Here is a 115,343-nt window from a genome sequence, read left to right as displayed (position 1 = left end):
CTCATGCTCCGCGTGGCGCCGGCCTGCCAGGCCATCCGGGTGGGAGGCGCGTTCGACCTCAAGCTGGCGCTGATCATGGCGCTGACCCTGACCGGCATCACGTTCCTATCGTCCGTGATGCTTTATCACTTTGGCCAGGTGGGGGTAATGGTGACCGCCACCCTGAGCGGTTTCGCCGACGCTCACGCCACCACCGCATCGATTGCTGCCTTGGTCACCAGCGGCCAGCTCGCGCTCCACGCTGCACCGATCCCGGTGTTGCTGGCGATCAGTTGCAACTCGCTGAGCAAGTGCGTGGTGGCCTGGGTCAGCGGTGGCCGTCGATTTGCGGCCTATGTGATCGCCGGGCAGGTGTTGCTGACCGCCGCGATGTGGTTGGGCGCACTGGTCAGTTGATCGCCACCCAGGCGGGTCATCCAGGGATTTCCAAGGTCGCCCTCAAGCCGCCGGCCGCCAGGTTTTCCAGGCGCACTTGGCCGCCCAGGCGTTGGGCGATGGTTTGTACGATGGTCAGGCCCAGGCCGGCGCCCTGGGCATTGCCACGGCTGTAGAAACGCTCGAACAGCCGCTCACGCTGGCTCTCGTCGATGCCGGGGCCCTGATCGTCGACGCTCAGGACCAACCCCTTGGCTGTTTTGCACAACCCCACGGTAATCACCCCATGCTCCGGGGAGAAGTTCGCCGCGTTGGTCACCAGGTTGGTCAGGGCGATATTGATTGCACCGGCATCGGTCGTTACGGGGTACTGGGCATCGTCGACATCGAACACCAGTTCGAGACCTTTGCTCAGCAACCAGGGTGTCAGCTGAATCAGCGTTTCACGCACCGTTGTCGCCAGGTCGATGGCCTGTACGGGTGGCAGCCCGGCGCTGGGTTCCAGGCGTGCCATGGTCAACAATTGGTTGACCAGTCGGCTGGTGCGGTCGACACCGGTGATCAGGAAGGCCAGGGACTCGCGCCGTTCGGTTTCAGTGCCGGCTTCCAGCAGGTTTTGCGCGTGCACCCGCAATACCGCCAGTGGCGTGCGCATTTCGTGGGCGGCGTCGGCGATAAAGCGCCGCTCGCGGCCGAGCATGTCCTGGATCTGCGCGAGCATGCGGTTCAACGCCGCCTGCATCGGCTCCAACTCCATGGGCAAGGGCGTCAGTTGCATCGGCTCCAGTGAGCCGGAATGCCGCGCGCGCAAGGTGGCGGCCATATCGGCCAGCGGCTTGAGGCCCCAACCGATGGCCAGCCAGACCATGGCCGCGAGGATCAGGCTGCCCAGCACGTTCGGCCATAACGTATGCCGCACGATGCGCTGCACCAGGTCGGAGCGCACGTCATCCCGCTCGCCGACCCAGATACGCAGGCCGTTGTCCTTGTCCTTGAGCACGAAACCGCGCCATTGGCGGCCATTAAGGTCCTCGATATTGCTGTACCCCGGCTGTGCGGGAGGCGTGGCGAATGAAGGGGCGCTGGCGGTAAACACCAGCAGCTCGCCCTGTGGGTTCCACACCTGGAAGGCGATTTTGCTTTCATAGGGGTGCCCGTCCACCTTGGGCATGGCGTTGCCCAAGGCTTTGTTGAAGGCGCGATACAGGTCGGCCTGGTCCTGGCTGGCCAGCGGCATGCTCATGACGCCCTGCAGCAGGCGGGCGTTCTGCGCCAACTGCGCGTCGTAGACTTCGGCGATTTCGTGATTGCTGTCATGCAGGTTGAGCACGCTGATCACCAGCAGCCCGGTGAGCAGCAGGCCGATAATCAGGCTCAGGGTTCGCCGCCGAATCGAGGTCATTGGCGCTCCTCCACCAGGTAGCCCACGCCGCGCACGGTGCGGATCAGTTCACTGGAGAACTTCTTGCGCAGGTGATGGATATGCACCTCCAGGGTGTTGCTTTCGGCTTCTTCGTTCCAGCCGTAGAGCAACTGCATCAGTTGGTCGCGGGTCATCACGCGGCCCGGCGGCGATAGCAGTTCGTGCAGCAACTGATATTCCTTGGGGGTGAGCAGTACCGGCGCGCCGTGGTAACTGACCTGCTGCGTGCTCGGGTCCAGGCAGATGCCTGCGTGCTCGATCAATACCCGTGCCCGGCCGGCGCTGCGGCGCAGCAGTGCACGCAGGCGTGCCTTGAGTTCGGCCAGGTCGAAGGGCTTGATCAGGTAATCGTCGGCGCCGGCGTCCAGCCCGGCGATGCGGTCTTCGGTGGCATCCCTTGCGGTGAGGATCAGCACCGGCAGGTTTGAGCTGCTGTCACGCAGGCGCCGCAACACCTCCAAACCGTCCATGCGTGGCAGGCCGAGGTCGAGCACCGCCACATCAAAGGTTTCGCTCAGCAGCGCATGCAAGGCACTGCTGCCATCCTGCAGCCAATCGACGGTGTAGCCCTCACGCACCAGCGCCTGGTGAATGCCTTCGCCCAATGCCACGTCATCCTCGATCAGTAAAAGGCGCACGCAGACTCCTTGTCGGTAGAGTGTTGTCAGTTGAGTTTTTTGTTGATGTCGGCCAGCACGCTTTCGATCTCTTTGCGCCGCCCGGTATCGGCGGTTTCCCGGCCCGGCCGAGGTGCGGCCAGCAGGGCTTTTTGCAAGGCATCACGGGCTTCGCCATAGCGTTTTTGCCGGTACAGGTGGTCGCCCCAGAAGTACAGACTATCAATGCCGGTAGGGTTCAGTTGCAAGGCCTGTTTGAGTAACAGTTCAGCCTTATCGGCATCGCCAAAGCCGATTGGCCAGCCGGGCACCCGGTCGTACAGCGCGGCCAGGCTGGTATAGGCCGAGCCTTGCAGGGCCTTGGGGTCGAGGTCGAGGGCTTTTTCCAGGTCGACCTTGGCCGCCTTGACCTTGCTTAACGCGCCGAGCCCGCCCTGGGCGCCGGCCCAACTGCTGGTGACGATGCCTGACCAGATCCACGCCTCGGCGGCTTGGGGACGGTCGTGGGTGAAGGCCGTGGCCTGGGTGGCGAGTCGTTCAAAGGCCTGGGGCCGCTGTTCCTCGGGCAGGTTGTATTGGATGTGCGCCCAGCGCGTCTGGATGTCGTTCAGGCGTTGTTGGTCGACGGCGTCCATCGCCCAAGTGAAGGGGCTCAGGGCGGTGAGCAGCAGCGCGGTAAAGAGTTGTTTCATGGCTTCGGGTCCTTATTCTCAAATGTGTCGCTCAGGCGGCGTACCAGCGGCAGCTGTTTACGCAAACCCCGGTCGACCAGGTTAGGCAGCAGGCTGTTGAGGCGCACAAAGAAACGCTCCGGCCAGCCCAGGTACAGATCGCGACGCTGGTTGGCAATGGCTTGGATCACGGCCGATGCCACGGTATGCGGGTCATCAACGTTGGATTTGAGTGCATCGTTCAAGGCCTGCGCCGCCGGGCTGTTCATCGAGGTACGGGTCGCGCGCGGTGCCACGTACAGCACGCCGACGCGGGTGTCGGCCAGTTCCCGACGCAACGCTTCGGAAAAGCCGCGCAAGGCAAACTTGCTGGCGCAGTAGGTGGCGTAGCCGGGATAGCCGATGGAGCCATAGGTGGAGCCGACATTCACCACCATGGCGCTCGGTGCCTGCTTGAGCAGCGGCAGCAGCAGCTTGGTCAGGCAGATCGGCGCGGTGATGTTCAGCGCCAGCATGCCGTTGATGTCGCTGTCTTCCAGTTGCTCCAGCATGGCGAAGTGATTGATGCCGGCGGCGTTGATCAGCAGGTTGATGCCGCCGATGGCTTCGGCGGCGGCCAGCACCTTACGGCGGTCGGCGAGGAAGGTCAGGTCGGCACCGATCCAGCAGAGTTGCTCCGGGTAGCGCTCAAGCAACCCCTCCAGCGGTGCACGGTGGCGGGCCACGGCCAGCACCCGCGCACCACTGGCGCACAGGGCGGTGGCAATCGCCAGGCCGATGCCGCCGCTGGCGCCGGTCAGCACCACGCGCGTTTCAGACAGGCGCATGGGGCGCCTCCCCGAGACGCGGCAGGCTGCGGAACATATCGGTATAGAGCGCGTACACCACCTTGGAGGCGCGAATCACGGCGGCCTGGTCGTCGGGGTCGTCCAGGCTGTTCATCAAGCGGCGGTAGGTTTCCATGTGGCCGATGTCCAGCGACCCGTGGGAACTCAGGTAGCTGAACGCCGTTGCCGGCAGTTGCAAGCGCTCACGAATGCTGCCGGCCGCGTGGGTGGCCAGGGCGATGCTGGTGCCTTCCAGCACATTGACCATGCCGAACAGGCCGACCGGGTTGTCACGGGCGATCAGGTCGTAGAGGTAACTGACCATCAGCTCGATGGGCAAACCGGGGCGCCCGTCACGTACCGCATCGTCATCACCGCCGCAGGCGGCAATGTCATTGAGCACCCACTGCTCGTGGCCGTATTCATCCTCGATGTACTCGCAGACGGCCTTGCGCAGCCATTCCAGGCGCGAAGGCAGGCGCGCACCGCAGGCCATCATCAACGGCACCGTATGCCGCACGTGGTAGTAGGCCTGGGCCAGGAATGCGCGATAGCTGTCCAGGCTGACCTGGCCCTCCAGGGCGTCGCGGATGATCGGCAGGCTGAACAGCGCCTGGCGTTCCTGTTGAGTGGCTTCTTGCAGCGTGTCGAAAAAATTCACGATGAGGTTTCCTCGTTGAATGTTGGGGCAAATTGGGTTTGATAACGGGCGACGATGGCGTCGCGCCGTGGCCGGCCATTGGCGGTGAGCAAGCCATTGGCGGCGGTGAAGGGTTGCGTCAGGCGCGTCCAGCGATGCACCTGGGCGTAGTCGGGCAGGCCGCTGTTGGCCTCGGCCACGGCGCGGGCCAGCTGCGCGTCGCTGCAGTCGGCGCGATGGGGCCAGAGCAGGGCGTGGTTCTGCGGCAGGGCTTCGCCATACACGAACGCCTGGGCGATGACACCGCCCTGGGTCAGCTCGGCCTCGACCCAATCCGGGTTGACGTTGCGCCCGTAACTGGTGACGAACTGATGTTTTTTGCGGCCCTTGAGGTAGAGAAAACCGTCCTCGTCAAAGGCGCCGAGATCGCCGCTGGGCCACCATTGCTCGGGCTGGTCTGTCTGGCCCAGGTAGCCGAGCAGCGTCGAGCCCTTGATCAGCACTTCATCGTCTTCGGCCAGGCGGATTTCCACGTGGGGCAGTGGCCGGCCGACGCTGCCAGGACGGTGTGCCCCGGGACGATTGAGGCATACCACCGAGGCGCATTCCGACAGCCCGTAACCTTCATACACCGGTACGCCCAGTTGCTGCGCACGCTGCAGCAAGGCCTTGGAGACGCGCGCTCCGCCGACGGCGGCAAAGCGCAGGCCCTGGGGGCTGAAGGCCTTTTGCTCGGCAGCAATCACCAGCATCAACAGCAATTGCGGCACCAGGATCAGACTGTGGGGCTGACGGGTAGCTAGGCAGCCGAGCAATTGTGCGGCGTCCACCGCGCTGGCGCCCTGGATGCCCAGGCTCTTCTGGCTGGGCAAGCTGAGGGTGGCGCCGGCGTAGAGCGCGGCGTAGCAACCGAGGTTTTCCAGCAAAATCGCGATGGGCAACAGCGCCAGGTGATGGCGTGGGTCACTGCTGTGGCTGGCCTGGTACAGCTCGCGGGCCACCCGCAGCAGGCTGTCGGCGCTCAGGCACACGCCCTTGGGCGCGCCGGTGGTGCCGGAGGTGAACGTCACCTTGGCGGTGCCGACGGGTATCGAAGGGCAGCCCTCAAAGGTGCGGCACCAGAATTCGCCGCACGGGTGATAGCCGTTGGCGAGTAATTCAGCCTCCAGATGCGGCTCGGCGATCACCCGTTCGGCGTGGCTTTGCTCCAGGCAATGGGCGCGCTGGGCCGGGCTGAAGAACGGCGGCAAGGTCAGGCAGGTCAGGCCTTCGAACAGCACTGCCAGGTCCCACAGCATGGCCTCGACGCCATTGTCCAGGGCCAGGGCGACCACCTTGACGCCTTCTTCGCGCAGGCGCTCCTGTCGATACGCCACTTCGGCGAACATCTGGGTGTAATCCATTTTCAAGCTGTCGCCCCACAGGGCGATGGCGCCATCGTTGCGTTCGGCATGGCCGCGCAGTACGGCGTGGAAGCGGCGGGTTTCAGGCGACATGGCTGGCGTCCTCGAGGGTGGTTGGCAACCCCAGGCGTGAGAACAGGCCCATGTTGCGCAAATGGATGAACCCGGCGCGGATATTGCCGACATGCACCCACGGTTGGCTTTCGTAGTAACTGCCCCAGTGATGGCGCTCATCGCCGAGGCGCTGCGGGTCGGCCGCGCACAGGGTGACGGGCTTCAAGCCCAGGCGGTGGAAGCTGTTGACCAGGCCGATATTGCCGGTGAACGCCACCCACTCCAGGCCGCCCATGGCCAGCAGCCAAGTAATCGCGATGATGCTCAGGCGCGCACTGCCGGTGTCGCTGGCCGCGAGGTTGCCGACTTCGGCGATGGCGCCGCGCTCCACGGTCTGTTCGGCAGCGGCACTGATCAGCGGGTCGATCGGATGGTCCAGGTAACGCTCCAGGAACAACGGCTCCGCGCTTGCCAGGCGCACCCCGGCGACGGCGCACAGCTCGCCGCTGGCCTGGCTGACGCCAAACAACTGCGGCATGAAGTGCCGAATATCGGCGCCGTGGGCAAGGCGAAAACGTTGTTGGATAAACGCCTCGAAGGCAGGCCGCTGCGGGTCTTGGGGCAGGGCGCGGGACAGGCGCATCGGTGCACTGTCGGCATGGCCGAACAGCAGCGGCAAGGAAATGTTCCAATCGATATCGGGCATTGGCATTACGCCTCCCCAGTGAAGTTGGGAGGAGTATCGGAGGCATTTCTTAACGAAGTCTGAAGGTGGCAAAAGGATATATTTCGCGATCTTCAGACTGCCTTAAGACTTCGCGGGCAGCGTGGCGCGGTCTTTCCACGACCGCTTGCGGCCACCACCTGCACAAGGCTCTTCCCATGACTGAACATCTGGTGACACAGCGCTACACGAAGCTGTCGATGACCCTGCACTGGCTGATGCTGGCGCTGTTTGTCGGCGTGTACGCCTGCATTGAAATCAAAGGTCTGCTGCCTCGCGGCCATGCATTGAAGGGCGTGCTTCTGGGCAGTCACGCGCTGTTCGGCATCGGGATTTTCGTACTGGTCTGGCTGCGCCTGCTGGGACGCCTGGCGCCGCGCCCGGCGATCCTGCCGCGTCCACCGGCCTGGCAGACTGCCGTGGCGCACCTGATGCACCTGGCACTGTATGGCTTGATGATCGTGACGCCGCTGCTGGCCTGGCTGATGCTCAGCGCCGCAGGCAAGCCCGTGCCGTATTTCGAGTTTGCCTTGCCATCGCTGGTGGCAGTGGACCCCGACCAGGCCAAGCAATTCAAGCACTGGCATGAATGGCTGGGCAGCGCCGGCTATTGGTTGATCGGCCTGCATGCTGCCGCCGGGTTGTTCCACCATTACTGGGTGCGCGACAACACCCTGGTGCGCATGCTGCCAAAACGTTAGAAATGCAAAAATCACACTTTATGCGTTTGATGAAACGTTTCTTCTAGCGACAAATGGCTTACGCAAGCGCTTGCGTAAGTAAATGTATCTGATTAGAGTCGGTGGCAATCGGCTCTGATCAAAGAGGGCTGAACGACAAAAATAATAAAACCAGGAGCTCATTGATGAGCCTTGAACCCTTGCTTGAGATGCAGGGCATCAGCAAAACCTTCAACGGTTTGCGCGTGCTCAAGAATGTCGGCCTGAAGGTCTACCCCGGCGAAATCCACGCCTTGATGGGGGAGAACGGCGCCGGCAAATCGACCCTGATGAAAATCCTCTCCGGCGCCTACCAGGCCGATCCCGGCGGCGAAATCCGCATCGACGGTCAAGCCGTCCCCACGTTCAACCCTGCCACCGCCAAAGCCCTCGGCATCGCCGTGATCTACCAGGAACTGAGCCTGTGCCCGAACCTGAGCGTGGCCGAGAACATCTACCTGGGCCGTGAGTTGCGCCGTGGCTGGACCATCGACCGTAAGGGCATGCAGGACGGTTGCGTGGAAGTGCTGCAGCGCCTGGGCGCCGAATTCACCCCGGCAACCAAGGTCAGCAGCCTGTCGATTGCCGAGCGCCAACTGGTGGAAATTGCCCGTGCCTTGCACGCCCACGCCAGGATCCTGGTGATGGACGAACCGACCACGCCGTTATCGTCCCGCGAGACCGACCGCCTGTTTGCGCTGATCAAGCAGCTGCGCAGCCAGGGCCTGGCGATCATCTACATCAGTCATCGCATGGCCGAGATATATGAACTGTCGGACCGTGTCTCGGTGCTGCGCGACGGCCAATACATCGGCGAACTGAGCCGCGACGCGCTGTCGGCCGAAGTCCTCGTGAAGATGATGGTCGGCCGCGACCTGTCCGGTTTCTACAAGAAGGAACATGCCGCCTACGACCCCGGTGCGGTGGTGATGCGCGTGCGTAACATGGCCGATGGCAAGCGCGTGCGTAACTGCAGTTTCGACCTGCATGCCGGTGAAGTGCTGGGGATCGCCGGGCTGGTCGGGGCAGGGCGCACCGAGTTGGCGCGGCTGATCTTCGCCGCCGACCCGCGCACCAGCGGCACCCTGGAAGTGTTGGGCAAGACCGTGACGCAACTGCGCAACCCGGCGGATGCGATTCGTGCCGGCGTGGTGTACCTCACCGAAGACCGCAAGGCCCAGGGCCTGTTCCTGGACATGAGCGTGGCCGACAACATCAACGTCTGCGCCTGTGTGCCGGATGCCCGCGCCGGTGGTGTACTCGACCGTGGCCATGGCTTGAAACGTGCCAATGAAGCCATCAAGTCACTGTCGATTCGCGTAGCGTCGGGCAAGGTCAATGTCGGCGCGTTGTCCGGCGGCAACCAGCAGAAGGTCCTGCTGGCGCGGCTGCTGGAGGTCAAGCCGCACGTGCTGATCCTCGACGAACCCACACGCGGCGTGGACATCGGCTCCAAATCCGAGATCTATCGCATCATCAATCAACTGGCGCAGGCCGGCGTGGGCATCGTGGTGATTTCCAGCGAGCTGCCGGAAATCATCGGCACCTGCGACCGGGTGTTGATCATGCGCGAAGGCCAGTTGGTGGCCGAAGTCGGCGGGGCCTCCGGTCACGCCATCTCCCAGGAACGTATTATTGACCTCGCCACCGGTGGCGATCAGGTGGTTGCCCATGGCTGATTCAATGATTGCTACAACAGGCAAGGCAGAACGTGCCCGCGAACTGATGCGCACGGTCGGTATGTTGCCGGTGCTGATTTTGCTGCTGGTGGGCTTCGCCCTGGCCAGCGAGAACTTCCTGACGATGCAGAACCTGTCGATCATCACCCAACAGGCTTCGGTCAATGTGGTGCTGGCGGCGGGCATGACCTTTGTGATCCTCACGGCGGGTATCGACCTGTCGGTGGGGGCGATCCTGGCGGCGTCGGCCGTGGTGGCGTTGCAGGCGTCAATGTCGCCGCAGTTCGGCATGTTCGGGATTGCGGCCGGTATCGGCTTCGGCCTGTTGCTGGGCCTGGTCAACGGTGGGTTGATTGCGTTCATGCGCCTGCCGCCGTTTATCGTCACCCTTGGCGCACTCACCGCCATGCGTGGCCTGGCGCGCTTGCTGGCCGATGACAAGACCGTGTTCAACCCCGACCTGCCGTTTGCCTTTATCGGCAACGACTCGATCCTCGGCGTGCCCTGGCTGGTGGTGATCGCCGTGGCGGTGGTGGCGCTGTCGTGGTTCATCCTGCGCCGCACGGTGATGGGCGTGCAGATCTATTCGGTGGGCGGCAACCCCGAAGCGGCGCGACTCTCCGGGATCAAGGTGTGGAAGGTGCTGCTGTTCGTCTACGCCATGTCGGGCGCCTTGGCCGGGCTGGGTGCGGTGATGAGCGCCTCGCGCCTGTTCGCCGCCAACGGCCTGCAACTGGGGCAATCCTACGAGCTGGATGCGATTGCCGCGGTGATCCTCGGCGGTACCAGTTTTACCGGTGGCGTCGGCACCATCGGCGGCACGCTGATCGGCGCGCTGATCATCGCGGTGCTCACCAACGGCCTGGTGCTGCTGGGGGTGTCGGACATCTGGCAATACATCATCAAGGGCATCGTGATCATCGGCGCGGTCGCGCTGGATCGCTATCGCCAGTCCGGTGCGCGGACCTGATTTCACTCCCATAACAATCACAAGAGAGACCCGCATGAACCTTAAACGCATCTTTCCCGTCGTCGCCTTGGCTGCCCTGATGTCCCAAGCTGTAGAGGCCCGCGAACTCAAGGCCCTGGGTATCAGCATGGGCTCGCTCGGCAACCCGTATTTCGTGACCCTGGCCGATGGCGCCACGGCCCGGGCCAAGGAGCTGAACCCCAACGTCAAGGTCACCTCGGTGTCGGCCGACTACGACTTGAGCAAGCAGTTCTCGCAGATCGACAACTTTATCTCGTCCAAGGTCGACCTGATCCTGATCAACGCCGTCGACCCTTCGGCCATGGCCTCGGCGATTAAGAAAGCCCGCGATGCCGGCATCGTCGTGGTGGCGGTGGATGTGGACGCCAAGGGCGTGAATGCCACCGTGCAGACCGACAACGTTGAAGCCGGCAAGCTGGCCTGCCAATACCTGGTGGACAAGCTTTCCGGTAAGGGCAACGTGATTATCCAGAACGGCCCGCAAGTCACCGCCGTGACCGACCGCGTCAAAGGCTGTAAAGCCGCATTTGCCGGCGCGCCGGACATCAAGGTGCTGTCCGACGACCAGGACGGCAAAGGCTCCCGCGAAGGCGGTCTGAACGTGATGCAGGGCTATCTCACGCGCTTCCCGAAAATCGACGGCCTGTTTGCGATCAACGACCCGCAAGCCATCGGCAGCGACCTGGCGGCCAAGCAGCTCAAGCGCAGCGGGATCATCATCACCTCGGTGGACGGCGCGCCGGATATCGAGAACGCGCTGAAGACCGACACCCAGATCCAGGCGTCTGCCAGCCAGGACCCGTGGGCCATGGCGCAGACGGCGGTGAATGTCGGCAATGACCTGCTCAACGACAAGGCCCCGGCCGAAGCGGTGACCCTGCTCACGCCAAAACTGATCACCCGCGACAACGTCGGTACGTACAGCGGCTGGTCGAGCAAACATTGATAGCGTGAGAGGAACAGCGTCGTGGTGACCATGGATGACGTGGCAAGCAGGGCGGGGGTGTCGACGTCGACCGTGTCACACGTGTTGAACGGCACCCGCAAAGTCAGCCCGGCCACGGTGCTGGCGGTGCGGCGGGCGATCCAGGAACTGGGGTATATCCCCAACACCCTGGCGCGCTCGCTGGCGCGGTCGAGTACCAACACGATAGGCGTGGCGATCTCGGCGCTGTCCAACCATTACTTCAGCGAGACGGTGCACGCGATTGAAACCGAGTGCGCCAAGCACGGCTACATGATGCTGTTTGTCGACACCCACGACGACCCGGAGCAGGAGCTGCGGGTGGTCACGGCGCTGCATCATCGGCGGGTCGACGGCATTGTGCTGGCGCCGTCGAACGGTTCGATGGCCCTGGAGTATATGCGCGCCAACGAGATTCCGGCGGTGCTGGTGGACCGGATGATGAGCGAGCAGTTTGATCAGGTCGGGGTGGAGAATGCCCAGGCCACCCAGGGCCTGATTGAACACCTGATCGGGCACGGGCACCGTCGCATCGGTTTTATCGCCGGGCGCACGGGGTTCAGTACTACGGATGAGCGGGTAGCGGGTTACCGCGCGGCGTTGCACGCGGCGGGGCTGGCCTTCGATCCGCAGTTGCTGGTTAACGGCGGCTCCAACACCGAGCCTGCGCGCCAGGCCACGGTGCAGTTGCTGGGCCTGGCTTCGCCGCCCACGGCGATCATGGCCGGCAATAACCTGATGACCCTCGGCGCGATGCACGCCTTGCGTGACGCGCAGCTCGACGTGCCGAGACAAATGGCCCTGGTGGGCTTTGATGATTTTGACTGGGCGGATTTTTTCGTGCCGCGCCTGAGCCTGATCGCACAGCCGGTCAAGGCCCTCGGCGCCCGCGCGGTCGACCTGTTGCTGCAACGCATGGCGTCGCCTGACGCAGCGCCCCAGAGCGTGCGCCTCGCGCCGACCCTGCAGTTACGTAACTCCTGTGGCTGTCATTGATTGGAATAACACACGCATGAACAGTCCTGTTTCCCTGGGCATTGACCTGGGCACGTCGGAACTCAAAGCCATCCTGATGGACGCCACGGGCGCGGTGCTGGCCCATGCCGGCGTGCGCTTGAGCGTGTCGCGCCGGCACAGCGGCTGGTCTGAACAGGCACCGGAAGACTGGTGGCAAGCCTGCTTGCAGGCGTTGGCGCAACTGCGCAGACACGAGGCGTTTACCCGCGTGGCCTGTATCGGCCTGTCGGGGCAGATGCACGGCGCGGTGCTGCTGGGCGCGGACAACCGCGTGTTGTACCCGGCGATCCTCTGGGACGACTCTCGTGCGGTGGCCGAAGCCGAACAACTGGGTCCCGGCTTCGCCGACGTCACCGGCAGCCTGCCCATGGCCGGGCTGACCGCGCCGAAACTGCTGTGGTTGCAACAGCATGAACCCGAGGTGTTCCAGGCGATTGATTGCGTGCTGTCGCCCAAGGATTACCTGCGTTTGCGTTTGAGTGGCGAGCGCATCAGCGAGATGTCCGACGCGGCGGGTACGTTGTGGCTGGATGTGGCGCGGCGGGAATGGTTTACCCCGATGGTTCGCGCCACCGGCCTTACACCTGAGCAATTGCCCAGGCTGGTGGAAGGTGGTGTGGCGAGCGCTTTGTTGACGGCCACGGGACTGGGCTTATCAGCTGACGTGGTAATTGCCGGCGGTGGCGGGGACAACCCTGTGGCAGCGGTCGGCATCGGCGCGGTCAACGCCGGTGATGGGTTCATCACCCTGGGGACCAGCGCTGCCATCGTCGCCATCACCGACCATGCGGCGGGTAACCCGGCCAGTGCGGTACACAGCTTCTGCCATGCTCTGCCCAACCGCTGGTACACCATGGGCGCCATGCTCGCCGGCGCCAGTTGTTTGCGCTGGGTCACCCGGCTGACGGGCATGGCGGATGAACAAACGTTGCTGGAGCAGGTGCAGGCGCAATTGCCGATCGAGCAGTGCGTGCCTTCGGGGACGCCGCTGTTTCTGCCATACCTGGCCGGCGAGCGCACACCCCACAACGATCCGTTGCTGCGTGGCGGCTTCATGAACCTGGGCCACGACTGCACACCGGCGATGCTCGGTTACGCGGTGATGGAAGGGGTGGGTTTCGGTTTGCTCGATGCATTGCGCGCGGTGCAATCGACCGGCGCCGACGTTACCGCTTTTGCTCTGGTGGGTGGCGGTGCGCGCAGTGAGTACTGGGCCCAGTTGCTGGCGAATATCCTTCAGCGGGAAATCTTCACCTTGCAGGGCAGTGAATTGAGCGCATGCATTGGCGCGGCGAAGCTGGGGTTTGTGGCGATGGGGCAGGGTGCGCAGTTGCTGGCGGCGGGGATGCCGGTCAAGGCCCGGTACCAGCCTGACCTGACGCAGCAGCCAGTGTTGGAGGCGCGTTATCGCAAGTTTCAAAGTCTGCTGCCTGCCGCAAAGGCCCTTCACGACTAGGCTTCTGTGGCAAGCGGGCCTGTTCTGATGGGCAGGCTCGCCACAACAAGCGCGCTCGTCCCAGGAATCGGTTTGTTACGGTTCAGTCGTTGGTCAACGGCGGCAAACGCCGCTTTACCGGGGTTTTCTTGACGATGGCGGTGTTGGTTTCGGCATAGGCGTTGATCCGATCCAGCAGGCTGTCGAGATGGTCCATGGTGCGCACGTGCAGGCGCGCGATGAAGCAGTCTTCGCCGGTGACCTTGTCGCATTCGGTGAACTCCGGGATCGCCTGGATCTGGCGCTCCACCTCTTGCAATTTGCCCGGCAGGGGGCGGATGCGCACGATGGCTTGCAGCAGGTAGCCGAAGTGCTTGGGGTCGATGTCGACGGTGTAGTGGGTCAGCACGCCGCGTTCTTCCAGGCGGCGCAGGCGTTCGCCGACGCTGGGCGAGGACAGCCCGGTGATGCCCGCCAGGGCCTTGAGGGACAACCGCGAGTCATCCATCAAGGCGGCGATGAGTTGCTGGTCGATGGTGTCGATCATGGTGTTCGCCTAATAAGAAAAGGTGTGTTCGGGGTTTTGCCTTTTTTAGTCGCTGGAGTCGCTCACAAGCAGATTGCCATAATTGAGCCTCACTTGAGGAGCATCAATCATGGATTCATCCATCCGTCGCGGTTCGTGGGAAATGATCGCCGCCATGCTGATCTCGGGCACCATCGGCTGGTTTGTGCTGGTGTCTGGCGTGTCGGTGATCGAAGTGGTGTTCTGGCGCTGCGTAATCGGTGGGCTGACCTTATTGCTGGTGTGCGCGCTGCTGGGTTACCTGCGGCTGGACCTGCTCAGTTGGACCAAGCTCGGCCTGGCGATGCTCAGTGGCGTGGCGATTGTCGGCAATTGGTTGCTGCTGTTCGAATCCTACTCACGTGCATCGATCGCCATCAGCACCGCGGTATACAACGTGCAGCCGTTCATGTTGGTGATGCTCGCGGCGCTGTTCCTCGGGGAAAAGATCACCGTGCAGAAACTGGCGTGGTTGAGCGTGGCGTTCCTGGGAATGCTGGCGATTGTCACCGCCCATGGTAATCAGCCAACCGGCGACGATTACCTGACGGGCATCGCCTTGGCGCTGGGCGCGGCATTGCTGTACGCGATTGCCGCACTGATCATCAAGCGTTTGAAGGACGTACCGCCGCATTTGATGGCGTTGATCCAGGTGACGACGGGCGCACTACTACTGGCGCCGCTGGTGCCTTGGCATAGCTTGCCGGTCACCACCAACGCCTGGGCGGCACTGGCGACGCTCGGCGTGGTACACACCGGTTTGATGTATGTGTTGCTGTATGGCGCGATCCAGAAACTGCCCACCGCCATCACCGGCGCACTGTCGTTTATCTACCCGATTGCGGCGATCTTCGTCGATTGGATTGCCTTCGGGCATCGCCTGGGCTGGCTGCAATGGCTGGGGGTGGCGGCAATTCTGCTGGCAGCGGCGGGGTTACAGCGGGGCTGGTGGTGGCCCCGCTCCCACAGGGTCAGTGCGTGCCCTGATAGATGAGATTTTCCGGGTTGAAATGCTCCACGACACTGCCCGGTTGCGGCAGCCCAAGGATATGCCCCTTGATTTTGCCTACCACATGCATCTCGCAGGGTTTGCAGTCGAACTTCAGAGTCAGCACTTCGTCGCCATGAATCAACTGCATCGGCGCAACCTTGGTTTTCACGCCCGTGACACCTTTGGCCTGTTTAGGGCACAGGTTGAACGAGAAACGCAGGCAGTGCTTGGTGATCATCACCGGCACTTCGCCGGTTTCTTCATGGGCTTCAAAGGCCGCGTCGATCAGCTTCACGCCGTGACGGTGATAGAAGTCGCGGGCTTTCTGGTTGTAGACGTTGGCCAGGAACGACAGGTGCGCTTCCGGGTACACCGGCGGCGGCGTTGTCTCGGCCTTGCGCCCGCCACGTGGGTGTGCGGCAACACGGGCGGCGGTCAACGCTTCGATCACTTCGCGGCGCAAGGCCTTGAGCTGTGAGTTGGGAATGAAGAACGCCTGCGGTGCATCCAGTTCGATACGGGTAGCGTGATACTCGGTGGTACCGAGCTGGCCAAGCAGGTCGCGCAGGGTGTCCAGCGCCTGTTCCGGCTTGTTGGCCACGCCAAACGGGCCGGGCAGGGTAACGCTGGCGTGGATGCCTTCTTCGCTGGTGGCGGTGACTTCCAACTGCTCTTCACGCAAACGTGCGACCCATGACAGGCCGATACGGCGTTCGGCCGAGGTCTTGAGCAACGCCTGCTGCCAGTTGTGGTCGAGGTTGCGGTTCAGCGGGTGGTTGGGGCGCAACTGATGCAGGCCGGCCGGCATCTCATTCGGCTCGACGCGGTAGCGGTAGCGCTTCTCGCCGTCTTCCTCGAACTCGCCCTTGGGCTCGGCGATGTTGGCGCGGAAACCCACCACTTCGCGCTTGACCAGCACATTGAGGCCGTCGCCGTTGGACAGCGGCTCATGGGTGATCACTTGCAGGTCACGCTTACCGGCTTTTTCCACCACACCCACCGGCAGGCCGGTGAAGGTCGGGGTATCGAAGGCGCCGATGTCGATCTTGCGGTCACTGACAAAGTAGTCGGTGCTGCCACGGTGGAAGGTTTTTTCCGGGTCGGGCAGGAAGAAGTGCGCGGTACGGCCGCTGGACGCGCGGGCCAGGTCCGGACGGTCTTCGAGGATCTCGTCAAGACGCTGGCGATAATAGGCCGTGATGTTCTTCACATAGCCCATGTCCTTGTAGCGGCCCTCGATCTTGAACGAACGCACGCCGGCTTCGACCAGGGCGCGCAGGTTGGCGCTCTGGTTGTTGTCTTTCATCGACAGCAGGTGTTTTTCAAAGGCCACGACACGGCCCTGGTCGTCTTTCAAGGTGTAGGGCAGGCGGCAGGCCTGGGAGCAGTCGCCACGGTTGGCGCTGCGGCCATTTTGCGCGTGGGAGATATTGCACTGCCCGGAGAACGCTACGCACAGGGCGCCGTGGATAAAGAACTCGATGGCGGCATCGGTTTCGCCGGCGATGGCGCTGATTTCCTGCAGGTTCAGCTCACGGGCCAGGACCAACTGCGAGAAACCGGCCTGGTCGAGGAACTTGGCGCGGCCCAGGGTACGAATATCGGTCTGGGTACTGGCGTGCAGCTCGATGGGCGGAATATCCAGCTCCATCACGCCCAGGTCCTGCACGATCAGCGCGTCGACACCGGCGTCGTAGAGCTGATGGATCAGCTTGCGTGCGGGTTCCAGCTCATTGTCATGCAGGATGGTGTTGAGGGTCGTGAAGACGCGGGCGTGGTAACGGCGGGCGAATTCCACCAGTTGAGCGATATCGCTCACCTCGTTGCACGCGTTATGGCGCGCGCCGAAGCTCGGGCCGCCAATGTAGATGGCGTCGGCGCCATGCAGGATGGCCTCGCGCGCGATGGCGACATCGCGGGCAGGGCTGAGCAATTCCAGGTGATGCTTGGGCAAGGACATAGTTTTTTTAGTCAGGCTTGTCACGGTTGAGGCGGGCATTGTAGCCGTGAATTGCCTGACCGGCATCAACTCAGGCCTTGGCGGCCATCGCGGTGACTTCCACGCGCATGCCGTCTACCGCCAGTGCTGCCACGCCAACCGCCGCGCGCACGGGCCAGGGCTTGGCGAAGAAGCGTTTGTAGACCTCATTGAAGGCGGCTCGGTCGGCCATATCGGTCAGATAAATGGTCAGGTGCATGACCCGGTCCATGGAGCTGCCGGCTTTTTCCAACGCCACTTTCAGCGCTTGCAGCGTGCATTCGCTTTGCAGGGTGATATCGCCCAGTTCCAGGCTGCCGTCGGCGCGGGTCGGGATCTGGGTGGAGACCAGGATGCCGTTGAAGCCGACGACATCGGAGGAAATCGAGTCTGCATCCGGGTCGGGGGTGTAGGACAGGTCGTGGTTGGTCATCGGTGCGCCTCTTGTCGGCTGGAACAGGAAGGCGCCATGGTCCTTGAAAATAGCAACAGGGGCAAATGAGAGGCCCCCCCGAAACACCGGGAATCCCCATGTTTCGCACAACATCTTGACGTCAAAAAATAAACAACCAAACCACGTAAAGTCCCGTATTCCGCGGCCGATAGCGATGTTAGAGATAGATTTTCCGCACGACTGAGGGCGCGTCATGTTCAATACAACACTCAAAACCGAACTGGCGGCCAGGACGGCCGAAGTCACCGAGTACAAAGGACTGATCAGCGCCCTGGAACGCTCCATGGCCGTGGTCGAATTCGACCTCAACGGCAAGGTACTGCGCGCCAACGACAACTTCCTGAAGACCCTGGGTTATACCCGCGACCAACTGGCGAGCAAATCCCACCGGGACTTTTGCTTGCCGGCGCTGACCAACAGCCCGGCCTACAGCCAGTTCTGGGGTGAGCTTAAGGCCGGTAAGTTTGTGTCGGGCACCTTCAAGCGGGTGGATGCCCACGGCAAGACCATCTGGCTGGAGGCCAGCTACAACCCGGTGCTGGATGAACGTGGCCAAGTGCTGAAAGTCGTCAAGTACGCCCTGGATGTCACCACCAAAGTCGAACAGGAGGCCGCGACCCGCAGCAAACTGGCCGCAGTGGACCGGGCGATGGCAGTGATCGAGTTCGACCTGAACGGTCAGGTACTGGACGCCAACGAAAACTTTCTGCACGTCATGGGTTACACGCTGGCCGAAATCAAAGGCAAGCACCATCGCCTGTTTTGCGAGCCCAGCCTGATCAACAGCAACGAGTACACCGACTTCTGGCGACGCTTGAACAACGGTGAGTTTTTCACCGGGCAATTCAAGCGTCTCGGCAAGCATGGCCGTGTCGCGTGGCTGGAGGCCAGTTATAACCCGGTCTATGACGGCGAGGGCACGCTGATCAAGATCGTCAAGTTTGCCAGTGACATCACTGAACGCGTGGAGAAGTTCGAGGAAGACTCACGCGGTGCCTCCCGGGCCTACCATATTTCCTCCGAGACCGAGCGGTTTGCCGAACATGGCACCCAGGTAATTCATGAAACCGCCGCCGAAATGCGCCGGATCGCCGAGAACATCGGCGCATCGGCGCGTCTGGTCGGGCAATTGGGTGAGCGCTCCGAGCAAATTACCGCGATCGTCAATACCATTCGAGGCATCGCCGACCAGACCAACCTGTTGGCCCTCAACGCGGCCATCGAGGCTGCCCGTGCGGGCGACCAAGGGCGTGGTTTTGCCGTGGTGGCCGATGAGGTCAGGCAGTTGGCGGGACGTACCAGCCGCTCTACCGCGGAAATCGCCGAGATGATTGGCATGATCCTGTCGGAAACCCGCGACGCGGTGGCCAGCATGAGCTCCACCCAGGAGGGCGCGCAACGCGGCGTGAACCTGGCCGACCAGGCGGGTTCGGTGATCCTGCAGATTCGCACCAGCACCAGTGACGCAGTGCAGGCCGTGAGTATGTTTGCGTCGAAACTCGATGAGTCGGATGTCATTCCCAAGACGGCCGTCGGCTGGGTGGGCTGATCGCGTTTTAGGTGCGGAGAGGGAGCAACTCCCTCTCCACACGGCCTCCTTACAGCAAGGTGAACGGGTAGTCGACGATCACCCGCAGCTCATTCAAGTCGCCATCGCGCTGGTCGGCGTTGGACGACACGATGGCATCACGCACGCGCAACGACAGGTTTTTCGCCAAGCCACTCTGGATCACGTACTTGGCCTCCACGTCCGTCTCGTGGTGGGCGCCGTCGGCACCGTAATCGCCGGCATAGGCGCTGTTGACCGGGGTGTGGGTGCCGTTGATGTCCGAACCGTTGATATAACGGCTCATGAAACTCAACCCCGGCACGCCATAGCTGGCCATGTTCAAGTCATAACGAATCCCCCACGACTGCTCGCCCGGGCCGTTGAAGTCGCCCCACTGTACCGAGTTAGCCAGGAACACCGAATCGCCGCCTTCTCCCGCGCCGTTGTTACCGGTGCCGATGTAGTCAAAGGGCGTGTCGCCATGCACCTTCTGGAACGACAGCGTCAGCGTGTGCGCCTGCAGGAACGAATAGGCCGCTGCCACCGAGTAGGTGGTGTTGTTGATCGCGCCGGCCTTGGCGCTGCCGGTGTCGAGGGTGCGGTACAGGTTGCCGTCCAGGGTCAGGGATTGGTCATGGGGCAGGGCGATGACGTCGTTGAGGTTGGTGTAGTACTGGCGCCAGATGTCTTCCAGTTCGCCGGCATACAACGTCGCGCTCAGTGATGGGGTGAAGGTGTATTTGCCGCCGACAAAACTCGCGCTGTTGGCCGCCACGTTGGCGTAGGTGGCGTAGATATCGTGGTCATGGTTGCTGGTCATGCCGCTGTTGGTACTGGTGAAGTGCCCGGCTTCCAGGTCCAGTCCGCTGATTTCGCTGCTGGTGAGATCAAAACCGGTGGCGGTCTGCGGTAGCAGGCGGGTGCCGCCGGTGGCGAAGACCGGCGCGGTAGGCTGCATGTCACCGAACTTCAACTGGGTCTTGGAAATTTTGAGCTTCACCGCGGCACCGACGGAACCGTAGGCGTTCTCGGGATCGCCGTGCCGGTCGGTCGGCAGGTCGCCGGTGCCGGCGTCCGCGTGGGTGGCGTCGAGTTTCAGCGCGCCGTAGGCGTAGGCATCCACGCCAAAGCCGAGGGTGCCCTGGGTGAAGCCCGAGGCGTAGTTGAGCATGGCGCCTTGGGCCCAGTCACGGTTATCCGCCTTGCCGCTCGCACGATCGCGGTCGAAGTAATAGTTGCGCAACAAGCCGGTGACGCTGCTGCCGTCGATAAAACCCTTGGAGTCGGCCTGGTCCGTGACGGACTCGGCAAACGCCACGGGGCTGATACTGGCGCACACCGCCAACGCCAACAGGCGCCACTGTTTAATCATGTTATTAACTTCCCCGGAATAATGAATGCGCACAGAAACGCCGCACTGTTTGGCAGGCGTGCACGCTTGGATGGGCAGAGTTTTAAAGTGAGGCGTTACGGTTTCTTATTGTCTTCGGCGGGTTTGTCGAAGCTGACTCCAGGCAGAGTTTGCGCGGCCTGCAGCCCTGCTGGGGATGAAACTCGATTAATAAAGCTTCACGATTTTTAATCGGGCAGGGGAGTAGCGTGGGGTCTGTCTTAGCCGCTCTGCTTCGACAAAATCCTTTGGTTGCCGCCGCAGATAGTGCGGCGGATTTTTTTCGTGGGCGGTGTTTCAGTCAGCGGCGTAGTTGAACGCTTACAAGGGCGGAGCGAGCGGTGAATCCAGGGGCGGGAGGAGGGATTCACCGCTGATGACGCTACTCTTTTACATCCATGAACTCTTCAGCCCAAGCCACGTAGCTCTCTGGCAGCGTGTAGGTATGGGTCAGTTCGGTAGCGCTGAGGTTCGATGTGCTGTGGGTCAACTGGCGCTGGGCACGCAGGCTGTCGTAGGTGGCCTTGATCGCCGCAAAATATGCGCCATGGCCGGCAACTACCACGCGCACGCCGAGGCTGGCCAGGCGTTGGGCGTCATGGAGCTTGGGGTTGCCGTAGGTCACCAGCATCAGCGGTACCGTGAGGTTTTCGGCGATCTGTTCCAGATGCTCGAAGTCGCTGACGCCGACCATGCAAATCCCATCGGCGCCGGCCTGCTGATAGGCCAGGGTGCGTTCGATAACCGCTTCGGTCGGCAACACACCGGCGTTGGTGCGGGCGATGATCGCCAGTTCCGGATCTACACGGGCCTCCAGGGCGGCGCGGACCTTGCCGATACCTTCCTCGATGGAGATCAGGTCGGTGGATTTACGCCCGAATTGCGCGGGCAGCAGCGTGTCTTCGATGGTGAGCGCGGCGACGCCGGCGCGTTCGAGTTCTTCGACGGTACGCATCACGTTAAGGGCGTTGCCGTAGCCGTGGTCGGCGTCTGCGATGAAAGGCAACTGGGCGACGCGGCCAATCCTTGTTGCCTGTTCGACGAACTCACTCAGCGTGATCAACGCAAAATCGGGCGCAGCCAGAACCTGCAGCGAGGCGACGGAACCGCCCAGGATGCCCACCTCGAAACCCAGGTCAGCGGCGATACGTGCAGACATTGGGTCGAATACGGAGGCGGTTTCAACGCACACAGGCGTTGCAAGCAGTTCACGGAAGTTGCGGCGCAGGGCTGAGTGGGACTTTTTTGGCATGATCTTTCCTGGTTGGGGCCATTGTCGACTGACGATCAATGCCTATTCATAGTCGCAGCAGATTAACACGCCGCAAAAAAGAGGATTATGACGTTTGAGCATGGGGTATGCGTGTAACACATACCCCAGGCCATGGTGCGAGGTGACCCTCGTTCAATCGGCAGGTCGGTTGAGCAAACTGAAACGGCAGGTACCGCCGCCGAGTCGTTTGGCCTGGTACATCGCATTGTCCGCCCGCTCCAGCAGTTGCTCGACGTTCTGACCAACCCCGGGATATAACAGGTGCTGCTCATATTCGATCATGTTCCCTCCGCCGGCGCTGGTGAGGCTGTAAACCTTGATTCAGGCTGGGCGCAAGGCTCCGGTGGGCTGTTGACGAAAATCAACTTTTGTTGGCTCAAGCTGATAAAGATCAACTAGCCGCCGCTGTGCACGGCTCAATCTGGAGGCCCATTCACGGATTGAGATGGCCACGTGCCGAGGTGCCCCATGTTGCAGACTCCGCGTTTACTGTTGATTGCCCCTTCCACCATGACCCGCACGCCGGCGTTTGAGCGTGCCGCTGCGTTGGCACACGCGATGCAACTGCCGCTGCACATCGTCGCGTTTAATTATTTGCAGGCCCTGGCCATCGCCGGCCTGTTCGCGCCGGACCAGATCGATCGCGCGCGGGAAGGGTACCTGGACACCCATCGACACTGGCTCACCGCACAGGCCGACTCGATGAGCAAGCACGGGCTGGCGGTCACCAGCGAGGTAGTGTGGGTACATCACCCCTTTGAGGAAATCCTGCATTTCGTCAACGAGATGTCGCTGGCCCTGATTATCAAGGATGCCGAGGACGTACCGGCGTTGAAACGGGTGTTCTTCACGCCCCTGGACTGGCAGTTGCTGCGCGATTGCCCTGTGCCGGTGCACCTGGTGACCGAGGCACGGCATCCGCTGCCGCGCAAGGTGTTGGCGATCGTCGATGTGTTGCGCAGCGAGGAGCAGGACCTGGTGTTCAATGACCAGATTGTCGAGGCCGCAACCAAGCTGGCCTCCCAGTGCAATGCACAACTGGAACTACTGCATGTGTACGACTGGGCGGCGGTGTATGCCAAAGACATGGGGTATGGCGCTGTACCCCTGGTTTCCGGGCTCTACGAGGCGCTGAACGAAGCGCAGCATGAGGCATTCGCCGGTTTGGCGGAGCGCCAGGGGATTGCCGTCGAACAACGGCATTTTATCGAAGGGGTGCCGCTGTGGAATATCTGCAACTTTGCGCATGACCATCAGATCGACGTCATCGTCATGGGCACCGTGCGGCACGCCGGGTTGAACAAGCTGCTGGGCACCACCGCCGAAAGCCTCTTGCACAATGCGCCCTGCAGTATGTGGGCAATCAAACCCCCGCGTGGTTGAAGCCGGCCGGCAGCCATGAGAGGACCTTGGGCTGCAGGTGGCAGCAACACCGAACGCGCCCTGTATTTGGTTCCTGGCAGCATTTTGGCGATCCGGCAGGCCATTGACCTCGGGATAAGTATTTTCCGACCTGCTGGAGCGTGTCACAACCAGATACGCTTTGGCTGATCGAGATGTTTGGAATACAGGTGGAGCATTTTATGAATACCGATGAAACGCTTAGACAACGGGTGATGGAAGAACTGAATTGGGACCTGGCATTGAAAGCCGACCAGATTCTGGTTCAAGTGTCCGACGGCATCGTGACGCTCTCCGGTAACGTCGCCAGCCATGCCGAGCGTTGGCACGCCGAGCAGGCGGTGGCCCATGTCGCCGGCGTGGTGGACCTGATCAACGAAATCGATGTCTTGCTGCCCTCCAGCCATGTTCGCACCGACAGTGATCTTATGGCGGCTGCGGTGGCGGGATTGCAATCGAACACCTCACTGGCAGACCACCGTGTCAAAGTCAGCGTGAAGGACGGTTGGCTGGAACTCAGTGGCGAAGTTGACTCCGACCATCAGCGCCAGACAGCCGGCTATGCCATGCGGTATTTGCAGGGCATCAAGGGGGTCAGCAACGACATCGTCGTCAAGTCCCATGCCTCTGCACACACCATCAAGACCGACATCGAGTCCGCGTTTCGACGCAAGGCCATCATCGATGCCCATGGTATCGATGTGCGAGTGGAGGGTGGTGACGTCACGTTAAACGGCATTGTCGGGTCGCTGCCTGAACGGGAGATGGCGCGCTTGACGGCCTCCGGCACTGCCGGAGTGCTTAAAGTGATCGATAATCTGGTGGTGGCCCCCGCTAGCCAAACGCGCAGTGATTCGGCCTGACGTCGCCGGCTGCAAGGGCAATGCGCGCGAGCTCTGGAATCGACCTGGCGTGAGTCCTGCTCATGATCGACGCTCTGTGCTTTTCCACCGTTCGCTGGCTGATGCCCAAGTCAACCGCGATATTTTTGCTGGGATGACCGTCCAGGACCATTCCCAGGATCTGGCGCTGGCGCGCTGTCAGGTGATTGATATGGTCGATGGCGGCCCTGCGTAACGCCTTGTCGCCCTTCTTTTGGGTTTGACCGGCCAAGGCGGTTGCCACGCTGGTCATCAGTTGCCGATAAGCAACCGGCTTTTCAATGAAATCGCACACTCCGGCCCTCATCGCTGCAATGACATCGGGCACACGGCTGTTGCCACTGATCATGAGAATCGGCAGATCGTCACCTTGCGCCCGGAGACGGCCAACCAGCTCAATTGCGCTGGTGCCAGGAAGGCAGCTATCAATGATCAGGCAGCCCTGCGGCTCGCCGGTGTAGCTGTCGAGAAACTCTTCAGCACTTGCGTACTGCCGCACCCCATAACCTTCGCAGGCTAATGCAGCGCCCAGGTGGCGGCGCAACACCGCATCCTCGTCCACTACGTGAACGATCGAGTCGCTCATCTGATCAACTCCGTGCAACTGCTCATCGCCATGCGACATGGATTGGTTCACTTGCATGATTCACCCTCCCGACAAGATGTGATTTCCCAGTACCTCCGGCCCCATCCTAGGCCGTTTGCCAGGCGTATTAATTGATCTATGTAAGTATTTTCCGAATTTCAGGGCGCCTTGCGCTGCACGATGAACGCCTGAGGCATGAGTAGATTCCGACGCTGGTCACCTGCCCGAATTAAGCCCAACGTAATCCTGGTTTTGAAGGGGCGCTGCGGCTCAATACTGTCCGTCCGCGTTGAATGACTCACTCTCATTGGAAGGCAACCGTGATGGCTTATACGACGATCAATCCATACAACGGCGAGTTGCTCGCACAATTCGATACCCTGACGGCTGAGCAGCTGGAGCACAAACTGGCCACGGCGGCGCAATGCTACGGAACGTGGAAGACCAAGACGTATGCCGAGCGTGCGACGATCATCGCGAAGGCCGGCGAATTGATGCATCAGCGCTGCGATGCGCTGGCCCGCAAGATCACCCTGGAAATGGGCAAGCGCATTAACGAGGCCAGGGGTGAGGTCAAGTTCAGCGCCGACATCATGGCGTATTACGCTAACAACGCCGAACGCTTCCTGGCCCCGCAGTCCCTTGAGCCGACGCAGGGAGACGCGCACATGGAAAGCAGTCCCATCGGCGTGGTGTTTGGCGTCGAACCGTGGAACTTTCCGTTCTATCAGTTGGCTCGGGTTGCAGGCCCACACTTGATGGCAGGCAACGTGCTGGTGATCAAACATGCCGGTTGTGTGCCTCAATGTGCGATCGCCTTTGAGCAAATCCTGCTCGAAGCCGGTGCGCCCGCCGGGCTTTATACCAACCTGCTGATTTCCCATGATCAATCCAGGCAGGTGGTGGATGACCCGCGTGTGCGCGGGGTGGCCCTGACCGGCAGCGTTGCCGCCGGCCGCAGCCTGGCCGCGTGGGCGGGGCAGAACCTGAAACCTTCCTCGATGGAGCTGGGGGGCAGCGATGCCTTCATCGTGCTGGAAGACGCTGACCTGGACCTGGCGATCAAGTGGGCGATTTGGGGGCGCATGTATAACTGCGGGCAAACATGCTGCGCGGCCAAACGCTTTATCGTTGTCGAGTCATTGGCCGATGCCTTCCTGGACGGATTCAAGGCTGGGCTTGCGGCCTTGAAGCCCGGTGACCCTATGGAGGAAACCACCACCCTGGGCCCGCTGTCCTCGGAGACCGCGTTATTGCAATTACTCGGTCAGGTCCAGACGGCAACGGCTCACGGTGCCCGCGTGGTGCTGGGGGGCGGGCGCATCGATCGCGCCGGTGCGTTCATGACCCCGACCATCCTGACTGATATTGCGCCTGACAACCCGGCTTTCCGCGACGAGTTCTTCGGCCCCGTGGCGCTGTTTTTCCGGGTCAAGGACGAAGAGGCCGCAATCACATTGGCCAACGATTCCGACTTTGGCCTGGGCGGCTCGGTGTTTACCCGCGACGTCGAGCGGGGGCGGCGTGTGGCAAGTCGCATCGAGACCGGCATGATGTTCATCAACAACATCAGTTGGAGCGACGCCGAACTGCCCTTTGGCGGTATCAAGGATTCCGGCTACGGCCGCGAGCTGGGCGACATGGGCATCCAACAGTTCGTCAACAAAAAACTCGTGCGTTACGTGAAGGCTCAGGCTCCGGTCTGACACCTGATCCCGTACACATCCCAAGTGCCCGTGCAGACGCGGGCATCTTCAAAGGAGCGCGCGATGTACGTCAATGTGGCTGTGATGAAGGAAACCCACGCGCACGAGCGGCGAGTGGCGCTGGTGCCGGCCCTGTGTGCGAAGTTGTCTGCCTTGGGCGCAAAACTGCATATGCAAGCGGGGGCGGGCGAGGCCAGTTTTCTGCCTGACGCCGCTTACCCGGATACGGTATTTGTGTCCGGCAACGGACACTGGCTGCACGAGGCCGATGTAGTACTGGCCGTGCAGCCGCCGTCCCTGGAGGTGGTCGGCAAGATGAAACCGGGCTCGGTGCTCATGTGCTTTGTGTATGCACAGAAGAACCCGGCCCTGGTGGAGCGCTTGCTGGAGCGCCACGTCACGTGTTTTGCGATGGAGCGCCTGCCGCGCACCACGCGCGCCCAGTCGATGGATGCGCTCTCCAGTCAATCGGCGCTGTCCGGCTACTACGCCGTGCAACTGGGCTCGGTGCACATGTCTCGCATCCTGCCGAAGGTCACCACCGCCGCAGGCATTGTCGGGCCTGCGCGGGTGTTGGTCATGGGGTTGGGTGTGGCGGGGCTGGAAGCCATCGCGACCGCGCACCGGCTGGGCGCGGTGGTCGAGGGGTACGATGTGCGCCCGGAAACCGCTGAACAGGCCAGGTCCCTGGGCGCGACTTTTGTCGATGTGGGGGTCGATGCGCGCGGCAAAGGCGGGTATGCGCGGGAGTTGAACGACGCAGAGAAAGATCAGGTGGCGAAGGTGCTCACCGAGCACCTTCAACAGGCGGACCTGGTCGTCACTACTGCGGCGGTGCCGGGCCGGCCGTCACCGCGCCTGGTCAGCGCCGCACAGCTTGCGGGGATGAAACCTGGCGCCGTGATTGTCGACCTGGGCGCCGAAGGCGGTGGTAATTGCGAAGGCTGCGTCCCCGGGCAGACGGTCATGATCGGCCAGGTCACGCTGTTGGCGCCGTTGAACCTGCCCTCATTCTTGAGCCAGGACGCCAGCCTGCTGTATGCGAAAAACCAGTTCAACCTGTTGGCGCTGATCTTGAAAAACAACGTCATCAGCATCGATTGGGACGATCAGATCCTCGCACAAACGGCACTCACCCACGCCGGTAAGCTGGTGCCTGCCTTGGAGACGGCTTCATGAACAGCGTCGGTTTGCTCGGACTTTATATCTTCATGCTCGCCGCGTTTGCCGGCTGGGTCATCATCGGCCGGGTTCCGGCGATTCTGCACACACCGTTGATGTCAGGCTCGAATTTCATCCACGGCATTGTGGTGATCGGCGGTCTGATCGGGCTACTCGATGCGGCTACGGTGCCCGAGCAGGTGGCGGGGTTTGTCGCGGTGTTGCTGGGGGCGGGGAATGCGGCGGGCGGGTATGCCGTCACGGGCCGGATGCTCGCGATGTTCCAACCCAGCGCGCCAGAACCCAAACGGCGTAAAGCCCATCACTCCACCACCAGAAAGCCTGAGAAGGCCTGAGGTTCCATCATGCTGATCATGACATCGCAATGGCTGATAGGGCTGGTGTATGTGCTCGCGGCTTTTTTGTTGATCTTTGGGTTGTGGCGGATGTCTTCGCCCGTGACTGCGTCCGGCGGCATTCACGTCGCCGGGTGGGGAATGGGCGCGGCGGTCATCGTGAGCTTTCTGTACATCTTGACTGTGAGTGAGGCGGCAAAACCGCACCTGCCGGTCAACGTCAGCCTGGCGCTGCTGGCCTTGTTGCTGGGCGGTGGTGCCGCTTGGTGGAGCGGGCGTAAAGCGGCCATGACCGCCATGCCGCAGATGGTCGCGTTGTACAACGGCATGGGCGGTGGTGCCGCCGCCGCGATTGCCGCCATGGAGCTGTTCGGCGGACGGGTGGTCGAACTGACGGCACTGGCCGGCACCTTGTTGGGCGCGTTAATCGGCGCGGTGTCGTTATCGGGCTCCTTGATTGCCTGGGCCAAATTGGACGGGCGCCTGAACAAACCCTTGCGCCTGAACGGCCTGCAACTGATCAACGCGTTGCTGATGCTGGTGACCCTCGGTGCCGGAGCCTGGCTAATGATCGCCCTGCATGCGGCAGACGGCGCATCAGGTCAGCTGCTGGGGTTGATCGCGGTGTTTTTCGGCTGTGCGTTGCTGTTCGGCGTGTTGATGACGTTGCCCATCGGCGGTGCCGACATGCCCGTGGTGATCTCCATCTATAACGCCTTCACCGGCCTGGCCGTCGGCCTTGAGGGTTTTGTGTTGCAGGTTCCGGCCATGATGATTGCCGGCATGCTGGTGGGGGCCGCAGGGGTGCTGCTGACCCTGCTGATGGCCAAAGCCATGAATCGCTCGGTGGCCCATGTGCTGTTCGCGCGTTTCGGCGACCAGCCCACACGCAAAGGGGCTGCGATCATCGGTGAACTCAAGCCGAGCGCCGCGAGTGATGCGGGCGTGGCCATGCGTTATGCCAATACCGTCATCATCGTGCCGGGTTATGGCCTGGCCGTCGCACAGGGCCAGCAAAAGCTCTATGAATTCGTCAAGTTGTTGCAGGCGCACGGCGTGCTGGTGCGCTTCGCGGTGCATCCGGTGGCGGGGCGTATGCCGGGGCAGATGGACGTGTTACTGGCAGAGGCGGGAGTGCCCTACGACCTGATTTTCCAGTTGGACGACATCAACACCGACTTCCCCAGCACGGATATGGTGCTGGTGATCGGTGCCAACGATGTGGTGAACCCGGCCGCGCGCACGGACAAAGCGTCACCGATCTATGGCATGCCGATCCTGGATGTCGATAAGGCGCATCATGTGTATGTGGTCAAGCGCGGGGAGGGCAAGGGTTATGCCGGTATCCAGAACCAACTGTTCTACGCTGAGAACTGCAACATGGTGTACGGCGATGCGCAGGCTGTCCTGGTCAAAATGATCGAGGCCGTCAGGGGATTGGGTTAATGGATTTTCCAGATTGGCCAGGCATCCGCCCGGCCAGCGAACACCATCTGCAAGAGGGACGCGTGATGAACAACAAAATGTTGGCCGCCGTGGTCGAGGCGTTTGGACAACCCTTGGTGATGCGTCACCTGGACATCCCGGTACCGGGGCCAGGGATGATCCTGATTAAAGTGGAAGCCTGCGGGGTGTGCCACACCGACCTGCATGCGGCGAAGGGCGATTGGCCGCTCAAGCCCACGCTGCCGTTTACCCCTGGGCACGAAGGAATCGGCATCGTCGTGGCATTGGGCGAGGGCGTCACTGCCGTACAGAAGGGCGAACGCGTCGGCGTGCCGTGGCTTTACTCGGCCTGCGGTCATTGCGAATACTGCCTGCAAGCCTGGGAGACCGTTTGCGCCAAGGCGGAGTTTGGTGGCTACACACGCAACGGCGGCTTTGCCGAGTACATCCTGGCCGACCCTGAATATGTCGCACACATCCCCGCCGGCCTGGCGCCGTGCGAGGCGGCACCGATCATTTGCGCGGGGGTGACGACCTACAAAGGCATCAAGGAAGCGGATGTGCGGCCCGGCCAGTGGATCGTCATTTCCGGAATTGGCGGTTTGGGCCATCTGGCGGTGCAGTATGCCAAGGCCATGGGGCTGCGGGTGTGTGCCGTGGACATCGACGAGCGAAAGCTGGCCCATGCGACTCAGCTGGGTGCAGACGCCGTTGTGAACGCCAAAGGCGCAGACCCGGTGGCCGCTGTGATAGCCGCGACCCAGGGTGGCGGCCATGGCGTGCTGATTACCGCGCCGTCGCTCGGCGCGTTCAAGCAGGGGGTTGCGATGACCCGCAAACTGGGCACCTGCGTACTGGTGGGCCTGCCGCCTGGCGAATTCCCCATGGCGTTGTTCGAGGTGGTGGCCAACTGCATTACCGTGCGAGGCTCGTTTGTGGGCAATCGTCAGGACATGGCCGAGGCCCTGGCATTTGCCGCTGAGGGCAAGGTCAAGGCCGATATTGAGTTGCAACCCTTGTCGGCCATTAACCAAGTGTTCGAGCGCCTTGAACATGGTGATGTACCTTCTCGGGTAGTGATTGATTTCAGTGCCGATTGAGACGTGGATACCCATGAGTACGGTTGGCAATCCCGCCGCGCTTAAAGGCAAAGCGAGGCAACTGCCTGCCGTGCTCCATCGACGCTACGACTGATTTGAGCGCCGGATCGGGCGGGCTTGATTTTATCAAGTGCCGTCTGCCGCTTGTCTGTAGAGATAGTTTTCAAGCAGGGTGACAACCTCAGTAATAAAGCGCTGATCCCCCAGTAATTGTGGCCGATCAGCCGTCACGGTATGGATGATCGCATGCGCAGCGATGCCCATCAGATAGATCGAAAGATCCGGATCGGGAACATTCTTCATGAAAGGTCTCAGGACGTCTGAAAACTGTCGCTGCATATGATCTTTTTCATGTTCTTCCTGGCGAACGGTGCGGGGCAGCTCTTCATGAATCGCCTTATGAAGCGCAGGCGCGATGCGATGCTCCGCGACGATCATTTCCACGATCATTGTGAGCGCCTCTCGAAGAGACGGTTGTCCTGGCAAAACTTCCAACGCATTAAGCAAATCGGTTCGCGTTGCAGCGGCATGACGTCGCTGTAACTCTGCGATAACCGCCTCTTTGTTCGGAAAAAACTGATAGAGCGAACCAATATTGACGCCCGCGCGCTCTGCAATTGCATTGGTCGTCAGGCCTTCCCAGCCGACCTTGGTCAAAATGTAAGTCGCCGCTTGGATAATCGCTTCGACAGTTGCGCGGGAGCGTGCCTGGGCCGGGATTTTACGGGGGGTTACGGTCGTTCGGCTTTTGCTCATGGGAAGCTCCAGAACGCGAGTTTTTAAAATATAAGCTTTAACTTACGATTTGAGTTGAGGAAACACAACGTTCTTAACCCACCGAGAGCAACTCAATCATGAATACACATCACCCGGTACTTCCTTGGGACGGCTTTCAAGCAGCGAACCGTTTCCGCAGGGCCATTCGTAAATTCAACTCGACGACGATTCCCGAAGGTGACGTGTATGCATTGCTTGCTGAAGCTGCTTTTGCACCTTCCAGCGGGAACATGCAGCCGTACGAGCTGCATTGGATTCGAGAGCCGGCCTTGAAAGCTAAGGTCGCTGCGGCCTGCAATGGGCAGAAAGCGGCGGCGACAGCGGCAGACTTTGTTGTCGTAGTGGCCAGCCCCGCGATGGGCCTGCGAACCGCCAAAGCACAACTCGCTCATGTAGAAAGCTCGGCGACACTGGGCCCCGACTCGAAGGCTTACTATCGCAAGCAAGTAGGCATGTTCCAGAAAATCCTGGGCATCGGATCTTCGGCATTCTGGTCACCGCTGGTGTCTCTTGCCGCACTTATCCGCCCCACCTTATCGCTGATCCCTATTGGGCACACCGGCGGTCGTCAATGGGCAGCACGCAATGCGATCTTCGCTGCTCAAACAATCATGCTTGGCGCGGCGGCCAAAGGCATCGACTCCTGCCCGATGGAAGGGTTTTCCGCGTCGCAGGTCGCCAAACTTCTCGATCTCCCACGGGGGGCGGTGATTCCTCTCGTGATCGCCCTTGGGTATCGCGCGGATGATGCACGGATCGAAGAGAGGTGGCGCTACCCGATCTCCGACATTGTGGTTTCGCACTAGGGCTTATTGGGAGGCTGGCGAAGCTTTTCACTGTCGCAGTGAGGCACACCAAAAACGCCGGGGCTGCTTTGACGGTAAAGAATAAGTTGCTGCCGCGCACGATGAATCGACTTGATTCTCGACGCGCCAGCTTAAGGCTTTGCGTCTGCCGTTAAGGTCTTAACGTGCTTTATTTTCGGTTATCTGAGATGACTTCAAAAATCAAACGTGACGCCAGTCGTGCCAAGCGTAACGGGTACGCGTGGGTGTGCTGCAGGCGGCTGGCGATGTATGCATTCGCTGCATCGCTGTTGGCATCTGGTGGTTGTTCGTTGCAACCGGCCTATACCAAGCCGACCCAGGCCACGCCCTCCGGTTGGTCTGGGGCGTCGGCGCCCGAGGACAATCAGCCTTCACTGGCGGCAAAGCCCTGGTGGCGGAAGCTCGGTGATGATGCTGTCGACGAGTTGATCGATAAGGCGCTCGCTGATAACCCAACGTTGCTTCAAGCGCTTATGCGTATCGACGAAGCCCGTGGGACGCTGGGAGTGACTACCGCAGATACGCTGCCCACCATTGGTGCGAGTGCGAGCTTGACGCGGGAGCAAAGCCAGAACACATCTCCTTTTTCTTCCAGCACGACTGTACTTAGCACCTCGGCTTCGGTTGGGCCGAGCTTCAGTTGGGAGATTGATCTTTTCGGGCGGGTTCGGGAGTCGGTTGAAGCTTCTCAGAACCGCCTTGATGCTCGCACGGCTGATGCCGCATCAACGCGACTGACCCTGGTAGCCGATATCGCGAACGATGTGCTGACTCTGCGTGCCTGCGAAAACAGTCGGCGTGTGCTGGTCGAGGACATCGTTTCACGGGAAAGAACCCTCGCCCTGACTCGACGACGCCTGCAAAGCGGCTTTGCCGCTGCGGTTGACGAAGCTCGCATACTCACGGGCCTTGCGACGTCCCGCACCAATCTGGCGACTCAGCAAGAACAGTGCGCTCGCCAGGTGAACGCTTTGGTGGCCCTCAGCGGCCAGAGTTCTAGCAGGGTTAAGACATTGGTAGGTGTTGCTCCGTCAACGCCTGATGCGGCGCCCGTGTTCATGCCACGAGCGCCGGCGGCGGTACCTGCAATGCCTGCAACGGTGTTGGTGCAACACCCGGATGTTATCTCGGCTGAGCGTGAAGTCGCCGCTGCCTGGGCAGATATCGCTGTTGCTCGCGCAAACCGCCTGCCGCGTATCGATCTGACGGCAGCATTGACCGGTCAATGGATCCGCGCCGCAGGCTCCAGTCTTGATTTCAACACGTGGTCCATAGGCCCCAGCCTGACCGGCACTCTGTTCGATGGTGGTGCAGGCGCTGCGAATGTGAAAGTCGCTGACGCTCGCTACAGGCGTGCAGTAGCCAGTTTGCAAGGCACGTTGCGCACTACCGTTCAGGACGTGGAAAACGCTATTGCTGCTCAGGCATCGGCCGAATCACGGGGTGCATCGACCCGAGAAGGTGTGATCGCTGCTCGCACCACACTGCTGGCTTCCGATGCTCAGTGGAAGGTTGGCGCTGTCAGCCTGTTCGAACTCGAAGACAGTCGCCGCCAGTTCGCCTCGGCACAGGATGCGCAGATTTCTGCGCGTCGCGACCAGGCTCAGGCCTGGATATCCCTAGTCAAAGCCACCGGCGGAGCAATCGCCCTAATTCCGGACAACACAGCCCATGAATAACTTGTTTTTTGCTTCGGGCCGTCTCGGCCGCAGGTCAGTCAGTGTCGTTGCTCTATGCATTGGGGCGATGGTCGGCGGTGTCCTGTTCTTCACCGCTCACTCCAACGCCACGCAGGCGCCCATGCAGCCTGCCGTCGCGATGGCTGTGACTACCACCACAGCAACGCTGGTGCAGTGGCCTGCAACGCTTGAGGCCAGCGGGGTTATTGCCCCATGGGAGGAGGCGATCATCGGTTCCCAGGTATCTGGCTTGAGATTGGCTGAAATGCTCGTGAACGTGGGGGACCACGTGAAGCGCGGGCAATTGCTGGCGACTTTCAATGCCGACCTGTTGGGTGCCGACGAGTCACGGCTAAGGGCGTCCTGGCAACAGGCCCAAGCCAATAGCCAGCGCGCTTTGCAGCTCAAGGGTACTGGCGGCATGAGTGAGCAGGACGTGCTCCAGTATGTGACCCAGGCCGGTGTTGCGAAGGCATTGCTGCGAGGAACGCTTTTGCAAATACGGTACGCCAAAGTGATCGCCCCGGATGATGGCGTTATCAGCGCCCGTAGTGCAACGGTGGGTGCGGTGTATGGGACGGGACAAGAGCTATTTCGAATGATTCGCCAAAGTCGCCTGGAATGGCATGGTGAACTGACAGCTGTGCAGCTATCCCAAGTCAAACCCGGCCAGCGTATCAGCCTGGTATTGCCTGACGGTACCTCAGCCGTAGCGGTAGTGCGCGAGCTGGCGCCCAGCCTGGATAGCCAGACCAGGCTCGGTATTGTCTATGCGGATATTGAACCCGGCAGCCTGGCAAGAGCTGGCATGTATCCAAGAGGGAGGGTCGTCGTCGCTGAAAGCTCCGCTCTGGTGGTACCGGCTGCAAGCGTAGTGATCCGCGATGGTCGCAGCTATGTGCCCAAACTGCTCGAGGGTGACCGCATCGGTATGCAGCCAGTGATCGTGGGGCGTCGACAAAACGCCGAGGTGGAAATCCTTGTAGGGCTTGGTGTTACAGACAAAGTCGTCGTGCAAGGCGCTGGCTTCTTGAACGACGGTGATCGGGTCCACGTTACCGCAGCGCCGGTTGCGGCCCAGGAGTGAATGATGAACTTTGCCACGTGGTCTATCCGTAATCCTATTCCGTCCATCCTGCTTTTTATCCTGCTTTCCTTGGCCGGGATCCTTGGCTTTCGTGCCTTGCCAATTGCCAACATGCCGGACATTGATCTCCCAACGGTCGTTATCGCTTTGACGCAACCTGGCGCTGCGCCAGCTCAAATGGAAACCGAGGTTGCACGTAAGGTCGAGAATTCCCTGGCGACGTTGTCAGGTATCAAACACATCAGCACCTCCATCGTCGACGGGCTGGTCACGATTAACGTTGAGTTCATCCTGGAAAAGAAACTCTCCGATGCCCTGATTGAAACCAAAGACGCAGTGGATAAAGTGCGTTCCGATCTGCCTAGCGACTTGGAGCAGCCCTCTATAAGTGCGGTGCGGGTGGGTGGTGATGAGGCGACCTTGCTCTACGCCGTGGCGTCTTCGCGAATGGACGAAGAGGCCCTGTCCTGGTTTGTGGATGACACCATTAACAAGACTATTCTGGGGGTGCCCGGTATCGGCAAGTTCGAGCGGGTCGGTGGTGTCCAGCGTCAAGTATTGGTAGAGGTGGATCCGGCAAGCTTGGCTGCGATGGGGGCAACAGCTGCGGATGTATCACGGGCGTTGAAAACGGTTGAGCAAGAGTCGTCTGGCGGAAGAGGGCAGGTGGGGGGCACTGAACAGGCGGTGCGCACCATTGCGACTGTGCGTACGACTGCCGAACTGAACAGCCTGCCGGTAGTGCTGGACAGTGGGCGACGCGTCAACCTGGACCAGGTCGCGATGGTTAAGGATGGCTACGCGGACCGGACTCAGATCGCCACCCTGGACGGCAAACCCGTGGTCGGATTCAGGATATTCCGTGCCAAGGATTTCGATGAGACTCGAGTGGCGGCCGGTGTGGCCGACGCACTCGACAAGCTTCACGGCACCGATCCAAGCCTGAGTTTTACCAAGGTCTGCGGAACCGTCGACTATACGCGCGAGCAGTACGAAGGATCGATGCACATGCTCTACGAGGGCGCGCTACTGGCCGTGCTGGTGGTGTGGTGGTTCCTGCGCGACTGGCGTGCAACCTTGATTTCTGCTTCAGCCTTGCCCTTGTCTATCCTGCCAACGTTCCTGGTCATGAGCTGGCTTGGCTACTCGCTCAATACCCTGACCCTGCTCGCATTGGCAGTAATCGTGGGTATTTTGGTGGACGACGCTATTGTCGAGATTGAGAATATCGAGCGTCACAGTCGTATGGGCAAACCGATCAAACAGGCCGCCGGTGATGCTGTAACCGAAATTGCCTTGGCGGTTATGGCGACCACCATGACCCTTGTCGTGGTGTTTTTACCCACCGCCATGATGAGTGGCATACCGGGACTATTTTTCAAGCAGTTCGGCTGGACAGCGGTGGTGGCGGTCCTCTCCTCATTGCTGGTTGCCAGGGTGCTGACCCCAATGATGGCAGCCTATCTGCTCAAGACCCATAGCGGTCATATTGAGGCCAAGGACGGCGTGCTGATGACACGCTACCTCAGCGCAGTGAAATGGTGTCTTACCCATAGGCGCCTCACGCTGTTGGGTACGGTCCTCATATTCACTGCTTCGATCGCGGTTGTGCCACTGCTTGAGACAGGTCTGATGCCGGCCTCCGACAAGGGCTATAGCAATATCAATATTGAGTTGCCCCCTGGCAGCAGCTTGGAGGCGACCCGAGCGACGACGGGGGCGGTGAGTCGTGCAATCCAACATATTCCCGGCATCGAGCATGTAATGACCACCGTGGGGGTCGCCCAACCTGCCGGACGCGGCCAGACACAGGCGGCAGAATTACGCAGGGCGACCATGACGATGGTACTTTCTCCTCGCGGCACGCGCCCAGCCCAGGTTGAGATCGAAACTCAGGTACGCGTCGCGCTGCGCGATGTACCCGGAGCCCGCTTTTCAATCGGCTCGGGTGGTCTGGGGGAGAAACTCTCGCTGATTCTCTCCAGTGACGATAAAGCAGCGCTGAAAACTACAGCGCAGGCGCTGGAGCGGCAACTGCGCAATGTCCCGGGTCTTGCCAACATCACCTCCACGGCAAGTCTGGAGCGCCCCGAGATCATCGTACGCCCCGACGCTCAGCAGGCAGCGGAACGTGGTGTTACTACATCAACCATTGGTGAGACGGTTCGCATTGCAACCAATGGGGACTTTGACGCAAAAATGGCCAAGCTAAACTTGGACAACCGTCAGGTAGCGATTCAGGTGCGAATTCCAGATGCCTCAAGACAAGACCTTGAAACGATAGCTAATCTTCGGGTTCGTGGTCGCGATGGCTTGATCCCCTTATCCAGTGTTGCCAGCCTGACGGTAGAGAGTGGCCCTACGCAGATTGACCGTTATGACCGCCGCAGGTACGCCACCGTCAGTGCAGACCTAGGGGGCATGCCGTTAGGGCAAGCGCTGACCCTGGCTAAAGCTTTACCCGCGATCCAGGCTATGCCCACCAGCGTCAAGCTGATCGAAACCGGCGATGCGGAAATCATGGCTGAGCTGATGGGTGGGTTCGGCATGGCCATTGTCATCGGGGTGTTCTGCGTGTACTGCGTGCTGGTGCTTCTTTTCCGTGACTTCTTCCAGCCACTGACCATTCTCTTCGCCATTCCGCTTTCAGTGGGTGGGGCCTTTGTCGCACTGCTCGTGACCCGAGGCATGCTAAGCCTACCGTCCATGATAGGTCTTGTGATGTTGATGGGCATTGTGACCAAAAACTCTATCCTCCTAGTAGAGTACGCCGTGATGGGCATTCACCAGCAACGCCTGTCCGTTTTCGATGCGTTGGTTAATGCATGTCACAAACGTGTCCGGCCCATTGTTATGACGACCTTGGCAATGATCGCGGGCATGCTGCCCATTGCATTGGGGCTGGGAGCGGATGCCAGCTTCCGTCAGCCTATGGCCATCGCGGTGATTGGTGGATTGGTAACGTCAACCGCTTTAAGTCTGCTGGTCGTGCCGGTCGCGTTCACGTATGTGGATGATCTGGAGCGCTTGTTACAGCGATGGTTTCTTCCTTGGCCCGATAGCGCCCAGGCCGTGGAGCGCTAAATACTGGTGACGAAGTCGGCGGTCACTCGTAGCCCCCGGAGGGGGCTTCGGATGACGTCTGCTTAGCTTTCAAAGTCAGGGCACGCCCGATCAAAAAATGCGGGGAAAGCGCACGTTGATGGTATTGGAGCAGGAGGGTGCACAATGCCGGATCGACTCAGCGCGGCTCGGTGTGATCGAGCCCCGCCTGCTCCTGATACCCTTTGCGCAGTTTCTCCGCGATCAGCTTTTGCGCTTCGCGCTCTGCACGTTCGGGGCTGTCGAGGGACTTGATCAGGGTCTGGCCCTTGGTGCCGATACGGCCAAAGCTCACCACGACCTCTGCCTCTGTAACGCCGATACGCCAGAACTTGTTGGAGTTACCTTCCCCAAAGGTGAACTCGCGCATCGGAATCGCCGCTTCAGTGGCTGGCGGCGGCGGCTCGACTTCAACCGCTGCAGGTTCCACTTCCGGTTCAGGCTCTGGAAGCGCGGGCGCCTCATCATTCCTTAGCAGCGCTTCAATACGATTCAGCACGTCCATTGGATCCCGCAGCCAGTCATGACTGAGCACGTCGATAATCTTCCAGCCGAAACTGCGCAGCACGGTCGGGCGGAAGATATAACGCTCTCTCACGTCAGTCGCGTGCGTGGTATCGCCGTCCAGCAGCACGCCAAGGCTGAAGTGTTCACCGCTGGCGTCGCTGATCGCCAGGTCGCAGCGGAACTGCGAACGTCCGACATACTCCTGCACCGTATGCCCGCGTTTGCGCAACGCGACCGCGATGGCTCCGCGCAGGCTGTCCTTGGGCAGGCTGACGGCAAAGGATTGCTTGGCGCCTGGGTTGAGGTTGGCGAGGATGCCCTGGGAGCGCAGCGCGTCCCCACTGGCGCTGGCCTGGGCGAACTGCAGGAAAGCGCGCAGTGCCGCGGCACCGTCGTTGTGGGTGTTGGTGATGGCCTCTGCCTCAATGCTGGAAACGATCGCCATGCGCTTGCGCGCACGGCTGAAGATCACATTGAGGCGTTTTTCCCCTCCGCGCTGGTTGATCGGGCCAAAGTTCATCAGCATCTTGCCGTTCGGTCCGGGCGCGTAGCAGATGCTCAGGATGATCACGTCGCGTTCATCACCCTGAACGTTCTCGAGGTTTTTGACGAACAGGCCATTGAACTGCCCGGCATCTTCACGCACATACTCGCGCTCAAGGCGTGTGGCAAAGGCCGAGTCACTGGCGGCCAAGTCCTCCAGAGCCTGCTCGATGGCGCCCTGTTGGGCTTCGGAAAAAGCCACGATCCCCAGGCTCAGGCCGGTTTCACGTTGCAGCAGTTCACGCACCAGGTTGGCGATATAACGCGCTTCGGCCAGGTTACTGCGGCTGAGGTAAACGCCATCGTTCATCTTCAAAAAGCTGATCGGGCTGTCGAGCAGCGTGTCGGCGCCCTGCATCACTGGCTGGGCGTCCGTGGAGTCCAGCGCCGCATGGGCAGGGGCAGGGCGTTCGATGCGACGGTCGGGAATGGTGATCAACCGCCCTTCGTAGAAGGCCGCGTTGGAGAAGCTGATCAGCGCTTCATGGCGGCTGCGGTAGTGCCAGGCAAGCAAGGTCGCCGGCAAATTACGCGCGGCTTGGCTCAGCAGGCTGTCGGCATCGAGGTTGATCGCAATCTGCTCGCCGTCTTCCATGGCAACCAGTTCGTTATCGTCCTGGTCGCCTGCGCTGGAGAAGAAGTTGGTGGGTGGCAATTGCATCTCGTCGCCCACCACGATCACCTGCTGCGCACGGCTCAAGGCTGGCACGGCTTCTTCGCTGGGGATCTGGCTGGCTTCGTCGAAAATCACTACGTCGAACAGGTCCGGCGTCAGTGGCAGCGTGTCGGACACCGACAGCGGGCTCATCAGCCAAATGGGCTTGAGGTCGTTGATCACCCGGCCACTGTCGCCGCTCGCCATTTCGCGGATGGAGCGGTAACGCATGGTCTTGCCCAGCTCATGCTCCAGTTCGCGGCGGCCCTTGGCATAGGCTTTCTTGAACTCACGGGCCTGGGCATCCAGTTGGGTCACCGACATCGCCGACTGCTTCACATTTTCCAGAAAGCGCTGATGCAGCGTGGCACTGAGTACATGGGCGTTGTGCTTGAGCAGGTTTCTTTCAGCTTGGCTGACCTGCCGGGTTGCGAGGCTCAACGCCGGGCCGTCGAAGCGTGCCAGTTGTGGGTTGGCGCGATACAAACGGCTCAGGTTCTCCTGGGCAATCAATCCATCCAGCGCCGGTTGCGGCAGGGCGTGCTGTTGCATGGCCATCAGGCAGGCGGAATCGGCCTGGTACAGCTCATTGAGCAGAGGGAGGGTGTCGGGCAGTTCGTCGATTTCTTCACGCAGGTCGCGCAGGTATTCAGCCAGCGCTCCCAAGCTTGGCGCCGGTTCGAATGCACAATGTTGCGCAACCAACTCGGCCAGGCGTGCCAATGACTGGTGCAGGCTGGCTTCCTGACGCACGCCGGCCAAGGCGTTCGGATTTGCGCGCAGGCCTTCGACCCACTGTCGCAATAAGGGTGATGCGCTCAATTGCTGGAGCAGGGCTTGCAGGTGTTGCACGAACACATCGATATCCCGGACGCCGTAGCGGCTTTGCAACCGCTGCTGCTCGGCCTGCAGCTCGGCGGTGGCGCGGTGTTCGCCGGCTAGGTTGTCGAGCACGCTGCGATAGTTTGGGCGGATCGCGTGCTGGCTGAAGTCATAGCGTCGTTGCAGTTCGCCACGTAGTCGCCACCAGGACGGTTTCAGCCAACGCAACAGCGAACCTTCCAGACGCTGCACCAGCTCCCGGGCAGCATCAGTGTCCTGGGGGGCGAGTTTGTCGCGCCAAAAATGGTTGGCTTCACTGGCGTTGTGTTGCTGCACGGCCAGGGTCTGCAATGCCGCCTGTTCCGCATGCAGCGCCTGGGAGCCCGGTGAACCCGGCTCCAGCAGGTCGAGGTGCGAGGCCAGATTGGCGCCGGTCAGTTGTTCGGCAGCCTGGGTCAGTACCCGCGCATCGTCCAGGCGGGTGTCAGTGGAAAGCAGGCTCGACGCTGACTCCAGAAACTGCTCGACACTGTCCATGAGCCTGCAGGCTTCATCCAGGAATGCCTTGAGTTGACCATAGGCGTGTTCGTGGGTGACCAGGCTCGCGCCGAGGCGGCTGAAGGGGTGACGCGCGAAACTGTCGAGGCCAAAGCGTTCGTTGATCGCCTGATACACGCGCCCCGTCAGCTCACTGTGTGCCTGCCAGTGACGCCATTCGGGCAACCGCTCCATAACTTCGGGTGGCAGTTTTGTTGCAACAGCCGGCAGCTCGATCAGATGACGCACCAACTCACGCACCGAGCAAGCCAGCGTCTCTGGAACACCGGCCATAACCTGTTCAAAGCGCTCAATCAGGCCCAGTTGTTGGCTTAGGGTGCTCAGCGTGGCGCTGCGTCGTGCTTGTAGCTGGGGCGATTGGGCATCGCCGGCAATCCAGCGCTCATAACACTCGCGCAGGTTGCCAACGAAGGCTTTTTTGTCCGTCTGGGAATCGTGAATCAGGCAGCACAATTCGCCCAGTTCACTCTGTTGCAGACGGTGGAATACCACATCCAGTGCGGCGCGCTTTTCGCACACGAACAGGACCCGCAAGCCGCGACCCGCATAGTCGGCGATCAAGTTGGTGATAGTCTGTGACTTGCCGGTGCCGGGTGGCCCCTGAATGATGAAGTTGCGCCCGGTGCGGGCCAGTGCGACGGCAGCGTTCTGCGTAGCGTCGCCGGCCACTACGTTCCATTGTTCCTGCAGCGGGATCGGTTCCGGGGCCTGAACTTCGACCTCCTTCGGTTCGATGGAGAACATCCGGTCAAACGCTTCGTTTTGGGCCGGGTCGTCGATCAGCTGCGCGTAGTCGCGCACCAGCGACATCTTGCGATAGTTGAAGTTGGCCAGTGTCACTTGGGTCAGGTCGATGTCCCATGCGTAGCGGTGCCCCTGGTTTTCGGGCATGGCGAAGGTGCTGTTTTCGGTGCTGCTGGCGACCATCTGCGGATGCTGGGTGCGCAGCGAGGGTTTAGCGCCGACCGCGAGGCGCAGCGGCAACTCGCTGGGCAGCACTTTTTGCTGGAACAGTTGCAGGCCCAGCGGGCGGTAATCTTCGCGATCGTAGCTGAAGTCCGGCTTCACCAACGGCATGGCCGAGCGCTGACGTGCGCGACGGCGCTGGAAGTGGTGCAGGTGCTGCACGGCCTTTTGGTGGATCAGTTCGATTTGCGGCTTGCTTTGCAGGCGCAGCTCAACGCCGGGCTCGGTCAGCTTGATCTGGCGCGCAATATCAGCGTGGATGTCTTCCAGAGAGGTCTTTTGCAGGTCGACGGTTTCCGGCAACTGGATATCGTAGAGCTGACGCAACTGATGGCGCAGTACCGGGTTGAATTCAGCCTCGGTTTCATCGCACTGCAACATGAACTGATCGCGCACACCTTTCTTGCGGCTCAGTTCCACCGGCAGCCACAGCAGCGGGGTGACAATGCGTTCTTCCGGCGTGTCCTTGAGGTTGTGCCAGCGCATGAAGGCCACCACAAGGCGTAGGTTGCTGAAACCGAACTCGGCGCGGTCGCGGCGGGTTTCCTGGATGATGCGTTCCAGGGACGCCTGCAGCCAGGTCTGGTCTTCAAAGCGCAGCCATTGCTGCAGGCCAACGGGCTTGCCGCTCAGTACCTGCTCGGAGAAACCGCCGAAGGTCGGCTGCCAGGTGCACAATGCTTCGGGGCGGATGCTTTCAATACGCATCACCAGCGGTACGCTGGCGACGGTCAGGTTGACGTTGGCTTGGGTGGGCCGGAAGTGCAGCAGACGATTGCGCCGCGACAGGTCGAATAGCCGGTTGCGCAGGTGTTCCAGCACGACGGTGCGCCGTGAAGCCGGCCCTTCGGCCTGGGCCAGCACACGCTCGACATCCAGGCTGGCCGGCTGCTCGCGCCAGGACTCCAGGCGCCGTACCAGCGAGCCGACATCCGTGGCACGCTCATGGCGGTTAAGCTCTGTCATCTCGACGATCAGATTGGCCAGCACCGGGTTGAGCCGGCCATTGAGCTGGAACAGATTGCGCCGGTGCCGGGCAAACGTCTTGAGGTCGTTGATGTCGGCAAAGTCCAAGCCGCAGGCCAGGCACGCCAGCAACTGGCCGAGCTGGAAAATATCGGTGATTTCGTCGTGATGCCCGAGACGATGCTCCCAAGTGTGCAACTCTGTGAGGAACACCGGGTGGTCGATAGCCTGGTGCGGGTCTTCCTGGACTTGCAGGTCGGTAATGGCCACGCCACTTTCAGAATCCCGGATCAGGCGGACCTTGCCGACAATATTCAGCGCCGATTCCGGATTGGGCTGCACCTGCTTGATCGCGTCCAGCGCCAGGCGCGGCGTCACGCCCTCGGGGTTACGCAGTTGCAGAGAGCGCTCTGGCCCTTGTATTACATCAAGGTAACCGAGTTGGGCGACACGCCCCAGTTCATGCAGTTGCGCTACCTGGCGCAGCAGGGGCAGCGCCAGGAACAGCACATCATCGATGGGCACGGCGGCACCATCGTGGCTCTGCAGCAATTGAGTGAACGTGACGGTTGGGGTTATTGGGTCCATGTGTCGACCTCCGCTTTGAGCGCACGAACGATCGGGTCGAGCTCACGTTTTGGAAATTTGATATCGCGCTTGAGTACGCTGATAAAGTCGTCGGCGCTGCCGATTTTCTTCGCGGTGCGCGCGGCATGCAGCAATGCTTCATCCCGCAGGTCGCGGTCGACCAGGCACAGGTCGAGCATGATGAAGTGCAGGTATTCGTGGATGCTCGCGTCGATACGTTCGGCGTTCAGCGTACCAAGGTCCAGGGGTACTTCATTGTCCTTCCAGTCGGGGAAGAAGCCACGCACTTGATTGAGTACAACCTCCGACTGCAACACCGCTGCGCCGATAAAGCTGGCGATAAAGCCACGGGTGAGGGCGGTCAGCTCGACCTGGTCGGTCACATCCAGGCGATTGAGCGACAACGGCCCGCGTAGACGGCGGTGCAGCCACGCCTCTGTATCCGGGACCTGCCGCCACCAACTGTCGACTGCTTGGGAGCGTAGAAACGTCTCCGGATGCGACACGCCCTGAGACAACTGCGCATCCTTGCCATCCAGCTCGCGGGCCTGCTGCAAATAGTTGGCCGCATCGACACTGACAATCCCGGTGTGTACCTTGACCAGCGAGGTAATTGACGCCTCTGGCCCGCCGGCTACCAACGCCGCGCCCCGGTCGGCGTAGATTTCGGTGTGCAAGCTGTATAAGCGCGCGGTCTGCTCCAGGCTTGGCGGCGTATACGCATCGGCCATTGCGTGATTGAGAATGCGCTCGGCAGTGAGATAGTCACCGTCGTGCTCCGACCATAATCGGTAATGGGCCAGCTCGTGCCCCAGCAACGCCAGTAACTCCTGGGCATCGAGCCGCTCAAGAATCGGTCCGTAAAAAACCACATGCACTTCACCGGCCAGGTAATAAAGGCTCGCATTCATCGCGCCATCACCGGCCTGGTACAAAGTGGCGGGTGCCTGGATCTGCAAATGCTGCAAAGCCGTTTCACACGCCTGATAGGCCTGCGGGTGGGTCTCGGGGCTGAGACGATAGGTGTCTCGCAGCAATTGCGCGCGAACATCCTGGGTGTGTTCCTGCTGGACGCCCAGGGACGAAGCCCAACTCCACACGGCGGGCTCACTGGTTTTCAGGTAGTCGACTACGTGCTGGTGGTAAGGCAGTGGCGTCAGGTTGCTGATGTCCAGCGTGAGGGTACTCATCGTTCAAGCGTCCTTGAGGATACGGCTCCATAAACTGCGACTGAGCAGCAGAGACTTGGGCTGGCATCCCGGTATCAGTGATCGGCAATAAACGCGGAGCATACCTATGGGCTGGGAAAATTACTTGTGAATGTGCATACGTTAAACGCGCGACGGGGTGTTCGGCACTTGCAATGACACCGCCGGGGAGCATCGCTTTTGCCAGCGGCGGAAAACGCGTAGATCTTGCGCATCAGACTCAGGTAGCACTTTGGGACCCGTGAGCCAAAATAAGGGTAGAGTGTTCATCACTTTCTGTTCATAGGTCCTTCGCGTAGTCGCACTGAGCGGTTCCAGCGTCCGGACAGGGCAAAAAAAACGGTATATCAATTGTTAAGTGAAGAATGAATCGTCCGCTGTTTGTTTCTCTGGATGGGCCCAAGGGAACCGGCAAAACCACGCTGTTGGAGGCCGTTACGAAAGCACTGAGGGCAGATAACAAAAAGGTGATCCGGCTTTGCGAGAGAAAAAGCGATCCCTACCGGGAGGGAACAATGGCGCTTGTTAACCAGATCGTCAGAAGTCCCTCTCGGGAGTTGGAGCTGCGGGTGTGTGAACGCTTTGCTGACAGCCGTGCCTGGATTTCCCAGCAGGTGCTGGCTAAACAGCCACCAGGCAGCATCATCCTGATCGATCGCTGGTACCCGTCGGATGCTGCGTTTCGCCGCATAATTCCGTTTGCAGAGATCCTGCAGTTGAACATTGATCGAAACGTGCGAGTGCCAGACCTGCATGTCGGGATTGTCACTGCCCCTGAGATTTCATGGGCGAGGGCAGCAACACGACGGCGTGGGCTGAGCAGCACGGTGATCCATAAGCTGGAAGAACATAGCGCGTGTACCCAGGCATTCGAGCGAGCGAGTGCAGATCACGGTTGGGTTGTATGTCGTAATGAAGGAACGATCGAAGACGCAACGATGCAGGTGATGTCCGCGATCTACAGAGTCCTTGCTTGCGCGTCCCCGGCAGTCATTCTACCGGCCCCGACCTCCATCGATTCGTTGTGCTATCCAGGCTTCTAATGCATCGGCGCTCATAGGCTTGGCTATCAAATAACCCTGTGCTTCGGAACATCCCCACTGTATTAACAGGTCCAGGATTTCTTGATTTTCTACGCCTTCTGCAACCACCTGGTAGCCGAGCCCCTTAGCCAGTCCGATCAGGGTTTTAACCAGTTGCTTGTCATTTTGATTGCTGCCCAGCCCGCTGATCAGAGATTGGTCAAGCTTGACAGTATTGGCCGGGAGCTCCTTCAAATAAGCCCAGTTGCTGTAGCCGGTGCCAAAGTCATCAACAGCAACCTCTACGCCAAACTTACGGACACGCTCCAGTTGCCGGATGACTTCTTCAGGGTTGGTCATGAGCATGCTTTCGGTAAACTCAAGTTCAAAGCCAGCGGGGTCCAGGCCGTGCTGTTGAATCTCATGGATCATCGCGTCGACGAATTCGGCGCTTTCAAGATCGCTGACGGTAATGTTCATCGCTATCCGCAGGCGCACACCTTGCGCTTTCCAAATAACCGCTTGCTGGATGATTGCGTTGAGCACCCACAATCCAACAGAGGGTATGAGTGCGGTTTTTTCAGCCAAGGGTATGAATTCAGCAGGGCTGATGGGCCCCAGTAAAGGATGTGCCCAACGTAATAGTGCTTCTACTGAATGACACCGTCCTGAGGGCAGTTTGATTTTTGGCTGGTACACCAGGCTGAACTGTTTGTCGGCGCTGACCGCCTCCGGCAACGAACTCAACAACATGAACGCGCGTTGTTGAGCCGCATCAAAATGGGGTTCATAGCGCGACCATCCCAGCCTGCGGTCACGCGCCTCATCCGCAGCGCTGACCACCAGGCGAAGCCAGTCTTGCTGGAGCCCTGAGCTATGAATAGGCAGGACGCCAATCCCAACTTGCATGAGTATGGGGATGGCGTGGCATTCGACAGGCTTTTTGAAGTCCTTGAGGATGTTTTCACAAATGTGCTCGGCCGTTTGATCCTCCTCAAGGAGGAAACCAAACCGCGTCGGGCTAATTTTATAAAGTAGACACTGTGGCGGTAACAGTTTTTGTAGGCGCGCTTTGATTGCCAGGACCAAATCTGTGGCAAAACTGTAACCCAGCGCCTTCACAATATCGTTGAGGAACTTTGGCGAGATGATGTCAACCGCATACGCTTGGCACGCGCTGTGGGTCTTGAGCGCTTGGCGTATATCCTCCTCAAACCGGAGTCGATTAAATAACCCTGTGGGTTGGTCGACGAAGTTTCGAGAGCGCATGCTGTGGATGCGCATCATCACCAGTTCAGCAAAACCGCTGAGCATCGCGCTATCACGCTCACCCATAGCGGCGCGTGAGACTGTATCAATGATGCACAGGCTTCCCAGCGTAAAACCCTCTTCGGTAATCAGTGGGGTGCCCGTGTAATAACGAATATACGGAGGCCCCGTTACCAGGGAATTGTCTTTAAAACGGGGATCAAGCGTCGCGTCCAATACCTCCAGCGGGGCGTTATCCAGCGTCGAGTAAGCGCAGAAGGACATTTCTCGTGGTGTCTGCGTCTCTTTAAGCCCTACGCGCGCCTTGAACCATTGCTGATGCTCATCGACGATCGAAATCAGCGCTATGGGTGCGTTGAAGTAAGCAGAAGCCATCTCGACGATTTTATCGAAGACAGTATCGTACTCGCTGTCAGCTGGACAAAATTTCGCGACCTCTTTAAGCCGTTCAATTTCATTCGGCGGAATAGGAGCGCCTGCGCCCATGACAATCCTCGGAGTGGCTGTGTTTATGTGCACGGTATCAGACAGTGCCATCATTATGATGTTGTTTTTTCTATTCCTCTGATAGCTCAACGGTATGCAGGCAGGCGGCCTATCCTGTGTTGCCGGGAGAGGCGCGTGTTTGGCCTCAGCACTGCGTAGACCACATGGATCACACGTTGATTTGCTGTTCAGGGCCGGAAGGGTTGCGCTCCGTCTGTGCGGTGCGCCGCGAGAAATCCACTGCCAGCTAAATATTACTTATGACAGTTTTAAATCGACCCAACGTAATTGCAGTTGACGATGACCAGAAGCGAAGGATCGAAGCCTTACCGATGTATTGCAGCGGCAGAGCGGTCGGTGATGCTCGGTTGATAATATGCATATGCTCTTTTAGTCGTTGATTCTTAATCGGTTTCCCTTTCAACTGGCTTCTTTTTGACAGGTGAGAGTTGATGTCCGAGCGGTGTGATGTAGTGGTATTGGGGTTGGGGGCCATGGGGGCCGCTACGGTGTATCAGTTGGCGAAGGCGGGGGCGAATGTTGTTGGTATCGACCGCCACCACCCACCTCACAACCTGGGCTCCAGCCATGGCGATACGCGTATTACCCGGCTTTCGGTGGGTGAGGGCGCGCAGTACGTTCCCATTGTGCGCAATTCCCACCGCATCTGGCGCGAGCTTGAGCAATTGTCAGGGGAGTCGCTGTTCGAACAGTCGGGTCTATTGGTTCTGACTTCGAGTCCCGAATTTGACCCCAACGATAAAACCGACTTCACATTGCGCACCATCGGCCTAGCACAGGCCTATGGCATCGAGCACGACGTTTTATCCGCCGACCAGATTCGCCAGCGCTTTCCACAATTTGCCAACGTACACGACACTGCCATCGGCTATTTCGAGCCAGGTGGAGGTTTTGTACGTCCTGAACGTTGCATCGATGTGCAGCTCAAGTTGGCCGAGCAACACGGAGCAATCCTCTACAAAGGCGAAACCGTCACTGGGATTAGCTCGAATGAGCAGGGAGTCCATGTCACTACGAATCTGCGCACGCTCTTTGCAAACAAGCTCGTGATTAGCGCCGGCAACTGGAGCGGCGGTTTGCTGGGCGAGCCGTTTGACAGCCTGCTCAGCGTCTACCGGCAGAAGCTGTTCTGGTTCGGGCTGGAGGAGGGCGCCGAGCTGGTGGATCACTCACCGACGTTTATCCTCACTCACGGCCGTGGCGACGACAAAATCAACTACGGCTTTCCCGCATTACACGGCGAGGGCAGCCTGAAAATCGCCACCGCGCAATACCACACTACTTCGTTGCCGCAAACAATGGATCGTACGGTCTCGTCGGCGGAAGAGCGGGACATGTATGAGCACCAGGTGCGCGGCCGCATCGTCGGTGTTACCTCGAACGTGGTCAAGTCTGCTGTCTGCGCCTACACCGTGACGCCGGATCGCCATTTCATTATCGATGAGCATCCGTCGTGGCAGCACACCTTGGTGGTGTCCGCCTGTTCCGGTCACGGCTTCAAACATTCCGCCGCGTTGGGCGAGGCGTTTGCACAGTGGTGCATACGCGGTTCGACCGACTTGGATCTCTCGTCTTTCTCCCTTAAACGCTTCGAGCGCTATCATGGCGGTACCTGAGTTACATCCAGTTGCTGCATGAAATTAAGGGTGAAGTCCGCGACGTGAAGCCGGATTCACGGTGCCGAGTACGTAAGCGTTCCGGGAACACACTCATGAATCTTGATTCACTGAGAAGTATGTTCATAGTGCCTAACGTTTGGTTAAGGGGCGGGCTTTAGCTAGTCTTCTCCCGCCGTCGAGCAGGCGCGTCAACAGATTCCTCCCGCCAAGGCCCGAGTGCCCGAGTGCCCCAGTTTAAGCAGGCGTGCGTGAAGCCTTGGTGCGAACTTCGTCAGCCACTACGGCAAAACGCGGCGTTCAGGTCAAGCAGATTGGTCTGGTCGGCGATACTGAGAATGGCAGCGGGAGCTGGGCAGGATTAAGGCGAGCGGTTTTCTTCGGGTTGGCCGAGGAGAGGGAAGGCAGATTGGACAACACATGAACATATCTGACATAGCACCTTATTTAACATAATATACATTATGCGAACCAAGAGAATATCCTCGTTGGCCTCTGGCTTGGCGCTTTTCACCAAGCGGACACCCGTGTTTCTCGCCTGGTGGAAAAACACGATGACGACACTCGCTGTGGCGCTGCCTGCCCGTTAAACCTGGTGGATCCTTTGCACAGAAGAAAAAGCCTGGCTAACCCAGGCTCATCCTCATACTCATGCGAACAGTTCAAGCGCAGCATCATCCCAATCGTGGCCATGTTCAGACCAACCATTGCCAGTGTGCGGTGGGAACCCGGTACGGCAATAGCCTTGTTTCGCCGTAAAATCGAATATGGCATGCGGATAATCGTTGATTAGCAACACGGCCTTGGTGTGATCAACGGACCAACCGATCTTCAAACTGGAGGGTTTATGTTTGTCTGAAACGTCCGCGACGTTGTAGATATGCAGCGCGTCTTGAATCGGGTTGCTTTCAGCCGCTGTATCCAGAGCGTAGAAATAGCCGGTGTCTTCGTCGTCTTCGAATACGACAACGCAAGTTCCTTCTTCCGCAGGTGCTTCTGTGAATGAGTTTTGACCCACGTGCAGTTCTGATTCGGCAGCGAGGTATATTGGCATCGGGTATTCCTTTACGAGTTGAATGTTTCAGACGTTAAGAATACCAACAGTCCACGGTTGGGTGACAACGATTAAACTGCCCTATGCCGCCCACAAAAAAAACAAAAAGAATAACTAAACTAAATAGTCATTTAGTTGAGTTATAGGGTTGGGGGCGTATTCGGAGGGTTACGCTCACCGGACGCTCTCTTCATTTCCAGAGCCTGATCGAGAGTGAGCTTGAGCTCTTCATCATTCCAGGGCTTGCTGATGTAACGGAACACATACCCATCGTTGAGCGCCTGCGTGATCATGCTCATATCGGCATAACCGGTCAGCAGGATATTTACGCATTGCGGATCGCGCCTATGCACCTCGCGCAGCAAGGTCGGTCCGTCCATGAACGGCATGCGCGCGTCGCAGACGATCAGGTCGACAGGATGTTGTTCGAAAAGACTCAGCGCCTGGGCCCCGCTCGTGGCCAGAAGCAAGTCGTAAGGCTTTGCGCGCAGCAGGCGTCGGAGGCTGTTGAGGATACTTTCTTCATCATCCACCAGCATGACGGTATGCCGTTTTACGCTGGAAGACAGCCTATTCATGATCAGCGTCCTTCAACGGCGCAAGTAGAGACAGCCTGTATCACCGGCTGGCGTAATGGTAACCACGCGCGGAAGCGACTCCCCCTGCCCGGCTCACTTTCGACGGTGAGCCGTCCATGGTGCTTGACCATGATGCTGTACGACAACGACAGGCCAAGGCCCGACCCCATGCCCACCGGCTTGGTTGTGAAGAACGGTTCGAATATCCGGTTCTGGATTTCAAGGGGAATGCCATGACCGTTGTCGGCGATCTCGACGAACACGCCGCCGTCTTCCCTCCCGCTGCTAATGGTGATTTCGCCGTCGGCACCCACGGCATGGCTTGCATTGATGAGCAAGTTCAGGAAAACCTGATTGATCTGTGAGCCCATGCATTCGATGGGCTCGACATCGCCGTAGCACTTGATCACCTGAGCCTTGAACTTGATCTCGTTCCAGATAACGTTGAGGGTGCTGTCCAGCCCCTTGTGCAGATCGGCCAACTGCCATTCATAACTGTCGACATGGGAGAACTCGCGCAAGTCCTTGACTATGCGAGTGACCCGGTCAAGCCCGTCGGCCGACTCGGCCAGCAGGTCGTCGATGTCCTGGCGCATGAAGGTGTAATCCATCTTGTCCCGCATCACCGCAAGCTCGGGATGAGCACTGGCATGCCTGTCATCGGTCGCCTGTTCATGGGCCTCGAGCAGCGCGAAGATGTCCACGAGGTAACGGCGCAGGCTGTTGACGTTGGAACAAACGAAACCGATCGGGTTATTGATCTCGTGGGCCACGCCGGCAGCCAGTTGCCCTATCGCGGCCATTTTCTCGGACTGCAGCAACTGCGCCTGTGCCTCTTCGAGCCGCGCGATAAGCAGCGCCTGGGCGCCCTTTTCTTCTTCCAGCAACTGGTTGAGGTGCGTCAGCTCGAGTTGACGCGCAGCGGTATCGGTCGTGTCACTGATGGCCAGGCCCACGCCAAGATTGCTGCCATCGGCATCTTGCACGGGGAAGAAGGTGCAGTTCTGATACATGTGCCGGACCATGCCACTGATGGGTCGGGTGCTTTCGAAATTGAACAGGTGCGGACGTTGCTGCCACGAAGTGAAAGCAAAGTTTTGCAGAGTCATGACGCTGTTGATTTTCTGCCGGGTCCAGACTTCCGGCAGTTCCGGAAAAGCTTCGAACAGCGTACGGCCGATCAGTTCTTCAGCGCTGCGGCCGCTGTTGATGGACATAAAGTGATTGGAGAACAGCACCTTGCAGTCCTGGTCGACCAGCAGCACGCCCATGTTGATGGCCTTGAGCATCGACTCAAGGGTTTCCCGGGAGATTGCCTTATTGTCTGTCATGGGAGCCCCCTTCAAAGCTCGTCCAGCAAACGATCAATGGCCCGAACGACAACGCCTGCTGTACGTTCAGTGATGCAGATCAGCAGGTCGCAGGAGAATTGATGAGCCTGAACCTCGAAGCGGATTTCCAACACCATCGCAAGGTGTTCATTCAGGTTCAATTCATCCAGTGCATTCGCTTCCTGCTCCCTGTGGACAAGAATGGAGGGTGCGTCATAGCTCACTTGAGTCGCCACCTGTCTTGCCAGGCCACTGATGCAGGCGCCGGTCAGGATATTGGTGACATCAAGCATCAACTCGTCCTGCTGGGCCAGGCCGCCGCCCTTGTAGCCCAGCAGGTCGGCCAGCTCATCTGCCCCCATGGCGCCAAAACACACGAACACTTCTCCGCGTAACTCCCCCAGGAAAGACTGACGGGTGACAATCATGAAGCTTCGGCGCAGATGCTCCGGGATCGCCAGGTTATTCTGTTCCCGAATCAGCGGGTGAATAAAAGGAACCGAAAGCGTCACCATGGTATTGGTCAGCAGGGCCAGTCGCTCGGCCGCCTGTCCCATGGCGATGTTCATCAGTTCCTGCAGGGCGTCACGTTGGTCTTCGGTGAGCTCGGCCAAGGTTTCCATCAAAGCACTCCTATGACGTGCAAAGCATTGAGTACGGCTTCTGCCGTAACTGGCTTGGCGACGAATGCAGCAGCGCCCAGGTCGAATACGCGCTGCCTGGCGAGGGGCTGGATGTCTGCGCTGATCACCACGACGACCACATTCGCGTCTTCGCGCTTGAGCGCCTCCAGCGTCTGGAAACCGTCCATGACGGGCATGGTGAGGTCGAGAAAAAGCAGATCGACGTGCCCGGCGTGGTAGGCCTCCATCACCTCGGCACCATTACAGGCTTGGCGAACATCTTCGGTCAGTGATTCAGGCAGGGAACGCAAGACCATCTTGCGGGACATGGATGAGTCATCGGCGATTAGAACTTTCATGGTGCACTCCACAGGTATGAAGTGTCCTGCGGCCTCGGCCGAGGCCGGAGAAATCAAGACTTCATTAAATCTTCCAATCACTCTAGCGTGACATATAGCAAAGAGCCATGAGGAAATCCCGATATTGCTCTAATGATTTGCGAAGGCTGTCGGGATTTCCCTACAGGTCACCAAGCGTCGGCCCGAAGCTCAGTAACCACTCGCCGCCGTCATCGCCCCGCCGACAATCGCAACCCCCGAACTGCTGCCCAAGCGTGTTGCCCCGGCTTCAATCATCTTCAGTGCCGTCGGATAATCGCGCACGCCCCCGGAAGCCTTGACCCCAACCCCGGCGCCCACGGTTTTACGCATCAGGGCCACGTCTTCGGCGGTGGCACCGCCTCGGCTGAACCCGGTGGACGTCTTGACGAACGCCACCCCCAAGTCCCGGCAGATTTTACAGGCCTGGACCTTCTCTTCGTCATCAAGCAGGCAGGTTTCCAGGATGACCTTCAACGGCACGGCGCCGCACGCCTTGTGAACCAACGCAATGTCTTCGCGCACCGCCTCCAGCAAACCGTCCTTCAACCAGCCGATATTGAGCACCATGTCGATCTCCCCTGCCCCGGCGGCAATCGCCTGTTCGGCTTCGAAGGCCTTGGTGTCGCTCAGGCCGGCGCCCAGAGGAAAGCCCACCACGGCACAAATCACCACGCTGTCATCGGCCAGGCACGATGCGGCGTAAGGCACCTGCCCTGAGTTCAGGCACACCGAATAAAAACCGTGCTCCCGGGCTTCCTCGCACAAGGTGCGAATCTGCTCACGGGAGGCATCGGGAGCCAGCAAGGTGTGATCGATGTACTTGGCCAATGCTGCGGGTTGAAGAGTGTTCATTTAACGAGCCCTTGCCTGTATGTTGCGAATGATCGTGTGCCGCCTGTCACAGCGCTCACACTAATACGTTACAATAATAACACTAAATGTTACTTATCTAACACAAACAATCAAGCCCTGGAATACTCGTGGACAGTAGAAAAGCCGAGCGACTCAAGCTTATCCAACAAGCCTTGCAGGACCAGAACGCCATTCACCTGAGGGAAATGGCGGCGCTGCTGGAGGTTTCGGAGATGACCCTGCGCCGCGATCTCAACCACTTCAGCGATCACCTGCGCCTGCTGGGTGGCTACATCACCCGCGTCGGCAGCGAGGTCAGCGATTACCGGGTTGCCGAGCAGGACACGCGTCACGTCGAGGAAAAGCGCCGCATCGGCAAACTCGCCGCGCGGCTGATCCAGCCCGGTGACACGGTGTTTTTCGACTGCGGCACCACCTCCCCCTTTGTGATTGACTTCATCCCCGATGAGCTGGAATTCACTGCGGTGTGCAGCTCGCTGAACGTGCTGCTTAAGCTGCATGGCAAGCCCAACTGCCACATCGTGTTGTGCGGCGGGACCTTTCACCGCAAGAACCAGGTGTTTGAAAACACGGCCGAAAGCAGCATCCTCGACAGCGTGCGCCTGACCTGGGCCTTCGTGACTGCCGCGGGTGTCAGCCAGGAATTCGGCGTGACGTGCTTCAACTTCAACGAGGTCGAGGTCAAGCAAAAGGTCATGCGCCAGGCCCAGCAACGCGTGTTGCTCGCCGACTTCAGCAAGTTCGACACGGTGCGCACGGCTCACTTCGCCACCCTGGAGGACTTTCAGTACGTGGTCAGCGACAAGAAAATCCCCCGCAGCTACAAGGAAGCCATCCAGGCCCACGGCGCGCAATTGCTGGTTTAACCCAGCAACCGCAACCGTTCCTGCGCACTCAGATAACCGGTGGTCACACTGAACGAGGCGCTGGCTCCCGCCGCCAGCAGACGCACGTGGCCTTTGGCTTTCTCGGCGTTATAGCCCTCGGGTTCGCACGTGGATGGCAGCACGAACGCCGCCACTTGCTGATCCGGCGTGTGCAGGATCCAGCGTGCGGCGTGCTCGAATTGTTCGGGCAGATAGCGGGTGTAGAACGCCGCGCCATCGGGGTGATCCAGCAGGAAATGCGCCTGGCCGGTGGCATCTGTGCCGACGCCGTCGAAGAAAAACACGATTTCAGGGTCGTACAACGCCGGCTTATCGAGACACGTCAACTGCCCGGGCTGCTCAGCCAATTGCGCCATGTAGGCGCTCCAGTCCGGCGTCGGCTTGACGTGGTCAGGAATACTGGTACGCAGGCGCAGGCGCTGCATGCCCAATGGCTCGACAAACCGCGCATCGGCAACAAAGGCGTAGTTCATGTGGGCCATGTACATCAACTCCATAGGCTTGCCGGCCAGGTTCGTCACCTCCATGTCGATATCGAACAAAGCCGAGTCGGCGCGCAGGGTCACGCTGGGGCACGCCCGGTAGCGATCGCCGAAGCCCTTGGCGTATTGATAGCGACCGCCCAGGCGCACAAAGCCCTCGCCGATTTCCAGCCACGCCGAGTCCATCGGGGCGCAAGGCATTTCGCCATGCAAGGCGTGGGTGTCATCCGGCGCCGGGCAACCGTTGCGCAGCAGGCCACTGTGAAACATGAAGCAGCCATAGGTATCGATGACCGTCGGGCTGGGCCGAGGTTGCTCGAACAGGTTGCTCATGGTCAGGTCGCAGCCGTCGAACACCGCCGACCAGATCATCTGCCCTTGATAAGGCAGCACCACCAGGCGTCCACGGCTGTTCTCCAGGCTCACGGCCAGCACGCCGGACGGGTAGGTCCAGGCGCTCACCTTGAAATCCTCAGACTGCAACAGGATCTTTTCCTGCTCGCTAAACACCGCGGGATACAGCGGGATACGCGTGTTCATGAGGCCACCGCCGCTGCTGCGCCCGAAGGCAAGGTCGCGGATTGGCGCATGCATTTGAGCGCATACATCACGATCACGATAAAGCACAGCAACGGCACGCTGTAAGCCAGTTGCATGTTGCCGCCGCTGGCGTCGGACAACAGGCCCTGGAAGATTGGAATCACCCCGCCGCCTACGATGCTCATCACCAGCAATGAACCGCCGACGCCGGTGTCTTCACCCAGGCCATCGATGGTCAGGCCGTAAATGGTCGGCCAGCACGGGCCGAGGAAAATACTCACGCCGACCGCTGCATACACCGCCGAAATGTTCGGCACCAGAATGGTGTAGGCCAGCAGCACAATGCACAGCACACCGTAGATCGCCAGGACCTTGGCCGGGTGCAGGCGGCGCATCAACAGGTTGGCGATCATCTTGCCGACAAAGTAGGCGGCAAAGGTGGTCAGCAAAAACCATGAAGCGCTGCGCTCGTTCATTCCACCCATTTGCATGGCCAGGCGAATGGTGAAACTCCACACGCCGACCTGCGCGCCCACGTAGAGAAACTGCGCCAATACGCCAAAGGTAAAACGCGGGTTACGCCACAACCGACCCAGGCTTTGGCGCAGGCTGCCAGGCTTGCTGTCAGCGGGTTTATTGCCCTTGCAGGCGGGGAATCGGGTGATGGCGACCAGGATAAACATCAGCACCAGCACGGCAATCATCCACTTGTAGGGCAACAGCGTGGACTGGATCATTTGCAACTGCTGCACAGCGGCCTCGGAGGCGCTCATCTGCGTCAGTTGTTCCGTGGTGGCGTCGGTGTCCTTGAACATCACGAAGCTGCCGACGTACACCCCGGCCATCGCGCCGAAGGGGTGGAAAGTCTGCGAGATGTTCAAGCGCCGCGTCCCGGTTTCCCGCGGGCCCATCAGGGTCGAGTAGGTATTGCAGGCGGTTTCCAGGAACGACAGGCCGGCGGCAATCACAAACAACGCCAGCAGGAACATGCCGTACTTGGCCGTTGACGCCGCCGGGAAAAACAGCAGGCAACCGAACATGTACAGCAGCAAGCCGATCAGGATCGTGCTCTTGTAGCTGAAACGACGCACCACCATCGCCGCCGGAATCGCCACGAAAAAGTAGCCCAGGTAAAACGCCGATTGCACAAAGGCGGTCTGGAAATCACTGAGCAAAAACGCCTTCTTGAAGTGTGCGATCAGCACGTCGTTCATGCTCGCCGCCGCGGCCCACAGGGCAAAGATGCTGCACAGCAGGATAAAGGCGAACCAGGGCGTGCGGTTCAGGTAGAAACCATCGGGTGTCTGTTGCAGCGCAGGTTTGTTCATTATTGTTCTCCGGGCTGGTTTGAGAGTGTTACTGCTGTTGCTGGAAACGAGCGAACGCTTGGCTGTCGGGATAAGACGTCTGGGTGCCCAGCGCCATGACTGAGCAGGCGGAATACGCCACGGCCTGTTCCATGGCCTGTCGGATACCGCCGTCGCGGCTCCAGTGCTGAATAAAGCAACCGATAAAGGCATCCCCGGCGCCCGTGGTGTCACGTGCCACGACCTTTCGGCCCGGCACCCGGAATTCCCCCTCCTCTCCCACGTACAACGCGCCGTGTTCGCCGAGGGTGACGATCACGTGGCGAATGCCGCTGGCCACCAGCGTGCGCGCGGCGCGTTGGGCGGCATCCGGCGAGTCCACGACCTGGCCGGTGATCAACGCCAGTTCCGATTCGTTGGGGATCAGGAAATCCAGCAACGCGAGGTGCTCCCCACTCAGGCCGGCCAGGGCCGGTGCCGGATTGAGCAGCACCGCGATGCCGTGCCGATGCGCAAATTCGATGGCGTAGTAGACCGTCTCCAGATTGATCTCCAACTGCAGCACGATCAGCGTGCACTCGCGCAGGTTGGCGGCCGCCGCGTCGATGTCCGCCGGCAACAAATGCGCATTGGCGCCTTTGACGATCAGAATGCTGTTGTGGGAGTCGGCCCGCACAAAAATCGGCGCGACGCCGCTGGAAACCCCAGGCACCCGCTGGACATAACGGGTGTCGATACCAAAACGCTGGAAGTTGGCCAGGGTGTTGTCGGCAAACATGTCGTCGCCGACCTTGCTCAGCATCAGCACCTGCGCCCCAAGCTTGGCTGCCGCCACCGCCTGGTTCGCCCCCTTGCCGCCACACCCGAGGGCAAAGCCAGGCGCTTCCAGGGTTTCGCCCTGGGCTGGCATGCGCTCGATGTAGGTGATCAGATCCACCATATTGCTGCCGATGACTGCGATCTTGCTCATTGCTGTTCCACCTTGTTGCAGCACGACCAGGCAGGTCGTGGCGCTCTTGTTTTGTTATTTAAATAACATTGCATGTGAATATTCAATCTTTTTTTGCAGTGACTGATCAATGATCCTTGCGGGTGGGCCGGTGGACCGGGCAAAAAAAAACCGGCCCACAGGGGGCCGGTCCATAAAGCGTTTATCAGGTCTGTGTTGCGTTACAAGCTGAAGCGATCCACGGAATGCGACAACTTGCCGGCCAACCCGGCCAGCTCATCGGTGGTCGAGGCGGTTTCTCCGATGATACGGCTGTTGTTTTCCGACATTCCTGCAATCATCTCCACCTGGTGGGAGATTTCGTTGCTGGCCAGGCTTTGTTCACCGATGGTGCGCGAGATGTCGTTCACCAACTCGGTCGTATTCAGGGTGGCCTGCAGAATATCGCGGATCGCTCGCTCCACCTCGGCAGTCACCGCCATGCCTTTATCCACCTGGGTGACGCCCTCCTCCATGCTGGTCACCGCTTCCCGGGTGTTTTGCTGGATACGCCCGACCATGTTGGCAATTTCCTGGGTCGAGGCGCTGGTGCGACCCGCCAGGCTGCGAACTTCATCGGCGACCACCGCAAAGCCGCGCCCCTGTTCGCCGGCGCGGGCGGCCTCAATCGCGGCGTTCAGGGCCAACAGGTTGGTTTGGTCAGCGATGCCCTTGATCACTTGGATAATGCTGAAGATCGCCTCGGACTCCTTATCCAGCGTACGAATGACCTGGGCCGATTGCTGCGCTGAACGGGCAATGCCGTCCATGTCCTTCACCACCTGGTGGATCACCCGGCCGCCGTCCTTGGCCAAGGCTTCAGCCTGGTTGGCCATGTCCAGGGCACGCCCGGCATGTCGGGTAATCTCTTCGATACTGGCGGTCATTTCACTCGCCGCTGCCGCCATGGTGCTGGCGGCCGCGCTTTGCTGCTGACTGCTGCCAGCGACTTCATGGCACCCCTGGCTCAACCGTTCGCTCATGCCATTGACGCCATGGGCATTACTGCGCACCACCTCGATCATGCCGCGTAGATCTCGCTGCATGATGGCGAGGTTGCGGATCAACGAACTGGCTTCGTCCTTGCGCTTGGGTTCGACGATCGGCTCGCTCAAGTTGCCACGGGCGATACTCGCGGCGATGCGGCTGGCGGTCTGCAGCGGCCCCATGATGCTCAAGATGACCCAGCGCCCTTGCGCCAGCAGCAGTAACAGGCTGGCGATCAGCACGGCGGCCAAGGTTAAATTGGCGTGACTGATGGTCTGCCGCGTACTGGTGCTGGTCAGTTGGGTATTGCTCTCGATCAGCTCGCTCAAGGCCGCCATTTGATCTTCCAGCTGGGAAAACGCCTTGTTGAAGGTGTCCAGTTCCCCGCGAGCGGCTTCAGGATTGTCCAGGGCCAACGCGACGATGCGCTCCGCGGCACTGATGTAGGTGTCCAGGCTGGGTCTGATTTTTTCCAGGCTGGTCTTGATCGTGGCCTCCAGCGGCAGCTTAAGGTTGTCCCCCAGTACCTCTCTGAAGTGCTCGGCGTGTTCCTTCAACGAAGTGTTGACCTCGTCCTTGCTGCTGATGCTTTTCCCCAACCCCACGAGCATGGCGGAAAACACGTCGGCGCGCAGGGCGTCGTGCATCATGTCGGCTTCCATATGGTTGCGCAGGACCGTCATGCTCACCTCGCTATCCTGCACCGCCTCGCTCATCCGGGCGTTTCCCAGGTAGCCGGCCAGGCTCATGACCAGGGCCGTGAGCAGCCCGGTGGCAATCAATAACATCAAGCGTAATTTGATCGTCATGCCCACATCCCCATACCCGACAGTCAAAGCAACGTTCTTACCGTTATCGGCATCAATCTCAGTTAGTGAAGCCTAAGTTTGCAGATCTGCGCGAATCCCTTAATCTGATCGACTTTTGCTCTGCCCGGAACTGCCCATGTCTCGAAGTATCGCCCACCTCGCCCTGCTGCTCGGGCTGATCACCGCCGTCGGCCCGTTCGCCATCGACATCTACCTGCCCGCCCTGCCGACCCTGGGCGCCAGCCTGCACGCCTCGCCGGCGGCGGTACAGATGAGCCTGACAGTGTTCTTCATGATCATCGGCGTGTGCCAGCTGTTCTACGGCCCGATCAGTGATGTGTTCGGGCGCAAGCCGCCGATTTACGCCGGGCTGCTGATCTTTGCGGTGGGCAGTATCGGCTGCGCGCTGGCGCCTACCATTGAAGTGCTGATCGGCTTTCGTGCCGTGCAGGCGTTCGGTGCGTGTGCCGGGATGGTGATTCCCCGCGCGATTGTGCGTGACCTGTATACAGGCCATGAAGCCGCGCGGCTGATGGCCTTGCTGATGCTGGTGATGAGTGTCTCGCCGATTCTCGCGCCGCTGGCCGGCAGCCTGGTTATCTCTATCTGGAGTTGGCGTGAAGTGTTTGCCGTGCTGGCGGTGGTGTCCGTCGCGTGCCTGGTCATGACCATTGTGCAACTGCCTGAGACCCACCCGGCCGAACGGCGTTTGGGCAAGACCCTGGGCACGGCGTTCGCCAGCTACGGTGCGTTGCTGCGCGATCCGGTTTTTATCGGTTTGTCGGTGGTATGCGGTTTTGGCCTGGCCACCTTCTTTGTGTTTATTGGCAGTGCGCCGTTCGTATATATCGAGTACTTCGGCCTGACACCGACGCAATTCAGCCTGTGTTTTGCGCTGAACGCTGCGTCGTTCTTCGCCATGAGCCAACTCACCGCTCGCCTGAGCGCCCGCTTCGGCCTGGCGCCGCTGATTCGCTGGTCGGTAACCGCGGTGGCCGCCGTCATGATCGTGCTGGCGGCCACCACGCTGTGGGTCGATAGCCTGCCCTGGATGATGGCGCTGCTGTTTATCGGCTTCGGTTTTCTCGGCCTGCTGTTGCCGGCGGCCGGGGTGCTGTCGCTGGAGGATCACGGCACAGTGGCGGGCTCCGCCTCGGCCCTGCTGGGGGCGATCCAGATGATTACCGCCGCAGTGTCGATGACGCTGGTCGGGGTGTTTGCCGACCATACACCGGCGCCGATGCTGACAGGCATCGCGTTGTGTGCCGTGGCGGCGATGCTCACCGTCCTGTGGACCTTGCGCCGTCTGCCGACGCACTTGGCGAGCGCCCCACCCTCCTCCTGAGGGGTACCACTCGTCGGGCCTGGCCGGCATCCATTACAACTATCGCCGGCCATGAAACTACTAATCCCATAGCACCGCTCGAAACCTATGGAGATTGGAAATGACTGACTACCCACGCCCACCCTTTGCCCCTCAAGCGCAAAACGTGCCCGGTACCCAGCGCAAAATGGACCCGTACCCGGACTGCGGGGAACAGAGTTACAAGGGCTCCGGCCGGTTGGCCAACAAGATCGCCTTGATCACCGGTGCCGACAGCGGCATCGGCCGCGCGGTGGCCATCGCCTTTGCCCGTGAAGGGGCTGACGTCGCCATCGCCTACCTGGACGAACACGAAGACGCCAGGGAAACCGCACGCTGGGTTGAAGAAGCTGGCCGCCAGTGCCTTTTGCTGCCCGGTGACATCGCGCAAAAAGCCACCTGCCAGGCGCTGGTCGACAAGACCGTAGAACAGTTCGGGCGCATCGACGTGCTGGTGAATAACGCTGCGTTCCAGATGACCCACGAGACGCTCGAAGAGATCGAGGATGAGGAATGGGTCAAGACCTTCGATATCAACATCACTGCGATGTTTCGCATCTGCAAGGCCGCGCTGCCGCATATGAAGGCCGGCAGTTCGATCATCAACACCAGCTCGGTCAACTCCGACATGCCTAAGCCGACCCTGCTGGCCTATGCCGCCACCAAAGGTGCGATCGCCAACTTCACCGGTGGCTTGGCGCAGTTACTGGGCAGCAAGGGCATTCGCGTCAACAGCGTCGCGCCCGGCCCGATCTGGACGCCGTTGATCGTGGCGACCATGACCGATGAAGACGTGCAGAATTTCGGCAGCGAAACCCCATTGGGCCGCCCCGGCCAACCGGTGGAAGTGGCGCCGATCTATGTGCTGCTGGCGTCGGATGAGGCCAGCTATATCTCGGGGTCGCGCTATGCGGTCACCGGTGGCAAACCCATTCTCTAAGCCGGCCCCTCTTATCAATAGTTGTGTGGCGAGCGCTACGTAAAACGGCGCTGATCACCTACAAATCGAACCGATCCACCGCCCGCCGCCGCTCGTTGTCGTCACGCACGTCATAGCTGGCGGTGGTCTGGATATTGGTGTGATGCGCGAGTTTCTGTGCAATCGACAGGTCATGTTCCTCGATGACGCGCGTAATGAACGAACGGCGGAAATCGTGGGGCATGATCTTCACCCCCACCTGCTCACCGCGTTGGCGGGCGATGTAGTAAATCGCGTGCTTGGTGATACGTTCGCGGGTGATATGGCTGCCCCGGCGTATGCGGTTGAACAGGAAGCTATCGTCCTGCTCGCCATCCTTGAGCTGCTCGCGCCTGAAGACCAACCAGGCCTGCAACTTGGCGAAAGCCCAGTCCGGCGCATACTTGACCAGTTCCTTATTGCCCTTGCCAATCACCCGCAAGCTGCGCTCTGCGAAGTTGATCTGCGCCAGGTCGAGGTTGACCGACTCCGACTTGCGCATTCCCGAGCCATACAGGATGCCGATCACCGCTGCATCCCGCAGGCCCTGGGGACGCGGGTCAGCGGCGCAGACTTCCATCATTTCCCGGATCAACGTGCGCCGCAGATTGCGGCCCTGGCCCAGGCGAGTGCCGGGCGTGGCCTTGACCGTGCGCATTTTCAACAGGTGTTCCTGGCTGATCAGGCTCATGCGCCAGGCCTCGTTCATCACCCCGCGCACCGCATTCACATACAGCGACGAGGTATTCGGCGCGTAGCCGTCTTCGCGCAAAGCAGCGACCAGGGCAATGACGTGTTCGGGTTGCAGCAGATGCCAATCGATGTCTTCGAGGTTGATGTCCTCGTAGCCCAGGCGGTCGGCGGCATCCTGCAGCACATAGCGCATGGTCAGTTGGCTGGAGGGGGCCAGGCGAGTGAGGTAGAGGGTCAGTGGGTTGCGGATAGACTCAGTCAAGGTAGATCAGCCTTTGGATTAAATACCTCAAACAAGCCATTGTTTAATCGAGGTATTTAGTGAATTGGCGAAGGCCGAGTCTAACCCAGGAGAAGTCCTGGCACAAAATCACGGGGCTGTGTCGTCATCCTCCGTGGGTGCCTGCGACTGGGTCTGGCTTTGGGTCTGGTTCCATTCGGTGTCCTGCTTCTGCATCAGCGCGAACCAGTGCTGGCGCATAAAGGTCAGGTAAGCCTGCGGCGCCTTGGCGAAGTCCTTCTCGTCGCCATAGCAGCCCGGCAATGGCAACTCGGTGCCCTGCTCCTTGTATTGGCTGACCAGCGCCTGCTGCCCGGCCACACTGCAATCCTTGGGCAGCGGCATGCCACGCAGCGCGCCGGCCTCTTCATCCCACCAGGCCGCGCCCACCCGGTCGACACCGCGCAGGCGATACTTCTGCGACTTGCCGACATGCATGATCAGCTTGAATTCATTGGGGCTGACATCGCTGGTGCAGGTGCGCGAATAACCCACGGTGGCCTGGGTGATGCCATCACCGCTGAGGTCGGTGACCTTGGTCGCCGCCATGTCGAAATGCAGCGCCGCATCGAATTCGCAATGCTGTACGTCGTCGTAGAGCATCCACATGCGCTTGGGGCGGTCGCCGTCGATCAGGTATTGCGCCGCGTAGACAAATGCCGATTGGGTGCCATCGTCCTCACGCTCACTGACTTGCTCAGCGAGCACCAGCAGGTTCTTGCCCTGGTGGTCATCCCAGGTATAGGCGGCGACCTGCCTGCCGCGTACCTCAACGCCCTCAGGCACTTGAGCGAGGGTGGTGAGTGCCACGCCGTCATCTGCCCGAACGGTGGGGACGCACGCTACCGTCATCAACAATCCCATCAAGACGGGCCGCCATTGGCCGCCTACACGCTGCACGCTATTCATCCGAGTACCCTGGCAAGAGATGGCTTACTTTACCGGCACTTGAGGCGCATTGCAGAGAAGATTCTTCAATATAAATGCACAGCAGGCAGTCGCACGAGGCGATACGGCGACCGGTATTCGGCAAGTCCGGCCCACGACATGCAAACCGTTCGTGTTTCGCTCAATTTATAACGCCTTTATCGCCTTAATTAAGTAGCTGAACACTAGCTGTCTACCTGTCAAATAAACGAGTTTTTCATCTGCCTTTCATATCTGTTGCACATTTTTGCGCTTAATCTTGAACGTGAACCTTCAGAGCGAGTCCCACAACACCCGCTAACCTGTTGATTACGCTTTATCTTTAGCGCCGTTTTTTACCAGCGGGCCAGGTGTTCGCCCAATGATTACTACCGCTTTCACGCTCCAAGTTGCTCTAACCCCGAGGTCATGAATCTTTGAAACCCTACCCTATTCATTGCGTGTCGATCGTTATCCCGGTCTACAACGAACAAGAAAGCCTGCCTGAACTGCTGCGTCGCACCACCGCCGCCTGCAAGCAACTGGCCTACGAATACGAAATCATCCTGGTGGATGACGGTAGCCGCGACAACTCCGCCCAATTGCTCGAAGACGCCGCTGCTGAAGACGGCAGCAACGTGGTGGCGGTGATCCTCAATCGCAACTACGGGCAGCATGCGGCGATCATGGCCGGTTTCGAGCAGTGCCGGGGCGAAGTGGTGATTACCCTCGATGCCGACCTGCAGAACCCGCCCGAAGAAATCCCACGCCTGGTGGAGCAAGCGGCCCTGGGCTACGACGTGGTCGCCACCGTGCGTAACAATCGCCAGGACTCGGCCTTTCGCCGCTGGCCTTCGCGCCTGATCAACCTCGCCGTGCAACGCTCCACTGGCGTGGCCATGACCGACTACGGCTGCATGCTGCGCGCTTACCGCCGCACCATCGTCGACGCCATGCTCGCCTGCCGTGAGCGCAGCACCTTTATCCCGATCCTGGCCAACGGCTTTGCCCGCCACACCACCGAGATCCTTGTGCACCACGCCGAGCGTGAACACGGCGAGTCCAAATACAGCGCCATGCGCCTGATCAGCCTGATGTTCGACCTGCTGACCTGCATGACCACCACCCCGCTGCGCCTGCTGTCCATCGTCGGCTTCAGCCTGGCGGCCTTGGGCATGCTGTTCGCCTTTGCACTGATCATCCTGCGCCTGGCCTTCGGTGCTGAATGGGCCGGCGACGGCATGTTCGTGCTGTTCGCGGTGCTGTTCGTGTTCACCGGCGGCCAGTTCATCGGCATGGGCCTGCTGGGTGAATACCTGGGCCGCATGTACAGCGATGTCCGCGCCCGCCCACGTTTCTTTATTGAAAAAGTGCTGCGCAACCAACCGGCAGCACCGGCACCCGTGGTCGTCGTTGACGGCCTGGTGTCCTCCCATTCCACCACTACTTCTCCTTCCGATCAGGTTTCGTCATGAATTCAAAAGCCGTTGTCTTCGCTTACCACGATATTGGCTGTGCGGGCATTGAAGCCCTGCTGACTGCCGGCTACGACATTGCCGCCGTGTTCACCCATGCCGATGACCCCAAGGAAAACAATTTCTACGGCTCCGTCGCCCAGCTGTGCGCGCGCAACGGCATCCCGGTACATGCGCCGGAAGATGCCAACCACCCGCTGTGGATCGAACGCATTGCCAAGCTGAACCCGGAATACATCTTCTCTTTCTACTACCGCAACCTGCTGAGCGAGCCGCTGTTGGCCACCGCCAGCAAAGGCGCGTTCAACCTACACGGCTCGCTGCTGCCTAAATACCGTGGCCGCGCACCGGCCAATTGGGTGCTGGTCAACGGCGAAACCGAAACCGGCGTGACCCTGCACCGCATGGTCAAGCGTGCCGATGCCGGCGCGATCCTGGTCCAGCAAAAAGTCGTGATCGAGCGCACCGACACCGGCCTGACCCTGCATGCCAAGCTGCGTGATGCCGCGACCAGCCTGCTGCGCGATGCCCTGCCGCAACTGGCTGCGGGCAAGCTGACCGAGACTGCCCAGGACGAAAGCCAGGCCACCTACTTTGGTCGCCGCACGGCAGCCGACGGCAAGCTGGAGTGGAAAAAACCCGCTGAAGAACTGTTCAACCTCGTGCGGGCGGTGACTCAACCGTACCCGGGCGCCTTCTGCGCCGTGGGCGAGCACAAGCTCATCGTCTGGCAAGCCGAAGTGGTCAAGGGCAACGAAGGCCTGGCGCCGGGCCGGGTGATCAGCGTCAACCCGCTGCGCATCGCCTGCGGTGAAGACTCCCTGGTGGTCAAGTTCGGCCAGCGCAACGACAACGGTCTGTACCTGGCGGGTCCGTCCCTGGCCAACGAACTGGGCCTGGTCGACGGCTCCGTGCTGCGCGGTGCCGAGTCCGGCCGCAAGCCGCGCCGTACCCGCGTGCTGATCCTCGGTGTGAACGGTTTCATCGGTAACCACCTGTCCGAGCGCCTGCTGCGTGACGACCGTTATGAAGTCTACGGCCTGGACATCGGCTCCGACGCCATCGAGCGCCTGCGCAGCCACCCGAACTTCCATTACGTCGAAGGCGACATCAGCATCCACACCGAGTGGATCGAGTACCACATCAAGAAGTGCGACGTGGTCCTGCCGCTCGTAGCCATCGCCACACCCATCGAGTACACCCGTAACCCGCTGCGCGTGTTCGAGCTGGATTTCGAAGAAAACCTCAAGCTGGTGCGCTACTGCGTCAAGTACAACAAGCGCGTGATCTTCCCGTCGACCTCCGAAGTCTATGGCATGTGCCAGGACCAGTACTTCGACGAAGACACCTCCAACCTGGTGGTCGGCCCGGTCAACAAGCAGCGCTGGATCTACTCGGTCTCCAAGCAACTGCTGGACCGCGTGATCTGGGCCTACGGCGCCAAGGGCCTGAACTTCACCCTGTTCCGTCCGTTCAACTGGATGGGCCCACGCCTGGACCGCCTGGATTCGGCGCGTATCGGCAGCTCCCGTGCGATCACCCAGTTGATCCTCAACCTGGTGGAAGGTACGCCGATCCGCCTGTTCGACGGTGGCGAGCAGAAGCGCTGCTTCACCGACATCGCCGACGGTATCGAAGCCCTGGCGCGCATCATCGACAACGACAACGATGCCTGCAACGGCCAGATCATCAACATCGGTAACCCGGAAAACGAAGCCAGCATCCGTCAGTTGGGCGAAGAGCTGCTGCGTCAGTTCGAAGCGCACCCACTGCGCAGCAACTTCCCGCCGTTCGCCGGTTTCCGCGATGTAGAAAGCAAGGCGTTCTACGGCACCGGTTACCAGGACGTGGCCCACCGCAAGCCAAGCATCGAAAACGCCAAGCGCCTGCTGAACTGGGAGCCGACCGTGGAGATGAGCGAAACCATCGGCAACACGCTGGACTTCTTCCTGCGTGAAGCCATGCTCGAAATCGCGGACAAGCGCTGATGCAGGCAGGTCTTCGCATCGACGTCGACACCTATCGCGGCACCCGTGAAGGTGTGCCGCGGTTGCTCGAATCCCTGGATGAGGCCGGGGTAAAAGCGACGTTCTTCTTCAGTGTCGGGCCGGACAATATGGGGCGCCACTTGTGGCGCCTGATCCGCCCGCAGTTCCTGTGGAAAATGCTGCGTTCCAATGCTGCCGGCCTGTACGGCTGGGACATCCTGCTGGCCGGCACCGCCTGGCCAGGCAAGCCCATCGGCCGTGATCTGGGGCACCTGATGCGCCAGGCCAAGGCGGCGGGGCATGAAGTCGGCCTGCACGCCTGGGATCACCACGGCTGGCAGGCCAACACCGGGCGTTGGAGCGATGCACAGCTGGTGGAGCAGATTCGACGCGGCGTGGAGACCTTGAGCGACATCCTCGGCGAACGCATCGACTGTTCCGCGGCCGCCGGGTGGCGTGCCGATGAGCGTGTGGTGCAAGCCAAGCAAGGGTTCAACTTTCGCTACAACAGCGATTGCCGGGGTACCAGCCTGTTTCGGCCGACATTGGCCGATGGCAGCGCGGGTACGCCACAAATTCCGGTGGACCTGCCGACCTTCGACGAAGTCGTCGGGCCGGTGGTGGCCGCCAAAGACTTCAACGGTTTCATTCTTGACCGGTTTGCCGAGTCGAAGCTCAACGTCTACACGATCCACGCAGAAGTAGAAGGGATTCTGATGGCCAATGATTTTCGCCAGTTGCTCGCCCAGGCAGGGCAGCGCGGCATCGATTTCAAACCCCTGGGCGACTTGTTGCCTGCGGACCTGACCACCCTGCCCCGGCAACACCTGGTGCGCGGCGCATTGAGCGGCCGTGAGGGTTGGCTCGGAGTGCAGCAGGCATGATCCGGCGTTGGGCGTTGCCCCTGCTCCTGTTGGCATTCGGCGCGTTCTATTTGCTGCCGCTGGCCACCCACGGCCTGTGGATTCCGGATGAAACCCGCTACGCGCAGATCAGCCAGGAAATGCTGCTGACCGGCAAGTGGGCGTCGCCGCACTTCATGGGGATTCGCTACTTCGAAAAACCCGCTGCAGGGTACTGGATGATCGCGCTGGGCCAGGCGATCTTCGGGCAGAACCTGTTTGGCGTACGCTTCGCCTCGGCGTTGAGCACCGGCTTGAGCATCCTGCTGGTGTACCTGGTGTCGCGCCGGCTGTGGAATGACCCGCAAAAGAGCCTGGTCAGCACCGTGCTGTACATGAGTTTTGTCAGCGTGGCGGCACTGGGCGGCTATGCCAACCTCGATCCGCAGTTCACGTTCTGGGTCAACCTGACCGGCGTTGCCCTGTGGTTCTGCTTCGACAGCACCACCCGCAACGGCCGCCTGGGAGCCTGGGCGCTGCTCGGTTTGGCCTGTGGCATGGGCTTTATGACCAAGGGCTTCCTGGCGTGGCTGTTGCCGGTGCTGATTGCCCTGCCCTACGCGATCTGGCAGAAGCGCTTTCGCGAACTGCTCGGTTACGGCCTGGTGGCCGTGGTCGTCGCCATTGTCGTAAGCCTGCCCTGGGCCCTGGCCGTGCACCTGCAAGAGCCGGACTACTGGAACTTCTTCTTCTGGCACGAGCACATCCAGCGTTTTGCCGGCGAGGATGCACAGCACGCCGAACCGTTCTGGTATTACCTGCCGCTGCTGGTCGCGTTTTCGTTGCCATGGGTCGCCCTGCTGCCGTCCACCTTCAAGCAGGCGTGGCAGCAAAAGCGCTTGCCTGCCACCGCGTTTCTGCTGCTGTGGTTATTGATGCCCCTGGCCTTCTTCAGTCTGGCCAAAGGCAAGTTGCCCTCCTACATCATGCCGTGCCTGCTGCCGCTGGCGTTGCTGATGGGGTCTGCGTTGTCCGCCAAATTGGCCGAGGGCCGTGACGGTGCGTTGCGGGTCAACGGCGGGCTGAACCTGATCATCGGTGTCGTGGCATTGCTCGCACTGACCTGGTTCCAACTGAAAAAACCGGTGTATGAGCACGGCAGTGAAACCCTCAGCCTGGTACTGGTGTTTGCCTTCCTGTTTGGCTGGATCCTCGTCAACCTGCTGCAGGCCGCACGGCCTTTGAAACTGTGGGCCGCGCCGGTGATCGGCAGTTGGTTGATGGTGGCGTTGGTCCCGGCCGCATTGCCCCATTCGGTGGTTTATAACAAGACCCCGGACCAGTTCATCATCGATCACCTCCAGGAACTGAGCCAGACCAGCGCGTTGCTGAGCAACGACCTGGGCGCGGCCTCCGCCCTGGCGTGGCGCGTCAAGCGCCCGGACGTGACCCTCTATAACACCGTCGGCGAAGTGAAATATGGCTTGGCCTTCGACGATGCGGCCCATCACAAGGTCGACACCACGCAGGTCCAGCAATGGATGAGCGACGCGCGCAAACACGGCGCGGTCGGTGTGGTGATGCGCGTCAAGGGTGACGACGAAATCGCCGAAGTGGACTTGCTGCCCAAGGACGGCAAGCGCTACGAGCAAGGCAATATCGTGATCCTGGTGTTCCCGCAGGTTGCGCCATGATCACACTGCTCCTGTTATTGGCGGCCTGCCTGCTGACATGCATGGGCCAGGTCTCGCAGAAATTCGCCGTGGAAGGCTGGCGCGACCAGCCCGACGATTGGGCGCTGAAACTGCGCTCGCCGTGGTTGTGGTCTGCCCTGCTGTGCCTGGGTTTTGGTTTGCTGGTGTGGTTGCTGGTGTTGCAGCGTCTGGAAGTCGGCATCGCCTACCCGATGCTCAGCCTCAATTTTGTCCTGGTCACGCTGGTGGCGCGCTTCGTGTTCAAGGAAACCATCGACACACGGCATTGGCTGGGTGTGGTGCTGGTGATTGCCGGTGTGGTGCTGTTGGGGCGCCAGGTATGAGCCGCCTTCGTGGTTTTGCCCTGGCCCTGGGCAGCGTTGGCCTGGTCAGCGCCGCCCAATTGGGCATGCGCTGGAGCATGACGCGCCTGCCCTTGCCCGCCGAATGGCTGACGGCATTCAACAGCAACGCCATCGACCTCGGGGCGTTGGGGGTGGTGAGCCTGGCGATCCTGGCCTACGCGCTGTCGATGCTCTGCTGGCTCGGCGCCCTCAAGCACCTGCCCCTGGGCCGCGCCTATTCGCTGCTGAGCATCAGCTACGCGCTGGTGTACCTGCTGGCCGCCAGCCTGCCGGTGTTCAACGAACATTTTTCCCTCTCGAAAACCCTGGGGGTGGCCTTGGTCATCCTCGGTGTGCTGGTCATTAACTCTCGCCGTGCTAGCGCTGCAAGCGCCAGGAATGCCCCATGAAAATCAGTGTATTTGGTAGTGGTTACGTCGGTCTGGTACAGGCCACCGTATTAGCCGAAGTCGGTCACGATGTCATCTGCATGGACGTCGATCAGAACAAGGTCAAGCTCCTGCAGCAAGGCCATGTGAGCATCTTCGAGCCGGGACTGGCGGCCATGGTCAAGGAAAACCTGGAAAGCGGGCGACTGCACTTCACCTTCGACGAAAAACTCGCCGTCGAACACGGCGAAGTGCTGTTTATCGCGGTGGGCACGCCGTCGGATGAAGACGGCTCGGCGGACCTCAAGTACGTGTTGTCGGTGGGCGATGCGGTGGCCCGCCACCGTATCGAACCGGTGATCCTGGTGGAGAAATCCACCGTGCCCGTGGGTACCGGCGATACCCTGCGCGCCCATATCGAAAAAGCCCTGCACCTGGCCGGTCGGCACCTGGAGTTCGATATCGTCTCCAACCCGGAATTCCTCAAGGAAGGCTCTGCCGTTTCCGACTGCCGCCGTCCGGACCGCATCATCATCGGTTGCGAGCGCGAAGAAGTGCGCGACGTGATGCGTGACCTGTACGCGCCGTTCAACCGCAACCATGACCGCATCATCTTCATGGACCTGCGCAGCGCCGAGCTGACCAAATACGCCGCCAACTGCATGCTGGCCACCAAGATCAGCTTTATCAACCAGATCGCCGAGCTGGCCGAACACCTGGGCGCCGACATCGAGGCCGTGCGCCTGGGCATCGGCGCCGACTCACGCATCGGCTACCACTTTATCTACCCTGGCTGCGGCTACGGCGGCTCGTGCTTCCCCAAGGACATGCGCGCCTTGATCCACAGCGCCAAGCAGGCCAACTGCTCCAGCGACCTGCTGGAAGCCGTGGAAGCCATCAACCAGCGCCAGAAGAGCAAGCTGTTCGACCGCATCAATGCGTTCTTCCAGGGCAACCTGCGCGGCAAGACCTTTGCCCTCTGGGGCCTGGCGTTCAAGCCCAACACCGACGACATGCGCGATGCGCCCAGCCGCGTGCTGATGGAAGCCCTGTGGGCTGCCGGCGCCAACGTCCGGGCGTTCGATCCGGAAGCCATGCAGGAAACCCAGCGCCTCTACGGTGACGAGCAACGGCTGACGCTGATGGGCACGCCGGAGTCCACGTTGGTCGGCGCCGATGCGCTGATCGTCTGCACCGAATGGCAGCAGTTCAAGGCGCCGGACTTCGACCTGATCCACCAGCGCCTGAAAACCCCGGTGATCTTCGACGGCCGCAACCTGTACGACGGTGAACGCCTGGCGCGCAAAGGCTTCCAGTACTACCCGATCGGCCGTGGCGATTCCTGCCAGTTGCCGATTCCCCAGCAGCAGTGGGTGCCGCAGGTCGTGGAAGCCTGATACGTGAACAAAGCTCAGTCGTCCCTGCTCAGCCCAACGATCCGCCGCCAATCCCTCGGCCTGGGATTGCTGGCGCTGTTGTTGTTTATCGCCGGCAGTTGGCACCAGGCGATTATCGGTTTCGACTCACGCTTCGTGGTGTTTGCCCAGGAGATGCTGCGCCATGGGCCGGGCTTTTTCCCCACCACGTACGGGCAGCCGTATGCCGATTACCTCGCCACCTCGACGCTGATGACCTGGCTGTTGTCGCTGCCCCTGGGCCAGGTCACCAGCCTCACGGCCTGGCTGCCGACGGCCATGGCTTCGGCAGTGATCGTCACCCTGGTGTATCGCCTGACGGCGCCCTACTCCCAGCGTTGGGGGCTGCTGAGCCTCGCGCTGCTGTTGCTGAGCAGTACCTTCATCAGTGAAACCCGCGCGGTGTCCCTCGACCAGATGCTCGCGGCCATCGCCTTGGCGGTGTTCTACCTCGGTTATGCCCATGACCATTTCGGCGGGGGGAAACGCCTGCACTGGCTGTACCTGCTGCTGATCCTTGGCTTTGCGATTCGTGGGCCGATCGGGCTGGTGATTCCTACGGGCGTGCTGTGCAGCTACTACCTGATCAACCGACAATGGCGCCAACTGTTCAGTTTCGGCCTGCTGGCCCTGGCGCTGCTGGTGGCCTGTGTCGGCCTGCTGCTGCTGATGGCCAAGCTCAGTGGCGGCGAGAGCTTCATGCAGGATGTGATCCGCATGCAGTTCCTAGGGCGGATGGACGGCAGTGAAGGCTCCAGCGGCGCGTTGTATTACTTCACCAGCTCCCTGGGCAATTACGCCCTCGCCTATCCCGTGGCACTGCTGGTGCTGCTGGCGGTCGCGGTCGGTCGGCGACGCGTGCCGACGCCGGCGTTGCAACTGGTGCTGTACTGCGCCGCGGCTGGCTTGCTGGTGATGCTGGGCCTGTCGATTCCCCAGGCAAAGAAGGCCCGCTATGTGCTGCCGATGTTGCCGATGGCGGCGATCATTGCGGCGTACCCGTTCCAGGTCGACGAAGGTCGTCTGTTTGCATGGCTGCGCGGGCTGATGCTGGGTGTCTGGACACTGCTGCCAGGCCTGCTGATCGTTGGGCTGGTCTTCGCGCGGCCACGTTATCCGGAGCAGTTGAGCCAGCTGGGGCCGGTGTTTGCCGTGCTCGGGCTGTTGCAAGCCTTGGCATTGCTGGCGTTTTTCAAGGCTCGTCTACGGCCGTTGGGGCCGGCGCTTGCCGCCGTCCTTGCGGTGTGGGCAACGTATATTGCAGTGGTCGAACCGCTCGAACGCAGCATCTACGACACCCGCACCTTTACGCTCCAAGTGCATGAGCAGGTCCAGCAACAGCGCGCCCCGGTGGTATTGCACGGCTTGGGCAAAGACGCCAAGGCGATCAAATTCATGGTTAACCTCGACTGCGATCAGGTGCCGTTGTTTACCCGACAAGCCTCTGACCTGGCGCCGTTACGAGGGCCGGCATGGCTGGTGATGAGCCAGGAGGATTTCGAAGGGCTCGAAGACCCGCGATTTGCCTCTATCACACCAACGTTGACCGGCGAGTTCGACCGAAACCCCTATGTCCTGCTGTATCTGGCCAAAGCCACTCAACCTTGAGTTGCGACGCAGAAAGATCCTACGAAGCTATGCGTAATGGCTGGTGTCATTTCACTTTCCCGCGTCTGAAACCCAACTGTAAACTCGATGGCCACGTGCGGTAACTGTCTACCGCCACAGGCCATGGATAACAACAAGGACGCTATGAGCCGCAGCCAGCACCGCGGCTCACTTCGTGAGAGGACAAACCGTGCCAAATGACCGTTTACCGGATACCCCAACTTCCCTGGCCCGTGATGAAGTGCATATCGGCTACCTGTCCGTTCCGCCGCTGGATCGGCTGATGTGGCTGCGCAATGCCCTGGTGGCACTCAAAGGTCCCTTGGCCGGCGAGCCAGGGCTGCAGGAAAACCTGCAAAAGCACTTGTTCAATGAAGAAACCGATAATCGCGTACTGGGCAAGCTCAACCCTGCTGTCACTCCGTAATAAATTCATTATTTTTGTATTTAACCCTCATTAATATGCATTGGCGCCGCCCTATCTGGCACGGCACACTGCGCAGTGTTCCTCCCCCGAATGCAGGAACTTTCAAAGGGCTTTTCCGGGCAACCAGACAAGCCTTTTTTTTGCCCGCCGTTTATGGATTTCTTTTCAATGCTCGCTCGCTGGTTTCCCGCTGCTATCAATACCCGCCCCGCCGAATGGAGCCGTGCCGCGATTGGCATGGCCTTGGGTACATTATTCAGTGTGTGGCTCTGCGCCCAGGTCTTCGGCATGGAGGTGGCGCTGCACCTGCTCGGTCCGTTGGGGGCTTCGGCGGTGTTGTTGTTTGCGGTTTCGTCCGGTGCGCTGGCGCAGCCCTGGTCGATCATCGGTAGCTACCTGTGCGCCGGTGTCGTGGCGTTGCTGGTGGCCCGCGTCCTTGGTCGCACCCTGGGCGGTGCCTGCCTGGCAGCTGGCATGGCCGTGGTGCTGATGTGCTGGCTGCGTTGCCTGCATCCGCCCGCCGGCGGCCTGGCCATGACCCTGGTATTGGCCGATCCTGCGTCCGCCGCCCTGGGCTGGCACGAATTGGGTGCTGTACTACTCGGTGCCGGTGCCCTGCTGGCCTGCGCGCTGGCCTACAACAATGCCACCCGAACACGCTACCCCAAGGGCGCTGTCGAGGCTCCAACGGCTATCCTGCCTGACCCCAAGGCTGCCCGAGACCCCGCCATTACCGCTGCCGACTTGAAGTTGGCGCTGGCTGACATGGAGCAATTCTACGACGTCGCTCCCACGGAGTTGGAGCAATTGATCCACGCTGCAGAAACCCACGCTCGGCGCCGCAGCATCGGTGAAGTGCTGGCAACCCGCGTAACCTGAGCCCATACCCGGCACCCTGCAGAAATGCAAAAACGACCTGCATGATTCCGGGTTGTACTGTGCAAATTTGCACTGGTACGATCACGAGAGTGTTCGCACACGAACATCTTGATAAAGAACAATAAAAGCAGGGAGTTATAGATGACTGCTCAGGTTTCAAGCGAAGCAAGCAGTGCCGATAGGGTTGAGGAAGACGTACTGGCCGAAGTACGCAACCATATCGGCCACCTCACCCTCAATCGCCCCTCCGGCTTGAACGCCCTCACCTTGGACATGGTCCGCCGCCTGACGCAACAGCTGCTGGCCTGGTCAGACGACCCACAGGTGCATGCCGTGGTCCTGCGCGGTGCGGGCGAAAAGGCTTTCTGTGCCGGCGGCGATATCCGTTCCCTGTACGACAGTTTCAAACGCGGCGACACCCTGCACGAAGAGTTCTTCGTCGAGGAATACGCGTTGGACCTGGCCATCCATCATTACCGCAAACCCGTGCTCGCCCTGATGGACGGGTTTGTCCTGGGCGGCGGCATGGGCCTGGTGCAGGGCGCGGATTTGCGTGTCGTCACCGAGCGTAGCCGCCTGGCGATGCCGGAGGTGGCAATCGGTTATTTCCCGGATGTCGGTGGCAGCTACTTCCTGCCACGCATTCCCGGTGAGCTGGGCATTTACCTGGGTGTTACCGGCGTGCAGATTCACGCTGCCGACGCCTTGTATTGCGGGTTGGCCGACTGGTACCTGGACAGCGCCAAGCTGGCCAGCCTCGACCAGAAGCTCGATAGCCTGCAATGGCACGAATCGCCCCTCAAGGACCTGCAAGGCGTGCTGTCCAAGCTCGCCGTGCAGCGGCTGCCCGACCCGCCGTTGGCCGCATTGCGCCCGGCTATCGACCACTTCTTCGGCCTGCCGGACATTCCGAGCATTGTCGAGCAACTCCAGGAAGTTACGGTCGCCGACAGCCATGAATGGGCATTGAACACCGTCCACCTGATGCGCACCCGCTCGCCCCTGGCCATGGCCGTGACCCTGGAAATGCTGCGACGCGGCCGGCGCTTGCCGTTGGAGCAGTGCTTTGCCCTGGAACTGCACCTCGACCGCCAATGGTTCGAACGCGGCGACCTGATCGAAGGGGTCCGCGCGCTGATCATCGACAAGGACAAGAACCCTCGCTGGAACCCGCCGACGCTCCATGGGCTGGACAAAAGCCATGTCGACAGCTTCTTCCACCACTTCGAGCAGGTTGCGAAATAAGCCATGCAAGACATTGAATACACTGAAGAACAGGTAATGATTCGGGACATGGCGCGCGACTTCGCCCGCGGCGAAATTGCCCCCCACGCCCAAGCCTGGGAGAAAGCCGGCTGGATCGACGACGCCCTGGTGGCGAAGATGGGTGAGCTGGGCCTGTTGGGCATGGTAGTGCCGGAAGAATGGGGCGGCACTTATGTCGACTACGTGGCGTATGCCCTGGCGGTGGAAGAGATTTCTGCCGGTGATGGCGCCACCGGCGCGTTGATGAGCATCCATAATTCAGTGGGTTGCGGGCCAATCCTCAATTACGGCACAGATGCACAGAAACAAACCTGGCTGGCCGCCCTCGCCAGTGGTCAGGCGATTGGCTGCTTTTGCCTGACCGAACCGCAGGCCGGCTCCGAGGCCCACAACCTGCGCACCCGGGCCGAACTGCGCGATGGCCAGTGGGTGATCAATGGCGCCAAGCAGTTCGTCAGTAACGGCAAGCGCGCCAAGCTGGCGATTGTATTTGCCGTAACCGACCCGGACCTGGGCAAGAAAGGTATTTCCGCGTTCCTGGTCCCCACCGACACCCCAGGGTTTGTAGTCGATCGCACCGAACACAAAATGGGTATTCGGGCCTCAGATACCTGCGCCGTCACCCTCAACCAATGCAGCGTGCCCGAGGCCAACCTTCTCGGCGAGCGCGGCAAAGGCCTGGCCATCGCCCTGTCTAACCTTGAAGGCGGCCGCATCGGCATTGCCGCCCAGGCGCTGGGCATCGCCCGTGCGGCCTTTGAGGCGGCGCTGGCCTATGCCCGCGACCGGGTGCAGTTCGACAAGCCGATCATCGAGCACCAAAGCGTGGCGAACCTGCTGGCGGATATGCAAACCCGCCTGAACGCTGCCCGTTTACTGATCCTGCACGCGGCGCGCCTGCGCAGTGCCGGCAAGCCCTGCCTATCGGAAGCGTCCCAGGCCAAGCTGTTTGCGTCGGAAATGGCCGAGAAAGTCTGCTCGAGTGCGATGCAGATCCATGGCGGCTACGGATACCTGGAGGATTACCCGGTGGAGCGTTACTACCGGGATGCGCGGATCACGCAGATTTACGAAGGGACCAGCGAGATCCAGCGGATGGTGATTGCCAGAGAGCTCAAGCACTACCAACTCTAACTGACACACTACACAACCAATATGGGAGGGGCTTGCCCCCTCCCACATTTGATCCTCAGTGCTTGAAGGATCGCTTACTTATCCTTGAACTCCGGTGCACGCTTGGCCACAAACGCCGCCATGCCTTCCTTCTGATCCTGCGTCGCGAACGCCGCATGGAACACTCGGCGCTCAAAGCGCACGCCTTCGGACAGGCTCACTTCAAACGCACGGTTCACGCTTTCCTTGACCATCATGCTGATCGGCACCGACTTGCCGGCAATCAGCGTGGCGACTTTCAGTGCCTCGTCCAGCAGTTCATCGGCCGGCACGATGCGCGCCACGATCCCGCAGCGCTCGGCTTCCACCGCATCGATAAAACGCCCGGTCAGGCACATTTCCATGGCTTTGGCCTTGCCCACCGCGCGGGTCAGGCGCTGGGTGCCGCCCATGCCCGGCAGCACGCCGAGGTTGATTTCCGGCTGGCCGAACTTGGCGCCGTCACCGGCCAGGATGAAATCGCACATCAGCGCCAGTTCGCAACCGCCGCCCAGGGCGAAGCCGTTGACGGCGGCGATGATCGGCTTGCGGCGGTTGGCCACGCGATCGCTGTCGCTGAACAAATCGTCGAGGTAGATCTGCGGGTAGGTCAGCTCGGCCATTTCCTTGATGTCGGCGCCGGCGGCGAAAGCTTTTTTCGAGCCGGTCAATACGATGCAGCCGATTTCCGGGTTGGCTTCCAGGCCATCCAGCGCCTGGTTCAGCTCGCTGACCAATTGCGCATTCAGGGCGTTCAGGGCTTGCGGACGGTTGAGGGTAATCAGCCCGACGCGGCCCTGGATTTCGAGCAAAATGGTTTCGTAACTCATGTATCGGCTCCTTAGAGATTGCGTGAGATGACCATGCGTTGGATATCGCTGGTGCCTTCATAAATCTGGCAGACCCGCACATCGCGGTAGATCCGCTCCAGGGGGAAGTCGCTCAGGTAACCGTAACCGCCGAGGGTTTGCAAGGCTGCGGAACAGACTTTCTCAGCCATTTCCGAGGCGAACAGCTTGGCCATCGAGGCCTCAACCAGCGCTGGTTTGCCACTGTCACGCAGGGCGGCGGCGTAATGCACCATCTGCCGCGCCACGGCGATTTGCGTGGCCATGTCCGCCAGGCGAAAAGCCACGGCCTGGTGTTCAATGATTGGCTTGCCGAAGCTTTCGCGCTCCCGGGCATAATCGCGCGCCGCCTCAAAGGCGGCGCGGGCCATGCCCACCGACTGGGAGGCGATGCCGACGCGACCGCCTTCAAGGTTGGCCAGGGCGATCCTGTAGCCTTCGCCCTCCTGCCCAAGACGGTTAGCCACCGGCACCTTCACATCCTCGAACAGGATCTGGCAGGTATCGGAGGCATGCTGGCCGAGCTTGTCCTCGATACGGGCCACGCTGTAGCCCGGCGAATCGGTGGGCACGATAAACGCACTGATGCCACGCTTGCCCGCTGCCGGGTCGGTGACGGCAAACACAATCACCACCCCGGCGTTTTGCCCGGAGGTGATGAACTGTTTGCAGCCGTTGAGCACGTAATGGTCGCCGTCCAGGCGCGCGCGGGCTTTCAGGCCACTGGCATCCGAACCGGCTTGCGGCTCAGTCAGGGCGAAAGCACCGAGCATGGCGCCGCTGGCCAGGGGCTTGAGGAAGTGCTCTTTCTGCTGATCGTTGCCGAAGGTAAGGATAGGCACACAGCCCACCGAGTTGTGCACGCTCATGATGGTGGAGCAGGCGCCGTCACCGGCGGCGATTTCTTCCAGGGCCATGGCGTAGGCCAGATAACCCGTGTCGCAACCGCCCCACTGTTCCGGCACCAGCATGCCGAAAAAGCCTAGTTCGGCCATCTCGCCGATGGCTTCCTTGGGAAAGCGATGTTCGCGGTCCCACTCGGCGGCAAACGGTTTGAGCCGTTCCTGGGCAAATTGCCGGGCCGCGTCGCTGATTTGCAGTTGTTCGTCATTGGGTAGCATGGGGGTAGGTCCTTAATACAGGCATTCGACGGCCATGGCCGTGGCTTCACCACCGCCAATACAAATGGCGGCGACGCCACGCTTGAGGCCTTTCTGGCGCAGGGCCGAAAGCAGTGTGACCAGGATCCGCGCGCCGGACGCGCCAATCGGGTGGCCCAGGGCGCAGGCGCCACCGTGGACATTGACCTTGGCATGGGGGATTTCCAGTTTGCTCATGGTCACCAGGCTGACCACGGCAAAGGCTTCGTTGATCTCGAACAGATCGACCTCGTCGAGGCTCCAGCCGGTCTTGCTCATCAACTTGCGAATCGCCCCCACCGGTGCCACCGGAAACAGCCCCGGTTCATCGGCAAAAGCCGCGTGCCCATGGATCACCGCCAGCGGCTTGAGCCCGCGCTTTTGCGCCTCGGACTCACGCATCAGCAGCAATGCTGCCGCGCCGTCGGAAATCGAACTGGAATTGGCCGCCGTCACCGTGCCGCCTTCGCGGAACGCCGGTTTGAGGCTGGGGATTTTTTCCGGCTTTGCCTTGGGGGGTTGTTCGTCATGCAGGATGGTTTTCTGCTCTTTGCCGACGGCGACCTGTACCGGGACAATTTCGGCGGCGAAACTGCCATGGGTGATTGCCTCCTGCGCACGGGTCAGCGAAGCGATGGCGAACGCATCCTGCGCCTCACGGCTAAAGCCGTTCAGCTGCGCGCACTCCTCGGCAAAGGTCCCCATCAGGCGGCCCTTTTCATACGCATCTTCCAGGCCGTCGAGGAACATATGGTCGATGACGCGGCCGTGGCCCATGCGATAGCCGCTGCGGGCGCGGTCCAACAGATAGGGCGCGTTGGACATGCTTTCCATGCCGCCGGCGATCACCACGTCAACACTGCCGGCCAGCAGCGAATCATGGGCCAGGATCGCCGCTTCCATGCCCGAGCCGCACATTTTGTTGAGGGTGGTGCAACGCGTGGATTTGTCCAACCCGGCGCCCAAGGCGGCTTGACGCGCAGGCGCCTGGCCCAGGCCGGCGGGCAGCACGCACCCAAACAACACCTCATCCACGGCGTCGGCGGCGATGCCGGCACGCTCGACCGCCGCACGGATGGCGGCAGAGCCCAGTTGCGGCGCAGTCAGACCCTTGAGGTCGCCCTGGAACCCGCCCATGGGCGTGCGCACGGCACTGACAATCACGATGGGATCATTCATGGCTCATCCTCCTTACTTGGCCGCCATGCGCAAGGCACCGTCGAGACGGATCACCTCGCCGTTGAGCATGCTGTTTTCAATGATGTGCCGCACCAGGGCGGCGTATTCGACAGGCTTGCCCAGGCGTGGCGGAAACGGCACGCCGGCGGCCAGGGAGTCGCGCACTTGCGGGGTCATGCCGGCCATCATCGGGGTTTCGAAAATGCCTGGGGCGATGGTCATCACGCGAATGCCGAAGCGCGCCAGCTCCCGTGCGGCGGGCAAGGTCAGGCTGGCTATCGCGCCTTTGGAAGCCGCATAAGCAGCCTGCCCGATCTGCCCGTCGAACGCAGCCACCGAAGCGGTGTTGATGATCACCCCGCGCTCGCCGTCGGCGTTCGCTTCAGTTTCGGCGATGGCCGCTGCCGCCAGGCGCAGCAAGTTAAAGCTGCCGATCAGGTTGACGTTGATCACCTGGGCAAAGCTGGCCAGCCCGTGGGGGCCACTCTTGCCGAGGATCTTTTCACCGCGCACCACCCCCGCGCAGTTGACCAAACCATGCAAACCGCCAAACGCCGCGACCGTTGCCTGCACGACGGCTTCGGCAGCGGCTTCCTGGCTGATATCCGCCACTGCGCTGCGGGCGTTGTCGCCGAGCTGCCTGGCCTTGGCCGCAACGGCGTCGGCATTCAAATCCACCAGCATGACCTTGGCGCCGGCCGCGACCAGCATGTCTGCGGTGGCCGCACCAAGGCCGGAAGCGCCGCCGCTGACCAGAAAAATCTTGTTCTCAATCTGCATTATTGGTTCCTTGAACGGTCGGTATCGTCGAAATAGTCGCTCTGCAACGCTACGGCAGCAATGGTCAAAGCCTTCAACATGGCTGACTGGTTTGGCCAATCATCGACCGCGCTGATCGGCCGGTCAGTCCAAGCGATTGGACGCCCGGCTTGCAAGCTCCTAACCTGAGAGCCTGCGCCACCGAAGAAGTCCGCCCACCGATGATCGTACGTCCCAAACCGAACCTGCTGGGCATCCTGTTTTCGCTCAAGGGCTCGATTGCCAAGCGCATCGCCCTGCGTAGCCTGCTGGTCACGCTGCTGGCGTCGGTGATCGTGTTGGTGGAAACCCTGCACCCGGCGTATTTCTCCAAGGTCAACGCGACACCCTTTACGTTGCTCGGGCTGTCGCTGTCGATCTTCATGAGTTTTCGAAATAACGCCTGCTATGACCGCTGGTGGGAAGGCCGCAAGCAACTGGGGCAGATGATCATCGAGGTGCGCTCGCTGATTCGCGAGACCCAGGTGCTCACTGACCCCGCGGAGCGTGGGCGCTTGCTGCGGGGGCTGGGCGGCTTCGCCCACGGGCTGGTCGCGCGTCTGCGCCACGAAGACGAAGCCCGGGCGATAAAGCCGTGGGCCAGCGTGGAAGCGAGTCATCCCAACCTCCCTGACCGGGTGCTGCAACAGCTCGGCGCGCGATTTTCCGCTTTGGCCGAGCAAGGCGCCATCAGCGAATGGCGTTACACCCAGTTGGAAACCCGCCTGGTCAGCCTCAGCCAGGTACAGGCCGCGTGCGAGCGAATCAAAAGCACGCCGCTGCCCTTCCCTTACACCTTGCTGCTGCACCGCACCATTTACCTGTTCTGCATTCTCTTGCCGTTCGCCATGGCCGAACCCCTGGGCTGGCTGACGCCGGTGTTTACCGCCATCGTCAGCTACACCTTCTTCGGCCTCGATGAAATCGGCGACGACCTGGAAGACCCTTTCGGCTTTGACGAAAACGACCTGCCCTGCAATGCGATCCTGCGCACCCTGGAGCGTGAGCTGCTCGCCGCCCTCGGCGAAACCGACCTGCCAGCGGCCCTGGAACCGGTGGAATACGTGCTGACCTGACACGGGTTTGACACCTGCCGTGGTCTGACCGAAGCTTGCGACTTTGCTTCTTCAGCTTTCGGACACCTGCATGTCAAAGTCACGCCGTTACTCCATCGTCGGCCTGTGCGCCCTGTTGTTGATTGTGCTGATCACCTGGTATTTCTCCCGCACCACCCAGGTGGCCGTGCCTCCCGCCATTGCCCATGGCTACTCCAAAGCCCTGAAACAGGCACACAACGGTGAACCGGGCGCCGCGCGTGTGCTGTATCAGCAACTGGGCCGGCCGGACCTGTCACCCGAGCGCCGCGCCGCCTTGCATGCCGAATTGCCCAACTACCCCAGCCCCCAAGCCTTGAAGCTCGCGGACAAGGACCTCAGCAGCGAATCGCCGCTGGTGCGCGAGGCCGCCATCCACAGCATCGTCGGCCTGGTGCCCACCGGCCAGCGCACGCTGTTGCTCGGCCCGGTGCTGGATGACCCCGAACAAAGCGTGCGTTTCACCGCCGCCAACGCCTTGCTCGGCCTGTCGCCAGACACCCTGGGCCTGTACTTCGGGCCGTTGCAGCAGGTGTTGGACGAGTTCGTGAAAAAGCTCAAGGCCCAGCCCGAAACCGCCGAAGGCTGGATTCAACTGGCGCGCCTGTACATTCACAGCGCCCTGCTGCCAGACGCACAAAACGCCCTGGAACAGGCCATGCGCTTGCAGCCGGACAACCTGCAAGCGGTCGTGGCGCAGATCGAACTGCTGGATAAACAAGGCAAGACCGACGAGTCCCGCCAACTGTTGGCACGGCAACTCGCGGCGCATCCCGAATCGGCCTACTTGCAGCACGCCCTCGGTATGTGGTTGCTGCACCACGGCGAGCGTCCCTATGCGCTGCTGGGTCTGTCCAAGGCGGTGGAGTTGGAGCCGGACAACCAGGATTATCGCTATGACCTCGCCACCACCCTGCACGCCCAGCAGGAACTGGAAGCCGCCCAGCGCCAATTGGAGGAAATCATCCAGCGCCATCCGTCCAATCGCAAGGCACGGGTGCTGCTGGTCAACTATTGGAAAGAAAGCGGTCAACTGCAGAATGTGCAGGTGCTGCTCGCCCAGCTCGAACAGCAAAACCCCGACGATCCGGCCCTGCAGCAAGGCCTGTAGGCGCAATAATCGCGCATCAGTTTGAACCGCCGCAAAGCGCTACGGTCAAGAGAACATGGCACGTCCACTTGGACGCGCATCCTCTACTCGTATGTGACCTGAGGGCACTTCTTGTCTACATCCAAAGCGTTGTTAAGCGAAAAAGCAGCCATCGGCATCGAAGGTCTCGATGACATTCTCAGCGGCGGGCTATCGCGCAGCCACCTGTTCCTGCTGGAAGGTGAACCGGGTACCGGTAAAACTACGGTCGCCCTGCACTTCCTGCAGGCCGGGGCGAAAGAGGGTGAGCGAACCCTGTACATCACGCTGTCCGAAACCGAGCGCGAGTTGCGCCAGGGTGCCGAGTCCCACGGCTGGGATCTGGACGACAATATTCATATCTTCGAACTGACGCCGCCGGAAAACCTGCTGGATGCCGAGCATCAGCAGAGCCTGCTGTATTCATCCGACCTTGAGCTGGGCGAAGCCACCCGGCAGATCTTTGAAGTGGTGGAACGGGTCAAGCCGACCCGCGTGGTGATCGACAGCCTCTCGGAAATCCGCCTGCTGGCGCAAAGTTCGCTGCGCTATCGCCGTCAGATCCTGGCGATCAAACATTACTTCGTGCGCTATGACGCCACCGTGCTGCTGCTCGACGACCTGACCACCGAATCCCTCGACAAAACCGTGCACAGCGTGGCCCACGGCGTGATTCGCCTGGAAGAGCTGACCCCCAGCTACGGCGCCGAACGTCGTCGCGTGCGGGTGGTGAAGTATCGCGGGCAAAAATACCGTGGCGGTTTTCACGACTTCACCATCATGCAGGACGGCATTCATGTATTCCCGCGCCTGGTAGCTGCCGAACATCGCGGTGGCTACATGCGCCAGACCTTGAGCAGCGGCATTCGTGAACTGGATGCCTTGATGGGCGGCGGTGTCGAGACCGGCTCCAGCAGCCTGATCCTCGGCCCGGCCGGTACCGGCAAATCGCTGATCTCGATGATCTTTGCCGCGGCGGCGGTAGCCCGTGGCGAAAAGGCTGCGTTATTTATCTTCGATGAAGAGCTGGGCCTGCTGTTCGAGCGCATGAGCAACATGGGCATCGATCTCGCCGCCCTGCAAGCCACCGGTAACCTGCTGATCGAGCAAGTGGACGCCGCCGAGTTGTCCCCCGGCGAGTTCTCACACCGCGTGCGCCGCTGCGTGGATGAACGCGGGATCAAGACCGTGGTTATCGACAGCATCAACGGCTACCAGGCGGCGATGCCGGAAGAAAACGCGCTGATCCTGCATATGCACGAACTGCTGCTGTACCTCAACCGCCGTGGCGCAGCGACATTCATGACCGTCGCACAACATGGGCTGGTCGGCGACATGCAGGCGCCTGTCGACATTACTTACCTGGCCGACACGGTGATCCTGTTGCGTTACTTCGAGGCCCTGGGCAAGGTCCGCCGCGCCATCTCGATCATCAAGAAACGCACCGGCGCCCACGAGTCGACCATCCGCGAATACCGTATCGGCAGCCGTGGCATGACCGTCGGTGAACCGCTGGATAACTTCCAAGGTGTCTTGCGCGGGATCCCGACCTATATGGGCGCCGGTTCCCCTTTGCTCAAGGATGAGGGCGTGTGACGACCGTACCACCCATATCCGAACGCGCAATCGTGCTGGCGCCAATGGGCCGTGACGGCTCGCTGGCGCTGATGATGCTCAACGAGGCCGGCTACAGCGGGATCATTGCCAGCAACCTGACGGTACTGTGCGAAGCACTGGAACAAGGCGCCGGTTTGCTGATTATTGCGGCCGAGGCCCTGCGTGGCGCGGACCTGGAGCCACTGCTGGAGTATCTGCATCGTCAGCCCGCCTGGTCTGACCTGCCCATCGTGTTAATGACCCACCATGGTGGCACCGAGCAGAACGGCTCATCACACCTCAGCGGCTTGCTGGGCAACGTGACCTTCCTGGAGCGCCCCTTCCACCCCGTGACGTTGATCAGCCTGGTGAGCGCAGCCCTGCGCGGGCGGCGCCGGCAATATGAAGCACGGGACAGGTTGATCGACCTCAGCGAGAGCGAACTGCGCCTGCAGCGCACCCTTGAGACGCTGGAGCAGCAAGTCGAAGAACGCACGGCGCAGTTGCGCAGCAATGAAGAAGCCTTGCGCCAATCCCAGAAGATGGAAGCCGTCGGCCAGTTGACCGGCGGCATCGCCCACGACTTCAACAATATGCTGACCGGCATCATCGGCAGCCTGGAACTGCTGCGAAGGCGTGTGTCCCGTGGCAAGCTGGATGACCTCGACAGCCTGATCGACCTCGGCGTGACCTCCGCCAACCGCGCCGCCGGCCTCACCCACCGCTTGCTGGCGTTCTCGCGGCGCCAGTCGCTGGATTCCAAGCCGGTACAGATCAACGAACTGGTCACGTCCATGGGCGAGCTGCTGCAACGCAGTCTCAACGAAAGCATCGCCTTGGACATGCGCCTGGACGGCCAATTGTGGACCGCCGAAGCCGACCCCAATCAACTGGAAAGTGCCCTGCTCAACCTCGCACTCAACGCCAGGGATGCGATGCCGGGGGGCGGGCGGCTGACGGTCGACACCAGTAACCGTCATCTGGACAGCGTGTTTACTGCCGCCTACGGCACGCTCACGCCGGGCGACTATGTGGAACTGAGCGTCAGCGACACTGGCTGCGGCATCCCTGAAAGCCTGATTGGCCGGGTATTCGACCCATTCTTCACGACTAAACCCATCGGCCAGGGCACCGGCCTGGGCCTGTCGATGATCTACGGCTTCGCGCGCCAGTCACGCGGGCATGTCACCATCCACAGCGAGGTGGGCAAAGGCACCACGGTGAGTCTGTTCCTGCCGCGCTATATCGGTGAAATCAGCGAGGACAGGCCGTTGGACCCGGCGCTGCTGCCTGTCGCCAATACCGGTGAAACCGTGCTGATCGTTGAGGACGACCCGGCGGTACGCGTGCTGGTCAGCCAGGTACTGAGCGAACTGGGCTACGCGTTTGTCGAAGCCGGCGATGCCGATAGCGCACTCCCGATTATCGAATCCAGCCAGCGCATTGACCTGATGATCAGCGACGTAGGCTTGCCTGGGATGAACGGGCGACAACTGGCAGAGATCGGTAGGCAGATTCGCCCCGAGCTGAAGGTGTTATTTATTACCGGATATGCCGAGCATGCGGCGGTGCGGGGTGGTTTCCTGGACCCGGGGATGCAATTGATCACCAAGCCCTTTACCTTTGACTTGTTGACGGCGAAGGTGCGGGAGATGACTCACATAAAGGCCAGTGAATGAGGCGCAGGTCAAGCGAAACGCTGGGTCTCGACCGGGCCCGCTGACAGGCTATTTACGTTGAAGGCGACGAATTTGGCCCATTGAAAACTTCGTTAATGACCTGCAATGTCTGAAGTTTTACTTTTAGATACAGAAAGTAATACTCAAGTGCCTTCGGTGAGTCACCTTTGTATCGGCGCCCAGCGCATTTAGTAATTTCCGGCAAAGGGTAGAGTTGGAACGTTAGAGGCTAATGCCAATACCAAGTGTTAAACCGCGGGCGCAGTTACAACACCCGGGGTATGTTCATTTGCCTCTCAGAGAATGCCCCTCATGATTTCATCCGATAGCGTTACTCTTCCCCGCCAGCATCTTCAGAGCACCCCGCAAACATCAACTTCCGCCTCGTCCCATGCGCCTCTTGCTGAATCTTCTTCCGAGTGGGACATCGATCCGATACGTAATCAACGGCCTATTCGGAGCATCGGGCAAAGATCGCTTCTCGCCCAACAAAGTGTCCAGAATCAGTTGCCACCACCTCTGCAAAAAAATTCGATGACGGCGGCCGATGCCATTGGCCTACAAGCACTTATCGATGGCCTGACTAAAACAGGTGAGTTGCAGAAACATCAATACTATGGCACTGAACGGCGGCTTAGATCGTTGCAGATAACCCTGCCACCAGAATCTTACATTGCGCGCAAGAACAACCTTCTCGAAGGGCAAAGCATGAGCGCCGAACGATACATCCAGGCGCTGGGTTTGCCGTTACCCACCAGTTGGCAAGAGACCTTGCGATTGACCCAGAAAATTGCCATGCCATTGCCCGCACCGCCTGCGTTGGGTGATTTCGGGGGGCTGCTGGGTCGGACGGTACCCCTGGCTCAATTCCAGCAAGACCGCGTGCGCGCTATCGTCAACGAATCAGCTAATACCAGCATTCAGTCCTTGATCATACACGCTGTCACCAACACAGAATCACCCGTAACCCCTCGCAAGGTACTCGAACAGTTGATCGCAAACCCCCAGGCGCAGGCACTGGGTCAGAAATTGGAAGCCGAACTGCAGGGCATTTCAACCACAACCAGTGTCAATGAATGGTTGATGACAGCGGTGGCACTGGAACTGGGCATCACGCCCGAAACACAGCGCAACCGTATCGCAGGCTATGACCTGAACCAGCCCGACAATTGGGGCAAACCCGCTTCGGCGATCATCGCGGCGGTCAATGACCATCTAGAACGTGAAAACGCCAATGTCCCTGACGTGAGGGGTTATTTGCTGCTCTCGCGGGTCGCGCCGCAGTTTCTGGTCAAACAGTTGCCCGAGAACCTGGTGTACGGTTCCAACGAGTGGGCTGTGTTCAGTGCTGCCGTTTCGCGCATTGAGCAACAGGCGCCCGGTACTGCGGCGACCATGACATTTGACCAAGTGATCGAGTTCGGCAACACCTCTGCGGTCAGCGAGCGCCAAGCGGTGCACGCCGCCCTTGCTGAACGCAACGCCATGGTTGACTGGGGTATCGTCAATGGTTTTCTCATTAAGGATGACGATGACAACTACGACCCAGCAGCGATTGAGCACACGCGGAGCAAATTCAACGAGCAGATAACAGAACTGAGTACACGCCTCGCGGTGTTCTCCTCACCGCTGCCGACCAGAAAAGCCTTGGCAGAAGCCGAACTCAAAAAAGTACTGGGCGATGACGTCCCTCTCGAGAAAGAATTCATCAAGCTGGGCCGCCAAAACAGAGGTGGCACAGCATACTCGATTATTGATCTATATATGTCGGGACGGCTCAAGGCCGATACGCTCAGGTCTGACTTTGACAAGGAGCTACTAAAAAAACTCGAGCCTAAATTCGATGAGCTTCCCGATATCGAAGAAGTATTTAAAGAAACGTTCACGCCTTATTTCGACGGGGTAAAAAAAGCCTTTACCTCGCGTATAAAGAATCAAATTTCACGACTCCCTTTAGAAGACCGAAAAAACTTTGGATTCGGGGGATTAACGGCTTACTCCGTTCGCCTACCACTGCATGAGGATAGAGAAGATGATATCAGTCAAAAACAATACAAAAAAATTGGACGCGATTGCATATTGTTTAAAACGGTGCGTGGCGAGAAATCCACCTACTATGAGTTTTCTGTAAGCGATCAGACTATTCGCAAAAAAACCGACCTGCCTGACGATCTGCCGATCGGTGCAACCCGTATCTTCCGTGGGGTAGACGGCGATAAATATATCGAAGGGTTTGAACGGCTGCCGTTTGACCTGGATAAGTATGGGATCGGGAATGGAGGCCTACCACCGCCAAAAGTCCCCGTCATTATTGATCGGGTCAAGATCCAGCCCGCGTCAGTCACCTCCGGCGCCGACGAACCGAATTCGACAACTGCCCCACTCAAGACGTTCTTTACCGCGAAGACCGATGCGATTGCCAAGACCGTCAGCGAGCATTTTTTCAGCGACAAGGACAGTTTCGAGGCAAATGCTTCAGGTGAAACAAACTTTGAGAAGCGGTACCGGAAAAACAATAAACTCAGCAACGACATTCTGAATGTAATTATTCCGTTCAAATCCGCTATCGAAAACGCGATTGAGGGTAAATGGGACGACGCCATCGGCGATGCAATGCTGGATCTGATAGCGCTTTATAATCCTGGCGCCAAAGGCAGCGGCATTGTTAACAGAACCAGTAAAACAACGGTTATGAGGCTACTGACAGGCGTCAAGAAATTCGGTGGCGCAGTGCTTAAAGACGCCAATCTTTTCGCTGACGTGGCGGACCTGACGCGCTTGTTGACGAAAGGTGCGAGATCCGCAGCATCGTCACTCTCTGACGGTGTTCATTCCCTACAGATGTCTGGCCGCAGTTTGCTCAATGCTCCTAACGGCCTGGACAGCGTGTCGATGGGTACCTTCAAGTATCAAGGCGAAGTTATGGAGGGTGCGGCAGCGTTCAAAGATAACAAGTGGTACGCACTTGATCCCTTGTCACTAAAACCTTATGGCGCACCGCTGGAGGATTTCTTGCCCTCGCTGCAGAACCAAATGGCAGAACTCGGGAAATGGGCGACTGCGGACAGCCCCCGAAAGACACTCGATGAGGCCGTTGTCAAAAGCTGGAAAAAGACCGTTAACGACCATCGCACTGGACCGCAAAAAGCTCAGTTTGAAAGCGGATACCAATCAGGAAACCCCCAAACTATCACAGGGTTCTCCAATTCCATGAAGCCCGCAGATATCATAACCTTGGCTGGCAATAAAAACCTTACCGCCAAGGAGGTCGGGATGCTGCTCAAGCGGTTCGACGATCTCTCTTACCAAATCGGTCGGGTTAACTCAGCTCGTTTTATCGATGCCATAGAACCAGGGCTCGGCAGCGTAATACCTATGCCTCAAGTCATATACCTTTCCAAGACCGGGCAATTGTCCAATGGCCAATGTGCCGCGCTATCACGTGTCATGGCGGACGCCATGGCAGAAGGCAAAGAACGGTTATTGATCAAGAACATGCTCAGTGCAGCGGCCTACCCGGCCGATCCGGCCTCCAGAGAATTTACTGCCAAACTGAGCAAGATCCAAACCCAAGTCGGCGCGCGAAGTGCTTTTCATGCTCAACAGACGGTGCGTCAGGAGACGGTTCAAGGCATCGTGAATGAGCTGGCCGACGCCAGCGTATCCAAGTCAATAATGATCGACTCTCCTGGTCACGCCATGGCGGCTGGCGTAAGGGTTGATGACACAGGAAAGAGCTTCTACTTCTATGACCCTAATCATGGGCTTGCGAAATTTTCCAATGCACAGGACATGGAAAAGGCACTGGAGAAATTGACTCGCGACAAGAAACTGGAGCCAGGCTACGTGACTCATAGTACTGACCCCTCTAAGTTGGAGTTCAAGGTCTTCGACCATACTGATGCGTGGCAGCGAACAAACAGTGTGCTGAGTACGGATGTTAAAAAGCTGTATGACACACGACTCGCCATCCGACCAGACAGCGAAAGAAGTGCTGAAAAGTTCATGGTTCGTTTACTCAATGAACGTCTTGCCACCCCCGGGACCAAGGCGAGTGTCCGAACGCTTGAGGAACTGAAGAAATTTGACTTCGCTGTCCCAACCCAAATATTTCGAGGGCATACAGCTACCGGGGATACTCTCGCGACCGGCCTCAGGCGTGCAGCGGGAACGGACTCTTCCGGCGACGACTATCTGGCTGCGATTATCCAACATACGGCAAGAACATCAGGCAGTGGCGGTGAAGTCATGTCATTCAGCGCGAGCAAGGCCAAAGCCAATAGTTTTGCCACTCAGTACTCAACACCCACTAAGAAGGTGCCCGTCTTTACTGTCGACACCACCCAAGACCCGAACGCATTTCGAACGGTGGTCGATATCGTTCTTAAAGACGGGGAAAGACTGGTCGGGGATAAAAAAATCACTAAAGCAACCCTTCTGCAAGCCGTTGAAAAATTGAACGGGCAGGAGTTAGAGGTCTTTTATGTCAAAGGGGACATACCGCCGGCATTTATGGTGAGCTAAAGCACCTCTCACCCTACGCTCAATGCCAATAGGAAAAAACTGACACCTTGAACCTATGAAAGCGAAAGCAGCGGCGTCGGACTTTCGACGCCGCCCCGCCATCAGGCCAATAACCGCTGTATATGCTCCTGCAACGTATCCAGATCAAACGGCTTGGCCAGGATCGGCGCATTGCGCGTGATCGGGCTGTTGCAGTCGAGAATTTCCTGCGGGTAGCCGCTGATAAAGATCACTTTCAATTCCGGGCGCAACTTGAGCGCGGGCTCGGCGATCTGCACGCCGGAAATCCCACCGGGCAAACGGTAGTCGGTGACCATCAGGTCCAGGTGCGGCTTGGTGGCGAGGATTTCAAAGGCCTGCTCCCCGTTGATCGCCTTCAACACCCGATACCCCAGGCCGGCCAGGTACTCACCCAGCACAAACATAATGGATTCGTCGTCCTCGACGATCAGAACGACATCTTGTGCATCTTCACTCATGGGAAGCCTTTGTCCGGTCAATTGCTGCAATTACGACCATGGGGTCACGCAGAGGTTGCGTCGGGGTGACGATTGATTTCATGCCGACTGTTCAAGGGGCAGGCACACCCGAAACAACGCGCCCTCGCCTATCCGGCTCTCGACCTCGATGGTGCCGCCGTGGGCTGCAATGATCTGTTCTGAAATAAACAGCCCAAGGCCCAGGCCCGCTGATACTTGGCTGGCGGACACGCGTTCGAACTGCTGGAAGATACGCTTCTGGTTCGCTTCACTGATGCCGATCCCGTGGTCGCGCACCTCGACCCGGGCCTCGCCATGTTCGCTGTACACGCGCACCTCCACCGGGCTCTTGGCCCCGTAGCGCAAGGCGTTGGTCAGCAGATTGGTGATCACCTGCTCGATACGGAACTCATCCCAGTTGCCCACCACGGGTCCACCGGCAACCAGTTGCATCGACGATTCGGCGGCAGCCACTTGCGGAGCGAAATTCTCCACCAGGTTGCTTACCAGTTGCGTCAGGTCGAAGCGCCCCGGGCGAATCGACAATTTGCCGGTGCGGATACGGGAGACGTCGAGCATGTCTTCGATCAGGCGAATCAGGCTCTGGATCTGGCGCTCGTCGCGGTCGACCATGGCGTGCATCTTGTCCAGGGTGAACGCGGCGGCGTTATCCCGGGCCAAGTGCATCTTGCGCAGCTGGGTTTCCAGGATCAGGCCGTTAAGCGGCGTACGCACTTCGTGGGCGACGATCGACATGAAGTCGTCCCGCATGCGCACTGCCTGCTCCAGCTCGGCCTGGGTGGCCTGCAGGCGCGTCAGCAACAGCTCCTGCTCGCGACGGCTGCGCTCCAGCGCTTCCACCTGCAGTTTCATCGCCTTGCTCTGGCGGTACAGGTCGACGAACACATTGACCTTGCTCTTCACCGCGTGGATATCCAGCGGTTTGTGCAGGAAATCCACGGCGCCGCTTTCGTAGCCCTTGAACGCGTAATTGAGCTCACGGCCAGCGGCGCTGACGAACACAATCGGAATGTTCTTGGTTTTTTCGGTGCCGCGCATCAGTTCGGCCAGCTCGAACCCGTTCATGCCGGGCATCTGCACATCAAGAATCGCCAGGGCGAACTCGTGCTCCAGCAACAGGGACAAGGCCTCGTCGGCGCTCAATGCCTTGAAGACCTGGCGATCCTCGCGCTTGATCAGCGCTTCGAGGGCCAGCAGGTTTTCCGGCAGATCGTCGACGATCAGCAGTTTGGCCTGGACAGTACTTAACATGGGGAGGATTCCAGGGAAGCCAGCAATGCGGCAATGCGGCTCAAAGTCAGAATATGGTCGGGTATATGCAAGGCCAGGGCCGCCCGCGGCATCACGGCAATCCGTGCTTCACTGGGGTCCTGTACCACCGTGGTCCCGCCCGAGTGCTTGACATGGGCCAGCCCGTGGGCGCCGTCGTGGTTGGCGCCGGTCAGGAGAATCGCCAGCAGCCCCTTGCCATAGGCGTCGGCGGCCGAGGCGAACAGGTAATCGATAGCCGGCCGGGAATGGTGTACCCGGTCTTCCTGGCTCAGGGACAGGCTGCGGTCATGCTCTACCGAGAGGTGATAGCCGGGTCCGGCGAAATAAAGCGTGCCTGCATCGATTACCTCCTTGTCCCGCGCTTCGCGCACGGGGATGGGCAGGCGCCGCGCGAAGACTTCCGCCAGTTGGCTGCGGCGCTCATCCGGCAGGTGCAAGACGGCAATGATCGGCAGGCCGAAGGTCTCGGGCAGTTCGCTGAAAATACTCAGCAACGCTTCGACGCCGCCGGCGGAAGCGCCGACGACGATGGCTTCAATCCCGCGAATCGGGTTGGCTGCAACGTCGCTCATGATTTTCGGTAGATCCGTTCCTGTTTGACCAAGGGTTCGAATTGCTTGTTGTAGGCGGAAAAATCCAGGGTTTCCTTGCTGCCCAGCACCAGAAAGCCGCGATGGCACAGCGACTCATGAAACAATCCGAATGCTCGATCCTGCAACTTTTTATTGAAGTAAATCAATACGTTACGGCATGAAATTAATTGAGTTTCTGAGAATACACTGTCGGTCGCCAGGCTGTGATCGGCAAACGTCACGTTCTCGCGCAGCGTCTTGTCGAAGATTGCGTAATCGTAGGCCGCCGTGTAGTAGTCGGCAAATGATCGTTGCCCCCCGGCCTGTTGATAATTGGCGGTGTAGGCCCGCACATTTTCCAGCGAGAAAATGCCCTGCTTGGCTTTATCCAGGGACGCCGGGTTGATGTCCGTGGCGTAGATGATCGTGCGCTCCAGCAAGCCCTCTTCACGCAGCAGGATGGCCATGGAGTACACCTCCTCCCCCGTGCTGCAACCGGCGATCCAGATCTTGATCGACGGGTAGGTCTTGAGCAGCGGCACCACTTCCTGGCGGATCGCCAGGAAGTGCGAGGGATCGCGAAACATCTCGCTCACCGGGATCGTCAGAAATTGCAGCAACTGCATGAACGCTGCCGGGTCATGCAACACCCGCTCCTGCAGCGCCGAAATCGTGGCGCAGTCGAACTGGCGCAAGGCATGAGCCACGCGGCGTTTGACCGACGCGCCGGAGTAGTCGCGAAAGTCATAGCTGTACTTGAGGTAAATCGCCTCGATCAACAGGCGCAGCTCAATATCGCTGCTTTTCTCCAAAAAACGTTGCTCCACTTAAATGCGTTCCATCTTGGGTAGCCATACGCGAATCAGCGAGAACAGGCGATCCAAGTCGATCGGCTTAGCCAGGTAATCGTTGGAGCCCGCCGCGAGGCAACGCTCCTGATCGTCCTTCATGGCCTTGGCCGTCACGGCGATGATCGGCAGTTTCTTCCAGCGCGGGTCCTGGCGGATCAAGGTGGTGGCCTCGTAGCCGTCCATCTCCGGCATCATCACATCCATCAGCACCAGGTCGATATCGTCGACTTCATTGAGTCTCTCGATGGCTTCGCGGCCATTACGGCCGATCACCACCACGGCGCCTTTGTGCTCCAGGGCGCTGGTCAGGGCGAAGATGTTACGCACATCATCGTCCACCAACAGGATCTTGCGTCCTTCGAAAACCTTGTCGCGGCTGCGGGCGGTCTTGAGCATCTTCTGGCGGTCATGGGACAGCTGGGATTCGACTTTGTGCAGAAAGAGTGTGACTTCGTCGAGCAGGCGCTCCGGTGAGCGGGCGCCCTTGATGATGATCGAGCGCGAATACTTGCGCAGTTCGGCCTCTTCGTCACGGGTGAGGTTGCGGCCGGTGTAGACGATCACCGGCGGGAACGAGCAGATATCTTCGGTGGCCATGCGCTTGAGCAACTCGTTGCCCAGCATGTCCGGCAGCTTGAGGTCGATGATCATGCAGTCGTAGACGTTGTTGCGTAGCAGATCGAGCGCTTCCTGGGCGAAGCCCACGGCGGTGATCTCGATGTCATCGTCACCGATCAGGCGGGCAATGCTGTCGCGCTGCAGGTCATCGTCCTCCACCAGCAGCACGCGCTTGACCTTCTGGGTCAGCTTGGCTTCCAGACGCGCAAACACGTCCTTGAGCTCTTCGCGGGTGGTGGGTTTTACCGCATAGCCGATAGCGCCCATGTGCATGGCGGCTTCGACGCGGTCTTCCACGGAAATCACATGCACCGGGATGTGGCGGGTGTTGGCGTGCTCCTTGAGGCGTTGCAGCACGGTGAGGCCGGAATGGTCCGGCAGGCGCATGTCCAGCAGGATCGCGTCGGGGATGTATTCCTCGGCCAGGCTGTAGCCTTCGTCCGCGCCATGGGCCACCAGGCACTGGTAACCCAACTCATGGGCCAGGTCGAACAGGATGCGGGCGAAGTTCGGTTCATCCTCCACCACCAGAATGCAACGGCTGGTGAACGGCGCTTTGTCGCGGTCGTCGGCAAACCGCGGGATCTGCTTGGCGTCGGCAACCGGCAGCGGTGAGATCGCGATGGGCTTGGGCGCGGGGGCGGCAACCACCTGACGCGGTTGCTCGATCGGCGCGGCATCTTCCTCGCGTTCGACATACTGCTCCGGCAGCACCAGGGTAAAGGTGCTGCCTTTGCCGGGCTCGCTGGTCACGCTGATATAGCCGCCGAGCAACGCGGCCAGGTCGCGGGAAATCGACAGGCCCAGGCCGGTGCCACCGTAACGGCGGTTGGTGGTGCCATCGGCCTGGCGGAAAGCTTCGAAGATGCTTTCCTGCTGGTCCGGCGCAATACCGATACCCGAATCACGCACGGTAAAGGCAATGCCCTCGCCCGGCGCACGGGACACCGACAGGCTCACTTCGCCCTGCTCGGTGAACTTGACCGCGTTGGACAGCAGGTTCTTGAGGATCTGCTCCAGGCGCTGGCGGTCGGTAAACAGCATCACCGGCGCACCGTTCTGTACCTCCACCTGGAAGCCCAGCTTACGGTCAGCGGCCAACGGTTCGAACATCCCGCGCAAGCCATCGACCAGGCGCGCCACACTGGAGTTTTCCGGGCGCACTTCCAACTTGCCGGCTTCTACCTTGGAAATATCGAGGATGTCGTTGATCAGGTTGAGCAGGTCGTTGCCGGCCGAATAGATCGACTCGGCAAACTTGACCTGTTCGGCGCTGAGGTTTTCCTGGGGGTTTTCCGCCAGCAACTTGGCCAGGATCAACGAACTGTTCAGCGGTGTACGCAGTTCGTGGGACATGTTGGCGAGGAATTCGGACTTGTACTTGCTGGAACGCTGCAACTCATCGGCGCGGTCTTCCAGCTCGAGCTGGGCCTGGTTGAGCTCGACGTTCTTGCGGTCCATGGCATCGCGCTGCTCGGCCAGGGTCTGGGTCTGTTCGGCCAGTTGCTCGTTGGTCTGCTCCAGCTCGGCTTGCTGGGTTTCCAGGTGGGCCTGGGATTCCTTGAGGATGCGCGACTGCTCTTCGAGCTCTTCGTTGGCAGTCTTCAGTTCTTCCTGCTGCACTTGCAGCTCTTCGTTGAGTTGCTGGGTCTCGGCCAGCACTTCCTGCAAACGTTGGCGGTAGCGCGCCGCTTCGATTGACGTGCCGATATTACCGGCGATCAGCTCCAGCAGTTCTACATCACGCTCTTCCAGCGGTCGCAGGAAGCCCAGCTCAATCACACCATTGACACGGTCGTCATCGCTGGTGGGCACCACCAGCACGCTACGGGTCGAGCCTTCGCCGAGGCCGGAGCTGACCTTGAAGTAGTCGACCGGCACATCATCAAGGCGAATCAGCCGGTCCAACTGGGCGGCCTGGCCCACGATCCCCTCGTCGCTGTAGATAGCCTGTTCAAGCTGTTCCTGTTCCCGGGAGAAGCCATACGTCGCCACGCGCCTGAGGCCGCCGTGCTCTTCACGCACATACAGCGCCGCCACCGCCGAGCCCATGTACTGGGCGAAGAATTGCAGGATATTGCGGCCCAGCATGTTGAGGGTCAGTTGGCCAAGGACTTGCTCGGCCAATTCGGTCTGGCCATTGCGTAGCCAGGCTTGTTGTTCCAGGCGCAGCGCGATCTTCTGTTGTGACGCGAGGTTTGCGCTATAACTACCTGAAAGAGCGAGTAAATTCTTACGGCCTATATAGGCCAGGAAGCCACTCAACCCCAACACGAACGCCAAATACAAAGTGACACTGATAACGGTGGTGCGGGTGACTTCTTGATTGCGCGTGATGCGGAACTGCTGCTCCATCGCCACCGCATCTTCGTATTCCTTGCGGATTTCATCGGTCAGGCGCTTGCCACGGCCGGCCTTCACCGCGCCGCGGTAGTCCCCACTCTGGCGCTGCATATCAATCATTGACTGGGCGTATTTGTTCCACTCCAGTTGCAACGCTTCCAGGCGCTTGAGACGGTCCACCTGCTGTGGGTTATCCGCCACCAGCTCTTGAAGGTTGCGCAGGTCGGCAATGATCCGCGGCTTAGCCACTTCGTACGGGTCGAGAAAGTGCTCGTCACCGGTGATGAGGAAACCGCGCATGCCGGTTTCCAGGTCCACCGTCAATTTGGATGATTCGTTGAGGTTATTGATCACCCGGTCGGTGTGCTCGACCCATTGGATGACTGACAGCAAATAGGTGATCAGGCAGACGAAAAATACCGCGCTGAGCACGCCCACACCCAGGGGCAACGCTACGTTTCGGCTGAGCAGTGTACGAAAGCTCTTTTCATCGACAGACGACGCGGGAGTCATGGGCATGCCTTGGCCAAGTATGGAAAACCCGGGAGTTTGCCCCAAAGTGGCGGTAGAGGGCTACGTTTTGTGATGCGCATAGAGGATTAAGCGCGACGGTCTGCCTGAACAGACTCCCTCCCCCCGCTCCCTGCCTGCCTATATATATGATTTCTGACACTTGCTTCCCGGCCTGCGGGGAACGTTCGGACTTACGCTCGACACTCACTTGCTGTGTGCCTTAGGTCCAGGGAGGCCCTTTCAGAAGGTATTACCCTTAAATAACTAAAGGTAATAAAGATGACTTCCTCTTTGAGTTTGCTACATCCACAGGGTTTCAAATACTCCACGCCAATATCACCCGATCAGCCGGAGGGCACGCCTTCCACTGGCAACCCCAGCGGCGCCAAGCGTGCAATAGTCTCGGATCAATCCCTGTCACATACATCAGAGGCCCGCGCGCAGGGAAACGCGCAGAACTGGAAAAACGTGGCGCAGCACCTCACCACTGCCATGAACGCCCTTGCGCAGGATGCGACGCCCCAAACCCTGCTGGCTCATTTGAGCAGTACTCAAACCACCATTGACCCACGCTCCGCCTACCACCAGGACAGCGCGTCGGGAGGCCAGGCCTCTGTCAGTCTGGAAACCTTTCTCAAGCACCATAATTTACCTATGCCTGAAACCCGGCTTGATCTGGTTCACTTGGCGGACACCGCGCACACTCATGCATTGGAACAATCCTTGGGCAATCTCGGGGGGGCGCTGTCCTGGCCCCTGCCCTTGACCTCGCAACAACGACACAAGGTGCGTGTCATTGTCGAAGCCGGGGTGATGCGTCATAGCCGCCACTCAGAGCCAGGCTCGGTCCGGTCAGAGCTGACAAAAGGCGCGCTGGGCGCCCTTATAAAAGCCAGCTCGCTGTCGGATGCCGAACTGCAAGACCCGGCCAAGGCCCTGGAAACCCTGCTCAAGTCCACCAAGGCCCAGGCGATGGGGCAAGCATTACAGAGCGGGCTTGAAGGGATTGCCACGCCAACCAGCATCAGCGACTACGTGTTGGCCGCCATTAACATTGGCCTCGATCGTGAATCCGTCGAGTCGCCCGCCAGGAATTCAATCGCCGGCTTTGACTTGGGGCAGGAAAAATACTGGGGCATGCCACCGTCAGCCATCGTTGAGGGGCTCAGTCGCCATCTGGTGGATAAAGGCCGGGCCACGCAAGCCACAGCCAAGCTGGCAACCCACCTGTTGCTGTCACGCATAGCGCCTCAGTTCCTGGTCAAGGATATTCCCGACACGCTGGTCAACGGCAGCCAGGCCTGGGTAAATTTCTGCCTGGCGGTGGCCAAGGTCGAAGCGAGTGCGCCCGGTACTACATCACAGTTGGACTACGGCCAGGTGATGAGTGCCGCCCAAGCCTTGAATGATCCGCCGGTCCACGTCATCACAGCCTTGTTGCTGGACTGGGGCATGATCAATGGCCTTGTCGTAAAGAAGGATGATGCTGCCTACACCCCTCAGGAAGTGGAGAGCATCAGGACCGCGTTCAATCAGCAGCTGACTACCAGAATCAAGGCCTCCCAATTACTGTCTGCCGAGATTCCAAGCAGAAAAGCCATCGCCCTGGCAAAGCTCAAGGAGCATTTTGGGGAAGGTATTCCGTTTGAATTGAAGTGCCTCTCGACCGTCTCCCAAGACAAAGCCAAGCAATTGGATGGGAAACACTCAATGCTGGACATGGCCATGATGGGCATCAACGTCAACTGGAAAACAGACGATGCCCGGGTCCCCATCAATGCGATCAACGAGCAGCCCAGGCTCAACGTCAACGGCATATTTCAAGGCCAATACGAGACGGCGACCCAATCGCTGAAAGAAGGCATTCAGACCCAGGTGAAACACCTGATTTCCGAACTCCCGCTGGAAGACCGGCAAAACCTGGAATTCGGTAAAATCGATTTCTATCAATCTAACCAGTACAAAATTGGCAGGGGGCTCATAAATCCCCCCACTTTCCAGTCAAGACTCAATGAGTTGCTGGTAAGAACTGAAAGAGAGGTCGACGGAAAACCCCAGGTCTGTGTTTATGAAATCGATATAAGAAACAAACGAATCGTCAAGCGCACGAGTGAGGCGGCCATCACCCGGGGTGATTGGCGCGACGCGAATATTCTGACTAAAGTCGAAAAATTCACCCCGGAACGCCTTGATCGCCAAGGGCGTGAAGCACACCAACCGAATACCCCTTTACCGGCCCCGCCGAGTTTTACCTCCGCCCGAACCCAGTACCTTGCGGACGCGTTTCTTGAACACCTTGATATCAACGGCAAGGACCAATGGCTGCAAGCCAATGGAACCACGACACTTGATGAGCAGAAAGCAGGCGATGAGCGAGTCAGGCAGTTCTTTCTCAACTTGATTCCGTTCAGGTCGGCCTATGTCAATTTTCGCGACGGTGATTATGAGGCAGGCCTTCTGGACCTTGGCCTGGATACTCTAGCGCTGGCCACGATGGGTTACGGTGTTTCCGCAAAGGCCGCCAAGGTGCTTGTATCCGCAGCGTCCCCTACCATAAAGGCGCTCCAGACGGCACGCATCCTCGGCAGTGGTCTTATCGGCGCGCTCAACCCGCTCAGCGGGGTCAGGGGCATGGCGGCGGGAACCGCCAGCCTGGTCACACGTGGAGCAAGATTCCTCAGTGACTCCGGGCAGGTGCTGATTAACAAGGTACGTGGCGCATCGGGAAGCTATGACCTGTTGAAGGCAGCCAACAAGGAATATGGTCCGACGCTGATAGGGACTTATAAAGTCGGAGAGAATAGCGTCGACGGCGTCGCCGTTCTGAAAAACGATCGTTGGTATAGCTTCGACCCTTTTCGAAACCTGCCCTATGGCCCGCCAATCGAGAACTTCTCCCCCCTGCGCGGCAGTCTGTTCGGTAGAGTCCCAGATACGTACCTGGCGAGTGCCGGAGAGAATATCTCTGCCGCGAGAACCTCCAACACACTTCCGAAATTCAACCAGGGTTATCGAAGCGGTGCATTGGATGAGTTGTCGGATTACTCTGGACAGCGCAGTTTCGAGGCGTTGATGGTATTAGCGGCCAAACCTGGCAGGACACCTGAAGAAATGGGGATTCTGGCCAGGGAGTTGAAGGCCAAAAGAATTGAAGAGGGCAAGTATTTCACTGCGCTGCTTACCCGCGATGTCGGGAATTCTCCCAGCGTTTCCATCAATAGCTTTGCCCAGTCGGACTACCTCGGCCGTGTTGATTTGACCTCCAACGGCGATTGCGCCGGGTTATCGAATGCCATGGCGCTCGCCTTGCATCGAGGAGACGAAAAAATATTCCTCGACAATCTTCGCAAGGCTTCCACCACTGAATCGCCCTCTCCGCTGCACACCATATTCAATCACGACTTAAAAACACTGCAGTACGCCGTAAACACAAAGGACACCTTCCACGTAAACGCCGCCCCTTCACTGATCAATCATCAGTCCATCATCGACGATCTGAGCAGGTCCACGTCGTCAAAATACCTGAGAATCAGCACGGAAGATCACGCCATGCTGGCAGGCATCAGAGTCAAGGATGGCCAAAAAGAGTGGTTTTTCTTCGAGCCCAATGGCGGACTGGTCAGGTTTGATAACGTGGAGTCTATGCGTGAAGGCATCGAGAAAATCCTCAATAGCGGCGGTGTCAGCGCGACCTTAAGGCCTAAGATTTCGCCGGGGGGCAAAAAGGGGTTTCACGTGAGCGCATTCCATCCCGATGACATCGTCACAGACAAGGTGGACAGTTTTGCGGTTTCAATGATGGTATCCAGACCCCTGCCGTCTTAAGGCATGGCATTGATCCAGTCCCTCGGCAGGGCCAGGAGCTTCTGAACGAAGCCGCTTGCCCGGCAATGTGTTGAACGGCGCGCAGGACGGAGCCACTGATGGCCCGCGGCCTCTGGTGAGTAACGCGACTTTTTCTTGCATTCCCGTCACAATGCCCCCGCCAACGGAACTTGCCGAGATTGACGCGACTCATTAGAGAATGGTCTTTCAACCGCTAAAGACCTGCACCTCCATTTTTTCGGGAACCCTCATTATGTCCGCAGTCTCCTCCACCCTCCTTGTCGTCGAAGACGATGCCATCGTGCGTATGCTGATCGTTGATGTGCTCGAAGAGTTGGAGTTCCTGGTGCTTGAAGCTGCCGATGCGCAAGAAGCCTTGAAGATTGTTGAAGACACCGCGCAGATCATCGACCTGATGATGACCGACGTCGGCCTGCCGGACATGGACGGCAAGCAACTGGCGGCCAAGGTGCGTGAATTGCGCCCCACCCTGCCTATCCTGTTTGCCAGCGGCTATGCCGAGAACATCGATGTGCCCGCCGGGATGCAGGTGATCGCCAAGCCGTTCTCCATCGATCAATTGCGCGACAAAGTCAAATCGATGCTGCCTGCCGCCTGACCCCTCTTTTACACAGTGCCGCCCGGCAAGGGCGGCTATTTGTGCGTCTTTATCCACATGTTCAAGCCGCCGTACAGATCGGCTTTGATGAGTTCACTTTATTCGCAGGGATTAACGTGACGTCAGGGAAATAAAACAGGAAACTCATCGCCTTTATTCCCCGGCAGTCAAACGAACTTTGGAAGGACGCAACAACATGATTGGAAAACCGACGCGCCTGCTGTTGGCGAGCCTCTCGATACTCATGAGTACCGGCGCCTGGGCCGACTTTACCGCCACCCCCAGCGAAGCCCGGGCCATCGCCAAGGAAGCCTACCTGTATGGCTACCCGGTGGTGGAGATGTACAAGACGCTTTACACCCAGGCCGTTGATAAGGGCGGTACCAACTTCAAGGCACCGTTCAACCATATCGGCAATACCGCCCAAGTGATCACCCCCAAGGACACCGCGTTCGTGACGCCGAACTCGGATACGCCCTACTCGTTCGTGTGGATGGACCTGCGCAGCGAGCCACTGGTGCTGACGCTGCCCAAGATCGAAGACGACCGTTACTACTCGGTGCAATTGATCGACCTCTACACCCAGAACATCGCCTATCTGGGCACCCGCAGCACCGGCAACAACGGCGGCCACTACATGATCGCCGGCCCGGACTGGAAAGGTCAGCAGCCGGTGAACGTGGACCGCGTGGTCTACAGCGAAAGCAACATCGCCTACGCCCTCTACCGCACGCAGTTGTTCGACGAGAAGGACCTGAACAAGGTCAAGCAGATCCAGAACGGCTACAAAGTCCAGTCCCTGAGCAATTACGTGAAGCAAGCTGCGCCGGCCAAAGCGCCGAAGGTCCCCTGGCCCAAGCCCATGGCGACCATGACCGAAGGCCCGCAGCTGTTTCGCTACCTGAACTTCATGCTCGCCTTCGCCGCGCCCCAGGACAGCGAGAAAGACCTGCTGGCGCGCTTTGCCAAGATTGGTATCGCCCCTGGCGCGCCCTTCAAGGTCAAGGAGTTGACCGCTGAACAGCGCAAGGCCCTGGAAGACGGTATCTCCGATGCGCGCGCCGAGTTTGCCGCGTTCAAAAAGGACAAGGTCGACACGCATCAGGTCGACAGTGGCGATTTGTACGGCAGCCGCGACCACCTGAACAACAACTACCTGTACCGCTACGCCGGTGCGGACATGGGGCTTTTCGGTAACTCCGGCGATGAAGTCGCGTACCTGAGCTATATCCTCGACAGCGAGGGCAAGCCCGCCAACGGCGCACGCCACAGCTACACCGTGCACTTCGCCAAGGACCAGTTGCCACCAGCCGATGCCTTCTGGTCGCTGACCATGTACGACGCCAAGACCAAGCTGCTGGTGCCCAACCACAAGAAACGCTACCTGATCAATTCGCACATGCTGTCCGGCCTCAAGCGGGACGCCGATGGCGGCCTGACCTTGGCCCTGCAGCACCACGAGCCGCCGAAGGCCGAGCAGAGCAACTGGTTGCCGGCCCCACCCGGTCCGTTCTACGCAATCCTGCGGATTTACCTGCCCAAGCCTGAGGTGGGTAACGGCCAGTGGAAGCTGCCGCCGTTGACGCCGCTTAAGTAACACCGCGTGCCCGGTCGCGACCGCGTCAGGCCGGGCCATTCCTGCTGTAAGCGCCAACCCGTACTACCGCTGGCTTATCAAATTGTAAAACGGGTAATGTGCGCGCGATTGTCTACGGAGTTGCACTGCACATGACTTGCTGGAATGTCCTTGGCCTGGCGCCGGATGCCGATAGCCGCACGATCAAGCGCCAATACGCCGCCCTGCTGAAGAAAACCCGGCCGGATGATGACCCCGAGGGATTCCAGCGCCTGCGCGAAGCCTATGAGGCCGCGCTGGCGTGGAGCCAGGGGCAGCAGGAAGCTGACGAAGTGGTCATCGACATCCAGGGCGACAGCCTTGCCGACCATTACCAGGCAGCCATGGCCCATGGCAATGCGCTGCACTTTGAAATCCAGTTGTTGCTGCGCGACATCGAGGGGCATCTCAACCCCGAAGACACCCGCTGGGCGTTTGAAACCTTCAACTGGCTGACGGCCTGGCAGCGCCTGGAGCTGCCCGGCGAGCTGATCGAAAGACTCGAGCGCAAGCACCGCAGCGCGTTGCAGCAGCCCTTGCGCCAGGCCCTTGAGCAAAAGGACGAGGCCGCTTTCCTGGCTGCCTATGCCGCACGCTCCGAGCATCCCTGGGTGAACAATCATCCCCATGCCGAGTGGTTCAACCAATGGCTGGCCCGCCTGCTTGCACAGAGTCACTACTGGTCGAGCGCAGTGTTCGACGCGGTGTGCGCCGGCCAGCACTGGCATGGCGGCGCCGGTCATGACTGCCCGGCGGGGGATTGGACGCGGCTGTTGCAACGCCAGCAAGGCCCGATTTTCCTCGCCCACCAATACGCGCTGGCCGCCGAACCGCCCAACAGCCCGCAGCAACGCGCCGCGCGGCTGCTGTTGGCGCCCATGAGCCTGGGCCAGCGCCGCGCCTTTGCCCAGCGCTTCAACGACAGCGACTGGGAAGCGTGCCAACGCCTCAGCGCAACCCTCTACGCTGACCATGTCGCGTTGGTCGAAGCCATGCCCGGTGGCAGCGTTTATTTCTGGCAAGGCTGGGACTCGGCCCTGGACACCTGGCCCTGGATCGTTGCGCTGGTGCTCAGTTGCGTGGCGGGGACCCTGGTGAATGTCGAGACCTTGGCCGGTAACCTGCTGCCCACGGTGGGCAAAGGACTGCTGTGGTCACTGGTGGCGGTGGTTGGTGCCGGACTGGCCTGGCATATCTGGCGCCCGCTGGCGCACCAATACCGCGTGCAGGACGAACACCTCAGCCAACGCCTGCCACGGGGCTTAAGCCCAACACATTTGCCGCTGTTGCCGCTGCGCGACCTGCTGCCCGGCCTGGTGTTGGTGGCGCTGTTGAGCTACCTGTTCAACCCACTCGCCGGCCTCACGCTGGTGGCCGTGTTGGCTGTCATCGGCCTGGTCAAACGCCCTTTTACGAACAGGCATACACCCTGGACCGCCGAACAGCCGCGATGGGCAAAGGTGACCAGGGTATTTTGCGTGGTTGTTGTTATCAGCGTTTTCGCCGGGTTGAAGCTGTATGACAACCAGTACCGGGTCACCCGCAACCAGGGCCTGCAACAGTGGACCGAACGCCTGTGCAGCCGCATGCCGCGTAGCGCAGAACACTGCCAGGCCCCCGCGACCCAGGCACAGTGGTATGGCCAGGAGGCCGGACGATGAATTCCAATTGGTTTATTGCCTTGGGTATTGCACTGGTCATGGGGCTCTTCGGCCTTGCATCTGCGGGCAAGCAAGTGCACCTGGTCGAGTTGTGGTGGAACCAGCGCGACGGCCCCCAAACCGCAACCGCCAGCGCCCTGGCGCCGATCATCGATTGCGTCAACCGAGTCGACCGAGACACTCGGCTGACGTACTACCGGCTCATCACCCCTGAACGCAACGAGCGACAGCCAGACCTGCCGGCCGTCGCCTACCCCAATAATCGCGACGAGTTCGGCGACACCACCGAGCCCCGGGCGCGGCTGATCCAAAAGGACATCTGCGGCCCCAGGATCAGCCTAAAACTTGAACATCAACAGCCCGGCAGCCGCTTGGTCGGGGTGACCGACCGTTTCGTGGCGAGCCTGGATATCTTTACGCCCATCGCCACGGATAACGCACCATCGAATCCGACCACCCAGTCGGCGGCCTATAAACGGCTTTTCAACGAAAACATGGAGGCATTGCTCAGGAAAGAGCTGATCAGCAAGGGCACCGACTACACCTCGATATCCGCCGAGCTGCGCCGTTCCCTGGACCGTGAAGAACAGCGCCTGCGCCCGGCACAGCTGGCCTTGCTGGAGGCGCGTTTCGGTCAGGACCTGCATTGGCATGTGCTCAATTACATGATCGTGGCGCGTCAGGCGGTCAACCAGATCGACCAGGGTGTACGCAACGCCAGCCTGACGCCGCAGGCCCTGGCGGCACTGACCAACAGCGTGCAGCAGGCCGGCGATGGCAGTCAGGCGTTCCTGAACAGCCTTCCGCGTAAAGACCGTAATGGTGACGCCGCTTACCTCTGGTACAGCGTGAAGCCCAATGTCGACGCGTACCTTGAGGCACTGCAAACGCTGCACAAGGATTGGCTGGCGCATGCTGCGCCCCAGCAACTGAGTGACGACTACTACGTCGTCACCCGTCGCTACGACGCCCTGCTCAGCTATTACAACCGCCAGGCACGCAATGGGTTTTAGTGTTTTTTCAGCTTCACATACGACTGATGCAGGTCCGACGCCCAGCCATCGATCACGCCTTTCACGTCATCGGCCTTCATCACCTGCGAGTCGTTGGACAGCGGCTTGCCCGTGCCCTTGCGCACCACTTGGGCGAGCACCTTGCCACTGGCACCATCGAGGAACTGCGCCTCGGTGCCGAGGGTAGTTTCCTGGTCGCGGATGCCGGTGCCGGTACTCACCGCCGCCGCCACCAGGGCCACAGGCACGAATTCATAGGGTTTGAGGCCTTCGGTCTTGCTGCTGACGGCAGTGATCGCCGCGCGCACCACCATCACACCGGGGCCAGGGCCGTTGGCCAGGGGCAGTGACTTGCCCAGCTCACGCTTGAGTGCCTGATTGAAGTAAGTGTTGATGCCATTAAGGGTGCTGTCGGGGATTTTCGCGGTGGCCTGGGGCTTGGGGTAGAACTGCGTCGGTTCGATGTACACCGCGGTGTAGCGGCTCAGGTCCAGTTTGGGGTCGACCCAGCGCATCACCTCGGCCCCCGACGGCGACTTGGCTTCCTTGAGTTGGCTGTAGTCGGAAAGAAAACCCGAGTACTCGTCCGGTTGGGTGACCTTGCTGGCGCAGCCAGCCATAGCAATTGACGCGACGCACAGCGTACTGATCATTAGCCTTAGTTTCATTATTGAACTCCTTGGCGATCATCATTGAGGCATTGAGCTGTAGGTATAGCCAATCCTGGGCAAAAAATGCTTATTTGTCCCCAATGTTTGACACTCCCGCAGCCCGCATCAACGCTGTACGAAGCGGTCGCCCTCAGCCGCGTTCGCGCGGGATCAAGCTCTGCAACTGCGTGGCCAGGAAGTTGGCGTCGAAGCCAAAGGTGTCAGGGTCTTTCAAGCCGTTGGTTTTTTTCCACAACCAGTCGTTTTTTTCGGCCGGCAGTACCAGCGATACGCTGCCGTGACGGGCGGCGGTCAAACCCATCACCGACACCGAGATCAAGCCGCCGACGCCCATGACCTCGGGCACGAACTCCACGGTTTTACCGGTAATGTGCACCAGCAGTTTTTCGGTCTTGAAGGTCGACGTCTCCACCGGCACGCTCGGCCCGCTGGCGACATAGGCTTCACGGTGCACCTCCAGCAAGCCGACGGTTTTGACCGGCTCAAGCCATTGCTCGATCTGCCCGAACAACTCGCCGAGCTTTTGTGCCCAGCGGGCCGACTGCACATCGAACTGCTGCTTCTTGTGCGCTTCGCTATCGGCGTAATGACGAAGCATCTCGCCCAGTTGCTGTACATCGTCCATTGCGGATTTCCTTGGGTGTGCCAGGTTGCGATGCCCGATCATGGCAGATGCGGCCACTCACCGTACGATTAACGCTGACAGGCCATTGGGCGTGCTTGTCGACTGATCCGCTGTAATGAGCTTTTTCTGAGCCTGTTTTGTTTTTCCCGCGTTTCCTACAGTGCTCGCCACTTGGAACCGTGGGAGGACTGAGCATGAGCACCGCAACAACCGGGCAGGCCTACAACTATAAAGTCGTCCGCCAATTCGTGATCGCCACCCTTGTGTGGGGCGTGGTGGGCATGGCCATGGGCGTGTGGATCGCCTCGCAACTGGTCTGGCCGCAGATGAACCTGGACTTGCCCTGGACCACGTTTGGCCGACTGCGGCCGTTGCACACCAGCCTGGTGATCTTTGGCTTCGCCGGCAGCGCGCAATTTGCCGCCAGCTACTATGCAGTGCAACGGACCTGCCAGGTGCGCCTGTTTTCCGACCGCCTGGCCGCGTTTACCTTCTGGGGCTGGCAGTCGGTGATCGTGATCATGCTGGTCAGCCTGCCTCTGGGCTACACCACCACCAAGGAATACGCCGAGATCGAGTTCTCCGGCGCGGTGTGGATGACCGTGGTATGGGTGGCCTATGCCATTGTGTTTTTCACCACGGTGGTGCGGCGCAAGACCCAACATATCTACGTGGGCAACTGGTTCTTCGGCGCCTTCATCGTGGTGATCGCCATGCTGCATGTGGTCAATCACCTGGCAATCCCGGTGGATTGGTTCAAGTCCTACCCGGTGTATTCCGGCGCGACCGATGCGATGGTGCAGTGGTGGTACGGGCATAACGCCGTCGGCTTTTTCCTGACCACCGGCTTCCTGGGGATGATGTATTACTTCGTGCCCAAACAGGTCGGGCGGCCGGTGTACTCCTATCGCCTGTCCATCGTGCACTTCTGGGCATTGATCACGCTGTACATCTGGGCCGGCCCGCACCACTTGCACTACACCGCGTTGCCCGACTGGGCGCAGTCGCTGGGCATGGCGATGTCGCTGATCCTGCTGGCCCCGAGCTGGGGCGGGATGATCAACGGCATGATGACCTTGTCCGGCGCCTGGCATAAATTGCGCACCGACCCGATCCTGCGCTTCCTGGTGCTGTCCCTGGCGTTCTATGGCATGTCGACCTTCGAAGGCCCGATGATGGCGATCAAGACCGTCAACGCCCTCTCCCACTACACCGACTGGACCATCGGCCACGTACACGCCGGCGCCCTGGGCTGGGTGGCGATGATCACCTTTGGCTCGCTGTACCACATGATCCCCAAGGTCTTCGGCCGCGAGCAGATGCACAGCGTGGCGCTGATCAACCTGCACTTCTGGCTGGCAACCATCGGCACCGTGCTGTACATCGCCTCAATGTGGGTCAACGGCATTACCCAAGGCCTGATGTGGCGCGCGGTAAACGACGACGGCACCCTCACCTACTCGTTTGTCGAAGCCTTGCAGGCCAGCCATCCGGGGTTTGTCGTGCGATTTGCGGGCGGAGTATTTTTCCTCTCGGGCATGTTGCTGATGGCCTACAACACTTGGCGCACCGTGCGGGTTGCAGACCTGAACGTAGCCCAACTCGATGCGCGGATCGCCTGATATGTGGAGTTTCCTGATTGTGGTGTGCCTGTACGGTGCGGTGGAGTATTGCCTGCGTGGGCAATCCGAGACGAGCCTGGACGAAGCCAGCATGTTGCCGTTCGCTGACGACCCGGAGGTGGCGCGGCGCGTTGAACAGGCCACAGGTAAACCCATCCAGGCAATTGCAGCGGAGCAACCCCGGCCGGGCTGGGTCAACCTGGAGATGTGAAACTGCTCCGGTCATTTGGCCGGCAACTGCGTATGACTATTCAGCGACCGATGGGTAAGGTGAAGCGACTTTCCCTGTCAGGAGCATCGCATGCGCACCATCGGCCTTATCGGCGGCATGAGCTGGGAGTCCAGCGCCGAGTACTACCGCATCATTAACCAGCGCGTGCGTGATCAGCTCGGCCCCCTGCGCTCGGCACAGGTGTTGATGTACAGCGTCGACTTCGGCCCCGTGGAGCAGGCCCAGCACGCCGGGCGTTGGGATGACGCCGCGCTGATCCTGGAAGACGCCGCGCGCCGTTTGCAGGCGGGCGGCGCCGAGTGTGTGGTGCTGTGTACCAACACCATGCATTTGGTGGCGCCGCGTATCGAGGCGGCGGTGTCGATTCCCTTCCTGCATATCGCCGATGCGGCCGCTGCGGCGGCGGTGGCGGCCGGTACCCTGACGGTCGGCTTGCTCGGCACCGCGTTCACCATGGAGCAGGATTTTCTCACCTCACGCCTGGCCGCCCAGGGGCTCACCGTGCTGGTGCCGGACGCGGAGGAGCGCCGCGCCGTGCACCGGATCATCTATGAGGAGTTGTGCGTCGGCGTGATCAGCGATGCGTCCCGCCAGGTCTACCTGCGGGTCATCGACTCCCTGGCTGCACGGGGTGCCCAGGCGGTCATCCTCGGTTGCACGGAAATCAGCCTGTTGGTCAAGCCCGAACACAGCGACCTGCCGCTGCTGGACACCACCGAGCTGCATGCGCAGGCTGCGGTGGCGTTTGCGCTGGAGGGTTAAGCCGATTTGCGCAGGCGCGCCATGCTCAGGGTGTCGACGAACACCCCATCGCGCAGGGCGTAGTCACGCAAGCGCCCTTCGACCTCGAAGCCGAACTTGCGGTACAGGTGCTGCGCAGCGTCGTTGTCGGCGTACACCGTGAGTTCCACCCGGTGCAGGTTCATCCAGTTGTCGGCCACGTCCAGCGCGGCCGTCAACAACCGCGAGCCTACGCCCTTGCCCTGCCAGGCCGTGGCCACGCCCATGCCGAACGAACCGACATGCGCCTGGCGCACGCGCAGGTACTGTTCCAGGCCCAGTTGGCCGATCACCTCACCGCCGTGCACCGCCACCAGTTGCAGGCGCCGTTCGTTGTCCATCACCAGGCGCTTGCGCCACGCCTCGACCGATTGGAACGGCATCTGCAGCACCTGCCGGCACACGGCCGGTTCGTTATAGAGCGCCGCGACACCTTCAAGGTGGGCCTCGGTAAAGCGCTGGATCACGATGTGGGGTTCAGGTGTGTGCATTGTGTTTCATCCTTTGAAAAACAAGTGGCCGGCCAGTGTAGAGGCCATGCCCGCCCCCTGGCTAGGGCGCCGGTGCGGTCGTCCACAACGACGGCCAATCGCCGTAACCGACACCGGTGCAGCGCGGCATCATATGAAACTCACTGAGCTGGAACGCCTTGCCGTCGAACACCCAAACGCCACCGCCGCCACAGTCACCGATCCCGCGCTGCTTGTAGAAATAACTCAGGGTGCCAGAGGCTTCGTCATAGCCCACCGAGCCTTGCAGCGCGGCGCCGTCCAACGGCAAGGGCTCAAGCTCCAGCGGCGTTTGCGCATAGGGCGCCTGACGCTGGCGGCTGACCACGTCGAACTCACAGTTGTAGGCCGCGCAGTCGTAACGCACCACCGTCATCGCCTGTTGCGCCGTCAGCGCCCCGGCCGTTGCCTCGGGCTCACCCTCCTCCGGCGTCACGGCCTGCAACGCAGCCGCCACCAGGCCCGCCTGTTCCTGCACGGTCAACGTCGGCGGCGCAGGGAACTTGCGCAGCACCGGCGTCGGCAAGCGGGGCGGCACCTCACTGGCCGGAGCTTTTCCGGGGCGTGCCAGGGCCGTCACGTTATCCACCCGCCCTTGCACCGCATCCATCAACAGCAGCGAAGCACTCAGGCCGCTCAGCGACACATGCGCCTGCTCATCGCCCGGCAATTGCAGGCGCTGGCCATTGCGCAAACGCTGCAACCAGCGCCGCGCGGCGGCGTCCTCGATCACGCCGTAAGACTGCACCTCGGGATCGCCGCCCTGATCGTCCAGTTCTACGTGCAAATCCCGGGTCAGTTCCAGGCCCAGCGGCTGACCGTCCAACACCAGGGTCGACAGGTCCAGCGCTTCGCCGCGATGATCGAAGCGCAGGCGCAGGTACCCTTCAGGCCCGGCCTGGTGCCAGACATGCAAGGTCAGGGAGCTGTAGTCTTCTTCATCGACGCCACTGGGCGCGCTCAGGGCATGGCAATTGCGCAGGTTGTCGCAACCGGTGACCCAGTTCTTGATTTCCCGCAGCAGCGGCACGGTTTCAGCGGGCGGTTGAGCGAAGGCATGGGTGGCGGGGCCGGTCAGCAGCAGGGCCAGGAGTACGGGGCGTAGCATGGGGACTCTCCGTGTCGAAAAAGGCGCGGATTGTCCCATGTTCGGCGTGATGCGTCAGCGCTTGGCCGCCACTCGCCACACCCGCGCAATATCCGCCGCGCGCTCGCGCAGCAAACGCGGTGCCTCGCTGCAGGCCTGCTCCAGACTCATCGGGCCGCTCGGCAAGGCAAATGCCGCATCCACGCCATGGGCGTACATCTGCTCGTAGCCGTCGCCCAGGGTGCCGGCGATGACGATCACCGGGACGCCGTGTTGCCGGGCGATACGGGCCACGCCGAAGGGGGTTTTGCCGCGCAGGGTTTGGGCGTCGAAGCGGCCTTCGCCGGTAATGACCAGGTCGGCGCCGCGTACAGCTTCGTCAAGGCCTACCAGTTCGGCGACGACGTCCACGCCCGCGCGGAACTGCGCACCGAGGAACGCCTTGGCGGCAAACCCCAGGCCGCCAGCGGCGCCGCTGCCGGGTTCGTCGCGCACGTCCTTGGGCAGGACGTTGGCGCAGTGATCGGCGAAGTGGCCAAGGGCGGCGTCCAGTTGTTGCACCTGCTCAGGGCTGGCACCTTTTTGCGGGCCGAATATCGCCGAGGCGCCGTGGGGGCCGCACAGCGGGTTGTTCACATCGGCGGCGATTTCAACGCGTACCTGGGCCAGGCGCGGATCGAGTTTTTCCAGGTTGATATGCGCCAGTCGTGACAAGGCCAGGCCTCCGGGAGGCAAGGCCTGTTCCGCAGCGTCGAACAGTTGCACGCCCAGGGCTTGCATCGCACCCGCACCGCCGTCGTTGGTGGCGCTGCCGCCAATCGCCAGAATGATGCGCTGGGCACCCAGGTCCAAGGCCGCGCGAATCAGCTCGCCGGTGCCGTAGGTGCTGCTGGTGCACGCGTCGCGCTGGCCTGGCGGTACCAGTTGCAGGCCGCTGGCTTCGGCCATTTCGATGATCGCGGTGTGGCTGTCAGCCAACCAGCCCCAACGTGCTTCAACCGTCCCGCCCAGAGGGCCACGCACCGCCTGGCGGCGCAATTGGCCGTTACAGGCGGCGAGCACCGAGTCCACCGTGCCTTCACCACCGTCCGCCATCGGGCACTGGATCACCTGTGCATCCGGCCAGACTTGCGCCAACCCTGCGGCAATGGCCTGGGCGACGCCCTCGGCACTCAGGCTGTCCTTGAACGAGTCGGGGGCGATGATGATTTTCATGGGCTTTCTCCGTTTTTTATGACGCCCATGCTGCCAGTTGGCACCGCCGATGACGCCGGTCCGATGCACAAGTACGGGTAAGGTTTGTTGTTCATTCCGACAAAGCCTGGGGCAACAGCTGCACGCCGAGGTACAGCGCCAGCATGCCATCCAGGGTCAGCGGGTCGACGCCGCTGAGTTCGGCGATGCGCTCCATGCGGTAGCGCAGGCTGTTGCGGTGAATGCCGAGGGCGTCGGCACAGGCCTGGCTTTGCCCGTCGTGTTCGCACCAACTGCGCAGCGTGGCCAGGAGTTGGCCGTTGCTGTCCTTGGCCAGCACCTTGCGCAATGGGTTGAGCAGTTCGTCGAGGGCATCGTCGTTGCGATGGCGCCAGAGCATCACGGGCAAGCGGTAGCGGTTGAGGGTCAAGAGCCGCGACTGCGGCAGCACATCGCGACCGTAGGCCAGCAAATCGCCGACGCGACGATAGCAACGGCGCAATCCGGCCAGGCCATCCGCCTGCCCGCCGACGGCCACGCGAAGGATGTTCCAGCCCAGGCCTTCGAGCTTTTCCAGCAACCGTGGATTGTCCACCTGCTGCGCCGCCGGTCGGCACCACAGCAGCGAGAACTGCGCCGAGCTCACGCACCAACTGTCCGGATAGCGCGAGCTCAGCCAGGTGTTCAATGCCTCCGCCGATTGGCCCGCCCCCAGTTCGAACAGGTACGGCGTGCGCGCCAGCTGCGGCTTGAGGCCCAATTGCTGGGCCTCATCGACCAGGCGTGGTGAGTCGCCGCTGTCGGCGAGGAGCAACGCCAACAGATCATCGCAACGCTGGCGTCGCCATTGCTGCTCGGCTTGCTGGTGACGATGGCTGACGAGCATTTCGGCGGTCATGCGCACCAGTTCGGCATAAGTGCGCAACAGCTCGGGCTCGCCGGTGATGCCCAGTACGCCAATCAGGCGCTGATCGTGCATCAGCGGCAGGTTGATGCCCGGCTGCACGCCCTTGAGGTGCTTGGCGGTCTGGCCGTCGATCTCGACCACGCGACCATTGGCCAGCACCAATTGTGCGCCTTCGTGGCGGGTGTTGATCCGCTCGGGTTCGCCGCTACCGAGGATCAGGCCTTGGCTGTCCATGACATTGACGTTGTAGGGCAGGATCGCCATGGTCCTATCGACGATATCCTGCGCCAGGTCATGATCCAGCTCGAACATGCGGCCATCTCCTGAAAGAAAGTCCTTGAAAGCGTGGTTGTTCATCGGCACAGCGCAAAGCATGCATCACTGTGCGCAAGCACAAAGACAGCACCCCGCCACGTGGCCGAGACTCGTTGGGCGATCAACGTTACCCTCGCATCGCGCAAAATCATAATAAAGAGAGATTCCCATGTCACAGAGCGCCGCTGTCACACTGGCCACCGATGACGATAAAAACGCCATCTACAAGCGCGTTACCCTGCGCTTGATCCCCTTCATTTTCATCTGCTATCTGTTCAACTACCTCGACCGGGTCAACGTTGGCTTTGCCAAGTTGCAGATGCTCGATGCGCTGAAATTCAGCGAAACCGTGTACGGCCTGGGTGCCGGGATCTTCTTTATCGGCTACGTGCTGTGTGGCGTGCCGAGCAACCTGGCACT

95 protein-coding genes and 4 pseudogenes (2 of these 99 running past the window's edge) are annotated in these 115,343 nt (G+C 60.3%); 52 read left to right on the top strand and 47 right to left on the bottom strand.

From position 1 onward, the window contains the following. A protein-coding gene (locus ACHPFG_RS15695; protein WP_431699707.1) for an MgtC/SapB family protein crosses the window boundary here: on the top strand, positions 1 to 396 show its end. The gene continues 837 nt to the left of window position 1, outside the view; 396 of the gene's 1,233 nt are visible here — the last part of the coding sequence; its start codon lies beyond the left edge, outside the window; the stop codon is at positions 394 to 396. Between the two features lie 16 nt (positions 397 to 412). On the opposite strand, the gene ACHPFG_RS15690 is transcribed toward ACHPFG_RS15695, so the two are convergent. From ACHPFG_RS15690 to ACHPFG_RS15660, 7 genes are read right to left on the bottom strand one after another with little or no spacing between them, the layout of a single operon-like run. Further along, positions 413 to 1,777, bottom strand: coding sequence for an ATP-binding protein (locus ACHPFG_RS15690; protein ID WP_431699706.1), 1,365 nt, complete (start codon positions 1,775 to 1,777; stop codon positions 413 to 415). Then, the gene (locus ACHPFG_RS15685) at positions 1,774 to 2,436 is read right to left on the bottom strand and encodes a response regulator (protein WP_131696359.1); all 663 of its coding nucleotides are present in this window, start codon (positions 2,434 to 2,436) and stop codon (positions 1,774 to 1,776) included. The genes ACHPFG_RS15690 and ACHPFG_RS15685 overlap by 4 nt, the downstream gene beginning before the upstream one ends. A 26-nt stretch (positions 2,437 to 2,462) precedes the next feature. Beyond that, positions 2,463 to 3,107, bottom strand: coding sequence for a tetratricopeptide repeat protein (locus ACHPFG_RS15680; protein WP_431699705.1), 645 nt, complete (start codon positions 3,105 to 3,107; stop codon positions 2,463 to 2,465). Beyond that, positions 3,104 to 3,913 (bottom strand): SDR family oxidoreductase, encoded by an 810-nt coding sequence (locus tag ACHPFG_RS15675; protein WP_431699703.1) that lies wholly within the window; start codon positions 3,911 to 3,913, stop codon positions 3,104 to 3,106. Before ACHPFG_RS15675 ends, ACHPFG_RS15680 begins: the two co-directional genes overlap by 4 nt. Then, positions 3,900 to 4,574 (bottom strand): TenA family transcriptional regulator, encoded by a 675-nt coding sequence (locus tag ACHPFG_RS15670; protein WP_145338112.1) that lies wholly within the window; start codon positions 4,572 to 4,574, stop codon positions 3,900 to 3,902. Before ACHPFG_RS15670 ends, ACHPFG_RS15675 begins: the two co-directional genes overlap by 14 nt. Next, positions 4,571 to 6,049 (bottom strand): AMP-binding protein, encoded by a 1,479-nt coding sequence (locus ACHPFG_RS15665; protein ID WP_431699702.1) that lies wholly within the window; start codon positions 6,047 to 6,049, stop codon positions 4,571 to 4,573. The genes ACHPFG_RS15670 and ACHPFG_RS15665 overlap by 4 nt, the downstream gene beginning before the upstream one ends. Further along, a complete protein-coding gene (locus ACHPFG_RS15660; RefSeq protein WP_431699701.1) occupies positions 6,039 to 6,716 on the bottom strand; it encodes a thermostable hemolysin in 678 nt (225 codons plus the stop codon). The genes ACHPFG_RS15665 and ACHPFG_RS15660 overlap by 11 nt, the downstream gene beginning before the upstream one ends. Before the next feature lie 176 nt (positions 6,717 to 6,892). Here ACHPFG_RS15660 and ACHPFG_RS15655 point away from each other — a divergent pair, with 176 nt between their 5' ends. The 6 genes from ACHPFG_RS15655 (at position 6,893) to xylB (ending at position 13,560) form a co-directional block, all read left to right on the top strand. Next, the gene (locus ACHPFG_RS15655; RefSeq protein ID WP_431699699.1) at positions 6,893 to 7,435 is read left to right on the top strand and encodes a cytochrome b; all 543 of its coding nucleotides are present in this window, start codon (positions 6,893 to 6,895) and stop codon (positions 7,433 to 7,435) included. Between the two features lie 164 nt (positions 7,436 to 7,599). After that, complete coding sequence (locus tag ACHPFG_RS15650; RefSeq protein WP_431699698.1) at positions 7,600 to 9,132, top strand: sugar ABC transporter ATP-binding protein; 1,533 nt, start codon at positions 7,600 to 7,602, stop codon at positions 9,130 to 9,132. Further along, positions 9,125 to 10,102 (top strand): ABC transporter permease subunit, encoded by a 978-nt coding sequence (locus ACHPFG_RS15645; RefSeq protein ID WP_027605811.1) that lies wholly within the window; start codon positions 9,125 to 9,127, stop codon positions 10,100 to 10,102. The genes ACHPFG_RS15650 and ACHPFG_RS15645 overlap by 8 nt, the downstream gene beginning before the upstream one ends. Before the next feature lie 34 nt (positions 10,103 to 10,136). Beyond that, positions 10,137 to 11,069 (top strand): ABC transporter substrate-binding protein, encoded by a 933-nt coding sequence (locus tag ACHPFG_RS15640; protein ID WP_431699697.1) that lies wholly within the window; start codon positions 10,137 to 10,139, stop codon positions 11,067 to 11,069. 21 nt (positions 11,070 to 11,090) lie between these two features. Next, a complete protein-coding gene (locus ACHPFG_RS15635; RefSeq protein ID WP_184742215.1) occupies positions 11,091 to 12,083 on the top strand; it encodes a LacI family DNA-binding transcriptional regulator in 993 nt (330 codons plus the stop codon). 16 nt (positions 12,084 to 12,099) lie between these two features. Continuing rightward, positions 12,100 to 13,560 carry a xylulokinase gene (gene xylB / locus ACHPFG_RS15630; protein WP_431699696.1) on the top strand — a complete coding sequence of 487 codons (1,461 nt, stop codon included), beginning with the start codon at positions 12,100 to 12,102 and terminating at the stop codon, positions 13,558 to 13,560. Between the two features lie 82 nt (positions 13,561 to 13,642). Here xylB and ACHPFG_RS15625 read toward each other — a convergent pair whose 3' ends face one another. Further along, the gene (locus ACHPFG_RS15625; protein ID WP_053130035.1) at positions 13,643 to 14,086 is read right to left on the bottom strand and encodes an Lrp/AsnC family transcriptional regulator; all 444 of its coding nucleotides are present in this window, start codon (positions 14,084 to 14,086) and stop codon (positions 13,643 to 13,645) included. Between the two features lie 109 nt (positions 14,087 to 14,195). Here ACHPFG_RS15625 and ACHPFG_RS15620 point away from each other — a divergent pair, with 109 nt between their 5' ends. Beyond that, positions 14,196 to 15,098: a DMT family transporter gene (locus tag ACHPFG_RS15620; RefSeq protein WP_431699695.1), complete on the top strand. Its 903-nt coding sequence runs from the start codon at positions 14,196 to 14,198 to the stop codon at positions 15,096 to 15,098. On the opposite strand, the gene ACHPFG_RS15615 is transcribed toward ACHPFG_RS15620, so the two are convergent. After that, positions 15,076 to 17,055, bottom strand: a complete 1,980-nt coding sequence (locus ACHPFG_RS15615; protein ID WP_131696347.1) for a DUF3656 domain-containing U32 family peptidase — start codon at positions 17,053 to 17,055, stop codon at positions 15,076 to 15,078. The two genes, ACHPFG_RS15620 and ACHPFG_RS15615, sit on opposite strands and share 23 nt — an antisense overlap. 70 nt (positions 17,056 to 17,125) lie before the next feature. Further along, a complete protein-coding gene (locus ACHPFG_RS15610) occupies positions 17,126 to 17,506 on the bottom strand; it encodes a RidA family protein (protein ID WP_167655367.1) in 381 nt (126 codons plus the stop codon). 214 nt (positions 17,507 to 17,720) lie between these two features. Between ACHPFG_RS15610 and ACHPFG_RS15605 the strand changes: the two are divergent. Further along, positions 17,721 to 18,488 (top strand): annotated as a pseudogene (locus ACHPFG_RS15605) (PAS domain-containing protein); the annotation flags it as partial. A 3-nt stretch (positions 18,489 to 18,491) separates the two neighbouring features. Beyond that, complete coding sequence (locus ACHPFG_RS15600) at positions 18,492 to 19,076, top strand: methyl-accepting chemotaxis protein (RefSeq protein WP_431703480.1); 585 nt, start codon at positions 18,492 to 18,494, stop codon at positions 19,074 to 19,076. 49 nt (positions 19,077 to 19,125) lie between these two features. Here ACHPFG_RS15600 and ACHPFG_RS15595 read toward each other — a convergent pair whose 3' ends face one another. From ACHPFG_RS15595 to ACHPFG_RS15585, 3 genes are all read right to left on the bottom strand, one after another. Further along, positions 19,126 to 20,448, bottom strand: a complete 1,323-nt coding sequence (locus ACHPFG_RS15595; RefSeq protein ID WP_431699694.1) for an OprD family porin — start codon at positions 20,446 to 20,448, stop codon at positions 19,126 to 19,128. 400 nt (positions 20,449 to 20,848) lie between these two features. Beyond that, entirely contained in the window at positions 20,849 to 21,718 is an 870-nt protein-coding gene (locus ACHPFG_RS15590; protein ID WP_131696344.1) for an isocitrate lyase/PEP mutase family protein, read from the bottom strand. 153 nt (positions 21,719 to 21,871) lie between these two features. Next, on the bottom strand, positions 21,872 to 22,021 hold the full coding sequence (locus ACHPFG_RS15585) for a hypothetical protein (RefSeq protein WP_431699693.1): 150 nt from the start codon (positions 22,019 to 22,021) through the stop codon (positions 21,872 to 21,874). Between the two features lie 186 nt (positions 22,022 to 22,207). Here ACHPFG_RS15585 and ACHPFG_RS15580 point away from each other — a divergent pair, with 186 nt between their 5' ends. Both ACHPFG_RS15580 and ACHPFG_RS15575 read left to right on the top strand, forming a co-directional pair. Beyond that, positions 22,208 to 23,122: a universal stress protein gene (locus tag ACHPFG_RS15580; RefSeq protein WP_431699692.1), complete on the top strand. Its 915-nt coding sequence runs from the start codon at positions 22,208 to 22,210 to the stop codon at positions 23,120 to 23,122. Between the two features lie 200 nt (positions 23,123 to 23,322). Then, on the top strand, positions 23,323 to 24,003 hold the full coding sequence (locus ACHPFG_RS15575; protein WP_431699691.1) for a BON domain-containing protein: 681 nt from the start codon (positions 23,323 to 23,325) through the stop codon (positions 24,001 to 24,003). On the opposite strand, the gene ACHPFG_RS15570 is transcribed toward ACHPFG_RS15575, so the two are convergent. Continuing rightward, entirely contained in the window at positions 23,975 to 24,664 is a 690-nt protein-coding gene (locus ACHPFG_RS15570) for a response regulator transcription factor (RefSeq protein WP_431699690.1), read from the bottom strand. The genes ACHPFG_RS15575 and ACHPFG_RS15570 overlap by 29 nt on opposite strands. Positions 24,665 to 24,930: 266 nt before the next feature. On the opposite strand from ACHPFG_RS15570, the gene ACHPFG_RS15565 reads away from it, so the two are divergent. The 5 genes from ACHPFG_RS15565 (at position 24,931) to adhP (ending at position 30,376) form a co-directional block, all read left to right on the top strand. Continuing rightward, positions 24,931 to 26,313, top strand: coding sequence for an NAD-dependent succinate-semialdehyde dehydrogenase (locus ACHPFG_RS15565; protein WP_431699689.1), 1,383 nt, complete (start codon positions 24,931 to 24,933; stop codon positions 26,311 to 26,313). A gap of 63 nt (positions 26,314 to 26,376) precedes the next feature. Next, on the top strand, positions 26,377 to 27,492 hold the full coding sequence (locus tag ACHPFG_RS15560) for an NAD(P) transhydrogenase subunit alpha (protein ID WP_431699688.1): 1,116 nt from the start codon (positions 26,377 to 26,379) through the stop codon (positions 27,490 to 27,492). Continuing rightward, positions 27,489 to 27,830 (top strand): NAD(P) transhydrogenase subunit alpha, encoded by a 342-nt coding sequence (locus ACHPFG_RS15555; RefSeq protein ID WP_090404200.1) that lies wholly within the window; start codon positions 27,489 to 27,491, stop codon positions 27,828 to 27,830. Before ACHPFG_RS15560 ends, ACHPFG_RS15555 begins: the two co-directional genes overlap by 4 nt. Positions 27,831 to 27,839: 9 nt before the next feature. Next, complete coding sequence (locus tag ACHPFG_RS15550) at positions 27,840 to 29,276, top strand: NAD(P)(+) transhydrogenase (Re/Si-specific) subunit beta (RefSeq protein WP_431699687.1); 1,437 nt, start codon at positions 27,840 to 27,842, stop codon at positions 29,274 to 29,276. A 65-nt stretch (positions 29,277 to 29,341) separates the two neighbouring features. Then, complete coding sequence (gene adhP / locus ACHPFG_RS15545) at positions 29,342 to 30,376, top strand: alcohol dehydrogenase AdhP (protein ID WP_431703479.1); 1,035 nt, start codon at positions 29,342 to 29,344, stop codon at positions 30,374 to 30,376. A 126-nt stretch (positions 30,377 to 30,502) separates the two neighbouring features. Here the strand turns inward: adhP and ACHPFG_RS15540 are convergent, their stop codons facing one another. Next, positions 30,503 to 31,132: a TetR/AcrR family transcriptional regulator gene (locus ACHPFG_RS15540; RefSeq protein WP_431699685.1), complete on the bottom strand. Its 630-nt coding sequence runs from the start codon at positions 31,130 to 31,132 to the stop codon at positions 30,503 to 30,505. Between the two features lie 98 nt (positions 31,133 to 31,230). Here ACHPFG_RS15540 and ACHPFG_RS15535 point away from each other — a divergent pair, with 98 nt between their 5' ends. The 4 genes from ACHPFG_RS15535 to ACHPFG_RS15520 all read left to right on the top strand — a co-directional run bounded on the left by ACHPFG_RS15535 (position 31,231) and on the right by ACHPFG_RS15520 (position 37,830). Beyond that, entirely contained in the window at positions 31,231 to 31,959 is a 729-nt protein-coding gene (locus ACHPFG_RS15535; protein WP_431699684.1) for a nitroreductase family protein, read from the top strand. Between the two features lie 266 nt (positions 31,960 to 32,225). Continuing rightward, positions 32,226 to 33,659: an efflux transporter outer membrane subunit gene (locus ACHPFG_RS15530; RefSeq protein ID WP_431699683.1), complete on the top strand. Its 1,434-nt coding sequence runs from the start codon at positions 32,226 to 32,228 to the stop codon at positions 33,657 to 33,659. Continuing rightward, positions 33,652 to 34,746 (top strand): efflux RND transporter periplasmic adaptor subunit, encoded by a 1,095-nt coding sequence (locus ACHPFG_RS15525; RefSeq protein WP_431699682.1) that lies wholly within the window; start codon positions 33,652 to 33,654, stop codon positions 34,744 to 34,746. Before ACHPFG_RS15530 ends, ACHPFG_RS15525 begins: the two co-directional genes overlap by 8 nt. Positions 34,747 to 34,749: 3 nt before the next feature. Beyond that, positions 34,750 to 37,830, top strand: a complete 3,081-nt coding sequence (locus ACHPFG_RS15520; RefSeq protein WP_431699681.1) for an efflux RND transporter permease subunit — start codon at positions 34,750 to 34,752, stop codon at positions 37,828 to 37,830. 157 nt (positions 37,831 to 37,987) lie between these two features. On the opposite strand, the gene ACHPFG_RS15515 is transcribed toward ACHPFG_RS15520, so the two are convergent. Together ACHPFG_RS15515 and ACHPFG_RS15510 are read right to left on the bottom strand one after the other, a co-directional pair. Further along, a complete protein-coding gene (locus tag ACHPFG_RS15515) occupies positions 37,988 to 43,453 on the bottom strand; it encodes a WGR domain-containing protein (protein WP_431699680.1) in 5,466 nt (1,821 codons plus the stop codon). After that, positions 43,441 to 44,643, bottom strand: a complete 1,203-nt coding sequence (locus ACHPFG_RS15510) for a M48 family metalloprotease (protein ID WP_431699679.1) — start codon at positions 44,641 to 44,643, stop codon at positions 43,441 to 43,443. Before ACHPFG_RS15510 ends, ACHPFG_RS15515 begins: the two co-directional genes overlap by 13 nt. Positions 44,644 to 45,026: 383 nt before the next feature. On the opposite strand from ACHPFG_RS15510, the gene ACHPFG_RS15505 reads away from it, so the two are divergent. Beyond that, positions 45,027 to 45,704: a dTMP kinase gene (locus ACHPFG_RS15505; RefSeq protein ID WP_431699678.1), complete on the top strand. Its 678-nt coding sequence runs from the start codon at positions 45,027 to 45,029 to the stop codon at positions 45,702 to 45,704. On the opposite strand, the gene ACHPFG_RS15500 is transcribed toward ACHPFG_RS15505, so the two are convergent. Further along, complete coding sequence (locus ACHPFG_RS15500; RefSeq protein WP_431699677.1) at positions 45,657 to 47,438, bottom strand: sensor domain-containing phosphodiesterase; 1,782 nt, start codon at positions 47,436 to 47,438, stop codon at positions 45,657 to 45,659. The two genes, ACHPFG_RS15505 and ACHPFG_RS15500, sit on opposite strands and share 48 nt — an antisense overlap. A 452-nt stretch (positions 47,439 to 47,890) precedes the next feature. Between ACHPFG_RS15500 and solA the strand changes: the two genes are divergently transcribed. Then, positions 47,891 to 49,075: an N-methyl-L-tryptophan oxidase gene (gene solA, locus ACHPFG_RS15495; RefSeq protein WP_431699676.1), complete on the top strand. Its 1,185-nt coding sequence runs from the start codon at positions 47,891 to 47,893 to the stop codon at positions 49,073 to 49,075. A 246-nt stretch (positions 49,076 to 49,321) separates the two neighbouring features. On the opposite strand, the pseudogene ACHPFG_RS15490 reads toward solA, so the two are convergent. The 7 genes and pseudogenes from ACHPFG_RS15490 to deoC all read right to left on the bottom strand — a co-directional run. Then, positions 49,322 to 49,415, bottom strand: a pseudogene (locus tag ACHPFG_RS15490) (hypothetical protein); the annotation flags it as partial. Positions 49,416 to 49,724: 309 nt separating this feature from the next. Beyond that, positions 49,725 to 50,129: a DUF2251 domain-containing protein gene (locus ACHPFG_RS15485; protein WP_145337838.1), complete on the bottom strand. Its 405-nt coding sequence runs from the start codon at positions 50,127 to 50,129 to the stop codon at positions 49,725 to 49,727. 170 nt (positions 50,130 to 50,299) lie between these two features. Continuing rightward, a pseudogene (locus tag ACHPFG_RS15480) lies at positions 50,300 to 50,707 on the bottom strand (response regulator); the annotation flags it as partial. 2 nt (positions 50,708 to 50,709) lie between these two features. Beyond that, on the bottom strand, positions 50,710 to 52,038 hold the full coding sequence (locus tag ACHPFG_RS15475) for an ATP-binding protein (protein WP_431699675.1): 1,329 nt from the start codon (positions 52,036 to 52,038) through the stop codon (positions 50,710 to 50,712). Between the two features lie 11 nt (positions 52,039 to 52,049). Continuing rightward, positions 52,050 to 52,661: a chemotaxis protein CheC gene (locus ACHPFG_RS15470; protein WP_431699674.1), complete on the bottom strand. Its 612-nt coding sequence runs from the start codon at positions 52,659 to 52,661 to the stop codon at positions 52,050 to 52,052. Beyond that, a complete protein-coding gene (locus tag ACHPFG_RS15465) occupies positions 52,661 to 53,020 on the bottom strand; it encodes a response regulator (RefSeq protein WP_131696282.1) in 360 nt (119 codons plus the stop codon). Before ACHPFG_RS15465 ends, ACHPFG_RS15470 begins: the two co-directional genes overlap by 1 nt. A 189-nt stretch (positions 53,021 to 53,209) precedes the next feature. Beyond that, positions 53,210 to 53,893 carry a deoxyribose-phosphate aldolase gene (gene deoC, locus ACHPFG_RS15460; RefSeq protein ID WP_131696281.1) on the bottom strand — a complete coding sequence of 228 codons (684 nt, stop codon included), beginning with the start codon at positions 53,891 to 53,893 and terminating at the stop codon, positions 53,210 to 53,212. A 128-nt stretch (positions 53,894 to 54,021) separates the two neighbouring features. Here deoC and deoR point away from each other — a divergent pair, with 128 nt between their 5' ends. Continuing rightward, positions 54,022 to 54,780, top strand: coding sequence for a DNA-binding transcriptional repressor DeoR (gene deoR, locus ACHPFG_RS15455; protein ID WP_131696280.1), 759 nt, complete (start codon positions 54,022 to 54,024; stop codon positions 54,778 to 54,780). Here the strand turns inward: deoR and ACHPFG_RS15450 are convergent. From ACHPFG_RS15450 to ACHPFG_RS15430, 5 genes and pseudogenes are all read right to left on the bottom strand, one after another. Next, complete coding sequence (locus tag ACHPFG_RS15450; RefSeq protein ID WP_431699672.1) at positions 54,777 to 55,823, bottom strand: aldose 1-epimerase family protein; 1,047 nt, start codon at positions 55,821 to 55,823, stop codon at positions 54,777 to 54,779. The genes deoR and ACHPFG_RS15450 overlap by 4 nt on opposite strands. Beyond that, positions 55,820 to 57,151, bottom strand: coding sequence for an L-fucose:H+ symporter permease (fucP, locus tag ACHPFG_RS15445; RefSeq protein ID WP_131696278.1), 1,332 nt, complete (start codon positions 57,149 to 57,151; stop codon positions 55,820 to 55,822). Before fucP ends, ACHPFG_RS15450 begins: the two co-directional genes overlap by 4 nt. A 28-nt stretch (positions 57,152 to 57,179) precedes the next feature. Then, complete coding sequence (rbsK, locus tag ACHPFG_RS15440) at positions 57,180 to 58,100, bottom strand: ribokinase (RefSeq protein ID WP_259242587.1); 921 nt, start codon at positions 58,098 to 58,100, stop codon at positions 57,180 to 57,182. Between the two features lie 200 nt (positions 58,101 to 58,300). After that, positions 58,301 to 59,026, bottom strand: coding sequence for a methyl-accepting chemotaxis protein (locus ACHPFG_RS15435; RefSeq protein WP_431703478.1), 726 nt, complete (start codon positions 59,024 to 59,026; stop codon positions 58,301 to 58,303). Between the two features lie 132 nt (positions 59,027 to 59,158). Beyond that, a pseudogene (locus tag ACHPFG_RS15430) lies at positions 59,159 to 59,914 on the bottom strand (MCP four helix bundle domain-containing protein); the annotation flags it as partial. A 136-nt stretch (positions 59,915 to 60,050) separates the two neighbouring features. Between ACHPFG_RS15430 and ACHPFG_RS15425 the strand changes: the two are divergent. Both ACHPFG_RS15425 and ACHPFG_RS15420 read left to right on the top strand, forming a co-directional pair. After that, positions 60,051 to 61,259, top strand: a complete 1,209-nt coding sequence (locus ACHPFG_RS15425) for a multidrug effflux MFS transporter (protein ID WP_431699671.1) — start codon at positions 60,051 to 60,053, stop codon at positions 61,257 to 61,259. A gap of 100 nt (positions 61,260 to 61,359) precedes the next feature. Continuing rightward, on the top strand, positions 61,360 to 62,217 hold the full coding sequence (locus ACHPFG_RS15420; RefSeq protein WP_092484302.1) for an SDR family oxidoreductase: 858 nt from the start codon (positions 61,360 to 61,362) through the stop codon (positions 62,215 to 62,217). A 58-nt stretch (positions 62,218 to 62,275) separates the two neighbouring features. Here ACHPFG_RS15420 and ACHPFG_RS15415 read toward each other — a convergent pair whose 3' ends face one another. Further along, positions 62,276 to 63,190 carry a site-specific integrase gene (locus ACHPFG_RS15415; RefSeq protein WP_431699670.1) on the bottom strand — a complete coding sequence of 305 codons (915 nt, stop codon included), beginning with the start codon at positions 63,188 to 63,190 and terminating at the stop codon, positions 62,276 to 62,278. A gap of 108 nt (positions 63,191 to 63,298) precedes the next feature. Continuing rightward, on the bottom strand, positions 63,299 to 64,117 hold the full coding sequence (locus tag ACHPFG_RS15410) for a M949_RS01915 family surface polysaccharide biosynthesis protein (protein ID WP_431699669.1): 819 nt from the start codon (positions 64,115 to 64,117) through the stop codon (positions 63,299 to 63,301). Between the two features lie 434 nt (positions 64,118 to 64,551). Here ACHPFG_RS15410 and arnC point away from each other — a divergent pair, with 434 nt between their 5' ends. The 12 genes from arnC (at position 64,552) to ACHPFG_RS15350 (ending at position 77,575) form a co-directional block, all read left to right on the top strand. Next, a complete protein-coding gene (arnC, locus tag ACHPFG_RS15405; protein WP_131696272.1) occupies positions 64,552 to 65,589 on the top strand; it encodes an undecaprenyl-phosphate 4-deoxy-4-formamido-L-arabinose transferase in 1,038 nt (345 codons plus the stop codon). Then, the gene (gene arnA / locus ACHPFG_RS15400; RefSeq protein ID WP_431699668.1) at positions 65,586 to 67,577 is read left to right on the top strand and encodes a bifunctional UDP-4-amino-4-deoxy-L-arabinose formyltransferase/UDP-glucuronic acid oxidase ArnA; all 1,992 of its coding nucleotides are present in this window, start codon (positions 65,586 to 65,588) and stop codon (positions 67,575 to 67,577) included. Before arnC ends, arnA begins: the two co-directional genes overlap by 4 nt. After that, complete coding sequence (gene arnD / locus ACHPFG_RS15395; RefSeq protein WP_339450754.1) at positions 67,577 to 68,461, top strand: 4-deoxy-4-formamido-L-arabinose-phosphoundecaprenol deformylase; 885 nt, start codon at positions 67,577 to 67,579, stop codon at positions 68,459 to 68,461. The genes arnA and arnD overlap by 1 nt, the downstream gene beginning before the upstream one ends. Further along, a complete protein-coding gene (arnT, locus tag ACHPFG_RS15390) occupies positions 68,458 to 70,113 on the top strand; it encodes a lipid IV(A) 4-amino-4-deoxy-L-arabinosyltransferase (protein ID WP_431699667.1) in 1,656 nt (551 codons plus the stop codon). Before arnD ends, arnT begins: the two co-directional genes overlap by 4 nt. Beyond that, complete coding sequence (arnE, locus tag ACHPFG_RS15385) at positions 70,110 to 70,457, top strand: 4-amino-4-deoxy-L-arabinose-phosphoundecaprenol flippase subunit ArnE (RefSeq protein ID WP_431699666.1); 348 nt, start codon at positions 70,110 to 70,112, stop codon at positions 70,455 to 70,457. Before arnT ends, arnE begins: the two co-directional genes overlap by 4 nt. Continuing rightward, positions 70,454 to 70,867 (top strand): 4-amino-4-deoxy-L-arabinose-phosphoundecaprenol flippase subunit ArnF, encoded by a 414-nt coding sequence (gene arnF, locus ACHPFG_RS15380; protein WP_431699665.1) that lies wholly within the window; start codon positions 70,454 to 70,456, stop codon positions 70,865 to 70,867. The genes arnE and arnF overlap by 4 nt, the downstream gene beginning before the upstream one ends. After that, the gene (locus ACHPFG_RS15375) at positions 70,864 to 72,243 is read left to right on the top strand and encodes a UDP-glucose dehydrogenase family protein (RefSeq protein ID WP_431699664.1); all 1,380 of its coding nucleotides are present in this window, start codon (positions 70,864 to 70,866) and stop codon (positions 72,241 to 72,243) included. Before arnF ends, ACHPFG_RS15375 begins: the two co-directional genes overlap by 4 nt. Positions 72,244 to 72,246: 3 nt before the next feature. Then, the gene (locus ACHPFG_RS15370; protein ID WP_431699662.1) at positions 72,247 to 73,869 is read left to right on the top strand and encodes an ArnT family glycosyltransferase; all 1,623 of its coding nucleotides are present in this window, start codon (positions 72,247 to 72,249) and stop codon (positions 73,867 to 73,869) included. A 271-nt stretch (positions 73,870 to 74,140) separates the two neighbouring features. After that, entirely contained in the window at positions 74,141 to 74,296 is a 156-nt protein-coding gene (locus ACHPFG_RS15365; RefSeq protein WP_431703477.1) for a hypothetical protein, read from the top strand. A gap of 168 nt (positions 74,297 to 74,464) precedes the next feature. Continuing rightward, the gene (locus tag ACHPFG_RS15360) at positions 74,465 to 75,175 is read left to right on the top strand and encodes an HPP family protein (RefSeq protein ID WP_131696263.1); all 711 of its coding nucleotides are present in this window, start codon (positions 74,465 to 74,467) and stop codon (positions 75,173 to 75,175) included. A gap of 141 nt (positions 75,176 to 75,316) precedes the next feature. Continuing rightward, a complete protein-coding gene (locus ACHPFG_RS15355) occupies positions 75,317 to 76,420 on the top strand; it encodes an enoyl-CoA hydratase/isomerase family protein (RefSeq protein ID WP_431703426.1) in 1,104 nt (367 codons plus the stop codon). Between the two features lie 3 nt (positions 76,421 to 76,423). Beyond that, complete coding sequence (locus ACHPFG_RS15350; protein ID WP_431703425.1) at positions 76,424 to 77,575, top strand: acyl-CoA dehydrogenase family protein; 1,152 nt, start codon at positions 76,424 to 76,426, stop codon at positions 77,573 to 77,575. 74 nt (positions 77,576 to 77,649) lie between these two features. On the opposite strand, the gene ACHPFG_RS15345 is transcribed toward ACHPFG_RS15350, so the two are convergent. The 4 genes from ACHPFG_RS15345 to ACHPFG_RS15330 are packed head-to-tail and all read right to left on the bottom strand — an operon-like array spanning position 77,650 to position 81,539. Continuing rightward, entirely contained in the window at positions 77,650 to 78,423 is a 774-nt protein-coding gene (locus ACHPFG_RS15345; protein WP_145337822.1) for an enoyl-CoA hydratase, read from the bottom strand. A gap of 11 nt (positions 78,424 to 78,434) precedes the next feature. After that, on the bottom strand, positions 78,435 to 79,562 hold the full coding sequence (locus tag ACHPFG_RS15340; protein WP_131696259.1) for an acyl-CoA dehydrogenase: 1,128 nt from the start codon (positions 79,560 to 79,562) through the stop codon (positions 78,435 to 78,437). A gap of 12 nt (positions 79,563 to 79,574) precedes the next feature. Next, positions 79,575 to 80,759, bottom strand: coding sequence for an acetyl-CoA C-acyltransferase (locus ACHPFG_RS15335; protein WP_431703423.1), 1,185 nt, complete (start codon positions 80,757 to 80,759; stop codon positions 79,575 to 79,577). Positions 80,760 to 80,771: 12 nt separating this feature from the next. Beyond that, entirely contained in the window at positions 80,772 to 81,539 is a 768-nt protein-coding gene (locus ACHPFG_RS15330; RefSeq protein WP_431703422.1) for an SDR family NAD(P)-dependent oxidoreductase, read from the bottom strand. 200 nt (positions 81,540 to 81,739) lie between these two features. Between ACHPFG_RS15330 and ACHPFG_RS15325 the strand changes: the two genes are divergently transcribed. The 5 genes from ACHPFG_RS15325 to ACHPFG_RS15305 all read left to right on the top strand — a co-directional run bounded on the left by ACHPFG_RS15325 (position 81,740) and on the right by ACHPFG_RS15305 (position 91,579). Continuing rightward, positions 81,740 to 82,633, top strand: a complete 894-nt coding sequence (locus ACHPFG_RS15325; RefSeq protein ID WP_167656329.1) for a bestrophin family protein — start codon at positions 81,740 to 81,742, stop codon at positions 82,631 to 82,633. A gap of 70 nt (positions 82,634 to 82,703) precedes the next feature. Next, positions 82,704 to 83,762 (top strand): tetratricopeptide repeat protein, encoded by a 1,059-nt coding sequence (locus tag ACHPFG_RS15320; RefSeq protein WP_431703421.1) that lies wholly within the window; start codon positions 82,704 to 82,706, stop codon positions 83,760 to 83,762. A 111-nt stretch (positions 83,763 to 83,873) separates the two neighbouring features. Then, entirely contained in the window at positions 83,874 to 85,376 is a 1,503-nt protein-coding gene (locus ACHPFG_RS15315) for an ATPase domain-containing protein (protein ID WP_431703420.1), read from the top strand. A gap of 44 nt (positions 85,377 to 85,420) precedes the next feature. Then, a complete protein-coding gene (locus ACHPFG_RS15310; RefSeq protein ID WP_431703476.1) occupies positions 85,421 to 87,055 on the top strand; it encodes an ATP-binding protein in 1,635 nt (544 codons plus the stop codon). Positions 87,056 to 87,367: 312 nt separating this feature from the next. Beyond that, positions 87,368 to 91,579 (top strand): YopT-type cysteine protease domain-containing protein, encoded by a 4,212-nt coding sequence (locus ACHPFG_RS15305; protein WP_431703419.1) that lies wholly within the window; start codon positions 87,368 to 87,370, stop codon positions 91,577 to 91,579. Between the two features lie 101 nt (positions 91,580 to 91,680). Here ACHPFG_RS15305 and ACHPFG_RS15300 read toward each other — a convergent pair whose 3' ends face one another. The 5 genes from ACHPFG_RS15300 to ACHPFG_RS15280 all read right to left on the bottom strand — a co-directional run bounded on the left by ACHPFG_RS15300 (position 91,681) and on the right by ACHPFG_RS15280 (position 98,248). Continuing rightward, a complete protein-coding gene (locus ACHPFG_RS15300) occupies positions 91,681 to 92,058 on the bottom strand; it encodes a response regulator (protein ID WP_057703059.1) in 378 nt (125 codons plus the stop codon). Positions 92,059 to 92,136: 78 nt separating this feature from the next. Then, a complete protein-coding gene (locus ACHPFG_RS15295) occupies positions 92,137 to 93,330 on the bottom strand; it encodes a hybrid sensor histidine kinase/response regulator (protein ID WP_131696252.1) in 1,194 nt (397 codons plus the stop codon). After that, positions 93,324 to 93,923, bottom strand: a complete 600-nt coding sequence (locus ACHPFG_RS15290; RefSeq protein ID WP_431703418.1) for a chemotaxis protein CheB — start codon at positions 93,921 to 93,923, stop codon at positions 93,324 to 93,326. Before ACHPFG_RS15290 ends, ACHPFG_RS15295 begins: the two co-directional genes overlap by 7 nt. Next, positions 93,920 to 94,750 (bottom strand): CheR family methyltransferase, encoded by an 831-nt coding sequence (locus ACHPFG_RS15285; protein WP_371920987.1) that lies wholly within the window; start codon positions 94,748 to 94,750, stop codon positions 93,920 to 93,922. Before ACHPFG_RS15285 ends, ACHPFG_RS15290 begins: the two co-directional genes overlap by 4 nt. Continuing rightward, a complete protein-coding gene (locus ACHPFG_RS15280; RefSeq protein WP_431703417.1) occupies positions 94,751 to 98,248 on the bottom strand; it encodes a response regulator in 3,498 nt (1,165 codons plus the stop codon). It abuts the gene before it with no gap. Positions 98,249 to 98,527: 279 nt separating this feature from the next. Between ACHPFG_RS15280 and ACHPFG_RS15275 the strand changes: the two genes are divergently transcribed. The 5 genes from ACHPFG_RS15275 (at position 98,528) to ACHPFG_RS15255 (ending at position 106,981) form a co-directional block, all read left to right on the top strand. Next, positions 98,528 to 102,073 carry a hypothetical protein gene (locus ACHPFG_RS15275; RefSeq protein ID WP_431703416.1) on the top strand — a complete coding sequence of 1,182 codons (3,546 nt, stop codon included), beginning with the start codon at positions 98,528 to 98,530 and terminating at the stop codon, positions 102,071 to 102,073. A gap of 253 nt (positions 102,074 to 102,326) precedes the next feature. Then, complete coding sequence (locus ACHPFG_RS15270; RefSeq protein ID WP_131696248.1) at positions 102,327 to 102,692, top strand: response regulator; 366 nt, start codon at positions 102,327 to 102,329, stop codon at positions 102,690 to 102,692. 196 nt (positions 102,693 to 102,888) lie between these two features. Next, positions 102,889 to 104,289, top strand: coding sequence for a DUF1254 domain-containing protein (locus ACHPFG_RS15265; protein WP_431703415.1), 1,401 nt, complete (start codon positions 102,889 to 102,891; stop codon positions 104,287 to 104,289). A gap of 131 nt (positions 104,290 to 104,420) precedes the next feature. After that, positions 104,421 to 105,968, top strand: a complete 1,548-nt coding sequence (locus ACHPFG_RS15260) for a J domain-containing protein (protein ID WP_431703414.1) — start codon at positions 104,421 to 104,423, stop codon at positions 105,966 to 105,968. Next, entirely contained in the window at positions 105,965 to 106,981 is a 1,017-nt protein-coding gene (locus tag ACHPFG_RS15255) for a DUF3829 domain-containing protein (protein ID WP_431703413.1), read from the top strand. The genes ACHPFG_RS15260 and ACHPFG_RS15255 overlap by 4 nt, the downstream gene beginning before the upstream one ends. On the opposite strand, the gene ACHPFG_RS15250 is transcribed toward ACHPFG_RS15255, so the two are convergent. Next, positions 106,978 to 107,649 carry a DUF3313 domain-containing protein gene (locus tag ACHPFG_RS15250; protein ID WP_184742306.1) on the bottom strand — a complete coding sequence of 224 codons (672 nt, stop codon included), beginning with the start codon at positions 107,647 to 107,649 and terminating at the stop codon, positions 106,978 to 106,980. The two genes, ACHPFG_RS15255 and ACHPFG_RS15250, sit on opposite strands and share 4 nt — an antisense overlap. 133 nt (positions 107,650 to 107,782) lie before the next feature. Next, entirely contained in the window at positions 107,783 to 108,277 is a 495-nt protein-coding gene (locus ACHPFG_RS15245) for a hypothetical protein (RefSeq protein WP_431703412.1), read from the bottom strand. Positions 108,278 to 108,471: 194 nt separating this feature from the next. Here ACHPFG_RS15245 and ccoN point away from each other — a divergent pair, with 194 nt between their 5' ends. From ccoN to ACHPFG_RS15230, 3 genes are all read left to right on the top strand, one after another. Continuing rightward, a complete protein-coding gene (ccoN, locus tag ACHPFG_RS15240) occupies positions 108,472 to 109,899 on the top strand; it encodes a cytochrome-c oxidase, cbb3-type subunit I (protein WP_431703411.1) in 1,428 nt (475 codons plus the stop codon). A gap of 1 nt (position 109,900) precedes the next feature. Then, positions 109,901 to 110,110, top strand: coding sequence for a cbb3-type cytochrome c oxidase subunit 3 (locus ACHPFG_RS15235; RefSeq protein ID WP_431703410.1), 210 nt, complete (start codon positions 109,901 to 109,903; stop codon positions 110,108 to 110,110). Positions 110,111 to 110,200: 90 nt separating this feature from the next. After that, positions 110,201 to 110,893 (top strand): aspartate/glutamate racemase family protein, encoded by a 693-nt coding sequence (locus ACHPFG_RS15230; protein WP_184742310.1) that lies wholly within the window; start codon positions 110,201 to 110,203, stop codon positions 110,891 to 110,893. Here ACHPFG_RS15230 and ACHPFG_RS15225 read toward each other — a convergent pair. The 4 genes from ACHPFG_RS15225 to ACHPFG_RS15210 all read right to left on the bottom strand — a co-directional run bounded on the left by ACHPFG_RS15225 (position 110,890) and on the right by ACHPFG_RS15210 (position 114,920). Beyond that, complete coding sequence (locus tag ACHPFG_RS15225) at positions 110,890 to 111,402, bottom strand: GNAT family N-acetyltransferase (RefSeq protein WP_431703409.1); 513 nt, start codon at positions 111,400 to 111,402, stop codon at positions 110,890 to 110,892. The genes ACHPFG_RS15230 and ACHPFG_RS15225 overlap by 4 nt on opposite strands. Positions 111,403 to 111,463: 61 nt before the next feature. Then, complete coding sequence (locus ACHPFG_RS15220) at positions 111,464 to 112,528, bottom strand: DUF1176 domain-containing protein (RefSeq protein ID WP_431703408.1); 1,065 nt, start codon at positions 112,526 to 112,528, stop codon at positions 111,464 to 111,466. A gap of 54 nt (positions 112,529 to 112,582) precedes the next feature. Beyond that, complete coding sequence (locus ACHPFG_RS15215; protein WP_431703407.1) at positions 112,583 to 113,722, bottom strand: glycerate kinase; 1,140 nt, start codon at positions 113,720 to 113,722, stop codon at positions 112,583 to 112,585. Positions 113,723 to 113,813: 91 nt separating this feature from the next. Continuing rightward, positions 113,814 to 114,920, bottom strand: a complete 1,107-nt coding sequence (locus ACHPFG_RS15210) for a sugar diacid recognition domain-containing protein (RefSeq protein WP_431703406.1) — start codon at positions 114,918 to 114,920, stop codon at positions 113,814 to 113,816. 172 nt (positions 114,921 to 115,092) lie between these two features. Between ACHPFG_RS15210 and ACHPFG_RS15205 the strand changes: the two genes are divergently transcribed. After that, a protein-coding gene (locus ACHPFG_RS15205; RefSeq protein ID WP_131696233.1) for an MFS transporter crosses the window boundary here: on the top strand, positions 115,093 to 115,343 show its start. It continues 1,060 nt past the right edge of the window; 251 of the gene's 1,311 nt are visible here — the first part of the coding sequence; it begins with the start codon at positions 115,093 to 115,095; the stop codon falls past the right edge of the window.

Source organism: Pseudomonas sp. BR20 (genome assembly GCF_050780135.1).
Taxonomy (GTDB): domain Bacteria; phylum Pseudomonadota; class Gammaproteobacteria; order Pseudomonadales; family Pseudomonadaceae; genus Aquipseudomonas.
The sequence above is the reverse complement of the archived record's forward strand: the minus strand, read 5'-3'. Positions and strand labels throughout refer to the sequence as shown.

Excerpts from the sequence above, each read along its gene's own strand:
- ACHPFG_RS15500 (WP_431699677.1), bottom strand. The coding sequence starts at position 47,438 with ATGGGCGCAGGCGCTCCTATTCCGCCGAATGAAATTGAACGGCTTAAA.
- ACHPFG_RS15665 (WP_431699702.1), bottom strand. The coding sequence starts at position 6,049 with ATGTCGCCTGAAACCCGCCGCTTCCACGCCGTACTGCGCGGCCATGCC.
- ACHPFG_RS15210 (WP_431703406.1), bottom strand. The coding sequence starts at position 114,920 with ATGTTCGAGCTGGATCATGACCTGGCGCAGGATATCGTCGATAGGACC.
- ACHPFG_RS15300 (WP_057703059.1), bottom strand. The coding sequence starts at position 92,058 with ATGAGTGAAGATGCACAAGATGTCGTTCTGATCGTCGAGGACGACGAA.
- adhP (WP_431703479.1), top strand. The coding sequence starts at position 29,342 with ATGAACAACAAAATGTTGGCCGCCGTGGTCGAGGCGTTTGGACAACCC.
- ACHPFG_RS15260 (WP_431703414.1), top strand. The coding sequence starts at position 104,421 with ATGACTTGCTGGAATGTCCTTGGCCTGGCGCCGGATGCCGATAGCCGC.
- ACHPFG_RS15345 (WP_145337822.1), bottom strand. The coding sequence starts at position 78,423 with ATGAGTTACGAAACCATTTTGCTCGAAATCCAGGGCCGCGTCGGGCTG.
- ACHPFG_RS15560 (WP_431699688.1), top strand. The coding sequence starts at position 26,377 with ATGTACGTCAATGTGGCTGTGATGAAGGAAACCCACGCGCACGAGCGG.
- ACHPFG_RS15305 (WP_431703419.1), top strand. The coding sequence starts at position 87,368 with ATGATTTCATCCGATAGCGTTACTCTTCCCCGCCAGCATCTTCAGAGC.
- ACHPFG_RS15295 (WP_131696252.1), bottom strand. The coding sequence starts at position 93,330 with ATGTTAAGTACTGTCCAGGCCAAACTGCTGATCGTCGACGATCTGCCG.
- ACHPFG_RS15355 (WP_431703426.1), top strand. The coding sequence starts at position 75,317 with ATGACTGCTCAGGTTTCAAGCGAAGCAAGCAGTGCCGATAGGGTTGAG.
- ACHPFG_RS15650 (WP_431699698.1), top strand. The coding sequence starts at position 7,600 with ATGAGCCTTGAACCCTTGCTTGAGATGCAGGGCATCAGCAAAACCTTC.
- ACHPFG_RS15225 (WP_431703409.1), bottom strand. The coding sequence starts at position 111,402 with ATGCACACACCTGAACCCCACATCGTGATCCAGCGCTTTACCGAGGCC.
- ACHPFG_RS15540 (WP_431699685.1), bottom strand. The coding sequence starts at position 31,132 with ATGAGCAAAAGCCGAACGACCGTAACCCCCCGTAAAATCCCGGCCCAG.
- ACHPFG_RS15565 (WP_431699689.1), top strand. The coding sequence starts at position 24,931 with ATGGCTTATACGACGATCAATCCATACAACGGCGAGTTGCTCGCACAA.
- rbsK (WP_259242587.1), bottom strand. The coding sequence starts at position 58,100 with ATGAGCAAGATCGCAGTCATCGGCAGCAATATGGTGGATCTGATCACC.
- ACHPFG_RS15320 (WP_431703421.1), top strand. The coding sequence starts at position 82,704 with ATGTCAAAGTCACGCCGTTACTCCATCGTCGGCCTGTGCGCCCTGTTG.
- ACHPFG_RS15450 (WP_431699672.1), bottom strand. The coding sequence starts at position 55,823 with ATGAACACGCGTATCCCGCTGTATCCCGCGGTGTTTAGCGAGCAGGAA.
- ACHPFG_RS15660 (WP_431699701.1), bottom strand. The coding sequence starts at position 6,716 with ATGCCCGATATCGATTGGAACATTTCCTTGCCGCTGCTGTTCGGCCAT.
- ACHPFG_RS15625 (WP_053130035.1), bottom strand. The coding sequence starts at position 14,086 with ATGATCGACACCATCGACCAGCAACTCATCGCCGCCTTGATGGATGAC.
- arnE (WP_431699666.1), top strand. The coding sequence starts at position 70,110 with ATGATCACACTGCTCCTGTTATTGGCGGCCTGCCTGCTGACATGCATG.
- ACHPFG_RS15690 (WP_431699706.1), bottom strand. The coding sequence starts at position 1,777 with ATGACCTCGATTCGGCGGCGAACCCTGAGCCTGATTATCGGCCTGCTG.
- ACHPFG_RS15340 (WP_131696259.1), bottom strand. The coding sequence starts at position 79,562 with ATGCTACCCAATGACGAACAACTGCAAATCAGCGACGCGGCCCGGCAA.
- ACHPFG_RS15275 (WP_431703416.1), top strand. The coding sequence starts at position 98,528 with ATGACTTCCTCTTTGAGTTTGCTACATCCACAGGGTTTCAAATACTCC.
- ACHPFG_RS15550 (WP_431699687.1), top strand. The coding sequence starts at position 27,840 with ATGCTGATCATGACATCGCAATGGCTGATAGGGCTGGTGTATGTGCTC.
- fucP (WP_131696278.1), bottom strand. The coding sequence starts at position 57,151 with ATGAACAAACCTGCGCTGCAACAGACACCCGATGGTTTCTACCTGAAC.
- ACHPFG_RS15655 (WP_431699699.1), top strand. The coding sequence starts at position 6,893 with ATGACTGAACATCTGGTGACACAGCGCTACACGAAGCTGTCGATGACC.
- ACHPFG_RS15530 (WP_431699683.1), top strand. The coding sequence starts at position 32,226 with ATGTATGCATTCGCTGCATCGCTGTTGGCATCTGGTGGTTGTTCGTTG.
- ACHPFG_RS15615 (WP_131696347.1), bottom strand. The coding sequence starts at position 17,055 with ATGTCCTTGCCCAAGCATCACCTGGAATTGCTCAGCCCTGCCCGCGAT.
- ACHPFG_RS15410 (WP_431699669.1), bottom strand. The coding sequence starts at position 64,117 with ATGAATAGCGTGCAGCGTGTAGGCGGCCAATGGCGGCCCGTCTTGATG.
- ACHPFG_RS15375 (WP_431699664.1), top strand. The coding sequence starts at position 70,864 with ATGAAAATCAGTGTATTTGGTAGTGGTTACGTCGGTCTGGTACAGGCC.
- ACHPFG_RS15420 (WP_092484302.1), top strand. The coding sequence starts at position 61,360 with ATGACTGACTACCCACGCCCACCCTTTGCCCCTCAAGCGCAAAACGTG.
- arnD (WP_339450754.1), top strand. The coding sequence starts at position 67,577 with ATGCAGGCAGGTCTTCGCATCGACGTCGACACCTATCGCGGCACCCGT.
- ACHPFG_RS15265 (WP_431703415.1), top strand. The coding sequence starts at position 102,889 with ATGATTGGAAAACCGACGCGCCTGCTGTTGGCGAGCCTCTCGATACTC.
- ACHPFG_RS15485 (WP_145337838.1), bottom strand. The coding sequence starts at position 50,129 with ATGCCAATATACCTCGCTGCCGAATCAGAACTGCACGTGGGTCAAAAC.
- ACHPFG_RS15435 (WP_431703478.1), bottom strand. The coding sequence starts at position 59,026 with ATGGCGGCAGCGGCGAGTGAAATGACCGCCAGTATCGAAGAGATTACC.
- solA (WP_431699676.1), top strand. The coding sequence starts at position 47,891 with ATGTCCGAGCGGTGTGATGTAGTGGTATTGGGGTTGGGGGCCATGGGG.
- ccoN (WP_431703411.1), top strand. The coding sequence starts at position 108,472 with ATGAGCACCGCAACAACCGGGCAGGCCTACAACTATAAAGTCGTCCGC.
- ACHPFG_RS15570 (WP_431699690.1), bottom strand. The coding sequence starts at position 24,664 with ATGCAAGTGAACCAATCCATGTCGCATGGCGATGAGCAGTTGCACGGA.
- ACHPFG_RS15515 (WP_431699680.1), bottom strand. The coding sequence starts at position 43,453 with ATGGACCCAATAACCCCAACCGTCACGTTCACTCAATTGCTGCAGAGC.
- ACHPFG_RS15360 (WP_131696263.1), top strand. The coding sequence starts at position 74,465 with ATGCTCGCTCGCTGGTTTCCCGCTGCTATCAATACCCGCCCCGCCGAA.
- ACHPFG_RS15535 (WP_431699684.1), top strand. The coding sequence starts at position 31,231 with ATGAATACACATCACCCGGTACTTCCTTGGGACGGCTTTCAAGCAGCG.
- ACHPFG_RS15290 (WP_431703418.1), bottom strand. The coding sequence starts at position 93,923 with ATGAGCGACGTTGCAGCCAACCCGATTCGCGGGATTGAAGCCATCGTC.
- ACHPFG_RS15270 (WP_131696248.1), top strand. The coding sequence starts at position 102,327 with ATGTCCGCAGTCTCCTCCACCCTCCTTGTCGTCGAAGACGATGCCATC.
- ACHPFG_RS15585 (WP_431699693.1), bottom strand. The coding sequence starts at position 22,021 with ATGATCGAATATGAGCAGCACCTGTTATATCCCGGGGTTGGTCAGAAC.
- ACHPFG_RS15350 (WP_431703425.1), top strand. The coding sequence starts at position 76,424 with ATGCAAGACATTGAATACACTGAAGAACAGGTAATGATTCGGGACATG.
- ACHPFG_RS15250 (WP_184742306.1), bottom strand. The coding sequence starts at position 107,649 with ATGAAACTAAGGCTAATGATCAGTACGCTGTGCGTCGCGTCAATTGCT.
- ACHPFG_RS15575 (WP_431699691.1), top strand. The coding sequence starts at position 23,323 with ATGAATACCGATGAAACGCTTAGACAACGGGTGATGGAAGAACTGAAT.
- ACHPFG_RS15580 (WP_431699692.1), top strand. The coding sequence starts at position 22,208 with ATGTTGCAGACTCCGCGTTTACTGTTGATTGCCCCTTCCACCATGACC.
- deoC (WP_131696281.1), bottom strand. The coding sequence starts at position 53,893 with ATGAACACTCTTCAACCCGCAGCATTGGCCAAGTACATCGATCACACC.
- ACHPFG_RS15335 (WP_431703423.1), bottom strand. The coding sequence starts at position 80,759 with ATGAATGATCCCATCGTGATTGTCAGTGCCGTGCGCACGCCCATGGGC.
- ACHPFG_RS15675 (WP_431699703.1), bottom strand. The coding sequence starts at position 3,913 with ATGCGCCTGTCTGAAACGCGCGTGGTGCTGACCGGCGCCAGCGGCGGC.
- arnA (WP_431699668.1), top strand. The coding sequence starts at position 65,586 with ATGAATTCAAAAGCCGTTGTCTTCGCTTACCACGATATTGGCTGTGCG.
- ACHPFG_RS15425 (WP_431699671.1), top strand. The coding sequence starts at position 60,051 with ATGTCTCGAAGTATCGCCCACCTCGCCCTGCTGCTCGGGCTGATCACC.
- ACHPFG_RS15310 (WP_431703476.1), top strand. The coding sequence starts at position 85,421 with ATGGGCCGTGACGGCTCGCTGGCGCTGATGATGCTCAACGAGGCCGGC.
- ACHPFG_RS15255 (WP_431703413.1), top strand. The coding sequence starts at position 105,965 with ATGAATTCCAATTGGTTTATTGCCTTGGGTATTGCACTGGTCATGGGG.
- ACHPFG_RS15215 (WP_431703407.1), bottom strand. The coding sequence starts at position 113,722 with ATGAAAATCATCATCGCCCCCGACTCGTTCAAGGACAGCCTGAGTGCC.
- ACHPFG_RS15510 (WP_431699679.1), bottom strand. The coding sequence starts at position 44,643 with ATGAGTACCCTCACGCTGGACATCAGCAACCTGACGCCACTGCCTTAC.
- ACHPFG_RS15620 (WP_431699695.1), top strand. The coding sequence starts at position 14,196 with ATGGATTCATCCATCCGTCGCGGTTCGTGGGAAATGATCGCCGCCATG.
- ACHPFG_RS15645 (WP_027605811.1), top strand. The coding sequence starts at position 9,125 with ATGGCTGATTCAATGATTGCTACAACAGGCAAGGCAGAACGTGCCCGC.
- ACHPFG_RS15525 (WP_431699682.1), top strand. The coding sequence starts at position 33,652 with ATGAATAACTTGTTTTTTGCTTCGGGCCGTCTCGGCCGCAGGTCAGTC.
- arnF (WP_431699665.1), top strand. The coding sequence starts at position 70,454 with ATGAGCCGCCTTCGTGGTTTTGCCCTGGCCCTGGGCAGCGTTGGCCTG.
- ACHPFG_RS15680 (WP_431699705.1), bottom strand. The coding sequence starts at position 3,107 with ATGAAACAACTCTTTACCGCGCTGCTGCTCACCGCCCTGAGCCCCTTC.
- ACHPFG_RS15475 (WP_431699675.1), bottom strand. The coding sequence starts at position 52,038 with ATGACAGACAATAAGGCAATCTCCCGGGAAACCCTTGAGTCGATGCTC.
- ACHPFG_RS15230 (WP_184742310.1), top strand. The coding sequence starts at position 110,201 with ATGCGCACCATCGGCCTTATCGGCGGCATGAGCTGGGAGTCCAGCGCC.
- ACHPFG_RS15280 (WP_431703417.1), bottom strand. The coding sequence starts at position 98,248 with ATGACTCCCGCGTCGTCTGTCGATGAAAAGAGCTTTCGTACACTGCTC.
- ACHPFG_RS15465 (WP_131696282.1), bottom strand. The coding sequence starts at position 53,020 with ATGAAAGTTCTAATCGCCGATGACTCATCCATGTCCCGCAAGATGGTC.
- ACHPFG_RS15505 (WP_431699678.1), top strand. The coding sequence starts at position 45,027 with ATGAATCGTCCGCTGTTTGTTTCTCTGGATGGGCCCAAGGGAACCGGC.
- ACHPFG_RS15640 (WP_431699697.1), top strand. The coding sequence starts at position 10,137 with ATGAACCTTAAACGCATCTTTCCCGTCGTCGCCTTGGCTGCCCTGATG.
- ACHPFG_RS15555 (WP_090404200.1), top strand. The coding sequence starts at position 27,489 with ATGAACAGCGTCGGTTTGCTCGGACTTTATATCTTCATGCTCGCCGCG.
- xylB (WP_431699696.1), top strand. The coding sequence starts at position 12,100 with ATGAACAGTCCTGTTTCCCTGGGCATTGACCTGGGCACGTCGGAACTC.
- ACHPFG_RS15325 (WP_167656329.1), top strand. The coding sequence starts at position 81,740 with ATGATCGTACGTCCCAAACCGAACCTGCTGGGCATCCTGTTTTCGCTC.
- ACHPFG_RS15520 (WP_431699681.1), top strand. The coding sequence starts at position 34,750 with ATGAACTTTGCCACGTGGTCTATCCGTAATCCTATTCCGTCCATCCTG.
- ACHPFG_RS15595 (WP_431699694.1), bottom strand. The coding sequence starts at position 20,448 with ATGATTAAACAGTGGCGCCTGTTGGCGTTGGCGGTGTGCGCCAGTATC.
- ACHPFG_RS15590 (WP_131696344.1), bottom strand. The coding sequence starts at position 21,718 with ATGCCAAAAAAGTCCCACTCAGCCCTGCGCCGCAACTTCCGTGAACTG.
- ACHPFG_RS15220 (WP_431703408.1), bottom strand. The coding sequence starts at position 112,528 with ATGCTACGCCCCGTACTCCTGGCCCTGCTGCTGACCGGCCCCGCCACC.
- ACHPFG_RS15330 (WP_431703422.1), bottom strand. The coding sequence starts at position 81,539 with ATGCAGATTGAGAACAAGATTTTTCTGGTCAGCGGCGGCGCTTCCGGC.
- ACHPFG_RS15610 (WP_167655367.1), bottom strand. The coding sequence starts at position 17,506 with ATGACCAACCACGACCTGTCCTACACCCCCGACCCGGATGCAGACTCG.
- ACHPFG_RS15245 (WP_431703412.1), bottom strand. The coding sequence starts at position 108,277 with ATGGACGATGTACAGCAACTGGGCGAGATGCTTCGTCATTACGCCGAT.
- arnT (WP_431699667.1), top strand. The coding sequence starts at position 68,458 with ATGATCCGGCGTTGGGCGTTGCCCCTGCTCCTGTTGGCATTCGGCGCG.
- ACHPFG_RS15235 (WP_431703410.1), top strand. The coding sequence starts at position 109,901 with ATGTGGAGTTTCCTGATTGTGGTGTGCCTGTACGGTGCGGTGGAGTAT.
- ACHPFG_RS15470 (WP_431699674.1), bottom strand. The coding sequence starts at position 52,661 with ATGGAAACCTTGGCCGAGCTCACCGAAGACCAACGTGACGCCCTGCAG.